General features: G+C 70.1%; 83 protein-coding genes and 1 pseudogene (1 of these 84 running past the window's edge). 53 read left to right on the plus strand and 31 right to left on the minus strand.

Annotation, left to right across the window (positions count from 1 at the left end):
* Together AB0B98_RS11695 and AB0B98_RS11700 are read right to left on the minus strand one after the other, a co-directional pair.
* Nucleotides 1–1000: the beginning of a helicase-related protein gene (locus AB0B98_RS11695; RefSeq protein ID WP_357362296.1), read on the minus strand. 2372 nt of this gene lie to the left of the window's left edge; only the first 1000 of its 3372 coding nucleotides appear in the window; it begins with the start codon at nucleotides 998–1000; the stop codon falls past the left edge of the window.
* 739 nt (nucleotides 1001–1739) lie between these two features.
* A complete protein-coding gene (locus tag AB0B98_RS11700) occupies nucleotides 1740–2342 on the minus strand; it encodes a DinB family protein (RefSeq protein WP_357362298.1) in 603 nt (200 codons plus the stop codon).
* 153 nt (nucleotides 2343–2495) lie between these two features.
* Between AB0B98_RS11700 and AB0B98_RS11705 the strand changes: the two genes are divergently transcribed.
* Nucleotides 2496–3188 carry a hypothetical protein gene (locus tag AB0B98_RS11705; RefSeq protein WP_357362299.1) on the plus strand — a complete coding sequence of 231 codons (693 nt, stop codon included), beginning with the start codon at nucleotides 2496–2498 and terminating at the stop codon, nucleotides 3186–3188.
* 114 nt (nucleotides 3189–3302) lie between these two features.
* On the opposite strand, the gene AB0B98_RS11710 is transcribed toward AB0B98_RS11705, so the two are convergent.
* Entirely contained in the window at nucleotides 3303–4547 is a 1245-nt protein-coding gene (locus tag AB0B98_RS11710) for a PQQ-dependent sugar dehydrogenase (RefSeq protein WP_357362300.1), read from the minus strand.
* Nucleotides 4548–4856: 309 nt separating this feature from the next.
* On the opposite strand from AB0B98_RS11710, the gene AB0B98_RS11715 reads away from it, so the two are divergent.
* The 4 genes from AB0B98_RS11715 (at nucleotide 4857) to AB0B98_RS11730 (ending at nucleotide 8709) form a co-directional block, all read left to right on the plus strand.
* Nucleotides 4857–6092, plus strand: coding sequence for a low temperature requirement protein A (locus AB0B98_RS11715; protein ID WP_357362302.1), 1236 nt, complete (start codon nucleotides 4857–4859; stop codon nucleotides 6090–6092).
* Between the two features lie 237 nt (nucleotides 6093–6329).
* Nucleotides 6330–6629, plus strand: coding sequence for a hypothetical protein (locus AB0B98_RS11720; protein ID WP_357362304.1), 300 nt, complete (start codon nucleotides 6330–6332; stop codon nucleotides 6627–6629).
* A gap of 81 nt (nucleotides 6630–6710) precedes the next feature.
* Entirely contained in the window at nucleotides 6711–7268 is a 558-nt protein-coding gene (locus tag AB0B98_RS11725) for a hypothetical protein (protein WP_238668569.1), read from the plus strand.
* A gap of 1 nt (nucleotide 7269) precedes the next feature.
* Entirely contained in the window at nucleotides 7270–8709 is a 1440-nt protein-coding gene (locus AB0B98_RS11730; RefSeq protein ID WP_357362306.1) for an NAD(P)/FAD-dependent oxidoreductase, read from the plus strand.
* 154 nt (nucleotides 8710–8863) lie between these two features.
* Here the strand turns inward: AB0B98_RS11730 and AB0B98_RS11735 are convergent, their stop codons facing one another.
* The gene (locus AB0B98_RS11735; RefSeq protein WP_357362308.1) at nucleotides 8864–9472 is read right to left on the minus strand and encodes a TetR/AcrR family transcriptional regulator; all 609 of its coding nucleotides are present in this window, start codon (nucleotides 9470–9472) and stop codon (nucleotides 8864–8866) included.
* Nucleotides 9473–9622: 150 nt separating this feature from the next.
* On the opposite strand from AB0B98_RS11735, the gene AB0B98_RS11740 reads away from it, so the two are divergent.
* The gene (locus AB0B98_RS11740) at nucleotides 9623–10396 is read left to right on the plus strand and encodes an alpha/beta hydrolase (RefSeq protein WP_357362309.1); all 774 of its coding nucleotides are present in this window, start codon (nucleotides 9623–9625) and stop codon (nucleotides 10394–10396) included.
* Between the two features lie 337 nt (nucleotides 10397–10733).
* Here AB0B98_RS11740 and AB0B98_RS11745 read toward each other — a convergent pair whose 3' ends face one another.
* Nucleotides 10734–10931 (minus strand): hypothetical protein, encoded by a 198-nt coding sequence (locus tag AB0B98_RS11745; RefSeq protein WP_357362311.1) that lies wholly within the window; start codon nucleotides 10929–10931, stop codon nucleotides 10734–10736.
* A 13-nt stretch (nucleotides 10932–10944) separates the two neighbouring features.
* Here AB0B98_RS11745 and AB0B98_RS11750 point away from each other — a divergent pair.
* The 4 genes and pseudogenes from AB0B98_RS11750 to AB0B98_RS11765 form a co-directional block, all read left to right on the plus strand.
* Nucleotides 10945–11013: pseudogene (locus AB0B98_RS11750) on the plus strand (DUF4291 domain-containing protein); the annotation flags it as partial.
* 306 nt (nucleotides 11014–11319) lie between these two features.
* Nucleotides 11320–12282 carry a hypothetical protein gene (locus tag AB0B98_RS11755; RefSeq protein WP_357362313.1) on the plus strand — a complete coding sequence of 321 codons (963 nt, stop codon included), beginning with the start codon at nucleotides 11320–11322 and terminating at the stop codon, nucleotides 12280–12282.
* Nucleotides 12283–12515: 233 nt separating this feature from the next.
* The gene (locus AB0B98_RS11760) at nucleotides 12516–13202 is read left to right on the plus strand and encodes a hypothetical protein (RefSeq protein WP_357362314.1); all 687 of its coding nucleotides are present in this window, start codon (nucleotides 12516–12518) and stop codon (nucleotides 13200–13202) included.
* Between the two features lie 395 nt (nucleotides 13203–13597).
* Complete coding sequence (locus AB0B98_RS11765) at nucleotides 13598–13993, plus strand: DUF3224 domain-containing protein (protein WP_357362316.1); 396 nt, start codon at nucleotides 13598–13600, stop codon at nucleotides 13991–13993.
* A 773-nt stretch (nucleotides 13994–14766) separates the two neighbouring features.
* On the opposite strand, the gene AB0B98_RS11770 is transcribed toward AB0B98_RS11765, so the two are convergent.
* From AB0B98_RS11770 to AB0B98_RS11785, 4 genes are all read right to left on the minus strand, one after another.
* Entirely contained in the window at nucleotides 14767–16956 is a 2190-nt protein-coding gene (locus tag AB0B98_RS11770) for a UvrD-helicase domain-containing protein (protein ID WP_357362318.1), read from the minus strand.
* A 532-nt stretch (nucleotides 16957–17488) separates the two neighbouring features.
* Complete coding sequence (locus AB0B98_RS11775; protein ID WP_357362320.1) at nucleotides 17489–18043, minus strand: hypothetical protein; 555 nt, start codon at nucleotides 18041–18043, stop codon at nucleotides 17489–17491.
* A 126-nt stretch (nucleotides 18044–18169) separates the two neighbouring features.
* Nucleotides 18170–20017, minus strand: coding sequence for a glycoside hydrolase family 15 protein (locus tag AB0B98_RS11780; protein WP_238668557.1), 1848 nt, complete (start codon nucleotides 20015–20017; stop codon nucleotides 18170–18172).
* A gap of 146 nt (nucleotides 20018–20163) precedes the next feature.
* Nucleotides 20164–21168, minus strand: a complete 1005-nt coding sequence (locus AB0B98_RS11785) for a LacI family DNA-binding transcriptional regulator (RefSeq protein ID WP_238668556.1) — start codon at nucleotides 21166–21168, stop codon at nucleotides 20164–20166.
* 262 nt (nucleotides 21169–21430) lie between these two features.
* Here AB0B98_RS11785 and AB0B98_RS11790 point away from each other — a divergent pair, with 262 nt between their 5' ends.
* The 5 genes from AB0B98_RS11790 to AB0B98_RS11810 all read left to right on the plus strand — a co-directional run bounded on the left by AB0B98_RS11790 (nucleotide 21431) and on the right by AB0B98_RS11810 (nucleotide 27651).
* Nucleotides 21431–22615: an extracellular solute-binding protein gene (locus AB0B98_RS11790; protein ID WP_357362322.1), complete on the plus strand. Its 1185-nt coding sequence runs from the start codon at nucleotides 21431–21433 to the stop codon at nucleotides 22613–22615.
* Entirely contained in the window at nucleotides 22612–23610 is a 999-nt protein-coding gene (locus AB0B98_RS11795; RefSeq protein WP_357362324.1) for a sugar ABC transporter permease, read from the plus strand. The genes AB0B98_RS11790 and AB0B98_RS11795 overlap by 4 nt, the downstream gene beginning before the upstream one ends.
* A gap of 2 nt (nucleotides 23611–23612) precedes the next feature.
* Nucleotides 23613–24473 carry a carbohydrate ABC transporter permease gene (locus tag AB0B98_RS11800; protein ID WP_181518555.1) on the plus strand — a complete coding sequence of 287 codons (861 nt, stop codon included), beginning with the start codon at nucleotides 23613–23615 and terminating at the stop codon, nucleotides 24471–24473.
* A gap of 38 nt (nucleotides 24474–24511) precedes the next feature.
* Nucleotides 24512–26836, plus strand: a complete 2325-nt coding sequence (locus tag AB0B98_RS11805) for a glycoside hydrolase family 3 N-terminal domain-containing protein (protein WP_357362327.1) — start codon at nucleotides 24512–24514, stop codon at nucleotides 26834–26836.
* A 374-nt stretch (nucleotides 26837–27210) separates the two neighbouring features.
* Nucleotides 27211–27651: a DUF5980 family protein gene (locus AB0B98_RS11810; protein ID WP_357362329.1), complete on the plus strand. Its 441-nt coding sequence runs from the start codon at nucleotides 27211–27213 to the stop codon at nucleotides 27649–27651.
* Between the two features lie 45 nt (nucleotides 27652–27696).
* Here the strand turns inward: AB0B98_RS11810 and AB0B98_RS11815 are convergent, their stop codons facing one another.
* From AB0B98_RS11815 to AB0B98_RS11825, 3 genes are all read right to left on the minus strand, one after another.
* Nucleotides 27697–28557, minus strand: coding sequence for an oxygenase MpaB family protein (locus AB0B98_RS11815; RefSeq protein WP_357362330.1), 861 nt, complete (start codon nucleotides 28555–28557; stop codon nucleotides 27697–27699).
* Nucleotides 28554–29234, minus strand: coding sequence for a haloacid dehalogenase-like hydrolase (locus AB0B98_RS11820; RefSeq protein ID WP_357362332.1), 681 nt, complete (start codon nucleotides 29232–29234; stop codon nucleotides 28554–28556). Before AB0B98_RS11820 ends, AB0B98_RS11815 begins: the two co-directional genes overlap by 4 nt.
* A 65-nt stretch (nucleotides 29235–29299) precedes the next feature.
* Nucleotides 29300–33382: a tetratricopeptide repeat protein gene (locus tag AB0B98_RS11825; RefSeq protein WP_357362334.1), complete on the minus strand. Its 4083-nt coding sequence runs from the start codon at nucleotides 33380–33382 to the stop codon at nucleotides 29300–29302.
* Between the two features lie 73 nt (nucleotides 33383–33455).
* Here AB0B98_RS11825 and AB0B98_RS11830 point away from each other — a divergent pair, with 73 nt between their 5' ends.
* Together AB0B98_RS11830 and AB0B98_RS11835 are read left to right on the plus strand one after the other, a co-directional pair.
* Nucleotides 33456–33617, plus strand: a complete 162-nt coding sequence (locus AB0B98_RS11830; RefSeq protein WP_238668547.1) for an NAD(P)-dependent oxidoreductase — start codon at nucleotides 33456–33458, stop codon at nucleotides 33615–33617.
* Entirely contained in the window at nucleotides 33614–34252 is a 639-nt protein-coding gene (locus AB0B98_RS11835; RefSeq protein ID WP_357362336.1) for a hypothetical protein, read from the plus strand. The genes AB0B98_RS11830 and AB0B98_RS11835 overlap by 4 nt, the downstream gene beginning before the upstream one ends.
* A gap of 51 nt (nucleotides 34253–34303) precedes the next feature.
* Here the strand turns inward: AB0B98_RS11835 and AB0B98_RS11840 are convergent, their stop codons facing one another.
* Nucleotides 34304–35350 (minus strand): SMP-30/gluconolactonase/LRE family protein, encoded by a 1047-nt coding sequence (locus AB0B98_RS11840; RefSeq protein WP_357362338.1) that lies wholly within the window; start codon nucleotides 35348–35350, stop codon nucleotides 34304–34306.
* A 283-nt stretch (nucleotides 35351–35633) separates the two neighbouring features.
* On the opposite strand from AB0B98_RS11840, the gene AB0B98_RS11845 reads away from it, so the two are divergent.
* The 4 genes from AB0B98_RS11845 to AB0B98_RS11860 all read left to right on the plus strand — a co-directional run bounded on the left by AB0B98_RS11845 (nucleotide 35634) and on the right by AB0B98_RS11860 (nucleotide 39235).
* Nucleotides 35634–36812, plus strand: coding sequence for a MalY/PatB family protein (locus tag AB0B98_RS11845; protein WP_357362340.1), 1179 nt, complete (start codon nucleotides 35634–35636; stop codon nucleotides 36810–36812).
* Nucleotides 36813–37045: 233 nt separating this feature from the next.
* Nucleotides 37046–37561, plus strand: coding sequence for a SigE family RNA polymerase sigma factor (locus AB0B98_RS11850; RefSeq protein WP_357362342.1), 516 nt, complete (start codon nucleotides 37046–37048; stop codon nucleotides 37559–37561).
* On the plus strand, nucleotides 37558–38727 hold the full coding sequence (locus AB0B98_RS11855) for a hypothetical protein (RefSeq protein ID WP_357362344.1): 1170 nt from the start codon (nucleotides 37558–37560) through the stop codon (nucleotides 38725–38727). Before AB0B98_RS11850 ends, AB0B98_RS11855 begins: the two co-directional genes overlap by 4 nt.
* A gap of 124 nt (nucleotides 38728–38851) precedes the next feature.
* Nucleotides 38852–39235: a hypothetical protein gene (locus tag AB0B98_RS11860; RefSeq protein WP_328655335.1), complete on the plus strand. Its 384-nt coding sequence runs from the start codon at nucleotides 38852–38854 to the stop codon at nucleotides 39233–39235.
* A 15-nt stretch (nucleotides 39236–39250) separates the two neighbouring features.
* On the opposite strand, the gene AB0B98_RS11865 is transcribed toward AB0B98_RS11860, so the two are convergent.
* Nucleotides 39251–39646 carry a hypothetical protein gene (locus tag AB0B98_RS11865; protein WP_357362346.1) on the minus strand — a complete coding sequence of 132 codons (396 nt, stop codon included), beginning with the start codon at nucleotides 39644–39646 and terminating at the stop codon, nucleotides 39251–39253.
* A gap of 125 nt (nucleotides 39647–39771) precedes the next feature.
* On the opposite strand from AB0B98_RS11865, the gene AB0B98_RS11870 reads away from it, so the two are divergent.
* Complete coding sequence (locus AB0B98_RS11870; RefSeq protein WP_357362348.1) at nucleotides 39772–40002, plus strand: hypothetical protein; 231 nt, start codon at nucleotides 39772–39774, stop codon at nucleotides 40000–40002.
* 7 nt (nucleotides 40003–40009) lie between these two features.
* Here the strand turns inward: AB0B98_RS11870 and AB0B98_RS11875 are convergent, their stop codons facing one another.
* Complete coding sequence (locus tag AB0B98_RS11875; RefSeq protein ID WP_357362350.1) at nucleotides 40010–40885, minus strand: alpha/beta hydrolase; 876 nt, start codon at nucleotides 40883–40885, stop codon at nucleotides 40010–40012.
* Between the two features lie 110 nt (nucleotides 40886–40995).
* Nucleotides 40996–41340, minus strand: a complete 345-nt coding sequence (locus AB0B98_RS11880) for a DUF1330 domain-containing protein (RefSeq protein WP_238668538.1) — start codon at nucleotides 41338–41340, stop codon at nucleotides 40996–40998.
* Between the two features lie 172 nt (nucleotides 41341–41512).
* Between AB0B98_RS11880 and AB0B98_RS11885 the strand changes: the two genes are divergently transcribed.
* The gene (locus AB0B98_RS11885) at nucleotides 41513–42316 is read left to right on the plus strand and encodes a helix-turn-helix transcriptional regulator (RefSeq protein ID WP_357362352.1); all 804 of its coding nucleotides are present in this window, start codon (nucleotides 41513–41515) and stop codon (nucleotides 42314–42316) included.
* 15 nt (nucleotides 42317–42331) lie between these two features.
* Here AB0B98_RS11885 and AB0B98_RS11890 read toward each other — a convergent pair whose 3' ends face one another.
* A complete protein-coding gene (locus tag AB0B98_RS11890; RefSeq protein WP_357362354.1) occupies nucleotides 42332–43339 on the minus strand; it encodes a hypothetical protein in 1008 nt (335 codons plus the stop codon).
* Nucleotides 43340–43416: 77 nt separating this feature from the next.
* Nucleotides 43417–43884 (minus strand): hypothetical protein, encoded by a 468-nt coding sequence (locus tag AB0B98_RS11895; RefSeq protein ID WP_238668535.1) that lies wholly within the window; start codon nucleotides 43882–43884, stop codon nucleotides 43417–43419.
* Between the two features lie 455 nt (nucleotides 43885–44339).
* On the opposite strand from AB0B98_RS11895, the gene AB0B98_RS11900 reads away from it, so the two are divergent.
* Nucleotides 44340–47339: a glycoside hydrolase family 95 protein gene (locus AB0B98_RS11900; RefSeq protein WP_357362356.1), complete on the plus strand. Its 3000-nt coding sequence runs from the start codon at nucleotides 44340–44342 to the stop codon at nucleotides 47337–47339.
* A gap of 176 nt (nucleotides 47340–47515) precedes the next feature.
* Here the strand turns inward: AB0B98_RS11900 and AB0B98_RS11905 are convergent, their stop codons facing one another.
* On the minus strand, nucleotides 47516–50977 hold the full coding sequence (locus tag AB0B98_RS11905; RefSeq protein WP_357362358.1) for an alpha-glucuronidase family glycosyl hydrolase: 3462 nt from the start codon (nucleotides 50975–50977) through the stop codon (nucleotides 47516–47518).
* Nucleotides 50978–51125: 148 nt separating this feature from the next.
* Entirely contained in the window at nucleotides 51126–52208 is a 1083-nt protein-coding gene (locus AB0B98_RS11910; protein WP_357362360.1) for a LacI family DNA-binding transcriptional regulator, read from the minus strand.
* A 185-nt stretch (nucleotides 52209–52393) separates the two neighbouring features.
* On the opposite strand from AB0B98_RS11910, the gene AB0B98_RS11915 reads away from it, so the two are divergent.
* The 4 genes from AB0B98_RS11915 to AB0B98_RS11930 are packed head-to-tail and all read left to right on the plus strand — an operon-like array spanning nucleotide 52394 to nucleotide 56509.
* Nucleotides 52394–53614 (plus strand): extracellular solute-binding protein, encoded by a 1221-nt coding sequence (locus AB0B98_RS11915; RefSeq protein WP_357362362.1) that lies wholly within the window; start codon nucleotides 52394–52396, stop codon nucleotides 53612–53614.
* A complete protein-coding gene (locus AB0B98_RS11920) occupies nucleotides 53611–54723 on the plus strand; it encodes an ABC transporter ATP-binding protein (RefSeq protein WP_357362363.1) in 1113 nt (370 codons plus the stop codon). The genes AB0B98_RS11915 and AB0B98_RS11920 overlap by 4 nt, the downstream gene beginning before the upstream one ends.
* Before the next feature lie 23 nt (nucleotides 54724–54746).
* Nucleotides 54747–55619: an ABC transporter permease gene (locus tag AB0B98_RS11925; RefSeq protein WP_357362365.1), complete on the plus strand. Its 873-nt coding sequence runs from the start codon at nucleotides 54747–54749 to the stop codon at nucleotides 55617–55619.
* Nucleotides 55619–56509: an ABC transporter permease gene (locus tag AB0B98_RS11930; RefSeq protein WP_357362367.1), complete on the plus strand. Its 891-nt coding sequence runs from the start codon at nucleotides 55619–55621 to the stop codon at nucleotides 56507–56509. Before AB0B98_RS11925 ends, AB0B98_RS11930 begins: the two co-directional genes overlap by 1 nt.
* 26 nt (nucleotides 56510–56535) lie before the next feature.
* Here AB0B98_RS11930 and AB0B98_RS11935 read toward each other — a convergent pair whose 3' ends face one another.
* On the minus strand, nucleotides 56536–58119 hold the full coding sequence (locus AB0B98_RS11935) for a gluconokinase (protein WP_357362369.1): 1584 nt from the start codon (nucleotides 58117–58119) through the stop codon (nucleotides 56536–56538).
* 163 nt (nucleotides 58120–58282) lie between these two features.
* Nucleotides 58283–59413, minus strand: coding sequence for a LacI family DNA-binding transcriptional regulator (locus AB0B98_RS11940; RefSeq protein WP_357362371.1), 1131 nt, complete (start codon nucleotides 59411–59413; stop codon nucleotides 58283–58285).
* Nucleotides 59414–60010: 597 nt separating this feature from the next.
* On the opposite strand from AB0B98_RS11940, the gene AB0B98_RS11945 reads away from it, so the two are divergent.
* Nucleotides 60011–62686 (plus strand): RICIN domain-containing protein, encoded by a 2676-nt coding sequence (locus tag AB0B98_RS11945; RefSeq protein ID WP_357362373.1) that lies wholly within the window; start codon nucleotides 60011–60013, stop codon nucleotides 62684–62686.
* A 257-nt stretch (nucleotides 62687–62943) separates the two neighbouring features.
* Nucleotides 62944–63711 carry a class I SAM-dependent methyltransferase gene (locus AB0B98_RS11950; RefSeq protein WP_357362375.1) on the plus strand — a complete coding sequence of 256 codons (768 nt, stop codon included), beginning with the start codon at nucleotides 62944–62946 and terminating at the stop codon, nucleotides 63709–63711.
* A gap of 13 nt (nucleotides 63712–63724) precedes the next feature.
* Here AB0B98_RS11950 and AB0B98_RS11955 read toward each other — a convergent pair whose 3' ends face one another.
* The 3 genes from AB0B98_RS11955 to AB0B98_RS11965 form a co-directional block, all read right to left on the minus strand.
* Nucleotides 63725–64438, minus strand: coding sequence for a hypothetical protein (locus AB0B98_RS11955; RefSeq protein WP_357362377.1), 714 nt, complete (start codon nucleotides 64436–64438; stop codon nucleotides 63725–63727).
* Between the two features lie 106 nt (nucleotides 64439–64544).
* Nucleotides 64545–65207, minus strand: coding sequence for a response regulator transcription factor (locus AB0B98_RS11960; RefSeq protein WP_238668524.1), 663 nt, complete (start codon nucleotides 65205–65207; stop codon nucleotides 64545–64547).
* A gap of 25 nt (nucleotides 65208–65232) precedes the next feature.
* On the minus strand, nucleotides 65233–66363 hold the full coding sequence (locus tag AB0B98_RS11965) for a sensor histidine kinase (RefSeq protein ID WP_357362379.1): 1131 nt from the start codon (nucleotides 66361–66363) through the stop codon (nucleotides 65233–65235).
* Between the two features lie 144 nt (nucleotides 66364–66507).
* Here AB0B98_RS11965 and AB0B98_RS11970 point away from each other — a divergent pair, with 144 nt between their 5' ends.
* From AB0B98_RS11970 to AB0B98_RS12020, 11 genes are all read left to right on the plus strand, one after another.
* Complete coding sequence (locus AB0B98_RS11970) at nucleotides 66508–67503, plus strand: carboxymuconolactone decarboxylase family protein (protein WP_357362381.1); 996 nt, start codon at nucleotides 66508–66510, stop codon at nucleotides 67501–67503.
* A gap of 11 nt (nucleotides 67504–67514) precedes the next feature.
* Nucleotides 67515–67967, plus strand: coding sequence for a DUF6220 domain-containing protein (locus AB0B98_RS11975; protein WP_357362383.1), 453 nt, complete (start codon nucleotides 67515–67517; stop codon nucleotides 67965–67967).
* On the plus strand, nucleotides 67964–69703 hold the full coding sequence (locus tag AB0B98_RS11980; protein ID WP_357362385.1) for a multicopper oxidase family protein: 1740 nt from the start codon (nucleotides 67964–67966) through the stop codon (nucleotides 69701–69703). The genes AB0B98_RS11975 and AB0B98_RS11980 overlap by 4 nt, the downstream gene beginning before the upstream one ends.
* A gap of 25 nt (nucleotides 69704–69728) precedes the next feature.
* Entirely contained in the window at nucleotides 69729–70172 is a 444-nt protein-coding gene (locus AB0B98_RS11985; RefSeq protein WP_357362387.1) for an OsmC family protein, read from the plus strand.
* Between the two features lie 57 nt (nucleotides 70173–70229).
* Nucleotides 70230–71315, plus strand: a complete 1086-nt coding sequence (locus AB0B98_RS11990; protein WP_357362389.1) for a hypothetical protein — start codon at nucleotides 70230–70232, stop codon at nucleotides 71313–71315.
* A 186-nt stretch (nucleotides 71316–71501) separates the two neighbouring features.
* Nucleotides 71502–72908 (plus strand): non-reducing end alpha-L-arabinofuranosidase family hydrolase, encoded by a 1407-nt coding sequence (locus AB0B98_RS11995; protein WP_357362391.1) that lies wholly within the window; start codon nucleotides 71502–71504, stop codon nucleotides 72906–72908.
* Nucleotides 72909–73107: 199 nt separating this feature from the next.
* Entirely contained in the window at nucleotides 73108–73665 is a 558-nt protein-coding gene (locus AB0B98_RS12000; protein WP_357362392.1) for a GNAT family N-acetyltransferase, read from the plus strand.
* A 108-nt stretch (nucleotides 73666–73773) separates the two neighbouring features.
* Nucleotides 73774–74388: a dihydrofolate reductase family protein gene (locus tag AB0B98_RS12005; protein WP_357362394.1), complete on the plus strand. Its 615-nt coding sequence runs from the start codon at nucleotides 73774–73776 to the stop codon at nucleotides 74386–74388.
* A 76-nt stretch (nucleotides 74389–74464) separates the two neighbouring features.
* A complete protein-coding gene (locus AB0B98_RS12010) occupies nucleotides 74465–75139 on the plus strand; it encodes a hypothetical protein (protein ID WP_357362396.1) in 675 nt (224 codons plus the stop codon).
* A 122-nt stretch (nucleotides 75140–75261) separates the two neighbouring features.
* Nucleotides 75262–76155: an SGNH/GDSL hydrolase family protein gene (locus AB0B98_RS12015; RefSeq protein WP_357362398.1), complete on the plus strand. Its 894-nt coding sequence runs from the start codon at nucleotides 75262–75264 to the stop codon at nucleotides 76153–76155.
* A 59-nt stretch (nucleotides 76156–76214) separates the two neighbouring features.
* Nucleotides 76215–77741, plus strand: a complete 1527-nt coding sequence (locus tag AB0B98_RS12020) for a protein kinase (protein WP_357362400.1) — start codon at nucleotides 76215–76217, stop codon at nucleotides 77739–77741.
* A 260-nt stretch (nucleotides 77742–78001) separates the two neighbouring features.
* Here the strand turns inward: AB0B98_RS12020 and AB0B98_RS12025 are convergent, their stop codons facing one another.
* The 3 genes from AB0B98_RS12025 to AB0B98_RS12035 form a co-directional block, all read right to left on the minus strand.
* Nucleotides 78002–79027 (minus strand): glycoside hydrolase family 11 protein, encoded by a 1026-nt coding sequence (locus AB0B98_RS12025; RefSeq protein ID WP_357362402.1) that lies wholly within the window; start codon nucleotides 79025–79027, stop codon nucleotides 78002–78004.
* Between the two features lie 430 nt (nucleotides 79028–79457).
* Entirely contained in the window at nucleotides 79458–80603 is a 1146-nt protein-coding gene (locus AB0B98_RS12030; RefSeq protein WP_357362433.1) for a DUF6596 domain-containing protein, read from the minus strand.
* Nucleotides 80604–80611: 8 nt separating this feature from the next.
* On the minus strand, nucleotides 80612–81019 hold the full coding sequence (locus tag AB0B98_RS12035; RefSeq protein ID WP_238668512.1) for a YciI family protein: 408 nt from the start codon (nucleotides 81017–81019) through the stop codon (nucleotides 80612–80614).
* A gap of 198 nt (nucleotides 81020–81217) precedes the next feature.
* On the opposite strand from AB0B98_RS12035, the gene AB0B98_RS12040 reads away from it, so the two are divergent.
* From AB0B98_RS12040 to AB0B98_RS12070, 7 genes are all read left to right on the plus strand, one after another.
* Complete coding sequence (locus tag AB0B98_RS12040) at nucleotides 81218–81673, plus strand: Fur family transcriptional regulator (protein WP_308193459.1); 456 nt, start codon at nucleotides 81218–81220, stop codon at nucleotides 81671–81673.
* The gene (gene katG / locus AB0B98_RS12045; protein ID WP_357362404.1) at nucleotides 81670–83946 is read left to right on the plus strand and encodes a catalase/peroxidase HPI; all 2277 of its coding nucleotides are present in this window, start codon (nucleotides 81670–81672) and stop codon (nucleotides 83944–83946) included. Before AB0B98_RS12040 ends, katG begins: the two co-directional genes overlap by 4 nt.
* Before the next feature lie 244 nt (nucleotides 83947–84190).
* Nucleotides 84191–85483 carry a glycosyltransferase family 4 protein gene (locus AB0B98_RS12050; RefSeq protein WP_357362406.1) on the plus strand — a complete coding sequence of 431 codons (1293 nt, stop codon included), beginning with the start codon at nucleotides 84191–84193 and terminating at the stop codon, nucleotides 85481–85483.
* A gap of 214 nt (nucleotides 85484–85697) precedes the next feature.
* Nucleotides 85698–87122, plus strand: a complete 1425-nt coding sequence (locus tag AB0B98_RS12055) for an O-antigen ligase family protein (RefSeq protein ID WP_357362408.1) — start codon at nucleotides 85698–85700, stop codon at nucleotides 87120–87122.
* Nucleotides 87123–87147: 25 nt separating this feature from the next.
* Nucleotides 87148–88161: a Wzz/FepE/Etk N-terminal domain-containing protein gene (locus tag AB0B98_RS12060; protein ID WP_357362410.1), complete on the plus strand. Its 1014-nt coding sequence runs from the start codon at nucleotides 87148–87150 to the stop codon at nucleotides 88159–88161.
* A gap of 31 nt (nucleotides 88162–88192) precedes the next feature.
* Nucleotides 88193–89773 carry a flippase gene (locus AB0B98_RS12065; RefSeq protein WP_357362412.1) on the plus strand — a complete coding sequence of 527 codons (1581 nt, stop codon included), beginning with the start codon at nucleotides 88193–88195 and terminating at the stop codon, nucleotides 89771–89773.
* The gene (locus AB0B98_RS12070) at nucleotides 89770–90624 is read left to right on the plus strand and encodes a sulfotransferase (protein WP_357362414.1); all 855 of its coding nucleotides are present in this window, start codon (nucleotides 89770–89772) and stop codon (nucleotides 90622–90624) included. Before AB0B98_RS12065 ends, AB0B98_RS12070 begins: the two co-directional genes overlap by 4 nt.
* Here the strand turns inward: AB0B98_RS12070 and AB0B98_RS12075 are convergent.
* From AB0B98_RS12075 to AB0B98_RS12085, 3 genes are read right to left on the minus strand one after another with little or no spacing between them, the layout of a single operon-like run.
* Nucleotides 90621–92102, minus strand: coding sequence for a hypothetical protein (locus tag AB0B98_RS12075; protein ID WP_357362416.1), 1482 nt, complete (start codon nucleotides 92100–92102; stop codon nucleotides 90621–90623). The two genes, AB0B98_RS12070 and AB0B98_RS12075, sit on opposite strands and share 4 nt — an antisense overlap.
* On the minus strand, nucleotides 92099–92878 hold the full coding sequence (locus AB0B98_RS12080; protein ID WP_357362418.1) for a sulfotransferase: 780 nt from the start codon (nucleotides 92876–92878) through the stop codon (nucleotides 92099–92101). The genes AB0B98_RS12075 and AB0B98_RS12080 overlap by 4 nt, the downstream gene beginning before the upstream one ends.
* Nucleotides 92871–93833 carry a sulfotransferase gene (locus AB0B98_RS12085; RefSeq protein ID WP_238668500.1) on the minus strand — a complete coding sequence of 321 codons (963 nt, stop codon included), beginning with the start codon at nucleotides 93831–93833 and terminating at the stop codon, nucleotides 92871–92873. Before AB0B98_RS12085 ends, AB0B98_RS12080 begins: the two co-directional genes overlap by 8 nt.
* Nucleotides 93834–94091: 258 nt before the next feature.
* On the opposite strand from AB0B98_RS12085, the gene AB0B98_RS12090 reads away from it, so the two are divergent.
* From AB0B98_RS12090 to AB0B98_RS12110, 5 genes are all read left to right on the plus strand, one after another.
* On the plus strand, nucleotides 94092–95375 hold the full coding sequence (locus tag AB0B98_RS12090) for a glycosyltransferase family 4 protein (RefSeq protein ID WP_357362420.1): 1284 nt from the start codon (nucleotides 94092–94094) through the stop codon (nucleotides 95373–95375).
* Nucleotides 95372–96391: a sulfotransferase gene (locus AB0B98_RS12095; protein ID WP_357362422.1), complete on the plus strand. Its 1020-nt coding sequence runs from the start codon at nucleotides 95372–95374 to the stop codon at nucleotides 96389–96391. The genes AB0B98_RS12090 and AB0B98_RS12095 overlap by 4 nt, the downstream gene beginning before the upstream one ends.
* 3 nt (nucleotides 96392–96394) lie before the next feature.
* On the plus strand, nucleotides 96395–97306 hold the full coding sequence (locus AB0B98_RS12100; RefSeq protein WP_357362424.1) for a sulfotransferase: 912 nt from the start codon (nucleotides 96395–96397) through the stop codon (nucleotides 97304–97306).
* Between the two features lie 86 nt (nucleotides 97307–97392).
* Nucleotides 97393–98070 (plus strand): hypothetical protein, encoded by a 678-nt coding sequence (locus AB0B98_RS12105; protein ID WP_357362426.1) that lies wholly within the window; start codon nucleotides 97393–97395, stop codon nucleotides 98068–98070.
* 176 nt (nucleotides 98071–98246) lie between these two features.
* Nucleotides 98247–99065, plus strand: coding sequence for a basic amino acid ABC transporter substrate-binding protein (locus AB0B98_RS12110; RefSeq protein WP_238668495.1), 819 nt, complete (start codon nucleotides 98247–98249; stop codon nucleotides 99063–99065).
* The last annotated feature ends 136 nt before the right edge of the window (nucleotides 99066–99201 follow it).

Raw genomic sequence — 99201 nt, forward strand, 5'->3', positions numbered from 1 at the left:
GTAGCCGCTCCACCGAGCAGATCCAGGCCATCCTCCTGGGCAGGCGATCCGACTCGAGATGGTCCTTGAGGTCGGCCAGCCCCGCGCCGGTGAGCTCGGTCAACTCGAAGCCGAACCTCTCGCGCATCTCATGCTGCCATTTGCTAAGCAGCACGGAGGGACACACGACGAGCACGCGGTTCGCGTGCCTGCGGGCATCGAGTTCAGTCCACAGCAGCCCGGCTTCGATGGTCTTGCCGAGACCGACCTCGTCCGCGATGAGCAACCGCAGTGAGCCGGTGCTCAGCAACTTCATCACCGGCTTGAACTGGTACGGCCGGAAAATGGTCCGCGTCGCCCGGAACGAGAAGACCGTATCGGTGAACTGCTTTTCCAGCTTCGCCCTCGTCAGGGTGGCGGCGAGACGCTCGGCGGGGGCGGGCTCGGTGCGCACCCATGCGTCGGGGGAGTCGACCGTCGGCCTCGGCAGCAGCGCACCCTCTTCGACACGCTGGACACGGCTGCCGGCGAAGACCTGGTAGATCCAGCGACCGTGCGCGAACAGACGGGACTTGATCATGCCGTCCTGGCCAGCTCGGGTGATCACCTCATCGGTGACGTCGAACTGGGGCAGCGGCACCTCGTCGGCGCTGTCCCAGAGGTGATCGAACCAGCCCAGCGCGGACGCCACGGGCGAGTCCTCGGCCACCTCGGTAGCCGGCTCGTGGATCCCCGCACCGGGCATCGCACCCGAGGTGACCACGAGCAACGGAGTCGGATCCAGGCCCCCGAACCAGTAGACACCCTCAGGCAGGCTGACCGTCGGAGCGGCGATCTGCCTGACCCGCTCGACTGCTCCCGCAGGATCGGGCAGATCGGCGCCAAGAGTAAGTACGTCAGTGAAGAGCCCGGTGGCGAGCATGGCGGTCGCATCCGTAACCAGCGGGTGGTACCCATGCGTGACCGCGAGGACACCTGGATCCGGAAACATCCGCCGGCCTGCTCCAACGAGCGCGCGCACTGTCATCCTCCGTGGTCGACGCGGACTGGTCCGTAGCCCTGTCCGTCCTGCGGCAACGCCATCACGCCTTCTGCTCCGAACGTTCGGACCGGCGGAGGGCTGCCACCGTGCGGGGCCCCCGACCAGTGGCGACCGCCGTCGCGAGGGCCGGACCGAGGGCACCGGCGAACGTGGCGAAGGGCCGAGGGGCGGACCTGGTGTGCAGGATCGCGGTCCGGCCGGGGCCACAGCCCCGACTGTCCTGAGGGCCCGGATGCTGCCGAGGCCCGGCCGGATCCGTGGCGTCGTCGCGCGGTTCAGCCGTACGACGGCGTATGTGTGCCTGTGGCCGGGAGATTGAGAAATTGGCAGGCACCGCACCAATCTAGGTGCGTTCCGGACTGCCGGAAAGGGCTTGATCGACGGGGGTTGGACGACGTTCAGGTGTGTCTGACTGACCGATCTGGTGGGGCCGAAAGAATCATCATGTGGATGGTTTTGGCGGTCAGATGACCTGACTGAGCGGCACCGATCAGCTGTGCTTGCGCGGACGCCAGCGCTTCGATTTCAGAGCAGGCCAAGCCGGGAGATCCTCCTCGGTGACAACCCACCGGACCATCACGCCGTCCAGCAGTGAGCGGTGGTGCTCGTACTGCTGGTCGCTACACCATTGCTTCGCTCACGGTCCCCTGCGGAAGGCTGGCTCACGGACGTCGCTGCGCCCAGAAGAGGGCGACCATGTCACGCTCGTCGCTCCTGCTCATTCCGGGAACGCTACGAGGCTCGGAGCCGCTTGCCGATCCACTGCTCGCGGTACGGCTTCGCCCCGCCAGCGGTAGAGGTCGCGCAGCAGGGAGATCTCGGCACCGTGATGGATCAGCTCCCTGTTGACGTGCAGGACGATGCCCTCCATGGGAAACCGCTCCGGACCCACGGTGGGCGGATTCTCCAGGTCGGCGTCGGAGAGCTCGCGGACCCCCGCGTTCCATCTCCCATACATCTCGTCGAGCTGTCTCAGCGCCTCGTCAGCGGTCCCCGCGTAGGCGAACGTCTGGGAGTCGACGTCCTGGCCGCCGAAGTGCCACCCGACCCGGTAGCCCAGGCAGGAAACGATGATGTGCGCCAGTCGCCAGGCGATCGTGGTCACCGACGCCGGCGCCGGGGCAGGGGAGGCGAAGTCCATCGTCCACTCTCCTGAACCTGCCGACATCGGTGCGGTCGACGTGCCACGTGGGCGGATGCTCCAGCAGCCACGCACCGGCTCCCAGAAGTACTCCTCATCGCCAAGACCGTGCAGCCGCGGCCGCAGGTTCTTGTGCCAGTGGCGGTCCAGCTGGTCGGCGATTCGTTCGCTCCTTGTCATTCCCGCACGTTACCTACAGCGCAGACGTGGCTGCGCCCCTGGCGGACGCCGTCGCCGACCGTGGGCCGCGAGTGGGCCGCGTCGGTCGGCCTCGGCCTGCTGGCGGCCTGCGGCGGGCATCGGCCGGGCCGGCCGGCGAACGATACTGGGCGGATGCGCGAAGACGAGGTATTTCAGCGCATCGCCGCTCGCGTGGCAGCTCGCGACTACAGCGATGACGTGTGCATCCGCCCCGGCTCCCTTGACGCGAACGGCAGGTGGATGGTGAATCCCATGCCCGAGGACACCCGGTGGCTGGTGGCACGTGGATCGCGGGAACACCTTGCCGCGTTGGCAGCCGACGCCGTCGACCCGCTGCCTCCCCTTCAACCTGCCTCCGTTCAAGCTGTGAACGACGTTGAAGGGGTGCTTGGGCATCCGCTGCCGCCGCTGCTGCGACGCATCTATGTGGAGGTCGCCAATGGCGGCTTCGGTCCCGTGCTGGGAGTTGCGGGCGGTTGCACGGACGATCTCGGACGTACGGCGATCGATCGGCTCCATCCACGAGAACCCGCCGGCTTGCTGCCGATCGCCTACTGGGGATGTGCGATCTACTCGTACGTCGATTGCGCGGGCCAGCGAGCGGTGATGTGGGGCTTCGACCCGAACTCGGGCCTTGGCGAGCACTCGTTCTACCCGGAGGGAATCTCTCTTGTGGACTGGCTCGACGGGTGGCTCAACGGAAGCCTTGAGCCGCCACACCTTGATCCCGATCGTACGAGCTGGTGGGGCGCGACCGACTCCGAGCGGGGGCGCTGCCAGCCTGATCAAGAGGCCGGCGATCCGTCACAGCAGACCCTTTTCTAGGCCGAGGCCGGGCCGAACGCGTGGTGGTAGCCCGCCGTCGGAGTGGGCCGGGGACGGCCGCCGAACGCGGCCGTCCCCGGAGGTAGCGCGGGTATCAAGGGCATGTCCCGCGGTTCAGCGGATCGTCGCCCCGCCGGTGGGCGTCGGCTGGACCCGCTCGAACCGCACCTTGCTCAGCCATCCCGGGAGGTCACTGAGCACGTACAGCTCGCCGTTCACGTCGGCGCCGAACGCCGTCGGCTGGGTGGGGAAGGTGCCGATCTCAGCGGACTCGTAGCCACCCGTGGACTTGGGACGCACGGCGAAAGCACGGGTCGAGCAGTAGTCGCTGGCGATGTAGGTGCCCCGCGCCTCCGGGGTGACGGACCCCCGGTACACCAAGCCGCCGATGATGGAGCAGTTCTCCGTCATGTAGTGGTCGTACTCGACGATCGGGTCGGTGAGCCGCACGCCCGGACGGCACTGCGTCTCGTCGAAGACCGGCGTGCCCTCTCGACAGGACCAGCCGAGGTTCGCGCCACGCTGCGACGGGCGGACGTGGTTGATCTCCTCGATCAGACCCTGGCCGACGTCACCGATCCACAGCGAGTTGTCGGCCGGGTCGATGGAGAACTTCCACGGATTGCGCAGCCCGTAGACCCAGATTTCCGGCCGCGCGCCCGAGGTGCGGACGAACGGGTTGTCGTAGGGCACGCAGTAGGGCTTTCCCCCGCAGCTGCGGTTGACGTCGATCCGCAGAATCTTGCCGAGCAGGGTGCCGAGGTTCTGGCCGCTCTTGTAGGGGTCGTTCGCGTAGCCACCGTCGCCGAGGGACCAGTAGAGGTAGCCGTCGCGGCCGAAGGCCACCTGTCCGCCGTTGTGGTTGCCGTAGTCGGCGTGCTCCTGGGTGAGCAGCACCTGCACCCGGTCGGGAGCGTTGATGGGCACCCGCGCCAGGGTCAGCGCGCCGGCCGGCAGGCTCGTGTAGGCCACGTAGAGCATCCCGGTCCGCGCGAAGTTCGGCGCCGGAGTGATGCCGAGCAGGCCGCGCTCGTTGTCCGACGTGTCGATCCGGGCGGTCAGGTCGAGCACCGGCTCGGCCGCCAATCCGGTGTCGGGGTGGTAGGCGCGGACGGTGCCGTTCTTCTCCGCGATCAGCATCCGGCCGTCCGGCAGCCCGGTGATCGCGATCGGACGCTGCAGACCGAAAGCCACCTGTTCGGATACCACGGTCAGCTCGGTGAGTGGCACAGCACGGGTCTTGGATGGGCCGGCTGCGGCGGTGCCGGCGATCGGTGTCGGTGGCGACAGGGACGCAGCCAGGGCCAGAGCGAGCAACCCGGCCAGCATGGCGGCCGGGCGACGACGTCGTCGTGACATGTTCAGCTCCTCGAGCAGGTGGGTGGTGGACGCGGTCTGGGAGCGTTCCCACGATACATTGGTTGAGATCGATATCCAACCGATGGCTGCGCGTCCCGTTCGAGATGGCGGCTGGTTCCCGCACTGCGGCCTGGGGAGCGGCGAGCGGAGGACGGCACGGATTCCCTTCGCCGACGCACGCCGCAGGAGTCGTGGCAGCACCGGTCACTCCTGTCCGTAGTGCGGTGCCACGCCAGACTCCAGACGGTCGTTGACGCAACTCCGCTGGTGGCCGGCTCGTTGGTAGCGAGGGGCGGACGGAGGCGGACGATGGCGGCGGGGCGGGGTGCCGAGCTGCTGCGTCCCCCGGTGAGTTCGGGTCGGGCGACGTTCCTGGAGCTGTTCTTCGATCTGGCCTTCGTTGTGGCCCTCACCCGGGTCTCGCAACGATTCGCCGGGTTGGCCGATGACACCGGTTGGGCGCTCGTCACGGGGTTCGGGCGTACCCTGCTGCTCTTTCTGGCGCTCTGGTTGATCTGGTCGCACACCGCCTGGATCACCAGCCGCTACGAGCCGGAGCGGCCGGTCATTCAGGCCGTCGTGGTCGGCACCATGTTCGCCGGCCTGATCATGGCGGTGACGCTGCCCCGCGCCATGGAGGAGCGAGCGCTGCCGTTCGTGGTCGCGTACCTGATGGTGATGGTGGTGCGGCCGCTCGTGGTCGCCGTCGCGCTGCGTGGCCATCCGCGACGGCTGGTGCCGTTCCGGCTTGTCGTGTGGGCTCTGGCGAGCGCCCCGCTGTGGCTGGCCGGCGCGTTGGGCCCGGATCACCTCCGCCTGCCGCTGTGGGTCGTCGCCCTTGCTGTCGACTACCTCGCCTGGACATTGGGCTGGCCGCTGCCGTGGCTCGGCGTCTCGAAGGTGGGGCGGTGGCGGATTGCGGGGACTCACCTCGCGGACCGCTACCAGCAGATGTTCCTCATCGCGCTCGGTGAGTCGATTCTGGTTGTCGGCGTGGTCTTCAGCGGCGCGGACTACTCCGCGGAGCGGGCAGCCGCCTTCACTGTCGCGTTCGCCACCAGCGCGCTGCTCTGGCGGATCTACTTCTACCGTGCCGGTCTGCTGCTGACGGAGGCGTTCGGCCGGGCGGGTATGCCTGGCCGGCTGGGCGCGGTGTCGGAGCGGACGCATCTGTTGATCGTGCTCAGCGTGCTCGTCACGGCGGTCGGATACGAGCTGGTGATCGATCATCCGTTCGGGCAGCCTCGACCCAGTTGGCTGCTGTTCGTGGTGGGCGGTCCGATGCTCTTCCTGGTCGCCCGTACGCGGCTGGAGTACGAGATCTTCGACCATGCGTCCCGACCCCAGATCATCGGCCTGGCTGCCCTGCTGCTGTTCACGCCGTTGCTGGCCCGTTGGGCGCCGATGGCGGGGCTGAGCGTGGTGGCCGGAGTGCTGGCCCTGGTCGCGCTCCTGGACGCGCTGCGCAGGCGGGGTCGGCCGCAGGAGGTTTCCGCCTCGCCGATCGGACGAGAGACGTCCGAAGATCGCGACTCCGAGGCGTGACGCGGAGCTCGCTCGCCGCGGTAGCCCGTTTCGTCGCGTAACCGCCCGACCAGGCACGCACCGCGCGTTCACGTCGAACCGTGCTGGTGGTGGAGAGCGAGACAACGCCACCGCAGCCCCCTAGATAGAACGGTCGGTATTGACGGCGGGGGGTCGGGTGGGTACTGTTCTCACAGACAGAACGTTCGTTCTACCTGGCGCTGGCCGGGTGTACGGCTGCACCTGAAGGAGACCGCCATGCCCACCAAGATCACCGTCATCATCGGCAACCCCACCGACCCGGACGAGTTCGAAAAGGTCTACGCCGACGTACGCCGGGCCGCGGAGACGTTCCCGAAGCTTCAGCGGGTCGAGTCGGCCAAGGTGTGGCCGAAGGAGGACGGCACACCCACTCCCGCGTACCGGACGCTCGACTTGTACTTCGCCAGCTACGAGGACGCCGCTGCCGCAGTCGCGACGCCTGTTGCCGGTGCCGTCTTCGGTGGGCTCCAGGGCGCTCAGGTGGAGATCACGGGGCTGTTCTCAGACATCGAGTAGCGCCCCGCCCTACCCCTCCCGGTGGCGGCCCGCACCCCCGCTGGGCGTCCCCTTCGCTCCGGAATCACCGAAAGGATGACCATGACCACCGTTGCCGTTCCCGGCATCTCGACGACAGCCGCCGCCCTGCGGCGGCTGTACTTCGGTCGCTTCGCCTTCGCCATCGTCTGGGCTGCCGTGACGTTCCCACTCGCCAAGCACCTCAACCCCCTCACCGCCGCGCTGCTCGTGCTCTACCCGCTGTTCGACGTGGCCGCCGCCATCGTCGACGTCCGCGCGTCGCGGGCCACCGGATCGCCCACCCTGCTGTACGTGAACGTCGCGATCAGCCTGCTCGCCGCGGTGGGCCTGGGCGTCGCTGGCGCGTCCGGCATCCCCGCGGTCCTGCGCGTCTGGGGTGCCTGGGCGGTCGTGGCCGGGCTGGTTCAGTTGATCGTGGGCGTCACCCGCCGCAAGATGGGTGGCCAGTGGCCGATGATCATCAGCGGTGGCATCTCCGTCATCGCCGGTGGATCGTTCGTCGCGGCAGCCTCGGCGGACAACCCGGCGCTGACCAACGCGGTCGGCTACGCCATCCCCGGCGCCATCTTCTTCCTCATCGCGGCCATCCGCCTCGGCCGCGCCGCGAAGGGACACTGACGTGCGGAAGGCCACCTACGACGTCGTTGTCATCGGCGCGGGGCCGGTGGGGGAGAACGTCGCCGACCGCGTCGTGCAGGGCGGCCTGACCGCCGCGATCGTCGAGCGGGAACTGGTGGGTGGCGAGTGCTCGTACTGGGCCTGCATGCCGACCAAGGCATTGCTGCGCAGCCAGGCCGCGCTCCGGGCGGCTCGCCAGCTGCCCGGGGCGCGCGAGGCGGTGACCGGCGAGCTGGACGCGAAGGCCGTGCTGCGCCGCCGGGACGCCGTCGCCTCGCACTGGAAGGACGACGGGCAGGTGTCCTGGCTGGACTCCGCGGGGATCGCCCTGTATCGGGGCCAGGGGCGGATCGGCTCCGACCGGATCGTCGAGGTGATCGACGCGGACGGCGCCACCACCTCGCTCACCGCCCGACACGCGGTCGTCATCGCGACCGGAACCGGCGCACTGGTGCCGGACATCGCCGGTCTGCGCGCGGCGGCACCGTGGACCAGCCGTGAGGCAGCCGCCGCGAGCGAGGTTCCCGGCCGGCTCGCCATCATCGGTGGTGGCGTGGTGGCCACGGAGATGGCGACCGCGTACGCCGGCCTCGGGTCGGCGGTGACGATGCTCGTCCGCGACGGAGTGCTCACTGCGGCGGAGCCGTTCGTCGGCGAGCGGGTCACGCAGTCGCTGCGGGAGGCTGGCGTGTCGGTCCAACGCGGTGCCGAGGCCACGTCGGTGAACCGCGACGGCGACGGCACTGTGCACATCACGCTCACCGACGGCACACAGGTCGAGGCCGACGAGATCCTCGTCGCGATCGGCCGTACGCCGAACACGCACGACATCGGCCTCGACCGGATCGGCCTGCAGCCGGGCGCCTGGCTCACTGTCGACGACACCCTGCGGGTGGTCGACGGCACCGGCGCGTTGGTCGGCGACGGATGGCTGTACGCGGCCGGGGACGTCAACCGGCGTGTGCTCCTGACCCACCAGGGCAAGTACCAGGCTCGCGCGGTGGGCGACGTGATCGTGGCGCGGGCCACCGGCGAAGCGGCAGACGACCGCCCGTGGGGTCGGCACGTCGCCACCGCTGACGAGCGCGCCGTGCCGCAGGTCGTCTTCACCGACCCGGAGATCGCGTCGGTGGGGCTGACCGCAGCCGCCGCCGAGGCCGCCGGAGTGCGGATCCGGGTCGTCGACTACGACCTGGCCGCCGTCGCCGGGGCCGCGCTGCATGCCGACGGCTACCAGGGGCATGCCCGGATGGTCGTGGACGAGGACCGACGGGTGATCGTCGGCGTCACCCTCGTCGGCCCGGACGTCGCGGAACTGATCCATGCCGCGACCATCGCCATCGTCGGTGAGGTCCCACTGGAGCGGCTGTGGCACGCCGTGCCCGCGTACCCGACGGTCAGCGAGGTCTGGCTACGCCTGCTGGAGGCGTACGGCCGCTGACCTGAGCCGTCCGTGCCGTCGCCGGCCGGGCACCCGCTGCGGCGAGAGGGAGACGAAGCCCACCGAGCGGGGGCGGGTTCAACCTGTGGCGGCATCACCGAGGAGCTGGGTCATCCCCCTACCCGGGGTGGCCCAGCCCGAGGCCGTGCGGGGACTAGCGGACCGACTCGTTCGACTGCCGCTCCGAGTTGATCCTGAGGAGTCCTTCGACACCGCGCAGGAAGGTCTCGGACACCAACGTGGGGTCGGAGAGGCATCCGGCAGCCATGGCGCCGTCGCGAAGCATGACGAAGTGGCGCGCTGCGGGATCCGCCGTTTCTTCGTGGACCTGTGCCATGAGCGTGGTGATGGTGTCCAGGAACCATTGCCGGTGGGCAGTGAGTTCCTGGTGCACGGGATGGTTCGTGTCGGGATACTCCGCTGCGGCGTTCAGGAACGCGCACCCACGGAACCCGGGGGACTGGATGTTCTGCGCGATGGAATTGGCGATGGCCAGGAGCGGCTCGACCGGCGACCGGTTGGCGGCGAGAGCATCGTCGACCATGCCGCGCTCCAGCTGATGCACCTCGCGCAGGTAGGCGAGGATGAGGTCGTCCTTGCTGGGGAAGTGCCGATAGAAGGTAGCCCGGGTCACCTTCGCCTCGGCAATGATCCGGTCGACGCCGACGGAGTGAATGCCCTCCGCGTAGAAGATCCTGGTCGCCGTGCGGAGAAGCTTGAGACGTGCCTCGGAGGGTCGCGCAGTGGGTTCGTCGCTCGCCATCCACCCATCTTAGCGACAGAACGTTCGGTCTTATCTGTACCTGAGGGTGTTTGACGAGGCACTCCATGGAAATGCTCCGCCGACCGTCCTCGTCGGGTCCGGTCTGCGTACCGCAGGCAGCGGAAGGCGAGCCCCTCGGAAGGAACTCAGATGAGCGCTGCTTCTGACATGTCTGCCCAGGAAATGCCGACAGTTGTGCTGGTCCACGGGGCGTTCGCCGGCTGTTCGAGTTGGAATGGGGTGATCGCCAACCTCAAACGTCGGGGGTACCCGGTCATCGCCGTCGCCAACCCGCTGCGCGGTGTGCAGAAGGACGCCGCTTACGTGCGGGCGCTACTGGACAGCTTGCCCGGACCGGTAGTGATGGCCGCCCATTCCTACGGCGGGCTGGTCATGACCGAGGCCGCGGATGGCGCATCCAACGTCAAAGCCCTGGTGTACGTCGCCAGCGTGAGCCCGGACGTGGGCGAAAGTGTGATCGGGTTGCTCACCAAGTACCCCGGAAGTCAGCTCGCCACCAGCATCAACATGGTGCCGGTCCCCTCCGACGACGGCGGCATGACAATGGACCAGTACATCTTGCAGGACAAGTTCCCCGAGGTCTTCGCCGGCGACGTCGACCCCGGCACCGCCGAAATCATGGCCGCAGCGCAACGGCCCGCCTCGGCGAGCGCCCAGGAGGAGGGCGTGACGAAGGCCGCCTGGAAGACGATCCCGTCCTGGACCCTGATCACCACCCAGGACCTGGGCATTCCGCCAGACTTGCAGCGATTCCTGGCCGACAGGGCGGGATCCACGGCGGTGGAGATCGCCGCCTCCCACGCGGTGGCGGTCTCGCAACCCGGCCCGGTCGCAGACCTCATCGACACCGCCGCCCGCGCCACCGCACGCTCGATGCAAATGTCCATGAGTCGCCGGGGCTGACCAGGCTTGCCGACAGCGGCGGTCCGATTCATTCCACCGCTGTCGGTGCCGAGCAGAACGGTACCCAAGCCGAGCGTCCGAAGCTGCGATGATGCTTCGGTGAGTCAGACAGCGGAATGGGACCGCGTGGTCGAGGGCGCTCGTGTTCAGTTCATGGCCGGCCAGGACGACGAGCCCGAGACTGCCGACAACATCGATGCGCACCTGTACCTTGCTGACGGTACCCATCGTTACGCCACGTTCATGACGACGGGTGAGATCGGTCGTCTCCTGCAACGGTGGGCTGGGACCGGGGAGGTTGGGGGCGGCCGATACTTTTGGTGCTCTGACCTGGTCATCATTCCAAGACCCGGTGTCGAGGCGATGGTGGGTCGAGGTAGAGGCATCGGGCCGCGAGTTTGTCGAGACCGACGGCGAAGTAGATCGCCATCAGCGGGTTGACGAACAGGTCGCCGCCGCCGGTGCGTCGGGTGAATCGGACGTCCCCGAACTCGCCGCTGGTGGCGACGGCGATGCGAAACGCTCTGTCAGTCACTACCGCCCCCGCGCACGGCGACAAGGCGACCTGGTCGCGGGGGTTGAAGCCCAGCCCCGTCCGGGTGCAGTGGGACCCTGAGGTCCCTGCGTCTGAATGCGTTGTTGGACTGTCAACACCATCGAGTAGCGAACTGTCAGTATTCTGCCATCCGGGCGAATCGACGCCAAAGGATAGAATGCCTGAGCGAAATGAGTGACCACAGTGGATCACTGGAGGCGCACTGGTGCTGTGGCAATCGGCGGCGATGTGCGACCCGCGCCAACCGCTCCGGCTGTCCGAGCGGGTCGGCGCGCTGGCGGGTCGGCGCCATCCCCCGCGCGCGGCACCGTCGGCTTGCCGGGCGCCGGCGAGAGCCTGGCCAACGCGGGCCATGGTCGCCGGACTGGTGAGTCTGCTGCTTGCCGGTTGCACCACCGAACCGGGGCCGACTCGACTGGACGGCACCGATCAGATCGTCGAGCCGTCGGTCAGCAGCGCGGCGCCGCCCGGTCCTGAGTTCGACCTGGCCCGTCGGAGTCTCGCCGGCGCCCAGCTCACCCGGGACGGTAAGTATCAGGCACGGCTGGCCGGCGACTGGGTGGTTGTCTCCACCGCCGACGGTGCCGAGTTCGACCGGTTCGGCACCGGCGCCGAAGACGCCCGGATCAGCATGGACTTCTCTCCCGACGGGCGATACCTCGCGGTCGGACTACCGGACTCGGTGGTCCTCTACGACTTCACCACGAAGGACCCCACGGCGCTGCCCCTGCCCGAGGAGGTAAAGCGGCCGGACGGCGAACCCCAGCCGCGCGCCGGCAAGTTACGCTTTTCGGCCGACAGCGGCCATCTGGTGGTCGAACTGTTCGATGAGCGGGACAACAGTCGCTACTGGCTCCACGATCTGCACAGTCGCCGTGAGATCGTCTCGCCCCTTCCGTCGAGCATCGAGGTCCCGAGTGATCCGGGTGTCATCTTGGACGTAGCAGGGCTGGCCGTGGTCAACGGCGGAAAGCGGGTGGTTATCGCCGGTCAAGAAGGCTTCCTGGTTTGGGTGCCGGACGAGCAGACATTCCAGTGGCGGCCCTGCGCCTGCGGTAGCACCCTGACCAGCACAGTGGACCGGCAGGCTCGGCACGTGGCATTCCTGACCCTGAACGACGAAGTGGTGCTTTGGGATCCGGGCCCTCCCCAGGAGGTTGGACACTGGAAGGTGCCGGCCGTGGCCTCAGGAGCCAATCCGGCCGTGAACCCCACCGAGTTGGAGTTCACGGAGAACGGCGGCTGGCTGCTGGCCGGCCCGGAGTACGGCCACGTGTGGTCGGTCCCGGACGGCAAGCTGGCGGGTTCGTGGCAGGGGTCCGGGGCGTGAGCGGCGGCAAAGCGAAACGGCGGCGCGGCACCAGCGGTCCGGACCGCAAGAAGGTAGTCCGGGGCGGGCGTCCGGTAGCGGAACAGGACAAACCGGGCGGCGATCAGCCTGCACCGCGGCTGCGTCGGGTGCTGGGATCGTTACATCGGGCGTGGTGGTTCGTGCTGGGCACTGCGGTAGCCGCCCTCGTTGGCGCCGTCGCGAGCATCTATGTTCCCAGATGGGTTGATCATGTGGACCCGCAGGTCGTCGCGGTACACGTCGTGGTGAATCCGGCCACCGTGGACACCTGGGGCACCGCGGAGTTCGCCATGGTGCTGCCGAAGGACGCCCGGCCCTCCGATGATCCACCGGTGGGCTGCGCGACGCTGATCGACTGGGCGCGCGCCCTCGGCGCGGTCGATCACAAGGTGAGCCGGGTGCGCGTCGTCGTGCAGGGCGCCGGCGACCAGGGGGTGCTGATCGACAACCTGCGCGCCCGCGTGATCCGGCGCAGCCAAACTCCGGAACCGGCCGGTGTGCAACTGCGCTGCGGCGGCCAGCAGGGAGCCGCCGAACCACGGGACGTCGAGATGGACCTGGACGCTCCCCAGCCGGCCGCCCGCTACCGCACCCTGATCGAGGGGCGCAGGCCACTGTTCGGGTTCACCCTCGCCAAGGGCGAGACCGAGGTTTTCGACCTGACCGCGTTCACCACCGGCACGGTGGAGTGGACTCTCGAACTCGACCTCGTGGTCGCTGGGAAACGAAAGCGGGTCGAGGTGACCAACCGGGGTCGGAGCTTTGTCACGACCGCAGCACCGGGACCCCGGACCTACCAGGTACCCCCAGGCGGCGACCACTGGATCGAGTGCGTGCACACGCCCCGCCCGGCCTGCCCGGAGGGTGGTCCGCCGGCACACTTCCGATACGACGCCTGACGGCTCCTCAGCCTTCAGGAGGACGGTTTCCCTCCGCTTTTGACGACAACCCAGTTGGTCACCGCTTTGCCTTCAGCCAAAGCGGTTTGGGCGTCAGCGCGTTCGACCGATCGCACCCACTGTGCGGCACGCCCGACCAACAGTGGCGGACCGGCCAGGGAGAACGCACCGGAGCCGGCCGAGGGCGCCGCAGAGCTCAGCACCGCTCAATGATCACTGACGAGGCGCGGACACCGACGACGCGGCTAGGTCACGGGAACGGGGGGAGGGGCGAGCAGGGGGCGGTCCTCCGCCGGAAGCACCGAGCGGGACCTGCGAGGGTCATGGTCCGGGAGATGTCAGTGCCGTGTGCAAGGCTGCGACGTGATAATGCGATCAAGGTGGGAGGGTGCGGAATGAGTACGAAGGCTGGCGGGACCTTTGACGTCACATCATTCGAGCCGGAGGTGCTCGACCAAGGCTCGGGGGCCGCGCTTGGCCGGGCCCGGCTCACCAAGACCTTCCAGGGCGGCCTGGCCGGCATCAGTACGGTGAACATGCTGTCGGTGGCCGATGTCGAGGGCACCCCCGCTGCTTATGTCGCCGTGGAGCGATTCACGGGCGAACTCGACGGCCTCAAGGGCTCGTTCGTCCTCCAACACAGCGCACCCGGCAGCCACGGTGAGCAACTCGCGATCCGCGTCGTCCCGGGAACGGGCTCCGGTGAACTTACAGGGATCGTGGGGGCTTTCGAGATCGTCCAGTCCGACGACGGCAGCCACTCCTATGTCTTGGAGTACACACTGGCCTGACGCATCCCCCGTCACCGTCCAGACCCTCGGGGTGTGTCATGTGGGAAAGCGCCCTCCGTAGCGGAAAGATCCGACCCGCGAAAGGCCGATCATCCCGGCACGGAGAGCGCTTCGACGCAGTGACCACCCCAAAGCCTTCTCGAGGTGCGACGCTAGTCGATTCGGTGTGCGCTATAGATGTACACCACGACCGGATCCGCTGCCCTTCGGTACCACAAGAGACCGGCTGGGCTGGTGCAGCGCCCGTCCATGATGTAGGTGTATTCGGGGTACGCGTATCCGGCCACGTTGGACGAACTGCTGTAGCCGTAGCGCCACGGCGCCTCTGCGAACCGCATTTCTATGCGCGCGGTATTCGTGCAACCCGCGGCGAGCGCCGGGGTTGGCACAGCCAGTGTGCTCAGCGGAAGGACGATCGCCGTTGCCAGCGCCAGCAGTGATCTCCTCAAGATCTTGCCTCACTTTCTGCACGACTGCCGTGTGAACGACGCCGGCAGCGATGACGAATTGCCGAACGTGTCCGAGGTCGGTCCGCAACCCGTGTGGGGCGAAACTCGTTCTCCAGCTTCGATTCGGCAGCGTCACTGATGATTGGAGTTCAGCTTATGGACGCTGGATAGGCGGTCGCTACCGCCGGTGACGGTTCCGAACACAAGCGCGCCTGTCCGGGCTGCTCACCAGCTTGTTCGGACTTGTTCGAACGCTGGTCAGAGCGTGGGGACCGTTCCTGGTTCAGCAGAACAGCGCGCATCTCGAACAGCGTCCAACAGACGTCATGCGGATGCCGATTGTTGCGTGAGGGTCAGCTGTCCGAGTTCCTGGGTGCATCGGGTGAGCGCCACGTAGAGGCCGTTCCAGCCGCGCGGTTCAGCGGCGACGCCCAGCGGGTCGATGAGGAGCGTCGCGTCCCATTCCAGTCCCTTGGACTGGGTTGCGGTGAGCACCGGCACGTCGCTCAGCACGGCTTGCAGTGTGGCGATGCGCTCCGCCGGGGCGATGACGCCGACAGTGCCGCCGTGCCACCGTTGCCGCAACTGCCGCACTGCTTCGACGGCGACGCCGGCAAGCTCAGCGGGCGTGACTGTGCGCTCCCAGGGGGCGATGCCGGAGGTGCGTACCGCTCGTGGCGGCGTGTTGTGGCTGCCAGCCTTCTTCAGGACCGGTTCGGTGAGGTCCATGACCTCGCGCGGGGTCCGGTAGCAGATGGTGAGTTCCGCGGCGGTCCAGCGGTCTCCGAAGGCAGCCCGTACCGCTTGCGCCCAACTGGTGTGCCGGTGGGCTGCCTCGGCCTGGTCGATGTCGCCGACGGCGGTGATGGAGCGACTGGGACAGCGCCGCAGGACCATCTGCCACTGCATCTCGGACAGCTCCTGCGCCTCGTCGATGACGACGTGACCGTACACCCAGCCGCGCATGCGGCGAGCGCGTTCGGCGAGGAACTCGCCCTGTGGTTGCGGGGCACCGACCTCGCCGAGCAGGTCGGCGAGGGTGTCGAGCAGCGGGATGTCGCTTGATGCCCATGGGGCGGGCTCGGCCGCGACGGCGGTGATCTCCTCGGGGGACAGTTGCGGGGCGAACCGGGTCAGCAGGGTGCGGTCGGTCAGGAGGTCACCCAGCAGGGTCTCGGGGTCGAGGGTGGGCCACCACGCCTCGATGAACCGGGCGATGGTGGCGTTCTCGGCGATACGACAACGAAGCTGCTCGACTTCCTCATCGGAGAGCAACCCGTCGATGTCGCTGCCGGTGGACGTCGGGGTGGAGGAGTGGTCATGCGCCATGCCCTTGTCCACGCGGGCGAGGATGTCCTCGAAGCCTTCCTCCATCTCCTCCATCAGCGCCTCGCGCTGCTCGGCGACGACATCGGCCAGGAGGTGGTGCAACTGCTCGGCGAACGCTGCGCGGGCGCTGTGGTACGGGCGTCCCTGCACCGCCGAGGCGAGCGCCTGCGTCACAGTTGCGGTGGGAATGACGTAGAAGTCGCCCTCCCAGCGCAGCTTCAGCTCGCGAGGCCGGGGGAGCAGCGACGCGACATAGCCTTCGAGCGCGGGCTGCCAGAGGGCGCGGCCCTTGATCTCGGCGAGAAGTCGGCTCTCGTCACGGCCCACCTGGATGTCGGCCAGCAGGGTGTCGCAGGTCGCCGAGACGACGGCGGTCTCACCGAGCGCGGGCAGTACCTGGGCGATGTACTGGAGGAACAGCGGCGACGGGCCCAGGACCAGGACGGCCTGGTCGGCCATCTTTCGGTGGGTGAACAGCAGGTACGCGACGCGGTGCAGGGCAACCACCGTCTTGCCCGTGCCGGGACCGCCCTGGACGATCAGCGGGCCGGCCGCCTCCGCCCGGATGATGTCGTCCTGTTCGCGTTGCAGGGTGGAGATCGCCGTCGACATGCGACCGGTGCGGCGCTGGTCGAGGGCGGCCAGTAGCGCACCCTCGCCGACGAGTTCCGCAGTTGCGCTGCCGTCCAGGGGTTCGTCGTCCACGCCGACGACGGCCGATCCCGTCGTACGGATGTGCCGGCGCCGCGCCTGACCCTGTGGGTCGACGGCCGTCGCCGTGTAGAACGGGCGAGCTGCGGGAGCGCGCCAGTCCACCAGCAGTGGCTCAGTGCCCTCGCCGTCGTTACGGAGACCGACACGGCCCACGTGGCGCACTGTGCCGTCAAGGCCGTCGAGGCGGCCGAAGACCAGCCCCTCCTCTGCTCGCCGTAGCTCGTCGTACTGCTGGCGGAGCATGCGCTGCCGGGCCTGTTCCAATGCGTCCAGCGGCTCTGACGAAAGCTCGACCTGTAGGTGATCGGCCAGCCTGTCGCGCTGGGCGGTGGCCAGGTCCAGAAACGCCTGTTCCTCGGCGACGGCGGATCGGCGCGCGCCGCCCTCTGCGGCCGAGGCCGGCAGGCGGCCGTCAGGTCCTACTTCGCTGACGCCGGCGGTGCCGTTGCCCAGAACAGACTTCCGGTGCATTCGCAAATCCTTGTATCGGGGTGACCCTCGGCCCGGATGAGCCGCAGCCTATTCGGCGGCAAGCATAGAGTTGGTTTCCCTCACCGGCCAGGAAATCCGCCGGCAGAGATCGGAATCTCAATGCCTTGCAGTTCCGGGGTTGCTTGTGGCCTCACCAATCGCGATTCGCTATTGACAGTCCAGTCGTCATCTGTTCTGCGGCCGCGTTGCGAGCAGGAGAGCGTTGATGCCCTACTGAACGCCCCTGGGCCGTTACTCGGTCGACGGCTCAAGGCCCGACTGCGTCGCCTTCCACGCATTCTTGACGGCCGGCGACTTCGACGACCGTCATGTGTGGCGGGGCCCCTGTCGGCCGTTTCCGAACTGCTCGAAGAACGTGGAGGGTGTTACCCGTTCTCACCGACCATGGACCGGTCCTGGTTCGTCTGGACGGACCACGACCTACTCGGCACGAAGGTCGGTGGGTCCAGGCAACTGGTCGACGCGGTCAGGAGCCACCCCGCCCTGGAGACGGTGGAGTGGCCCGCCCAGGTCAGCTCAACGTGAAGGACACGTCGTCGACGTCGAAGGTCGTGGCGCCGTTGCCGGCTGTCTCGCTGGCGAGGAAGCTGGCCGTCGCGGTGCGTTCGGTGGTGGCGGTTCCGCTCGACATGACGTACTGCCGCCACTGCGCACCGCCGTCGAAGGCCAGCGAGAACCTCGTCTTCGGGGGTATCCCGGTGACCGCCAGTCCGACGTTCAGGTAGTCGCCGCGGCTGGTCTCAGTGGTGGTGGTCCGCACCCAGAAGCGGACCGTCAGGTCGCAGTTGGCCGGCACCGTGACGGTGCTGCGCAGCAGGTCGGCACGTGTCACGTCCAGTCCGGCGAAGGTGGCGTACGCGCGGCCGGTGTGTGCGGGCCGGGTCGCGTCGCCGAGCACGACGATGCGGGGGCCGGCCGTCCAGTCGGCGGTGCCGCGCTCGAACCCCGGGTTCGGGTGGATCTGCCCGGTGCAGGGCGGGTCGGCCGCTGGCTGGCCGTGGGACGCGCTGCCCGTGGCCAGGAGCAGTAGGGCCGCAACCGAGACGGTGGTGACGAGTGCCTTCATCGGTTCCCCCAGGTCAAATATTCGAGATGGTCGATGTCTTTCGACCATGCGCGATGGACGTGGGCGCGTCAAGCCCTTCCCGCCGTCGGCTCCGCGTGGGCGGCGGCCGGCCGGAGCATGCTGGCGCTACCGCCTGCGGCGGGAGTCGGCCTCGCTGTCGAGCAGGTCGTTGAGGGTCAACGCAGAATTGATCAATGAGAGGTGGCTGAACGCCTGGGGATAGTTGCCGATCTGCTCCCCGGTCGCGGCGATCTCCTCGGCGTAGAGGCCGAGGTGGTTGCTGAAGGTGAACATCTTCTCGAACGTGAGTCGGGCGTCGTCGAGGCGGCCGGCACGGGCCAGTGCCTCGACGTACCAGAAGGTGCACATGTTGAAGGTGCCCTCGTGGCCCGGGAGGCCGTCGGGGGAGTGGACCGGGTCGTACCGGTGGACCAGGCTGTCGGAGACCAGTTCGCGCTCGATCGCCTGCAGGGTGGACTGCCACAGCGGGTCGCTCGGCGTGACAAAACCGACCGCCGGCATGGCGAGCAGTGCCGCGTCCAGCACGTTCTCGTCGTACGCCTGCACGAAGGTGCCGCGGGCCCGGTCGTATCCGCGCTCCATGACCTGGTTGTAGATGCGGTTGCGCTGCTCGGTCCAGCAGGTCATGTCCCCGGGGCGGCCGGTGCGGGTGGCCAGCCGGATGGCCCGGTCCAGCGCGACCCAGGACATCACCCGACCGAAGGTGTAGTTGCGGGGGTGGTGACGGCTCTCCCAGATGCCGGCGTCGGGTTGGTCCCAGTTGTGGCAGAGCCAGTCGACCAACCGGACGGTGCTCTTCCACACCTGGTGTGAGACGCGGATGCCCTGCTCGTCGGCGAGGTGCATGGCGTAGAGGGCCTCGCCGTGGATGTCGAGCTGGAGCTGGTCGGCGGCGCCGTTGCCGATCCGTACCGGCCGGGAGCCGCGGTAGCCCTCCAGATGGTCCAGCACCTCCTCGTGCAGGTCGGAGGAGCCGTCCACCCGGTACATGATCTTCAGCGGGTCCTGGTGGTCGCCGGCCTCACGGATCCGCTCGTCCAGCCAGTTCATGTACTGGCTGACCTCCTCGGTGAAGCCGAGGCCGAGCAGCGCGTGCACCGAGAACGACGTGTCGCGTACCCAGGTGTAGCGGTAGTCCCAGTTGCGGGTTCCGCCGACCAGTTCGGGCAGCGCGGTGGTGGGTGCGGCGATCATCGCGCCGGTCGGCGCGTACGTCATGAGTTTGAGCGTGATGGCCGAGCGCTCGACCATCTCCCGCCAGCGGCCGGTGTAGCTGGAACGTTCGAGCCAGCGTCGCCAGTAGTCCCGGGTCCACTCGAACATGCCCTGGATCTCTTCCGGCGCGAAGATGCGCGGTTCGGCGCCGCCCGTCTCCAGGACCACCCCGCCGGTGTCGCCCTCGTTCAGCGTGCCGTACGCGACCAGGTCGCCGCCCTCAAGGTGGACGTCACCCTGTTCGGAGATCAACCGCCGCACCGGGTCGACCGGATTGAACGTCAGCGTCGCCGACCGGCTGCGGAAGACGTAACCGTTGTGGTGGCGCTCAAGCTGATGCTCTTCGCGGGCGTAGTCGAAGCGCGGCCGGCACTCCACCCGGAAGCGCATGCTGCCGCGGACCATGGTGACGGTGCGGACCAGCCGATGCGTGTCGGTGACCCGCTCGCCGGTGACCGGCATGAAGTCCATTACCTCGGCCACCCCGTCGGCGCTGATGAACCGGGTGATCAGGATGGGTGTGCCGGGGAGGTAGAGCTGCTTGGTCACGTACCGCACGTCGTGTGGCGCGATCTGGAAGTAGCCGCCCTTCTCCTTGTCGAGCAGGGCGGCGAAGATGCTCGGCGAGTCGAACCGCGGCGCGCAGAACCAGTCGACGGTCCCGTCGCACGTCACCAGCGCGGCGGTCTGCAGGTCGCCGATGAGACCGTGATCCTCGATCGCCGGATAGGTGTCCACGTCTCTCCCCGGTTCGGCTGCGTCCTGCGCACCGAACCTAGGGGAGGAATTGTCGCCTTAGGCGAGATTCACGTTCCGCCACCCTGTCGCGTGCCCCCAGGTGCGACGGCGACGGCCGGGGTCCCTGCGCCGCCTGGCCCCGGGCGTCAGGGCAGCGGGCGGCAGGAGGAACGGATGACCAGCTCGGTGGGGAGCCGGATGTGGGTGTCGCGTTCGACGCCGGCGATCAGGTCGACGAGCAGGCGCAACGCCTCGGCGCCCATCCGTTGCAGCGGCTGCATGATGGTCGTCAGCGGTGGGTTGACCAGCGCCGACTCCGGTACGTTGTCGAAGCCGATCACTGACAGGTCGTCGGGCACCGACAGGCCCATGTCGCGGGCCACTGTCATCGTGGAGATCGCGGAGAGGTCGTTACCCGCGAAGATCGCGCTCGGCCGGTCGGTGAGGGCGAGGAGTTCCGCGGCCGTGCCGGCGGCGCTCTCGATCCGGAACCCGCCGACGCGGACGAGCCGCTCGTCCACCGGCACGCCGGCGTCGGCCATCGCACTGCGGAAGCCGGCCTCGCGCAGCTGAGCAGACTTCAGGTCGGTGCGTCCACTGATGTGCCCGATCCGGGTGTGGCCGAGGGACAGCAGGTAGTTGGTCGCCAGCACGGCGCCGGCGAAGTTGTCCGAGTCGACGGTGGGCAGGTCGGACGGCCCGGTGTGTGGGTCGACGGCCACGACGTGGAAGCTGTGTTCGGTCTCGACCACGGTCGGCGTGACGATCACGGCGCCGTCGATGAGGGTGCCGGAGAGCCGGGCGAGCGAGCGCCGCTCCCACCCCACTGCGGCGCCCTCGCCGTCCCCGCTGGAGTAGGCCAGCAGCTGGTACCCACTCCCGGCGACCTCCTGCGACGCCCCCTTGAGCAGCTCGGTCGAGAACGGCTCGAACTCGGCGACCAGGATGCCGAGCACGTTGGTGCGGTGGCTGCGCAGGCTCTGCGCCCCCAGGCTCGCCTCGTAGCCGAGCTCGTGGATGACCTGCTGGACGCGCTCCACGGTTGCCTGGGCCACGCCGTAGCGGCCGTTGACGACCTTCGACACTGTCGCGACCGAGACGCCGGCAGTACGTGCCACATCCGACATCTTGACGCGCTGCTGAAACACCACGTCGATGATGATAGGGCCCCGCCGCGGGTGCGTCGCCACCGACTCGAAAACGTTATCGATACCGATTGACATCAAGTTACATGACTGTAAAACTTCGCCGCAGGCCGAGTACCGCGACTGACTAGTCGAGGAGACATCGATGGCAACGAAGCGGCGTGCGAGTGCCGTCCTGGCACTGTTAATGACGAGTGTTCTTGTTACCGCCGGCTGTAGCGGCGGCGGCGAAGAGGCGGCCCCTCAGAGCGAGCTGTACAAGGATCCGGTGACCCTTAGCTGGTGGCACAACGCCTCACAGGACGGGCCCGGCAAGACCTACTGGGAGAAGGTCGCCAAGGACTTCTCCGCACTTCACCCCACCGTCAAGATCGAGATCGAGGCGATCGAGACGAACCAGCTCCAGCGCACGCGGCTCCCTGCCGCGCTGCTGAGCAGCGACCCGCCGGACATCTTCCAGGCCTGGGGCGGCGGCGAGATGACCGAGCAGGTGGAGGCCGACTACCTCAAGGACATCACCGACCAGGTCAAGACCGAGGTCGGCAACATCGGCAGCGCCGCGGAGATCTGGCAGGTCAAGGGCAAGCAGTACGGCCTGCCGTTCCGGATGGGCATCGAGGGCATCTGGTACAACAAGGACATGTTCGCCGCGGCGGGCATCTCGGCTCCGCCGACCACCTTCGAAGAGCTCAACACCGCGGTCACCAAGCTCAAGGCGACCAACGTCATTCCGATCGCCGTGGGCGCCGGTGACAAGTGGCCGGCCGCGCACTGGTGGTACAACATGGCGCTGCGCGCCTGCTCGGTCGACGCCCTCAAGAAGGCATCGGCGGAGAAGAACTTCGACGACCCGTGCTTCGTGAAGGCCGGCCAGGACCTGAAGGCGTTCATCGACACCAAGCCGTTCCAGCCCAACTTCATCGCCACGCCGGGCCAGAACGACCCGACCAGCGCCAACGGCATGCTCGCCAACGGCAAGGCCGCGATGGAGCTCATGGGTGACTGGAACCGCGGCACGCTGGACACCGTCACCACTGACAAGGCGAAGCTCGCGTCGTTCCTCGGCTGGTTCCCGGTGCCGGCGATCGCCGGTTCCCCGGGCGACCCGAAGGCGGCTCTCGGCGGTGGCGACGGGTTCTCCTGCGCCAAGAACGCCCCGGCCGAGTGCGTCGAGTTCCTCAAGTACATCGTGAGTCCCGAGGTGCAGAAGGGCTACGCCGAGACCGGCACCGGCCTTCCCGTCGCCAAGGGCGCGGCGGACGCCGTGAAGGACCCCGCGCTGAAGTCCATCCTGGATGCCACCTCCGGGGCGAGCTACGTGCAGCTCTGGCTGGACACGGCGTACGGCAGCACCGTCGGCAACGCGATGAACGACGCGATCGTCGCCATCTTCGCCGGCAACGGGACGCCTGAGAAGGTCGTCTCGGCAATGAAGGCGGCCGCAAGCAAGTGACCTCCGCCAACCAGATCCGTATGCCCGCCGGTGGCGCTTCCGCGCCGCCGGCGGGCCCCCACAAGGCCGGGCGCGAGTCCGCCCGCCGAGCCGACAACCGCCGCAAGTGGTACGAGATCATCGGGCTCACCACGCCGGCCGTTCTGATCTACGTGATGTTCGTTCTGGTGCCGATGGGCTTCGCTGTCTACTACAGCCTGTTCCGGTGGCGCGGGGTCGGCCCTCCCACCGAGTTCGTCGGTCTGCGGAACTACACCCTCGCCTTCCAGGATCCGATCTTCCTCGACGCGTTGCGCAACAACGCGATCATCGTTTTCGGGTCGCTGCTGATCCAGGGCCCGATCGCCCTGGGCGTCGCCCTGCTGCTCAACCGTCGCTTCCGTGGGCGGGCCGTGTTCCGCCTGCTGGTGTTCGTGCCGTACGTGCTGGCCGAGGTCACCGTCGGCATCATGTGGAAGCTGCTGCTGACCGGCGACGGCACCGTCGACGCGCTGCTGCGGTCCCTGGGAATGGGCGGCCTGGTGCAGGCCTGGCTGGCGGACCTGGATGTGGTCATCTGGACCCTGCTGGCCATCCTCACCTGGAAGTACGTCGGCTTCGCCATCATCCTGCTCCTCGCCGGACTGTCCAACGTGCCCGATGAGCTGACCGAGGCGGCGGCCATCGACGGCGCGAGCTGGTGGCAGATCCAACGGCACGTCACGATCCCGCTGCTCGGCCCGACGATCCGGATCTGGATGTTCCTGTCCATGATCGGCTCGCTGCAGATCTTCGACATGATCTGGGTGACCTCGGTGCCCGCGGTGCGTTCCCTCGGCGCGTCGGCAACCATGGCGACATACATGGTGGACAACGGGTTCTTCGCCCGGCTGTGGGGCTACGGCAACGCCGTGGCGGTAATCCTGTTCGTCATCTCCTTCGTGGCGGCGCTGCTGTTCCAGCGGTTCCTGCTCCGCCGCGACATCGAGGGCGCCATCACCGGAAGGGCGAAGTGACGATGGCCGTGAACTCGGTTCTCCCCCCGTCCACCGGACGCCGTCAGGTCTCCTGGGGCACCCCGCTCACCTACGCGCTCGCCCTCGCGATCGCGGCGGTGTCGATCGCCCCGGTCATCTACGTGGTCATCGGCGGGTTCCGCACCACCCCGCAGATCGTCGCGGACCCGGCCGGCCTGCCCGACCCGTTCGTCTGGGACAACTACGCCAGGGTGCTGACCCAGAGCAATTTCTGGCAACAGGCGTTCAACAGCGCGGTCATCGCCCTGGGAACCACGCTGGCAGTGGTCGTGCTCGGACTGGCCGCCGCGTTCGTGCTCGCCCGCTACCGCTTCCGCGGGCGGGAAGGGCTCTACACCTTCTTCACCCTCGGTCTGCTGTTTCCGGCCGGGGCGGCGATCCTGCCGCTCTACCTCATGCTGCGTGACCTGAATCTGATCAACTCCTACTACGCGGTGATCCTGCCGCAGGTCGCCTTCTCACTGCCACTGACGATCGTGATCCTGCGTCCCTTCCTCTCGGCCATCCCGAGAGAGTTGGAAGACGCCGCCGCCATCGACGGTGCGAGTCGGCTCGGCTTCCTCTGGCGCGTCGCGATGCCGCTGTCGCGGCCCGCGCTCGTCACCGTTGGCGTCCTGGCGTTCGTGGCGAGCTGGAACTCGTTCCTGCTGCCGCTGCTCGTCCTCAGCGACGTCAACCTGCACACCCTGCCGCTGGGCGTGCAGAACTTCTCCAGCCAGTACACCACCGACACGGCAGGCGTACTCGCCTTCACCTCGCTGGCGATGCTGCCGGCGCTGCTCTTCTTCACACTCGCGGAGAAGCAGATCGTCGGTGGTCTGCAGGGTGCGGTCAAGGGCTGAGCGGCAGCGGTACGAGCACAACCACAGGAAGGCACAGCATGACTGAGGTCCACGCGGTAGTGGGCGGACCGGTGCCGGCTCAGGCAGGTCCGGAGCACGGCCGACCGGATGGGCGCGACGGCGAGGCCCGCCTTCGCGATCTCCTCGGCCGGATGACGATCGAGGAGAAGATCGCTCAGCTCGTCGGCTTCTGGGAGAAGGAGGACGGCGAGGCGGTCGCACCGTTGCAGGGGGAGTTCGGCGACGCCTTCAAGCTCGAAGACTTCTCCCGGCACGGGCTCGGTCACCTCACCCGCACCTACGGCACCCGCCCCGTGGACGCGGTCGAACACGCGGCCTGGTTGTGGAAGTTCCAGCGCGACCTGGTCACCGGCACCAGGCTCGGCATCCCGGCGATCGTCCACGAGGAGTGCCTCACCGGGCTGTCCGCGTGGAGGGCGGCCACCTTCCCCACCCCACTGGCCTGGGGTGCCGCGTTCGACCCCGACCTGGTCACCGAGATGGCCGCGGCGATCGGTTCCTCGATGCGGGCCCTGGGCGTACACCAGGGGCTCTCACCGGTGCTCGACGTGATCCGTGACCCCCGCTGGGGCCGGGTGGACGAGTGCATCGCCGAAGACCCGTACCTGGTCGGCACCATCGGCACGTCGTACGTGCGTGGCCTCCAGTCGCAAGGGGTGCACGCCACCCTCAAGCACTTCGCCGGCTACTCCGCCTCGCGCGCCGGGCGCAATTTCGGCCCGGTGCACATCGGCCGCCGGGAACTGGCCGACGTGCTGCTCCCCCCGTTCGAGATGGCCATCATCGACGGCGACGCCCGCAGTGTCATGCACTCGTACACCGAGATCGACGGGGTGCCCGTCGCCGCCGACCCGACGATGCTGACCGGCATCCTGCGCGACCAGTGGGGCTTCGACGGCACAGTGGTGGCCGACTACTACGGTGTCGCGTTCCTGAACCTGCTGCACCACGTGGCGAGCGATCACGCGGACGCGGCCGGGCAGGCGTTGACCGCCGGCCTCGACGTCGAACTGCCGACCGGCGACGCCTACCTGACCCTGGGGGAGTCGGTGCGGGCGGGCAAGCTCGACGAGGCGCTCATCGACCGCGCGGTGCTGCGGGTGCTGCGCCAGAAGCAGGACCTGGGTCTGCTCGACGCGACCTTCAGCGACGAGCCGCCCCAGGCGATCGACCTCGACTCGCCCGAGCACCGGTCGATCGCCCGCCGGCTCGCCGAGGAATCAATCGTGCTGGTCGCCAACCGGGACGCGCTGCCGCTGCCCACCGGGCAACGGGTGGCAGTCATCGGCCCGAACGCCGACCGGCAGAGCGCGCTCTTCGGGTGCTACTCATTCCTCAACCACGTCCTCGTCCAGCACCCCGGCGCGGAGGCCGGCATCGACGTGCCGACAGTGCTCGACGCCGTGCGGGCCGAGTTCGGCGGCGACCTCGTCACCTGGGCGCGCGGCTGCGACGTGGACACCGACGATCGGTCCGGCTTCGACGAGGCCGTCGCCACGGCCTCCGGCGCGGACGTGGCCGTCCTGGTCGTCGGCGACCACGCCGGCCTCTTCGGACGCGGCACTGTGGGCGAAGGCTGCGACCGGGACGACCTGGAGCTGCCCGGCGTCCAGCGCGAACTGGTCGAGTCGGTGCTGGCGACCGGCACACCTGTCGTCCTCGTGCTGGTCACCGGCCGGCCGTACGCCATCGGCTGGGCGCTCGCACGCTGCGCGGCGGTGGTGCAGGCGTTCTTCCCGGGTGAGGAGGGCGCCGGGGCGATCGCGGGGGTGCTCTCCGGGCGGGTCAATCCGTCGGGCCGGCTGCCCGTGACCCTGCCCGGGTCGGCCGGCGCGCAGCCGTACTCCTACCTGCACCCCACTCTCGGTGCGGGCAACGCGGGGACCAACCTGCTGGCGACGCCCGTGGCGCCGTTCGGCCACGGCCTCTCCTACACGACATTCGCCTACGACGAGCTCACAGTGCCCAGCACGGCGCCGACCAGCGGGGCGGTAGGGGTGACGGTGCGGGTGACGAACGCCGGCGCGGTCGCCGGCGACGATGTGGTCCAGCTCTACGGTCGCGACGTGGTCGCCTCGGTGACCCGGCCGGTGGCGCAGCTGCTCGGCTACCGGCGGGTCCACCTGGAACCGGGCCAGTCCGTCACTGTCGAGCTGACGGTGCCCACCACCCGGCTGGCCTTCTCCGACCGCACGTTCACCCGCGTCGTGGAGCCCGGAGACATCGAGCTCTGGGTCGGCACCAGCGCGCGGCGGGACATCCAGGCGCTGACCACGCTGGTCGGTGACACCGTCGCGGTCACCAACGCCTCTCCACGCTGGACCAGCACCGACGTCCGCTGAGAACCGGTCCGTCGCCGTCCCAACGGACGTTCGGCGGGCCGGCTCCACTCGCGTCCCGGTTCCCGGTGCCCATTCCGTCCCCGCCAGGAGTGCCAATACGGCCAGGCGGGTCGGATCGAGCAGGGCCCGAATCGTCAGGCGTCTATGACCATGAATGCGATGGCAAAGACGTTTGTCCATGTTTCAGAAACCTCTGAAATGCGCCTGTCGCACTGGTCAACGACCACCTACCGGGCTAGCCTCCCGTCGAGGCGGGATGTCGGATCGGCGATCGGCTCCGCTGTTCCGCGGGTCAGCAGGTCGGGGTTCGGCGTGTCCCGCCGACGTCGTGCGGCGCTCGCCAGTTCCTGCCGCTCAGAGCTGAGGAGTCGATGGTGAAGTTCACTCACACGGCATCACGGATCGCTGTCGCCGCGGTGGCGACAACACTGCTCGCCCTCTCCGGCGGCACGCCCGGCTCGGCGGCGCCCGGCACGACAACCACGCACACCCCGTCGACCTGGACCCTCGTCGACCTGCCGCAGCGGCTCTGCGCAACCCCCGACGACCCGCGCGCTCTGTACTACTTCGTCGTGCTCGACGGTGCGTGGTCGGCACCGGTCACCGCCGACTACACGGGCATGCCGGTCGGCGTCGAGGTGTACAGCCCGTTGACCGCCCTACCCGGTTCCGGGGACGGGCACGTCGTTCAGATCCTGGCCGCGTTCCGGCTGAGCGGCGTCGCGCCCGGGCGGTACGTCCCCCAGCTCCGGGTCACCGACGGCGCTGTCACGCAGAGCGCCCCGGTCGTCCTTGACGTTCGTTCATCCTGCTAGCGGGCGGCGCGCGTCCGAGCCGACGACGCGAGCAGCACCGACGAGCTACTCGCGCACACCGTCCTGGTGGGGGCCGAGCTGGCTGATCTCGTACCCGTCGGGGTAGCTCCTGGCCGTGATCCCGTCGGCGAACAACGCGGTCGTCAGTGGTGCCCCGAACCACCGCTGCAACCGCGAGCGCGTCCGTAGGGCCAGGTGCAACCCCGCCCGGACCGGCCAGGCTGGCGTGTCGACCCGCGTCGCGCGCCGCAGCGGCGCGTCGTACAGGGCGCTGACCAGCGCGTTTCCCAGCGGGGCGAGCAGCCGGGGGATCCGGGTGAGCATCAGCATGCGGGTGGCGCGTTCGATGGCCGCCGCGTCGTCGTTGGGCTGCAGGTGAGCCGCGTCGTGCGCGTCGAACCAGGTCTCGAACTCGTCGTACGACCCGGGGATGTCGGTGATGCCCATCCGTCGACCCAGCTCCCGGTAGAACAGGTATGTGGCGTGCCGTTCGTGGCAGCAGGGCGGGCGCCAGCCGTACTCCTGCAACCACCGGGTAGGGATCACCACCAGGCAGCCGAGGACGTAACGGAAGTCGTCGTTGCTGATGTCGTACCGACTGTGGATCTGGTTGACGCGCCGCAACGCGTCGCGGCCCCGAGGCTGGTCGAAGCCGTTGAGCACCATCTCGTACATCAGCAGGCCGGTGTCGTCGATCCGCTTCTGGGTGCGTTCGGTCAGCTCGCCCGTGGCGGTGTGCACGGCGGCGATGGCGGGGATGGAGAACGACCGATTGAAGGCGAGGTTGAGCCCGAGCTTCATGTCCCACGGAAACTCGTAGCGCAGCATGGTCTGGTAGATGACCAGGTAGTCGCGCTCCGGGTCGAGAGCACGGGTGCGGGTCAGGTTGTCGTAGCGGCCTCTCATCGGCGGACCTCCGGGCCCTGGCCACCCGACCAGGTGACGGTGGTCAGCCGGGCGCCGAGCAACCGGCGCGCCCGGGCGACCTGACGCGCGTTCGCGTTGACCAGCACCGGCTGTTCGGCGGCGCCGAGGATGGGCAGATCCGACAGCGAGTCGCTGTAGGCCACCCGCCATGGTGGCGTCACCCCCTGGCCGGCGAGCTGCGCCATCTTGGTCGCACCGTGGTTGTGCACTAGCAGCCTCGGCCCGCGAATGTGCGAGGCCACCAGCTCGACCCCGGCGAGGCCGATCGCGTCGAGCACCGCGCGCGCCAGGGTCTGCTCGCACGCGGTCACCACGATGACCCGGTCGCCGGCGGCGAGGTGGGTACGGATCATCCGCAGACCGGTCGGGATCATCCGCCCTGGCTCCGCACCGAGGTCCGCGCCGAAGCGTTCCAGCTCTGCCCGCAACTCGTCCGCGTTCCGGCCCCACAAGCCGATCCGGCTCACCCACCGTGCCGCCCGCGGGCGGAGGGCGGGAACAATGGCGACCGGCGCGAGGAGAACGAGCACTGCGACGGCGAGCGGCAGCCGGGCACCCGCGAAAGCAGTGCGCCGTAGGAACAGCCCGAATGCGTCCCCGCGCAGCAGTACGCCGTCGAAATCGAAGATCACGGTGTCCGCGGTCGACGCCCTCATCGGTCTATCGACCCCGGTGCCGCGGGCGGTTCGCCATCAGCCGAGTGTACGGGTGCCCGGGTGGGTCAGGTCGGCTCGGCCGCGGTCGGCAGCACCGCGATCAGATCGAGCACCTCGACGGCGCGGGCCGGGCCGAAGGCGTCGGTGAGGATGGCAGTGAACTCCTCGTCGCCGAGCCGGACCCGCAGTTCGCGCAGCGCGTTGAGGTCGAGCGCGGCGTTCGTCGACCCGATCTGCCGGTCGATGTTCAGTGCCTCGACGATCAGCGGGATGCCCTCCGCGGGGTGGCCCTGCTCGACGCGCAGCTGCCCGATCGCCACCTGATCCAGCGCCACCTCCTCCCAGTTGCCCTGCTCGCTGTCGATCCGCAGGCAGGCCCGGTAGCACCGCTCGGCCAGGGCCCGGTCGCCGCGCAGACCGGCCACCCGGCCGAGGTGGAAGGTGCTGTTGGAGACGCCCGACAGGTTCCCGAGCCGCTTCTTGATCGCTATGGAGCGGCGGTAGAACCCATCCGCGCCGGCGAGATCCTCCTGCTCCTCGCAGACCCGGCCGAGCTGGTGCAGGACGATGGCCTGGTTGGGCTCGTGGCGCAGTAGTCGGTAGACCTCCAGTGCCTGCTCGTAGCGGGACCGGGCCTCGGCCAGCCGGCGGGTCTCCAGCGCCACCATGCCGAGGTCCTCGTGGCACTTGGCGACCCCCGCCTGGTAACCGGCGGCGGCACAGATCGGCAACGCCCGCAGCAGGCACATCCGGGCGGTGCCGAACTCACCCGCCTGGGCGGCGGCGATGGCGAGCAGGACGTACCCGCTGCCGAGCGGCGTCGGGTGGGAGTCGTCGAACCGGAACCGCAGGTACGCCTCAACCCACTCGACCCGCTGCGCCGCCTGTCGCGGGTCGAGGTGCCGGGCCAGTACCGCGGAGAAGGCTTGCGGGCCCAGCTCCAGGCGCTGCACGGCCAGCCATTCCAGGGCCGCCTGGAGCGGCGGCTCGTCGTCCCCGCCGATCGCGTTCACTGTGTGCGGCACCGCCTCGGCAGCCCGGCCGAGGACAGTTCGGACGCCGCCGAGCAGTTCGTCGCAGCGGCGCAGCAGCCGGTCCTCGCCGAGGGCCGCGACGATCGTCCGGGCGCTGGCGAAGCAGCTCTCGGCGAATTCGAGGTCGTCGAGGTCGCGGGAGAGGTGACCGAGCAGCAGCGAACACTCCGCTATGTGACCGTTGCTGCCGACCTCCTCGAAGATCTTCAGGGCGGCACGGACCCGCTCCTCGGCGGTCTCGTACGCGAACTGGGCGAGCGCGATCCGCCCGAGCATCACCAGCCCGCTGCCCTGCCGGACCCGGGCGCCCAACCGTCCGTAGGTGGCGATCGCCACCTGGATGCACTGCTCCGCCTTCACGAAGTCCCGGGCCTCGAAGGCGAGTACGCCGATCTGGTGGTGGCTCGCCGCGATCCCGTCCAGGTCGTCGAGTTCCCGGGCGATCGCCAGCTCCTGCAGGTAACGCGACATGGCCAGTTCACGGTCGCCGTTGCCGCGGGCGATCCCGGCGAGCTGGTGCAGGGTCCGGGAGACCGCCGAGCGGTCGTCGAGCCGGCTCAGGATCGTCAACGCCTCCTGGAACAGCCGGTCCGCTGTCGCCCGGTCGCCCCGGTTGTCGGCGACCAGGCCCAACTGGTGCAGGAGTTTGCCGACCCCGCTGTCGTCGCCGAGGTCCCGGTAGACGGTGAGCGCCGCCTCGTAGCGCTCCGTCGCCTGCGGGTACTCGCCCCGGCTGAGGTGCACGTCGCCGAGTCCCTTCAGGAAGCTCGCCCGGCGCGCCGAGCCCGGGGGCGCCATCGGCAGTAGCTCCCGCCAGATCTTCTCCTCCCAGGCCCAGTGCCCGGCCGTGTGCAACTCCTGGCAGGCCAGCTCGGAGTAGGTGACTACCTCGTCGGTGTCGCCCGCGGCCAGGTGGTGGTACCGCGCCTCGACGGCCCGGCGGATGAAGTCGTGCTGGTCGGTGCTGGAGCGGGCCCGCCAGCCCCAGTAACGGCCCGCCCGGCGGTGCGCGTCGACCACCGCGTCGCGGCCGGCGATCCGCAGCAGGCTCGCCGCCGTCCACCGGTGCACCAGGTGGCCCCCGGTCACCGGGGCGAGCAGCCCCAGCTGTGACAGCGTCTCGACCGACTCGTCCAGCCCCGCCGGTGCCGGCGGTGGGTCGTCGACGTCCGCCGGGTCGGCGAGCTGCCAGGCGAGGCCGGTCCGGTCCGCCGGGGTGCGGTACACGGCCGCGCCGAGCAGCAACCGACGTGCCGCCGGGACGGCCTCCAGGCGGGCGAGCAGCCGGGGCAGCAACACATCCTCGGCGGCCAGCGCGCCGGCCTCGGCCAGCGGCGTGCCGACCTCGGCCGGCCCGTCGTCCCGGCCACCGCCGGCTGCGGCCAGTTGGCCGTCCACCTCGTCGGATCGGTCGGTGCCGCCGCGCAGCAGGCCGTCGAGGTATTCCAGCGCGCGCGGGTGACCACCCAGCCGGTGCCACATCCGTTGCTGTTCCGCCGGCGTCAGCTGGCCCACGCCTGGCAGCCGCCAGAGCAGCTTGCGGGTCTCCTGCCAGGAGAGCGGACCGAGGTGACAGGTTTCCAGACCGGCGACCGGGAACGGGTGCCGGCTGGTCACCACCAGCTCGTGGCGGGACGCCCAGGCGGCGAGGAACGCGCTCAGATCCGCGTCGGCCAACAGGTGCTCGGCGTCCAGCGCGTCCTCGGCGTTGTCGAAGACGAGCAGAAGAGGCGGACCGTCGGTGCCGACCGCCTCCAACCGTCGCCGCCAGTCCTGGCCCGGCTCGGCGAGGGCGACGAGCCAGCGCCGCAGCGGGTCGTCCGGGGCCGCTGCGACGCACCGGCTCTGCACCTGGCGGCGCAGCTCGTCGAGGATCCCGTCGACGGTGCCGTCGCCGCGGGTCGCCACGACGATGCCACCCGCGTCGCGGAACCGCCGCGCGAGTTCCGCGGCGAGACTCGTCTTGCCGATCCCGCCGATGCCGTGGACGAGAACCCGCAGCTTTCCCCGGGACAGCCGGCGCAGGATCTCCCGGCGGCCCACGAAGTCCGTCGGTGCGCGCACCACACCGTCTCCGACGAGCGACTGGCCGGGCGGCGCGGCGACGGCCGCGTCGTCCCGTCCGCCGGCCAACCGCAGCCCGGGGTCGGTCAGGAACAGCGTCGGCATCCACCACTCGGCGGCGGTCGGGGCCAGCTCGCGGCGTACGGCGGAGACCTCCGCCAACAGCTCCGGTTCGCTGCGGGCGGCCAATCGCTCGTAGAGCCGAGCGCAGAACTCGATGGTGTACCAGTCGCTGACCGTCCCGTTCATCGCCAGCACCGCCGGCGCGCCGTGGGTCAGCAGCGCGCCGGCCAGCCCGGGCAGCTCCCGCTGATCCGGCCGCGCGGTGGAGCAGCCGGCCAGCACGATCAACGGCACGGTCCGGCCCGGCGGTAGCACCTCGGCCAGGAACCGCGCGGCGTCCACGCGGTCCTCCGTGCCGGTGGGGGTCTCCAGCAGCAGCGCGCCGGGGCGCGCGTGACTGGAGATGTGCAGGACGTGAAACGGCTCCTCGGCGAGGGCGGCCCGGATCGCTGCGGCGCTGCCCCACTCCAGGACGCGCACCCGCACCCCGTGCCGATGCCCGGGTTCCACAGCGCCGAGGATCCGACCGAGCTCCCGCTCGTGGTCCAGCAGCGGGTGGGTCGAGTCGTCAGGGCTCGCGATCGCCGCGAGCATCCGCAGTGGGCCGTCCACCCGGACCGTGGGTGCCGGTGTGTCGGGGCCGGTCCGGCACACGTCGACGTCGGGGTGCAGGGCCAGCGGCGTTTCCTCGCCGGGCAGCACCAGGGTCTCCCAGGGCAGGTCGGCCAGGCTCGCGTCGACGACCTCGATGCCGAGCCGGTGTCGGCCGGGGCGGTCGAGTTCAGCGTGCAGGACCGGGCCGGCGGCGTCGAGGAAGCGGCGGCCGAGCGCGACGCCGACCTCGTACGACAGCTCCACCGAGGGGCCGCCGCGCAGCCGCCAGAGCAGGTCGGCGGTGCGTTGATCGGCTGGGCCCACCGGGTGTCGGCGCCGGTCGCCCCGAACGGCCAGGACCACGTCGGTCGCGCTGATGGTCAACCGGATCACGAAGGCCCCCTGCGGTCACCCGGCGGACGACCCGACGCCGAGGTGGATTGCCGGGCTGACCGATACTGTATCCATGGCTGACGATCCTGAGGAGCTCGCGCAGGTCAACGCCGTGCGAATCAACGACAGCGGCGAGCTGGAGTTCTTCGACGGCCAGCGCTGGGTGCCGTACACCGATCTGCCCGACGACGAGACCGGCCCGTTAGGTGTCGTCTTCCGCGACGACAGCCGATGACCGGGGAGCCGCCGACGAGCGGCGCGGGGTTGGACGCGCTGCCGTCCCCGTTGGACTCGGTATCGGACAGTCGGGCGGCGGCACGGTGGATCATCTCCTCGGCCGGCGCGGTGGGCGCGCTGCTGCTCGGCGGCGGCCCGCTGATCGCCGCCGGCACTGTCACCGACTGGGCCCATGCGGCGTGGGCGGGCGGCGGCCTGCTGGTGACGCTGCTCGGCGTGGCCTGGGCGATCTGGCGGACCAGCGAGGTGCTCGTCCCGCCGATGACCACGCCGGCGACCCTCACCGGGCCGGAGCTGCGCGGCCTGCGCGAGCGGCTGGAGGCCGAGCCCTGGTACCACTTCGGCGGGTACGCCGGCGACGTCGACTCGCTGCTGCGTCATCGCCGGATCGCCGCGGAGATCACCTGCCGCCTGTCGACGGCCCCGCCGCAGGAGCGGGCCGCCCTGCGGGCAGGGCTCGCCACCGCGCGCCGCAACATCGCCCGGACCGACCCGTACCTGCGCTGGCTGCTCGCCACGGCGCACGCCTGGCAGGTCCGGGAGGCGTTGCGCCGGGCCCGCCGACAGACCTTCCTGGCCGCCGCGCTGGTGGTGGTCGGGGCGGTGGTGTTCATCGCCGCGACTGCCGGATAGCGCGCCGCCTCGTCGGGCTACGACGGAGGCGGCACGCCATCCAGCCGTCGGTCAGTACGGATATCCGGGGACGTTGAGCCGCACGCTGTAGAGCCCGGAGTCGCCCCACCGGCCCGACGTGACGAAGAGGGTCTGCCGGTCGGGGCCGCCGAACGCCACGTTCGTCGTGCCGGAGCCGCCGGACCGGATCGTGCCGAGCTGGGTGCCGGCGGGGGAGTAGACGTGGACCAGGGAGTCCCCGCCCGAGGTCCAGTACACGTTGCCGGCGCAGTCGATGGTGCCGCCGTCCGGGCCGCCGATGTAGTTCACGAAGACGCTGCGGGCGCCGATGCTGCCGTCGGGCTGGACCGCGTACTTGTAGATCTTGTTCTCGGAGTAGGCGCCGACGTACAGCGCGGTCCCGTCCGGCGAGAGCGAGATGCCGTTGGGTTGGCGCAGCCGATCGTCGACAAGCGACACCTGCCCGTTGGAGACGCGGAAGACACTGGTACGACCGCTCATCTGGTCGGGGCGGTTGCCGCGCTGGAAGTTGGGGTCGGTGAAGTAGACGACGCCGTCGGAACGGACCGCGACGTCGTTCGGCGAGTTGAACGCCCGGCCCTGGTAGTTCGCCGCCACGGTGCTGCGGGCCCGGTCGCTCAACCGGTACGCGGACACGCTCCGCTGGTCGTGGGTGGCCGCGACGAGTTGCTGGCCGTCGGCGCTGAGTGCCAGGCCGTTGCTGCCGGCGTCGGCGATGAACGTGTCGAAGCCCGCCTGCGGGGTGAACCGGCGGATCGTCGACGGCTGCACGTTGTACGGCCCGGTGCCGGCGGCCATGTCGGAGAACAGCAGGTAGCCGCCGTCGGCGACCCAGACCGGCCCTTCGAGGAACGTGAAGCCGCCCTGGATCCGCGGGGCCGTCACGGTGCTGGCCGGCAGCGGTGGGCCGTAGCTGGCCCCCGTCGGGCAGGCCCCGGGCGGTGCGCCGGGCGGACCGGCGAACGCGGCGTGAGCGCTGACATGGGCAGCGTCGGCGGCAGCACCGGCGGGCAATGGGGTGGCGCTGACCGTCAGGCACAGGCCGGCCAGTGCGGCAATGGTTGGACGCCAGGTCATCGAGTACTCCAATCGGCGTCGAGGGTGGCGATGGCCGGCGTGCGAGGTCGGTGGCTGGCACGGCGTGAGGGCGGGCCGTCGATGTGGATATTCGGGAGCCTAGGTTATGAACCGGCAACCCGCAGCAATCTTTCGCCGTTGATTCCGAGCGGGACGAGGGTGGCAAATACAAAGACGCTGGTCAATGGCATAACAGTCTCCGGAAATCCTTCCGGTACGACCACAGTGGACGAATCAGTGGTGACCTGAGGCGTCTGCCGGAGGCAGGGAATAGGGTTGGGTCATGAGTGGCCTGCTCGGTGGTGCCCGAACCGCGGTCAATCCCCTCCGCCAGCTCACGATCGACCAGCTCCGGCAGCGGACGAGCCTCAAGTGGCGGGAGTACCCCGACGACGTGCTGCCGCTCTGGGTGGCCGAGATGGACGTGCCCCTGGCCGAGCCGGTCGCACGGGCGATCACCGATGCCGTCGCGCGCGGAGACACCGGCTACACCGCAGGAACGGCGTACCCGCAGGCGGTGGCCGAGTTCGCCGCGCAGCGGTGGGGTTGGGACGGGCTGGCCGTGGAGCGCACCGCGCTGGTGCCCGACGTCATGCACGGCGTCGTCGAGGCGGTGCGACTGGTCACCGAGCCGGGGGACGCGGTGGTCGTCAACTGCCCGGTCTATCCGCCGTTCTACGAGTCGGTGGCGCACGCCGAGCGCCGGATCGTGGAGGCACCGCTCGGCGCGGACCTGCGGATCGACCTCGGCACGCTGGAGGATGCGTTCCGGCGGGCTCGCGCCGGTGGACGGCCGGCCGCGTATCTGCTCTGCAGCCCGCACAACCCGACCGGCGTCGTGCACAACGCGGCCGAGTTGACCGCCGTCGCCGGACTGGCCCAGCGGCACGGGGTGCGGGTGGTCGCCGACGAGATCCACGCTCCGGTGGTGGCTGGGGGCGCGCGGTTCGTGCCGTACCTCTCGGTGCCCGGCGCGGAGAACGGCCTGTCGCTGATGTCTGCCTCCAAGGGGTGGAATCTGGCCGGCCTACGCGGCGGGCTTCTGGTCGCCGGCCCGGCCGCGGCCGGGGACCTCGCCCGTGTCCCGTTCGGGGTCAGCGTCAGCACCAGCCACCTCGGCGTGATCGCCCACACCGCTGCCTTCCGCGACGGCGGCGAGTGGCTCGACGCCCTGCTGGCCGGCCTGGACGACAACCGTCGGCTCCTGAGCGCGCTGCTCGCCGAGCACCTGCCGGCCGTCCGCTACCAGCCCGGCCAGGCCACCTATCTGGCCTGGCTGGACTGCCGCGCCCTGGGCCTCGACGACGACCCGGCCACCGTGTTCCTCGACAGTGGCCGGGTGGCGTTGAACTCCGGACTGGCGTTCGGCACCGGCGGTGTGGGGCATGTCCGATTGAACCTGGCCACCGCGCCGGAGCTCATCATCGAGGCGGTACGCCGGATGACCAGCGCCGTTGGCTGAGACCGGGCGACCGGCAGCAGCGGTGTTTCGACTCCTTCCCCGGCTGTTGCGCCGGGACGCCCTACTGGCGCTGGCGGCACCGACACGCCTCGCGGCACGCCTGACCCGCTGATCCGTCCGCCGCCGGTCCGGGCGGGACCCCGACCGATCGGTAGGGCTTCCGACAGTTCTTCGACGGGGACGCAACCTGATGATCGTCCGGTCCCGTCGAGCTTGCGGAGGAGGGAGCCTCGATGGTGGATGCCGAGGGTGAGTTCGTGGAGTACGTCTCCGCGCGACTGCCGAGCCTGCACAGGACCGCGTTCCTGATGTGCGGCGACGCCCATCTGGCCGACGATGTGGTGCAGCAGACGGTCACGGCGCTCTACGTGAACTGGCGCCGGGTCAGCCGGGCCGACAACGTCGACGCGTACGTACATCGGATGCTGGTGCACAAGCTCGTCGATGAGAAGCGGTTGAGCTGGGCGAAGGTTCGCCTGTTGGGGTCGGTGCCGGAGCCGGAGCGTTCGCCGGTGACACCGCACGACGACCTGGCCGAGCGGGGCAGCCTGCTCGCCGCGCTCGCCCGCCTCCCGCGCGGCCAGCGCACGGTGCTGGTCCTGCGGTTCCTGTGCGACCTGTCGATGGCCGACACGGCCGCAGCGATGGGCTGCTCCGAAGGCAACGTGAAGTCGCAGACGGCTCGGGCGTTGGCGGCCGTCCGCCAGGTGCTCGACGTCACCGAGATGTCAGTGAGGAGTCCGAGATGACCACGGTGGACGAGCAGCGGATCGCCGAGCTGCTGCGGTCGGTGCCGGCGCCGGAGCCGCGGGTCGACCTGAGCCGGGCGGTGCGCGACGGTCGGCGGCGCCGTCAGCGTCGCCGGATCGGTGGGATAGCCGCGCTGACGGTGCTGGCCGGGGTCGGTGTCGTGGGTGCCGTCCAGGTCGGCGGGACCACCAGCCCGCCGGTTCCCACCACGTCGGCGCTCGCTGTGTCACCGGCGGGAACCGCGTCGGCCACCTTCCACCCGCCGGTCACCTGCCAGGCGTCGTGGTTGCCGCAGCCGGTCGGCGGTCCGGTCGCGGTGGCCAACAGAGTCGACAGCACCGGACGGCACATCGTCGGCGACATCGGCACCGGGCAGGAGGACGGACGGGTCGTGCTGTGGACCGACGACCGGCCGGTGGTCCTGCCGGCCACCGCGCGACACGCGGCCGCTGTCAACACCCGCGGCGATGTGGTCGGCACCAACGGCGACGGCATCGGCTGGCTGTACCGGGACGGGAAGCTGCGTTTCCTGGCCACACCGCCCGGCTACGACGCGGTGCTCGTGCACGCCGTCAACGGTCGGGGCGACATCGTCGGCACCGCCCGTAGGTCCGACGACTCGCACCAGGCTGTGTCGTGGTCGACCGACACCCCCCAGAAGTACCGGCTGGTCGGCCAGCGAGGGTCGTCAGCGACCGGGATCACCGAGGACGGCACGATCGTCGGCACCGTGGGCGATCTGCCCTACCGGTGGACGCCGCAGGGTGTCGGGTCGGCGCTGGCACTGCCCGACGGCTATTCGCGTGCGTCGGTCGAATCGGCGCGGGGCGAATGGGCGATCGGCATGGTTCCGGGCGGCCGACGGAGCGGCGCCGTGCAGATGCTGCCGGTGCTGTGGAATCTCGCCAGCGGAGTGGTGAGCCTGTTGCCCTTCCCGGGGGCGAGCGGCATCGCCGGCAGTGGTGACGTGCTGGTCGCCGACGGTGCGCCGCTGGTAGTGGCCCCGGACGGCACCTCCCGCCGGTTGCCGGGCCGACCGGAGGTCCAGGCGACCGAGGCGGGCACGTACACGGCGGAGGGGATCAGCGACGACGGTCTGACTGTGGTCGGGGCCGTCTACGAGAACCAGGCGTACCGGCCGCTGGTGTGGCGGTGCACGCGGTGAGGGGTTGAGCGGCCCAGCTCGAACTCCGTCGTGGGGGCGTGCCGTCCGGACCGTTTCAACCGACCGGGTCCGTGGGTACGCTCCCACCGGCTGATCACCCGATCGACGGAGACTCCCAGTGATTATGGCTCTGCTGCTCGACCTCGCCAACATCGTCGGTGGCTTCCTACTCGCCGTGGCGGTGCTGCGGCTGCTGCCACGAGTCGGCGATGACCTGGGCCGCCTCGCCGGTCGGGCCGCCCCGATCGCGTGGGTGGTCGGCCTCGTGGCTTTGGTGACCGGCGGTTACTACCTCATCGTCCACCTGGTGTCCGGGCCCCGGGTGTTCCACTTCGAGGTGGTGGGGATCGGTGTGGGGCTCGCCCTGCTGTGGGGCCGGTTGACCGGGCGGTCGACGCCGCGCGACGAGCAGTCGGACGGCGCCACCGGCGTCCGACTGTTGCTGGCGATCTTTGGCCTCATCGCGATCGTCGTCGGCGTTCAAGGGCTGTTCACCCCGGACGGCTGACCGCTGGTCACCGGGTCACGTGGTGGACGGTCGCGGCGCCCAGGTGCCCGCAGCGCTGGCGATCAGGAGTATCACCGCTGGTAGGAACGCGACACCGATGCCCAGCCCGAGCAGCAGACCCCAGCCGGTGAGGACGAGCGCGGCCACCACATCGGCGACCACTGTCAGCCGACCGACCCGCTGCGCGACAACGGGCAGCAGTGCCGCGACAACGGGAACGCCGAGCAGATAGCTGGCCGCGGCCCCCGAGTCGTCCACTGTGAAGGGAACCAGCACGGCGGCCACCAACGCGGTGATCGCCAGGGCCGACCATCTGAGCACCGACCGGGTGTTGGTCGGCTTACGGACCAGGACCACGAGACCGGCGAGCAGGACACCCACTATTGCGCCGACGGTCGCCAGACCAGTCATAAATGCCCTCCTCGACCGCAGCGGGTGGCGTTTAATCGAAGACGGCGGATCGTCGCCCCCGTGTCTCACGATACGGCTGGTCGGCCAGCTGCACGAGATCCGACGTCGAGCAAGGAGGTCCCGGCATGCCTCTCCTACGAATCCACCTCGACACCGACCGGGGCACCGCCCGCCGGGTGCTGCAACTGCATCAGGAGGGCAGGGCCCATCACGAGTCGCGGGAGGCGGCCCGGGAACAGGTGTGGCGTCAGGGCCACACCCCGTCCGGCGACCCGGTCTTCGTCGGCGTCACCAACGGCCGCCGCGATGTGCAGCTGCTCTACGACGTCGATGTCTACTCCGACGCCACCGGTTGAGCAGAGGTCAGCCGGCGTCCAGCACCTCGCGCAGTCGTGCGGCGAACTCCGCGGGCTTGCCCGCGTAGCCGAACTCGCCACCGAGGAACCCACCGTGGTGGCTCGGGAAGACCACGGCCTCCTGTCCGAGCAGCGCCGCGAGGCCCAGCGCGGTGCGGGCGGTGTACGTGCCGGCGGACTCCTCACCGACAGCGACCACGATCCGGGTGGGCGCGGCGGTGAGCACGTTCGCGTCGGGACGGTAGTCGGTGACCGCCCACGAGCTCTGTGACAGCAGCGGATCGTCGCGGCTGCCGTCGTCGTCGACGGCCATGCCGAACGTCGCCGGGTCGGGGGTGGGCTGGGCGAAGTAGGCATCGGTGAACTCGCCCTGCCAGGACGTCATGGCGATGAACGCCGCCATCCCCGCCCCCGAGCCCTTCGCCTGGTACGCCTCGTAGAAGCCGGCTCGGGCGCGCTCGGCGGCAGTGGCGTCGGGAAGCACGGCGTTGATCGGCGGTTCGTGCGCCACCAGGGTGGCGACGTCGTCCGGGTGGGTGGCGACCAGTTCGAGTGCTGTCACCGCGCCGCCGCTGCTGGCCAACACGTCGACCGGACCGACGTCGAGCGCCTGCACGAGCGCGTGCAGGTCGGCGGCCTGCTGCTGCGGCGTGTGGTCGGACCGACCGTCCTTGCGGACGCTGCGGCCCAGGCCACGCGGGTCGTAGGTGAGGACCGTGCGGTCCGCGAAGTGCGGGGCGAGCGCGGTGAAGCCCTCCGCCGTCATCGGCTGGCCGATCATGAGCAGCGCCCGATGGCCGCCAGTGGGAGGTAGCGGGCCGCGGACGTCGTAGACCAGGTCGACGCCGGGAATGGCCAGGGTGTGCGTCTGGATGTCCTGCATCCGATGAGACTACGGTCGGCTGACCTGGGTCGGGTGCCTTGCGGCCGGCGAGCCATCGGGTTCTTCGGGGCGACGCGCGTGCGTCGACCCGGACGGTCGAGGGTCAGGTGCTACCGCTCGGTGGCGCGGCGGATGGTCGCGGCCAACTGCGACGAGTCGTGGTCGGGCTCGACTCCGTCGACGAGAATCACCTCACCGGTGAGGTGCCTCGTCCGCAAGGGCTTGATCTCCTGGTAGTCGCTGGACTGGTACCAGGAGCGGGCCTGGTTCAGGTCGGGAAACTCAATGACGATCACATCGCCGGTCCAGTCGCCCTCCAGAACGTCGATCGCACCGCCGTGGACGAGGAACCGGCCCGCGAAGGGCGCGAGGGTGGCGTCGATTCGTTCCAGGTACGTCAGCACCTCGGCGTGGAAGGGTGCCTTGCGGAGGTGCGCGAGCGCGTACGCGGCCATGAGTGCCTGTCCTTTGCGTCTGGTCTTCTGGCTGTGGTGGCGGTCGGCGTGGGCTGCCGCGCTCCCGTGACCGGATCGGTCGTGCCGGGAGAACTATCTCCGCTCTCCGGTTGGGCTGTCGATTACCTTGCAGGTAATGGCCCGTCTGTCGGTGTGGAACTAGGGTCGGTGGGTGACGATCTCGACCCGGCACGGGCGACCGGTGGGGGAGCTGCTGCGCGACTGGCGCCGGACTCGCGGGATGAGCCAGCTCGACCTGTCGATCGAGGCGGGAGTGTCGGCCCGGCATCTGAGCTTCGTCGAGACCGGCCGATCCCGGCCGAGCCCCGACCTCATCCTGCGGCTGGCCGAACACCTGGAGATGCCGCTGGCCGAGCGCAACAGGATGCTGCTGGCCGGCGGCTTCGCGCCCGCCTACCCCCGCCACCAGCTGAGCGACCCCGAGCTGGCACCGGTACGGGCCGCGGTGCGGCAGATCCTCGACGGTCACAGCCCGTACCCCGCGCTGCTCGTCGACGAGCACTGGCACCTCGTCGACGCCAACCCTGCCGTCGCCCTGTTCACCATGGACGCGCAGCCACACCTGCTCGCCCCACCCGTCAACGTGCTGCGCCTCAGCCTGCACCCCGACGGTCTGGCACCGCGCATCGTCAACCTGCCCGAGTGGCGCGCCCACCTGCTGAAACGGCTGCACCAGCAGGCGGCGACGACAAACGACCCGATCCTGTACGACCTGCACGAGGAGCTTCGCGGCTATCCCGGTGACGACGTCGACACGACGCCGACAAGCGATGCCGTGTCACGTGTCCTCGTTCCACTGCGCTACCGGCACGGTGATCAGGAGCTGTCCTTCGTCAGCACCACCACCCTCTTCGGTACGCCGCGCGAGGTCACCGTCGCCGGGCTGGCCGTCGAGGCGTTCTTTCCCGCTGACCCGGCGACCGCGCAGACCCTCCGAGCCCGTGCCGCGTCGTGACTCGGCCGCTGCCCGTCACACCGGGGGAGCGGGCGGCGGCTGACGGAGCGTGTCGTCGATGATGCCGGGCATCCGCCGGGCCACTCCCGCGAGGAGATCCGCCACCTGCACGCGCGGATCGTCGCGGGAGTCGACCATCACCAGCCCCGCCAGGGGCGACACCCCGTTCGGCAACGCCGAAGCCTGGTGCACACCGGCCGACTGTGGCTGGCCCTCGTCGGCCAACACCCGCTGAAGGCGGGTCAGCCGGTCGGCCGTCAGGGCGCTCTGCTCGTCGTGGGTCACCAACACCTGCCGCCGGCCGTCGCTCCAGGACAGGACCGTCTCCGCAAGCGCGGGCAGCAGCGGTTCCAGTGGTGGAGGGACAGCGCGGTCGTCGACGTCGAGCCTGGCCACCACGGCCCGCACGTGCCTCGGACTGAGCCCGTCGAGGACGGTGTCGGCCACAGTGCCGAGGCCGTGGCGCCGCAGCGTGTCCCGGGCCTGGAAGAACCGCCGTACGGTCTGGTCGACCGGAAGTCGCCGCTTCATCCGGACCAGGTCGACGAACGCCGACAGGAAGGCGCCCCAGTCGCCTCCGGCCGAGCGTCCGGCCTCGTGCAGGGCGAGAGCGGCCGGATGGTGCTCGCGAGCGAGCCGGGTGCCCGCCGCGTACGACGGCTCGGTCAGCAGGAAGTCCACGATTCGGGTGACGAGGAAGAACTCCTTGTCGATGAGGTGGACGTGCGCGCGGCCGGCCAGCGCCGTCAGGAACCACTCCAGTGCCTCGTGCGCACCCGAGCCGCGCAGGAACCGGCCGGACTTGAGCTCGTGCGGCGCGAACCGGAACCCGGACCGCAGGGCGGTGATGAGCGCGACCGCCTCGTCGACGGCCAGGTCGACGCTCGCGTGCGTGATCACCGGGGCTGTCGAGTGCAGCAGGTTCGTGCCCGAGAATCCCGACTCGTCGCAGGCGATCTCCACGACGGCCCCGACCACCACCGCGCCGCCGGGCGGTAGTCCACCTTGAAGAGGCGATCTCACCCCCGAGCTCCCGCCATGCCGTCATGGTCACCCGTGCAGCCGGCGAGAACAACCCGATTGTGGACGGGGGCCGCTGCTCAATGGTCGCGACAGCCGACCTGGTCGCCGATCTCCGGCGGAATGCCGAACGGGGTGCATTCGAGTGCGCTGCCTTCGCCCAGCTTCTGCCACCCGCCGTCCGAGTGTTTGAACAGCAGCACACCGTCACCCTGCATTCCCGGGTCGACGGCGAGCACTCCGGCCGTGGCCCACTGCCTCGCGCACCTGATCTGATCCGGATCGATCCGGTGGGTGCTGCTCAGTCCCGATGCGGCCTGCAGGGTGGCTGCGGTCACCGGACAGGCGGCCGGGGTGGTGCCTGACGACGTGCTGCGGGTCGGCGAGGCGCTGACGGCGGTGGGCGGCGTAGCAGGCGAGGCGGGTGCGGAGCTGGCCGGTGGTGTGGTGCTCGTCCCTGCGGCGGGAGTGGGCGCGGCGGTGGTGCAGGCCGCCAGGCCGGTCAGCGCGGCGACAGGCAGGAAGGCGCGGAGCGCGGTCAGGGTCATCGTTCCTCCGGGGGAAGCATCGATCGGGGTTTCCCAGTACACGTCCGTGGCCCCACCGGGGTTGCGCTGTCGCGTCGGGGTGCACGTCGGAGGGGATGTACGACCAGCTCGGCTGTCTGCCTGCGTACATCTGATGTATGGCCGTCGGGTTGGGTGGTCGTCGGCGTGATTCTGGCCGATCGCCGTGCGGTGCCGTCTCAGCGCGGCACTGCTCATCCACCCGCGCATCTTGCTGACCGGCCAGTGCGGTGCTGTGGGCTCCCATCGATCGACCGTTGCCTATTCTGTGGTCCCGGAGTAACCTTCCCGAAACACATCAGATGTCTGGCTCGCCAAGGCCCGGCGTCGGCCTGCTCAGGCAGGGTCCCGGTTGGCGCACCCAAGCGGATCCCCATGTCGAGTCCCATAGTTGTCACGCTTCGGGGTGGCCGGACTGGTCACCGTTTGGAGGATCGATGTCAGACCTGACCCGACGGCAGGCCCTCAAGATCGGCGCAGCCGGCGCGGGCGGTGCTCTCCTGCCGGTTCCCTGGACCGCCGTGGCCAAGGCCGACTCGGCGGCCCCGCCGCAGGTGTTGGCCGCCGGGGACCTCGCCCTCTGGTACGACGAAGGGGCCGGCACCGACTGGCTACGGGCGCTGCCGATCGGCAACGGCCGGCTCGGCGCGATGGTCTTCGGCAACGTCGACACCGAGCGGCTTCAGCTCAACGAGGACACCGTCTGGGCCGGTGGGCCGCACGATCCCAGCAACACCCGAGGCGCGGCGGCGCTGCCGGAGATCCGGCGGCTGGTGAACGCGAACCAGTGGACCCAGGCCCAGGATCTGATCAACCAGACCATGATGGGCAACCCCGGCGGCCAGTTGGCCTACCAGACCGTCGGCAACCTGCGGCTCGCCTTCGGTTCCGCCAGCGGAGCGTCACAGTACGACCGGACGCTCGACCTCACCACCGCCACCGTCACGACGTCGTACGTGCTCAACGGCGTTCGCCACCAGCGGGAGGTGTTCGCGAGCGCGCCGGATCAGGTCATCGCCATGCGACTGACCGCCGACCGGACCGGCTCGATCAGCTTCACCGCCACCTTCGACAGCCCGCAGCGGACGTCGGTGTCCAGCCCCGACGGCACCACCATCGGCCTCGACGGCATCTCCGGAAACATGGAGGGCGTCAACGGTCAGGTCCGCTTCCTCGCGCTCGCCAACGCGACAGTCAGCGGCGGCAGCGTGTCCAGCTCCGGCGGCACCCTGCGGGTGACGAACGCCAACAGCGTGGTCCTGCTGATCTCCATCGGCTCCAGCTACGTCAACTACCGCAACGTCGGCGGCGACTACCAGGGCATCGCCCGGCAGCGCCTCACCGCCGCGCGGGCCAGCAGCTACGACCAGCTGCGCAGCCGGCACGTGGCCGACTACCAGGCGCTGTTCGGCCGGGTCACCCTGGACCTGGGCCGCACGTCCGCGGCCGATCAGACCACTGATGTCCGGATCGCCCAGCACAACAGCGTCAACGACCCGCAGTTCTCCACGCTGCTGTTCCAGTACGGTCGCTACCTGCTGATCTCGTCCTCGCGGCCCGGCACCCAGCCGGCCAACCTCCAGGGCATCTGGAACGACTCGCTGGCCCCGGCATGGGACTCGAAGTACACGATCAACGCCAACCTGCCGATGAACTACTGGCCGGCCAACACCACGAACCTGGCCGAGTGCCACAACCCGGTCTTCGACATGGTCAGAGACCTCGCCGTCGCCGGAGCACGGACCGCCCAGGTGCAGTACGGCTCCGCCAGTGGCTGGGTCACCCACCACAACACGGACGCGTGGCGGGCCACAGCGGTGGTGGACGGCGCGTTCTGGGGCATGTGGCAGACCGGCGGCGCCTGGCTGTCCACGTTGATCTGGGACCACTACCTGTTCAACGGCGACATCGAGTTCCTGCGGACGAACTACCCGGCCATGAAGGGCGCGGCGCAGTTCTTCCTCAACACCCTGGTGACCGAGCCGACCCTCGGCTACCTGGTGACCAACCCGTCGAACTCGCCGGAGCTGAGCCACCACTCGAACGCCAGCGTGTGCGCCGGCCCCACTATGGACAACCAGATCCTGCGGGACCTGTTCGACGCGTGCGCCCGGGCCAGCGAGATCCTCAACGTGGACACCACCTTCCGGGCGCAGGTTCGCGCCACCCGGGACCGGCTGCCACCCATGAAGGTCGGCTCGCGCGGCAACATCATGGAGTGGCTCTACGACTGGGTGGAGACCGAACCCAACCACCGGCACATCTCGCACCTCTACGGGCTGGCACCCAGCAACCAGATCACCAAGCGCGGTACCCCGCAGCTGTTCGAGGCGGCCCGGCGGACCCTGGCGCTGCGCGGCGACGACGGCACGGGCTGGTCGCTGGCCTGGAAAATCAACTTCTGGGCTCGGATGGAGGAAGGCAAGCGGGCCCACGACCTGATCCGCTACCTCGCCACCACCGCGCGGCTCGCGCCCAACATGTTCGACCTGCACCCGCCGTTCCAGATCGACGGCAACTTCGGCGCCACCGCCGGCATCGCCGAGATGCTGTTGCAGAGCCACACCGGCGAGCTGCACGTCCTGCCCGCGCTGCCGCCGGCCTGGCCGAGCGGGCGGGTGACCGGCCTGCGCGGTCGGGGCGGGCACACGGTCGGCATCACCTGGGCTAGCGGTCTGGCCACCGAGATCCTCATCCGACCGGACCGGGCCGGCACCGTCCGCCTGCGCTCCCGGATCCTGACCGGCACCGTCACCGTGGTCGACACCGCCGACGGTACGGCGGCCCGGACCACCCGGATCGAGTCCGACCTGATCGAGGTCACCGTGCAGGCCGGGCGCACCTACCGGGTCACCAGTTCCGGGGTCGCCACGCCGACGCTGGAGCAGAGCTTCAGCAATGTCGGCATCACCAGCGACAGCAACACCAACGTCGGCAACTTCGACGGCGGTGGGGCCTCCCTCTCCGCGCAGGCCCTGGCTCAGGCCGGGGCCAGCCCGGGCGGCACGATCAGCCGCAACGGGGTCAACTTCCGCTGGCCCAACGTCAGCTCCGGGGCCGCCGACAACGCCATCGCGTCGGGCCAGACCATCGGCGTGACCGGCACCGGCAGCACGCTCGGCTTCCTGCTGACCGGCACCTACGGCGCGGTGTCGGGGACCGGCACCGTGGTCTACGCCGACGGCACCCGGCAGACGTTCACGTTGAGCACGCCCGACTGGTACGGCGGGCCGAACTCTGCCGGAACGGCGGCGATCGTGTCGGCGTACCAGAACCGGCCCAACAACCAGCGGCAGAACACCGCCGCCTGCGTCTACTACGTGGGCGTCGGGTTGCAGAACAAGGCAGTGGCCTCGGTGGTGTTGCCGAACATCAGCGCCCGGCCCGCCACGAACGTGCCGACCATGCACATCTTCGCCATCGCGATCGGGGGCTGACGGCAACGATTCCTGCTCGGGGGAGCACGACCGGGCCCGTCCCCACTCTGGGGGCGGGCCCGGTCGCGTCTTTCGGCGTCACCCTAACCAGGATCGCCGACTTCCACGACGTCCAGACTTGTCGAGCCACACGTTGGCCGGGTCCGGCTTGGCACCGGACCCGGCCAACGGGCGGGCTAGCGGATACGCTCGCCGCGGCTCTCGATGCGGAAGTAGTCGAAGGCGACGTCGAGGTCGGTGGAGGTGCCGGCCCGGTTGAAGGCCAGCAGCCCGGCCTTCGTCGGCTCGACGTTCAGCGTGGTGGAGCCGATGTAGCGGTAGACGCTTCCGTCGGTGGAGTAGTAGGCGCGGTAGCTGTTTGCGATCTTGGTCAGTCGCAGCCAGATCGCGCCGTCGGCCCCGACGATGCGCTGAGCGTCGGCTCCGGTGATCTCCAGTGTGGACGCCGTGCCGTTCTGCTCGCGCAGGAAGACGATCCGGTTCTTGTTGACGGCGGCTGTCGCGTTGCCCATCTCCCAGGCGAGCTTCACGTAGTTGTTGTCGTCCGCGTACCCGAGCACACCGCCCTGTTCGTTGTTGGTGGCGAGTGGGCGTGAGAAGACGATTCTGGACTCGGCCGTCCAGTCGCCGTCGACGTCCTGCAGGGCCAGGTTCCTCGCGGTGTTGGTGTTGCCCTGGAGGTCGCCCTGCTGGGCGGTGATGACCATTGACCCGTCGGCCAGACGCCGGTTGCCCTCGTCCGGGCGGACCCACTGCCACTGCGGGCCGAGCTGGGCCGAGTCGAACTCGTCGCTGCCGGTGATCGTGGTGTTCAGGTCGACCGTGTAGACCGACGAGGCTCCGCCGTTGGTGACGGTGACCCGAGCCTGCCCGGTGGGGCTGGTCGCCTGCTCGACGGCGACAGTGGCGGCGGGGTCGGCGGCGCTGGCGGTGACAGCCGGCACTGTGGTGGTGCCGGCCGCCGTGAGGGCGTTGTAGTGCAGCACCGTCGGCGCGAAGGACGCCAGACGCCTGCCGTCGACGCGCAGGGCCGTCAGCGTCGTGTCGGGCACCAGGTTGAAGACGTAGTTCTTCACCAGAGGGCCGAAGAAGCTCTCCGTCGTGACCTTGACGACCGCCTGACCGGGCACGCCGGACGCCTGGGAGACGATCTCGTAGCGGGCCTTCCGGTCGGCCGTCCGCACCTTGGTGATCATCGGCGACGCCCCGGCCGGCACCGGAATGGTGTACGAGGTGTCCGACAGGTTGAAGCCACCGAACCTCTTGCCGTTGACGACGATCGTCGCCGACAGTGGCGCGTCGTCGACCGGGATGTCCCGCCCGCTGAACTCCTTCCAGTAGTTCACCGAGGTGTCCCGCCAGTCCGCGGCGTCCGCCTCGTGCACGGCCAGCTTGTCGCGTACCTCAGCGAACCGGCGTGCGTCGATGTCGGGTTGGAGCGTGGCCCAGGTCTCCCGCATCCAGGTCACGTACTGCACGCCCATCTGGTAGCGGTAGACCAACTCGTCCCAGAACGTCCGGCCGCTGTCCAGGCGATGGCCCCACGGCACGTGGTGGAACCACATCAGCAGGTTCTCCGGGACCGAGTTGATGTTCCCGTAGCGCTGCTGCAACCGAGGGAAGTACTGGGCGGCCAGGTTGCTGCCGGTGGGGGAGCGGTCGAAGCCCAGACCGACGCTGTCGGCCTTGTTGTAGTAGATCGGGCTCCAGTCGTCGCGGCCAGCCCAGTCGGCGGGGTCGGGACGGTAGTGGGCGCCCTCGGCGAACTGGTGGCCGATGCCCAGCGGCGTCTGGTAGCTGACCAGCGACTCCCACGAGCCCATCATCATCCGGTGGATGGTGTCGACGACGCGCCGGTCGTTGCTCCACGTCATCCGCGTCCAGTCGGTCGCGATGTCCGCCGAGTCGAGGGTCCAGTCCCACGCCTGACGTCCGAAGGCGAACAGGTTCGCCTGGGCGAAGTGGTGCCCGGTCAGGTTGTCCGCGTTGCCGAGGTTGGCCACACCCACGATGGCGGTGTCCGGGTGGTGCTGGGCGGTCCCGTCGACGATGTTGCCGACCAGGCGCTTCTCGAGCAGCTTTCCGTTCGCGTCGGTGGCGTACGTGTCGGTCTTGAGGATCTCCTCGTACATCGGGCCGAGGTAGGCCAGCATCCAGTTCTGGCCGGTGTACTCCTGCGTGATCTGCAGTTCCAGGGCCTGGTTGGTGTTCTCCATCCGGCCGAACATCGGGTGGATGGGCTCGCGGGCCTGGAAGTCCAGTGGCCCGTTCTTCGTCTGGAGGAACACGTTGTCGGCGAAGCGTCCCCGGCTGCCGTCCGGCTGGACCTCGTCGTCGATCGGCCCGAACTCCAGGTAGGCCCGCTTGAGCCGGTCGTTGTCGACCTCGGCGTTGTAGACGAACGTCCGCCAGTGCACAGTCATCCCGAGCGGCGCCACGGCGGCGGCGATGGCGTTGGCGCCGTCACCGTGGTCGTACCCGAAGTCCTGTGGCCCCGGCTGGCCCTCGGAGTTGGCCTTGACGGTGAGGCCCATGAAATCCGGGATCGCAGCCTGGATCTGCTGGGCCCGGCGGTGCCACCAGCCCCGGAAATCCGCGCCGTACGGATCGAGCTGGCTGTTGGTCAGGGTGTCCGGCGCGAACCGGCTGTCGGTGGGCGCTGTGTAGCGGATCGACAGGCCCAGTTTGATGCCGTACGGACGTAACGCGTCGGCGAGGGCCGCCTCCTGCGCGATGCGGGTGCTCGTCAGGTACGCGTTGTCGGCGTTGACGTTGTTGATGGTGATGCCGTTGATGCCCAGCGACGCCAACGCGCGGGCCATGACGAGGTAGCGGTCGAGGATGACGGGCAGGTTCCGGCCGGCGCTGGCGCCGGTAGCGGCGAAGTTGAAGATCGCCCCGCTCTCCCCGTTCAGCCCACCCAGCCCGGAGGCGTTGTTGCCCGCGTAGAGACGCTCGGTCTCCCAGTTGTTCAGCAACCGATGTTTGATCTTCGGTGACTCCGCGACGCGGAGATGGTCGACGGGTTTCCGGGTCTGGAGCAGCCGGAGGAAGGCGAAGGTGCCGTACAGCGCGCCGAGGTCGGTGTTGCCGGCGATGACGGTGAACCGTGCCCTGCCCTTCGCCACCGACCGGACGAGGTAGCCCTCGTCGCCCACAGTGGCCAGGTCGCGGGTCGTGATGGTGCGGCCCACCAGCGGCGAACTCGTCGGCGTGCCCACCACCACCGCGCCGTCCGGGACCGTTCCGTCGTCGACCGACGCCACGGGTGTCGGTCGACCGAGCAGCCCGCCCAGGCCGCGGACCAGTTCGTCCCGGGCTGCGCCCAGCGTGGTCTCGACGAGTTTCTCGCTCGAACCGGGGGCCATGGCGAGGTCCGTCGTGTGCCGGTGGACCTTCGTGGCGTCGGCGTTCTCGACCACGATGGCGGTGGCCGCGCGGCGGTAGTCACGCAGCAGCTTCGCGTCGTCGACCGGTACGTACCGTAGCCACAGGTCGGAGCCGTTGTAGTCGTCCGGCGACGGGGCCGCGGCGGCCGGCGTGGCGGTGGCGACGGTGAGGGTGGCTGCGACGGTGGCCAGTGCCGTGCCCAGCACGATGAGGGTTCGCCGTAGCCGGGGCACCGAAGCTCGGTTCATCGCCATCTCCTCGTTCGTTCGCTGGGGACGCCGTTCGGCCCGTCCCGCGAGCGCAACGACGTTGCTGGATGGATGCGCGTCGATCCTTCCCGGCCTGGCTCCGGGTCGGCAACGAGTTGTCGTTTCTTGTCGCGGGGCCGCCCGGCCCTCACGGCCTCTGGGCCGCCGGGCCGGGAACGGGTCGCTGCCGTACCCACGCAGGCCGGGCCCGACCGGGGGCCGGGTTGCGCGCTGCCGTCGAGTCGCGGACCACGAGGCGTACCGGCAGGACCATGGGTCGGCCGGTGTGCCCGGGCGACCCGTCGATCATCGTGAGCAGGTGCCGGGTCGCGGCCGAGCCCTCCGCGTAGAGCGGAGCCGCGACGGTGGTGAGCCCGGGTGTGACGATGTCGGCGGCGAGGATGTTGTCGAAACCGACGACGCTGACGTCGCCCGGAACGTTGACGCCCATCCGGCTGAGACCGCGGATGATCCCGATGGCCATCTGGTCGTTGAACGCGAGGACCGCCGTCGCGGGACGCGCTAACAGCTCCTGCGCGGCCCGCTCACCGCCCGCCAGGGTGGGACTGAACGGCCCGATCTGGCGAACCTTGATCTCCAGCTCCATGCCCGCTTCGAGCAGCGACCGCCAGCGGATGCCATTGGGCCAGGACGCCTGCGGCCCGGCGACGTAGGTGATGTGGTCGTGCCCCAGCTCACCGAGGTGCTCGGCGGCCCGCCGCACCCCACGACTGTCGTCCGTGACGACGCAGGGCACGTCGGCCAGAGCGCGGTTGAGGACCACCACCGGTCGCTGCTTGGCGACCATCCGGATGGCGGAGTCGGACATCCGGCTGCTCGCCAGCACGATTCCGTCGACTGTCGACAAGGTGCGCTCGACCGCCGCTCGTTCCAGCCGGTCGGACTCCTGGGCGTCGATCAGCACTGTCGTGTACTCGCCGTCGGTCGCCGCGTCCTGCGCGCCGCGCACGATCTCGGCGTACACCGGGTTGGTGATGTCGGCGATGACCAGCGCGATCATCTGCGTACGCGACGTGGTGAGGGCGCGAGCGAGGGGGTTGGTCCGGTAGCCCAACCGCTCGGCGACCTGCCGGATCCGTTCGGCGGTCTCGGAGTTGACGCGACTGGGTCGGGAGAAGGCGCGGGACACCGTGGACGGTGAGACGTCCGCCTCGAGGGCGACGTCGTAGATCGTGACTCGCTGTCCCGGCGGGCTGATGTGGTCGGGCATCTGCATGCTCCTCCCGGCTACGCGCCGTGATCATGGTATGGCGGCGGTGAATACTCGGCAATGCCCCCGCAACAATCCAGCAGCCCGGTCACATTCGCGCGAGGCAATACATGGCAACCCGTTGCCGCCGCGGCGCGGCGACTGCCTGAATCAGCACTGATGACACCTGGCGGAGGGAACGGCTCATGGGTATCTCGCGGCGCGGCGCTCTCCTGGTCACGGCATCGTCGCTCCTGGTGGGCACGGTCGGGTGTGGGGCACCCGAGGCCCCCGGCGACAACACTGGCGACAGCGCCGGTGAGGTGCCACAGCGGCCCGGTAAGGCCGTCACGCTCAATGTCCTCGACGTGGCGGGCAACCTCCAGCTGACCCAGGGGATGATCGACGAGTTCGTCTCGAAGAACCCCGACGTGATCTCCCGGGTGACCTATTCAAAGGCCCCGGCACCCGAGCTGGCCGGGAAGATCAAGGCCCAGCAGGGGGCGGACCGGGTGGACATCGGTCTCGTGCTGACCGGCGTCGACGGCCTGGCCGCCGGGATCGAGCAGGGGCTCTGGATCGACGTGTTGCCGACCTTCCAGGACCGTCTCGGCGGCATGAGCAACTACCTGGAGCCGGCCGCCGCGATGCAGAAGCTCGCCGGCAACGCGGGCGTCACAGTCACCTACTACCCGTCCGGTCCGCTGCTCGAATATCTGCCGTCCCGCCTGGCGACGCCACCCACCAGCGCGGACGCGCTGCTGGCCTGGGCCAGAGCCAACCCCAGGAAGTTCCAGTACGCCCGACCGGCCAACTCCGGCCCGGGGCGGACGTTCCTGATGGGTCTGCCGTACATCCTCGGCGACTCGAACCCCAAGGACCCCACGGCGGGCTGGGACAAGACGTGGGCCTTCCTCAAGGAGTTGGGCCAGTACGTCGACTACTACCCGTCCGGCACCACCGAGACGATGAAGAACCTCGCCAACGGCACCGCGCACCTGATCGTCAGCACGACCGGTTGGGACATCAACCCGCGGGTGCTCGGCACGGTGCCGAAGGAAGCCAGGATCACCCCGATCGACGGCTTCCACTGGGTCACCGACGCGCACTACGCCGTCCTGCCCAAGGGCGTGTCGACCGACACCCAGGCCGCCGTGCTGGCCCTGCTGGCGTTCATGCTCACCCCCGAACAGCAGGCGAAGGCGTACGACGAGGGCTACTTCTACCCGGGCCCGGCGATCAAGGAGGTCCAGCTCTCGTCGGCGCCGCAGAAGAGCCAGGACGCGATCCGGGAGTTCGGTCGCCCCGAGTACGACGCGCTGATCGCCGGGAACCCGACCGAGGTCCCGCTCGACGCGAAGAGCCTGGTGGCGGCGTTCAGCCGCTGGGACCGCGAGATCGGCGGCGGCAAGGTCAAGCAGGGATGAGCGCCTTCACCAAGCTGCGGCTGGACGGGGTGTCCCGCCGGTTCGGTGGCCAGGCCGCGCTCAGCGAGCTGGACCTGACGATCGAGGCGGGGGAGTTCATCGCCCTGCTCGGCCCCTCCGGCTGCGGCAAGTCGACGGCGTTGAACTGCCTGGCCGGGCTGCTGCCGTTGACGGAGGGGAGCATCTGGCAGGACGAGCGCCGCATCGACACGCTCCCGCCGGAGCGGCGCGGCTTCGGCATGGTGTTCCAGAGCTACGCCCTCTTTCCGCATATGACGGTCCGGGCGAACATCGCCTTCGGGCTGCGGATGCGGCGGCTGCCCAAGGAGGAGACGCGCCGGCGTACGGCGGAGGCGGTGCGGTTGGTGCGACTTGAGGACCACGTCGACAAGCTGCCCGGTCAGCTCTCGGGTGGCCAACAGCAACGCGTCGCGATCGCCCGCGCCGTCGTGTTCGAGCCGTCGCTGGTGTTGATGGACGAGCCGTTGAGCAACCTCGACGCCAAACTGCGCCTGGAGATGCGGACCGAGATCCGCCGGCTGCACCAGTCGTTGGGGCTCACCACCGTCTACGTGACCCACGACCAGGAGGAGGCGCTCTCCCTGGCCGACCGGCTGGTGGTGCTGCGGGAGGGGCGGGTGCAGCAGATCGGCTCGCCGCGTGAGCTGCACACCCGACCGGCGAACTGGCACGTCGCCGACTTCATGGGCTACCGCAACCTGTGGCGGGGGCGGGTGGAGCAGTCCGAGGACGCCCGGGCCACCGTCGAGGCGTCCGGCCTTCGCCTGCTCGGCGAGGTGGTGGGGGGTCTCCAGACCGGGGCGGACGTGATGGTCGCGGTACGCCCCGAGGACATCCGTGTCGACGGGCCCGGCGAGACCCGCAACGCCATGTCGGCGACGGTCGAGGTGGTGGAGTACCAGGGCCGCGAGTTGGCGGCCGAGGCCCGCACCGACACCGGCCTGCTGCTGCACCTGCGGACCGAGCAGCGGATCGCGCCGGGCGACCAGGTCAAGCTCGCCGTCGACCCGCAGCGGCTGCTCGTCTATCAGGCCGACGCGCAGACGCAGCCCAAGCGCCTCGCGGACGCTCCGGGGGCGACTCGGTGAGCGGCGCCGGGCCCGGGAGGCCGATGGCGCACTGGCAGCACCGTCTCGCCGAGCGGGGCGTCGATCGTCAGCTCTGGTTGCTGGTCCCGGCCCTGATCTTCGTCATCGCCCTGTTCCTCTACCCGTTCTTCTACGGGCTGACGCTCTCGTTCCAGCCGACCACCGGCAGCCCGTTCAGCGACTACGCCCGGTTCTTCTCCGACTCCTACGAGCGGGGCACGATCTGGATCACGCTGCGGATCGCGTTGCCCGCCGCGCTCCTGAACGTCCTCGCCGCGGTGCCGATCGCCTACCGGATGCGTGGCCGGTTCCGGGGCAAGCGGCTGGTCACCACGCTGCTGGTCGTCCCGATCACGCTCGGCACTGTCCTCACCGCACAGGGGTTGCTGAACTTCCTCGGCCCGACCGGCTGGTTCAACCGGATCCTGTTGGCCAGCAACCTTGTCGACGAGCCGGTGCGGCTGACCCACAACTACTGGGGCGTGTTCTTCTCGCTGGTGATCACCGGCTTTCCGTTCGCGTTCCTGCTGGTGCTGTCGTACCTGTCCGGCATCGACCCGACCCTGGAACGGGCGGCCGCGACGCTGGGCGCGGACTGGCGTCGCCGGTTCACCCGGATCACCCTGCCGCTGCTGATGCCCGGCCTCGCCACCACCTTCTGCCTGACGTTCGTCCTGGCGTTCAGCGTGTTCCCGTCGGCCGTTCTGGTCGGCAACCCGGCCGGGGAGACCCGGGTCATCTCCCTCGCCGCCTACCAGGCGGCCTACGAGCAGTACGACTACCCGTACGCCTCGGCGATCGCCATGATCATGGGCTTCGTCGAGCTGGTCATCATCGCTGTGGTGCTGGCCGCTCGTAGCCGCTTCTACACCGGCTCCACCGGAGGCAAGGGCTGATGGCAACGACCACCCAGGCCCCACCAGCGCGGCCCCCCGCCACCAGCACCGACCGACGGCGGCGCATCGCCGCGCGACCGGCCGCCTGGATCGTGTGGGGCGTCGTCATCTTCTTCTTCCTCAACCTGCTGGGCGTCGTGGCGTCCGTGCTGGTCAGCTCGTTCGGCCAGCGCTGGTTCGACACCTGGCTCCCGGACGGCTACACCACCAGTTGGTACGCCCGAGCCTGGGACGAGTTCGCGCTCCTGTCGGTCATCGTCGTGACGCTGGAGGTCTCCGTACTCGTCGTGGGCCTCTCGCTGGTGATCGGCGTGCCGGCCGCCTACGCCCTCGCGCGGCGCTCGTTCCCGGGCAAACGGCTGATCTTCCTGGTGTTCCTGCTGCCCATTCTGATGCCCCCGATCACGTACGGCATCCCGCTGGCGACAGTCCTCTACAAGTTCGGTCTGGCCGGGCACATGTCCGGGGTGGTGCTCGCCAACCTCGTGCCGTCGGTGCCCTTCGTCATCCTGACCATGACCCCGTTCATCGAGCAGATCGACCCGAGGATCGAGAGCGCCGCGCGCATGTGCGGCGCGGGCCTGCGGACGGTGTTCCTCCGGGTCCTCACGCCGTTGCTCGTGCCGGGCATCCTCGCCTCCGCGATCCTCGTCCTCGTCCGGACCGTCGGCATGTTCGAGCTGACCTTCCTGACCGCGGGCCCCGACTCGCAGACCCTCGTCGTGGCGCTCTACTACTCGATGTCCGCCTCCGGGATCAGGGCGCAGCAGTCGGTCGACGCCATGGCGGTCATCTACACGTCGATGATGCTGATCCTCCTCGTCGTCGCGCTGCGCTACGTCAACCCGACCCAGCTCGTGGCGCGGGTCAAGGACGAACCGGAGCACTGAGGCCGGCGCCGCCTCGACCGTCCCGGTCACCCGCGCATGACGCCGCGGGGCATCGCGCCGGCCCGCCTGTCTATGCGCGGGCCGGCTGCCACCTCGTCGAGGATCTCGCCCAGCCGGCCCGCGACTGTGATGAGTGCGGGCAGCTTCGTCCGGAGACCGCGGTACGCCGCGGCGAGGGCAGGGTCGACCGTGATCGGCTTGGTGCGGGCACTCTCGGGGTCGAGCTGGGCGACGGCCCCGGGGAGATCGGGGGCCAGGCCGATCGCGAAGAGCCCGAGCGCGGCCGCGCCGAGGGCGACGTCATCGGCCGCACCTGACGCCTGCACTGGGCAATCCAGGACCGCGGCCATCACCGCACGCCACAGCGGAGATCGGAACGCGCCGCCGGCCAGGCGAACGCTGCTGACCGGTGTCAGCTCGGCCAGGCGGTCACGGATGCCGCCGAGCTGGAGGCAGACGCCCTCCACGGCGGCCCGTACCAGGTGACCGCGAGAGTGTTCGCTGCGCAACCCCAGGTACGCGCCCGGAGGGCCGGATTCCCCCTCGGGGTCCCGGTCGGCCAGCAGATAGGGCAGCATCACCAGTCCGTCGCTTCCCGGGGCGATCCGTTCGGCGAGAGCCAGGAGCTCGGTGGCGGCGAGCTGGTCATCGGACGCCGGGCGAAGGTCGGGTTCGAGCGCTCTACCGGCCCACCGCACGACGTTGCCGCCGTTGTCGACCGTCTCGCCGATCACCCAGGCGTCCTCGGTCAGCGCCGCGCAGGAGAAGGTCTCCGCCGGGTCGACGAGCGGAGCCGCGACGACCGTCCGCAGGGCCCCGGTGGCCGCGAGCGTCAGACCAGCGACGGTGCTGTCGATCGCCGCCATGCCCAGGCTGCTCGACGGACCGTCACCCGCGCCCACGACGACAGGTGTGCCGGACGGCAGGCCGACCGCCTGCCCGGCCGCCGAGGAGAGCCGCAGCACGCCCGTCGTGGGAAGGACCGGAGGCAGTTGCCTGCCGGACACCCCGACGAGGTCGAGTATGCCCGCGCTCCATACCCGACGGTGGACGTCGAACATGCCGGTGCCGGACGCCGACGACAGCTCGGTCACCAATGTCCCGGTCAGCCGATGGACCAGGTAGTCCTTCAGGCCGATCCACCACCGCGTCGCGGTGCAGAGGTACGGCTCGTGGCGGGCGAACCACATGAGTTTGCAGAGCGGGCTTCCCGGGTGCACGGGCGTGCCGGTAACGCGGTGCAGCTCCCGGCTCTGGCCGGAGACCCGCAGGTCGCGGGCCACTTCCGCGGACCGAGTGTCACGCCCGGTCAGCAGCGGCGTCACCGGGCTGAGTGTCGCGTCCAGCCCGATCACGCCGTACCTGGGGGAGCTGACCGCGAGGGCGACGACCTCGGCCCCGGCGGTGTCGGCGACACACGCGGACACCGCGGCCAGGGTGGCCGCTACCAGCACGTCGGGGTTCTGTACCTGCCAGCCGGGCAGCGGTTGGAGCAGCGGGTACGCCTGCGTGCGGACGTGTCGGGCGGAGCCGTCCAGCGCGAATGCGCCCGCCCGCACGGCGGTGGTGCCCACGTCGACCCCGAGGATGAAACGACGCTCCGGCCCCATGAGCACATGGTCGAGCGGTGTTTGGCGGGTGGGCAAGCGGTTGCGCGCAGTTGTCGTGTCGGAGTGAGAGGTGCGCGTCGCGCGGGTGCTGCCGCCGCTCGTCAGCGACGGCTGGTGCGGGTCTCGGGTGACGTGCCGCGGTAGGTGGACATGTCGACGCTGATCAGGGCTGGGTGGATGGGACTTCGCTGTCGGCGGGCTGACCATGCGGGCCGCCGTGGGCATGAGGGCTCCCTCGGCGGCCACCTCCCGGGATCGGCCGGGGCGGTGGTGGCGCCGTCGAGGCGCGGACGACGAGCTCGACCGGTTGGTCGGCCGCCGGTGGAAGCTCGACGTCCGGCTTCTCGATGACCTGTACCAGCCGCGCGAGGCCCTGCCGCGCGACCTCGTCGATCGGCTGCCGCACGGTGGTGAGCGGGGGAGTGACGTAGGCCGCGAGCGGGATGTCGTCGAACCCGACGACGCTGATGTCCTCGGGCACGCGGCGCCCGGCCTCGAGCTGCGCGCGGATGAGACCGATCGCCATGTCGTCGTTCGCGGCGAACACCGCGGTCACGGTGCCATCGCCGACCAGTTCCCGGCCCGCCGCGTAGCCGGACGTGGCCGACCAGTCGCCCTCTACGACCGGCGGCTCGTCCGCGCCGTGGGCTCGCAGCGCCTCGCGCCAGCCGGCGAGACGGTCCCGTGCCGTATACCACCGCTGCGGGCCGGCCAGGTGATGGACGGTAACGTGCCCCAGCTCCAGCAGGTGCTCGGTCGCGGCCCGCGCGAGCCGGCCCGCGCCGACCCTGGCGGTCACCACCTGCGGCGCGGCGAAGGCGGGCGGCGCGCCGAGGACCAGGACCGGCACGTCGACGCTGATGAGGCCGACGCCCTCGTCGATCGGCTCGGAGATGACGACGCCGTCCACGCCCTGGTCCAGCAGCGACGCCAGGGCGCCCGCGATGCCGCCCGGGTCGCCCTCGATCGTGGCGGCCACCCGCAGCGTGTAGCCCACGTCCCGGACCGCCCGCTCGATGCCCATGAGCCACGACGCCGGCCCGTACAAGGCGCTGCCGAGCGTCACCACGCCGATCGACCGGGTCCGCCCGGAGGCCAGCGCCCGGGCCGCCTGGTTGCGCCGGTAGCCGAGCTCCTCGGCGGCGTCCAGGACCCGCCGGCGCACCTCGGCCGAGACATACGGCTCGTCGTTGAGGACCCTGGACACCGTTTTCTGGGAGACGCCGGCCAGCCGCGCGACGTCCACGCTGCGCGGCGTCGGAGGGCTTCCACCCGGCCTAGCCAGTCGCGTCACGGCATCTCCCATCGCCGGCCACAGTCCTGTATGATTGCGCAGTCATGTCTACGCAATCAGACGCTCACCATCAAGAGCCCGTGACCCGCCCGTGACGCTGGCGAAGCACGTTCCTAACTAGAACCCTAACGCCCTCTTCGAACCGAACAAGTCGGGCCGGGCTGCCCGCCGACTTCACCGACGACCACAGTGCTGTCCGCGCCTTCAGCGTGTCAGGCGGCCGGACGCCGCAGAGGCGAATCGGTTCGCTATTCGATCGGCGCCGCGTCGCTGGGCCGGCGAGACGGAATGCCTGAGCGCGATGCCTTGGCACTCCGGAAGAGTCGTATTTGTTGACGGCCAATCGAAGCTTGCGAGGCGTCAGGAGCAGGAAGTAACCGTCTTGAAACCTTGACTTCACGCTCGATACACCCTTTGATACATGTCAATGCATCTGGGCCGCAACCACCCTTTCCGGGTGGTCGGCGACGCCGGAAAATTTGTCGAATCGATTCGAGTATCGGCCTTGAGGCTGTGCCCTGAACCGGTGTTGCGGAGCTGGCGGATGAGTCACAGGAGGTAACCGTGCATCATACGAACGTCCACTGGGGTGGCCGATTGTCTGCGTTGGCCAGAGGGCTGGCCGCGACCGTGGCGCTCAGCCTGCCTCTGACGCTGGGTGGCCTGACCCTGGCGCCCCCCGGGTCGACCCTGGCCGCGCCGGTCGCGACGCAGAGTGTCGCGGCCGCCGGTGTTGACGGTGTGGCGGCCGGTAACGCCGCGGTCGCCTCGGTCGATCTGAGCGGGACGTGGGCCTTCACGCCCGCGGGCCGGTCGGCGACGACGATCGCGGTGCCCGGTGGCGGCTGGTACAAGCAGGGCTTCACCACCGTGAACGAGGCCGTGTACTCGCGCAGCATCACCGTGCCGGACTCGGGGCAGCCGCAGTCGACCTGGATCGAGTTCGGCGCCGTCAACCACCAGGCGACACTGTCGGTCGACGGCCGCGTGGTCGCCACCCAGACGACGGCGTTCACCCCGTCGAACTTCGACATCAGTGCCTACGCGGCGCCCGGCACCACCCACACGATCACGGTGAACGTGAAGGGCCGCGGCGCGTTGAAGGCATCCAACGGCCGGTACCTGGTGCCCGACGCCGCCACGTGGTCCGAGGCTGTACCGCAGGGGATCTTCGGTTCCGCGTTCCTGCGGGTGTACCCGGCGGTGTACGTCAGCGACACATTCGTGCGTACGTCGGTGGCGAACAAGACGCTGACCTACGACGTGACGGTGCGGAACACGTCGGGCAGTTCCCGGTCGGTGACGTTGACCGGGTCGCTGTCGTCCCACAACGGAACGGCCTTCAGCTACCCGGCACTGCCCAGCCGTACGGTCACCGTGGCGGCCCGCTCGACCGTGACCGTGACTGTGGGGCCGGTCGCGTGGAACCTTGACAGCACCTCGTACTGGTGGCCCAATGTGCCGTACCGGTCGGGGTACCGGGCGCAGCTGCACGGGCTGGCGGTGCATGCCGTCACCGACGACGGCCGGACGAGCGACGCCGAGTACCGGTTCGGGTTCCGGGAGGCCACCCAGAACGGTGACTACTACTACCTCAACGGTGTGCGCGTGAACTTCCGCGGCGACAACCTCCAGGGTGCCGACTATGACCGGATCAACAACGGCGGCAAGGGCGACGCGTACCACACGCTGCCCGGCTTCCTGCCCCCGTCGTCCGGCAACGGCGGCTGGCCGCAGGCGGTGGACAACTACCAGCGGCTGAACTACAACGTGGTGCGCATCCACCAGGAGCCCGGCAGCCCGTACATGTTGGATGTCGCCGACGAGATGGGCCTGATGATCATCGACGAGGTCGCGATCCGCGGCTCCCAGTCCTCGCAGGAGTGGCAGAACTCCGTCGGGCGCGAAAACATGATCAATCACGCCCGTGCGCTGGTCCTGCGCGACCGCAACCACCCCGCGATCATCCGCTGGAGTCAGAACAACGAGCCGAACCAGAGCGGCCAGGATTCCGAACAGTTCGAGAAGGACCTCTACGCGGCGATGAACGGCGCCGACGGCACCCGGCCGATCATTGTCGAGGTGGGCGTCGGCAACAATGTCAGCCTGTATCCCGGGATGACGTACGCCAACTTCGCGGTGATCCCGCACTACGTCGACGGCTTCGGCAGGTACGGGGAGGGCCTGGTCACCGTGAACGGGCGGCCCGACGGCGAGGGCGAGTTCATCTGGCCGGCATGCAACAACAAGCAGGGCTTCGAGTGGTTCGCCACCGCGACTGCTGCCAAGCGCGGCAAGGGCGCCACCGACCTGCGTCCATACACGCTGCTGTCCGCCTGGGCCAGCGTCGTGCCCGGCGTGCGGTCCACCGACTTCACCCCGGAGGAGGGCGGTCACCCGATCTACGGAGTGGACAACTTGCCCGATCCGTGGAGCAACGCGCAGATCCAGCGCGTGCAGGCGGCGTTCAACCCGGTGGCCGCGGTCGACCTCCCGTACTGGTCCGCCTCCGGCAATTCGGACTCGAACGGCAACTTCCCGCTGGCGCAGGCGGTACCCAGCTACGCCCGCAACGCCACGGTGACCCGCAACATCACCGTGTTCAACGACGACTTCACCAACACCTCGGTGGGCTTCGCCTGGACCGCCCGGCTCGACAGTCCCACCGGCGCGGTCATCGCGTCCGGCAGCACCAACCTGACCGTCCCGCTCGGCTCACGGGTCACCCAACCGGTGTCCTTCACCGCCCCCGCCACCGGCAGCCGCGTGTACCTGCAGCTGTCGACCGCCAAGTCCGGCAGCACCGTCTTCACCGACTCGGTCGAGTACTTCAACCTCGGTGGAAGCGGCGGAACCGGACCCGCACCCGGCACCTACCGCATCGTCAACCGCAACAGCGGCAAACCCCTCGCCATCGCCGGCAACTCCACCGCCGACGGCGCCAAAGCGGTCCAGCAGAGCGGCACCCCCACCTGGACGATCAGCACCACCCAGGACACCTACACCCTGCGCTACACCGCCTCGGGAAAGATGCTCGACGTCAACGGCGGCAGCACCACCCAGGGCCTGCAACTGCAGCAGTGGTCGGCAAACGGCGGCACCAACCAGTCGTGGTACCTGCGGCCCACCGGCGACGGCTACTACACCATCGTCAGCCGTAGCAGCGGACTCGCAGCCGACGTCTACGCCGCCTCGACCAGCGACGGGGCGCAGGTCGTGCAGTGGACCGCCAACAACGGAACCAACCAACAGTGGCAGTTCGTACCCGCCTGACCATTGGCGGAGGTGAGTGTCAAGCTCGGCCGCCGGTAACGGGCTGCCGATTGTCGCGCCGACTCGGGGGCACGGTTTGTGCGCCCGAGTCGGCCGCTATCCAATCACGGTGGGACACGAGCTACCGATCCGAACTGACCCGGGCCCGGTCCGCTCGCTACCCGTTCGTTCGGCGGCTGTCGCCTGGGTCACGCGCAGCCGATCGGTTTGGCGCAGAAGATCGGGCATGCGACACGACTGGTGACAGGATTGTCGGCATGTCTGCTCGCGCACTGAGCTTCGGGATGGTGGCGCAACAGTACGAACGGTACCGACCGGGGTACCCCGCCGACCTTGTCGATGTGGTGCTGACGTACGCGGGTCGGCCCGTTCGGACGGCGCTGGAGATCGGCGCCGGAACCGGCAAGGCGACCCGGTTGTTCGCCGGAGTGGGCGTCACTGTCACCGCGACCGAGCCGGACGGGGCCATGCTCGCCGAGCTGCGCAAGCACGTGCCAGCAGGTGTCCAGACCGTGCGGGCCGCGTTCGAGGACCTGCGGCCGGGCGAGACGTACCACCTGGTCTACGCGGCGGCGGCACTGCACTGGACCGCACCGGAGGGTCGGTGGTCACGGGTGGCCGCGCTGCTGGAACCAGGCGGTGTGTTCGCCTCGTTCGGCGGACCTACCCAGCTGGCCGACCCGGCGGTGGCGGACGCTGTCCGCGCGGCCCGGGCACCGTTCCTGGAGAGCGACGAGATCGCCTCTCCCGACGGCACGCCCCCTGGGCAGGCCATGCAGTGGCCCGGCACGGAGCTCCAACGCTGCGTCTGGTTCACCGATGTGCGGCAGACCGTCGTCGAGCGTCGGCTGACGATGAGTGCGCGCGACTACGTCGGCCACCTGTCGACGATCTCGGCGTATCTCACGCTGCCGACCTCGCAGCAGGAGCAGGTCTTCAGCCAGATCGAGCGGATCCTGCCCGAGCGGGTCGAGCTTTCCGCAGACATCGTCGTGCATCTCGCCCGTCGGCGCTCCGATCGGTAGCGCCCGAGGGCGCTCAGACCAGGAACTCCTCCCGCATCCGCGCGCCCAGGTTGATCCCGCCGACCGCCCGAGGGCCGGACGGGTCGTGCACGGCGACTGTGTTGTTGCGGCGCATCAGCTCCCGGACCGCGGGCGGCAGTCGCGGTGGGTCGTCCATTGCCGCGAGGACCTGCCCGGCACTGACGATCAGTCGATCGGCCAGGGTGGCGGCGTCGGTGTCCACCCGCACCCGGCCGTACTCCCAGCCGGAGGTGGTCAGGTCGAGCACCTCGAACACGCGGGTCACCACCGGGTTCGGGTCGGCCACCCGGTCGAGCCGGGGCGCCCGATTGCCGAGCACCGTGACGGCGGCGGCCACCTGCGCGTACGGGTGGAAGCCACACGGCAACGCGAACAGCGGCCAGCGCAGGGCCGGGCCCGCCTCCTTCCACAGCGGCCGGTAGTTACGGCGGTGCACCAGCAGCCGTCGGCCCGTCCGGCGGTGGATCTCCTGGGCCTGGGCCTGAAGGTCGACGTGGGCCTCGTCGGCGACCTGACTCACGATCCGGGTCGCCACCACCAGGCCGTCGTCACTGTCGAGCGAACCGGTGAGCGCGTCGACCTGTTCGTTGAACCGGATCCGCGCGTGGGGGCCGTACCGGGACTGGACGTCGTGCAGCAGCGCCTGCTGGCGTCCCGGGTCGAGCTGGACTCGCCTACCGCCCAGCAATCGACGGAGCCAACGCATGTCGCCTCGATTCAGCAGAGCCGTCGCGGACGGCGGCAATGTTAGTGCGTCGACCCTTCCTCATGTTCCCAAGGGGGTTGATCGACTCCGCTCTCGGAGACGGCGATCACCGCCGCCGCGGCGTGATCAGCCCCGACTCGTACGCCCACACGACCAACTGGGCCCGGTCGCGGCAGTGCAGCTTCGTCATCGCCCGGTTGACGTGTGTCTTGGCGGTCAGCGGGCTGATCACCATGCGCGCGGCGATCTCGTCGTTGGTCAGCCCACGGGCGACCAGCTCGACGATCTCCTGCTCCCGGGCGGTCAGCACGTCGCGTCCGGCCGTCGGCACGGCCGGCGGTGGGCCGGCCACGAACTCACTGATCAGTGTGCGGGTGACGGTCGGCGCGAGCAGCGCGTCACCGCGCGCGACGACGGCGACGGCGTGCAGCAGGTCGGCGGGGTCGGCGTCCTTGAGGAGAAAGCCGCTGGCGCCCGCGCGGAGGGCGGCGAACACATAGGAGTCGAGCCCGTAGTTGGTGAGGATGAGAACACGGATCGCGGTGAGGTCGGGATCGGCGGCGATGCGCCGGGTGGCCTCGATGCCGTCGAGGCCCGGCATCTGCACGTCCATCAGGACGACGTCCGGGCGCAGACACCGCGACAGGTGGACGGCTGAGCTGCCGTCGGTCGCCTCGCCGACGACCTCCAGGTGGTCCTCGGCGTCGAGCAGTGCCCGGAATCCGGCTCGCATCAGCGCCTGGTCGTCGGCGAGCAGCACCCTGATCATCGCGGCTCCTGCGGGCGGCGGGCGGTCATCGTGGACAGTCCAGCGGGAAGGTGGCCCGTACGGTGAACCCGTGGTCGTCGTGCGCGGCGGTCCGCAGCGTGCCGCCCAGGGCGCTGACCCGCTCCCGCATGCCGCGCAGGCCCACGCCCGGGGTCACGGGCTCAGCCGGCGACGCGTGACCGTCGTCGGTGACAGCGACCGTCAGCCGCGCCGGGGCGTACTCCACCTGGATGTGCGCGGTCGCCGGGCCGGCGTGGCGGGCGACGTTGGTGAGCGCCTCCTGGATGACCCGGTACCCGGCCTGGTCGACCTCGTCGGGCAGGTCCCCGCGCTGGCCGGTGACTGTCACCTGCACCGGTACGCCGACCGCCCTGGTCCGCTCGGCCAGCTCGTCCACCCGGGCCAGTCCGATCCGATCGCCGTCGGTCGGGGCCCGTAGGACGTCGAGGGTGGTGCGGAGTTCCCGCATAGCGGCGCCGCTGGCCTCCTGGATCGCCAGCAGCGTGGCCGACGGCTCTTCGCCGTGTTTGCGGGCCAGGTGCACGGCGATCCCCGCCTGCACCTTGATCACCGAGATGCTGTGGGTCAGGGAGTCGTGCAGGTCGCGGGCGATGCGCAGGCGCTCCTCCCCGGCGCGCCGCAACGCCATCTCCTCGCGGGTGCGTTCGGCCTCGATGGCCCGCTGCTCGACCTGCTCCAGGTACGCCCGGCGTTGCCGCGCGACGAGCCCGGCGACGTTGGCCGCCACGAACCAGCCGAGCAGCAGGGCCGTCCGCTCGGCGACCAGTTGGCCCGGTCGGCCGGCCGGCGCCATCGAGATGTCGCGGGCCAGGAAGCTACCGAGGAAGGCGAGGCTGGCCACGGCGGCGGCCGACCGGTGTCCCTGCCAGGCGCTGACGTAGACCGCGCAGAGGACGGGGAAGGCGGCGGACACCCCGGGGTGCACCCGGACGTGGACGGCCAGCATGGCGACGGTGACCACGCCCAACGCCACCACCGGGTAGCGCCGGCACGCCGCCAGGGCCACCACCGTGGCGAGGACCAGGGCGACGTCGAGCACCTCGACCGTCGCGGCGTCCGGGGTGAGCACGGCGTTGCCGAGCAGGAGGACGCCGAGGGCGAGACCGCCGAGGGCGTACGGGAGGTCGCGGCGCATTGTCGCACTGTAGAACGGCGGTCGTCGCTGGAGCATCCCGCGCGCGTGGTAGCCGCGGCGTACCACGGATGCGGTACGAGCGGCGGGGCAAGTGTCTGCGGCGGCACGACGTTTTCCCGGCCCGCTGGAACAAGCATCGAGCCCATGACATACCGCTTCTTCACCCCCACGCCGACGAGGGCGGCCACCGGTCGCACCGCGGCCGTCTACCAACAGTTGCGTGACGACTTTCTCGGGCCGTTGCCGACCTTCCAGGCGCTCTCGGCGGTGCCGGAGGTGCTGGCGGCGACCTGGGCGCTGATGCGGGAGGCGCTGCTCGCCGGGGACGCGCCCCGGGTCGACCGCGAACTCGTCGCGGCCGTGGTGTCCCGGGCCAACCGCTGTCAGTTCTGCGTCGACGCCCACGTGCTGCTGCTGCACGCGCTGGGCGCGCCGAAGCTGGCCGAGGCCGTCGCCCGGGGCGAGACGCCCCCCGAGCCGAGGCACGCCCAGCTTGCCGGCTGGGCGCAGGCGAGCCGCAGCCCGAGAGCCGCCGACTGGACCAGCACCCACGGCCCGGAGATCACCGGCACCCTGCTCGCCTTCCACTTCATCAACCGGGTCGTCTCCGCGTTGCTCGATCCCGATCTGCTCCCCGGCGGCCTGCAACGCTCCCCACTGGTGCGCTCGATCGGGGGGCGGCTCTACGCCAAGGCGGCCCGGGAGTCGAAGGAGCCCGGCCGAAGCCTCCCGCTCGTCGACGCCGACCCGGCGGCATCACCTCCGGCCTGGGCGGGGGACAGCCCGGTGGGCGTCGCCTACGCGTCGCTGCGGGACGCCGCGACCCGGGGTGGGGACCTGCTGCTGGGCGACGTGGCGCGCCAGACCGTCACGGCCACTGTGCGCTGGGAGGACGGGCGGTTCCCGGCGCGGCCCGCGGACTGGGCCGTCGACCTGGTGCGGGACGTGCCGGGCGCGGACCGCGTCGGGACGCGGATCGCGTTGCTGGCGGCGTTCGCCCCCGGCGCGATCAGCCCGGGGGACGTCGCTCTCTGGCGGCTCTCCCACCCCGCCGACGCCGACCTCGTGCGGTTGGTCGCGTACGGGGCGATCACGGCCACCGATCACGTCGCCCGGGCCGTCGCCTCGGCGCGCCTCTAGGAGGTAATTTCGTGCGTAAGGCTCTCGTCATCGTCAGCGCCCTGCTGCTCGTCGCGTTCGCCGTGCAGTTCGTCCTCGCCGCCGTGGGCGGGTTCACCAGACCCGCCAGCGACGACGCGTACGCGCTGCACAGCGTCAACGGCATGGCGGTCATCCCGATTCTCACTGTGCTCACCGCAGTGCTCGCCGCGCTGGCGAAGGCACCGGGAAAAGTCATCGGACTGGCGATCCTGCCGATCGGTCTGGTCCTCCTCCAGCCGCTCATCGCCATGTTGGCCGAGGCGTCCACCGACGCGTCGGGTGTCAGCACCCCGCTCGGCCTGACCATCGGTGGGTTGCACGCGCTCAACGGAATCATCGCGGTGCACGTCGTGGTCGGCGTCCATCGGGCGGCGCGACAGTTGACCGTCCCGGCTCCCGCCGGCGCGGCTCGGTTGGTCACTCGGGAAGGAGAGCCGGCGTGAGCACCGGGTCGGTGCTCGTGGCCGACCTCGTGATCGCGGTCCTCGCGGCCGGCGCCTGGCTGGGGGCTGGCGCCGCGTCCGCCGTCCGCCGCCGCCCGCTCGCACTGGGCCTGGCGGCCGTCGCGCTGCTCGCCACGCTCGCCCGCGCGATCACCATCACCGCCCTCGCCCGCGCCGGCTGGTGGTTCGCCGCGGAGAAGGTCCTCATCGCGGCCCCACTGTCGGTGGCGGCGGTGGGCGTCGCCGGTCCGCGGCTGCTGCGGGCCCCGGGTGACATCCGGTCCGTCGCGGTTCCGCTGCTCTTCGCCGGGTACGCCACGAGCGGCGCCCTGCTCGTGACGGTCCTGCACGGCTATCCGGCGTCGGCCGGGGCGGGGCTGCTGGCGGTCGCCGGGGTCGTGGCGGCCACGGTGATATCGGCGCGTGCGCTCGGCGCGCGCCCGCCCCGGGCGGTGTCCCGGTCAGCCCTCGTGGTGGCGGTCGCGGCGTTGCTGACCGGAACCGGGCTGACCGTCGCCCCGGGCGCCGCGCCGGCCGAACCACACGATCATGGTCCTCCGGCGGCTCGCATCGCCGACGAACCCAGCCGGCGGTTCACCCTGACCGCCGCGACCGCCACTGTGGACGCGGGCGGCCGGAACGTCGCGGCGTGGGCGTTCAACGGGCAGGTCCCCGGACCGGAGTTGAGCGCCACCGTCGGCGACGTCCTGGAGGTGACGCTGCGCAACCGGGACATCGGGCGCGGCGTCACGCTGCACTGGCACGGGTACGACGTGCCGAACGACCAGGACGGGGTACCAGGGGTGACACAGGCGGCGGTGCGGCCCGGGCAGGAGTTTGTCTACCGGTTCCGCGCCGACCAGCCCGGAACGTACTGGTACCACACGCACTCGGCCTCCGATGTCGGCGTGCGGATGGGTCTCTACGGCGTGCTGGTGGTGCGACCGGGCCCGGTGAGCGGCCTCGACGTCACAGTGCCGGTGCACACCCTGGCGGGCCGTCCGTTGCCCGCGCCGAAGGTGGAGCAGGTCGAGGCCGGCCTGCCGGTGCGGTTGCGGCTGATCAACACCGACAGCACGACGCACCGGTACGCCCTGGCCGGCACCGCGTACCGGGTGGCGGCGATCGACGGCGTCGACCTGCGCGGCCCGACGCCGCTGGTCGACACCGCGGTGCTGATCCCGGCCGGGGGCCGCTACGACCTGGTCTTCGACGCGCCGGCGACCCCGGTGGCGCTGTTCGTCGACGGGCGGGCCGTCTACTCGACCGGCCCGGTGTCGACGGCGACCGGCGCCTGGCCGGTGCTCGATCCGCTCGGCTACGGCACGACCGCCCCGGTGCCCTGGTCCCGGTTCGACAAGACGTTCACCCTCGTTCTCGACCGGGGCCTCGACCTGCGCAGACTGGTGCCGCGCTGGGCCCACACGGTCAACGGCGCGGCCGATCCTGACATTCCACCGCAGGTCGTACGCCTGGGTGACGTCGTACGGTTCACGATCGTCAACCGGTCGCAGATCGTGCATCCGTGGCACCTGCACGGCCACCACGTCCTGGTGCTGGCCCGCGACGGCGAGCCGGCGGCCGAAAGCCCGCTGTGGCTGGACTCGTTCGACGTCCGTCCGGGCGAGGTGTGGAAGGTGGCGTTCCGGGCCGACAACCCGGGGATGTGGGCCAATCACTGCCACAACCTGGCGCACGCCGATGCCGGGATGACGCTGCATCTCATGTACTCGTGATCGCTGAGGCGGGTAGTTTTCTGTCATGACTGAGGACACCTTCCGCTCGGTGGCGATCGAGCGCGCCAGCCTGGGCAACTACGTCGTGCGGAACTCCCGCGGCGGGTCGCTGTCGTTGGGCACTGGCGAGGACGGCAGTTTCACACCGGTGGAGTTGCTGCTGGCCGCCATCGGCGGTTGCACCGCTGTGGACGTGGACCACATCACCAGTCGTCGAGCCGAGCCGACCGGGTTCGCCGTCGCCGTCACCGGTGACAAGATCCGGGACGAGGCCGGCGGAAACCGGATGCGGAACCTGAGGGTCGAGTTCACAGTGACGTTCCCGGAGGGCGCGGAGGGCGACGCGGCCCGTGCGGCGCTGCCCCGGTCGTTGCAGCAGTCACACGATCGGTTGTGCACGGTCTCCCGTACCGTCGAGCTCGGTACTCCCGTAGCGATCGCCGAAGGCCCCGGGCCGACCGGAGACTGATCGGCGCTGAGCACCGCTACTCAGGCCCGTGTGGTTCGTCTGTGTGAGGGTGACGGCATGCGTCGACTACTGGTGCCACTGCTGATCGTCCTCACCGTGGTGGCGGCGTGCGCCGACCCGAACGCCCGTCCGGGTCACTCGGACCCGACGGTCGCGGAGCCGGCGCCCACCGAGCTGCTCGCCGACGGCAGTGTGCCCTGGGCCGACCTGAAGATCACCGACGAGGACCTCAACGGCCGCCCTGCCGCGCCGAGAACGCCGGGTGCCGGCAGCAGACCGTGCCGGGCGGAGCAGCTGACCGGCCGGCTCACCACCTGGACGCGGCCCGGCACCGGCGGTGAGACGCCGCGGGGCTTCGACGCCGCCATCGGCAAGCTCATCGGCGAAGTGGACGTGCGGAACTCGTCGACCGTCGAGTGCACCCTGCAGGGCGAGGTGCCCACGACCATGCTCGCTGGCGGCCGTGAGGTTGCGATGCTCTACACCCACGACATCAACGAGGAGGGCCGCACCCGGGTGGTCGCCGTGCCGGCCGGCGGCAACGCCAGCCTGCGCCTGGACTGGTCCGGGCCGTTCTGTCAGCCGGTGAAGGGGTCGCTGGAGCTCGCGATCGAGCTGCCGCACAACGGCGGCAGGTTGCGCGCACCGGTCACCGCCGACGAGCGTCCGGGTTGTCCGCAGGGGGAGGGGGTCCACCCCCGCGCGCGGGGGACGCTGTCCGCGAGCGGGTTCACCGACCCGGTGACGGTGTCGAAGCCCCCGTCCTCGCCGCTCGAAAAGCTCAGCGTCGCGGTCAAGGGGCCGACGACAGCCGTCGCCGGGTCGCGGCTCAGCTTCCGGGTGACGCTGGGGAACCCAACCGACGGCCCCCTCGCGCTGGACCCGTGCCCGGCCTACCTGATGGAACGGTTCTCGCTCGGCGACGCGACAAACGACGCGGTGAACTCGGCCCAGCTGTACCGACTGAACTGCCTCGCGCTTCCGCAGATCCCCGCCGGCGGCACTGCCGTGTTCGAAATGGTCGCCGAGGTGCCGGCCTCGATGCGGGCCGGGCGGGAGCTGACTGTGACGTGGAAGTTCTATCTGCCGCACTACGTGCAGCGGAGCAACCAGTTTGGTGTCCTCACCCTCACCGTCGTCTGAGGAAGGGCGCTGCCGGGCCAGACACACCGGCAAAGTCGGCGTCGGCGAGAACGAGGGATAGATGCTGTTGAGGGTATGGGAGCGCTCCCGTAACATACCTGACGCGGCCTGTTAACGCTCACAATCGGTCACCACACAGCGACCACCATCAATGTATAGGCCGCCGTCCCGCGAGGAGGGTGCTATATGACCAGATCCAGAGCCACCAATGTCGGTCTGGTTGCGGCCGGCGTCGGCTTACTGGTGTCGTCGACAGTTGTCGCGGCGCTGCCGGCCGGCGCCGCGGCTGAGGGTTGTTCGGTGAACTACGCCGTGTCGTCACAGTGGCAGGGCGGCTTCGGCGCCAACGTGGCGATCACGAACCTGGGTGACCCGTTGAGCAGTTGGACGTTGACCTGGTCGTACGGCGCCGGGCAGACGGTGACGCAGGCCTGGAACACGTCGCTGACGCAGAGCGGGTCGGCGGTGACCGCGAAGAACGTGAGCTACAACGGTGCGGTCCCGGCCAACGGCACTGTGTCCTTCGGGTTCAACGGGTCCTGGACGGGCAGCAACCCGGCACCGACGAGCTTCGCCCTGAACGGTGTCACCTGCACCGGTGGCACGACGCCGACCGACCCGCCGCCCACTGACCCGCCGCCGACCGATCCGCCGCCGACGACCCCGCCGCCGAGCGAGACGTGCAACCTTCCCTCGACGTACCGGTGGTCCTCCACCGGGGTGTTGGCCACCCCGAAGTCGGGCTGGGTGTCACTCAAGGACTTCACCGTCGCCCCCTACAACGGCCAGCAACTCGTCTACGCCACCACCCACGACACCGGCACCCGGTGGGGCTCGATGAACTTCGGCCTCTTCACGAACTACTCGCAGATGGGCTCAGCCAGCCAGAACGCGATGAACAACGCGACAGTCGCACCGTCGCTGTTCTACTTCGCGCCGAAGAACATCTGGGTGCTCACCTACCAGTGGGGTGGTCCAGCGTTCTCCTACCGGACCTCGACCAACCCGACAAACCCGAACGGCTGGTCGGCGGCGCAGACGCTGTTCAGCGGAAGCATCACCGGCTCGGGCACCGGCCCGATCGACCAGGCGGTCATCGGCGACGACCAGAACATGTACCTGTTCTTCGCCGGTGACAACGGCAAGATCTACCGGGCCAGCATGCCGATCGGCAACTTCCCGGGCAGCTTCGGCTCCAACTACACGACCATCATGAGCGACACCACCAACAACCTCTTCGAGGCCGTTCAGGTCTACAAGCTCCAGGGCCAGACCCGTTATCTCATGATCGTCGAGGCGATCGGTTCGCAGGGTCGCTACTTCCGCTCGTTCACGGCCACCAGCCTGGGCGGCTCATGGACGCCGCAGGCCACCAGCGAGAGCAACCCGTTCGCCGGCAAGGCCAACAGCGGCGCCACCTGGACCAACGACATCAGCCACGGTGAGCTGCTGCGCACCAACGCCGACCAGACCATGACCGTCAACGCCTGCAACCTGCAACTGCTCTACCAGGGTCGTTCCCCCAGCTCCGGCGGCGACTACGGCCTGTTGCCGTACCGGCCGGGTCTGCTGACCCTGCAGCGCCCGGTTTGATCATGCTCGACTGACCCGCAAGGGGCGGGCTCGGCGTCACGCCGAGCCCGCCCCGCACCACGCCGGGCGCGCTTGATCCACTCGGGTTCATGGAAGTCGCGGTATCCCGATCGTCCTGACGCCGCGACTTTCTTGAACGCGAGTCGATCACGCAACGGCGGCGCTGAGGCCGGCGACGACGTCCGTGTAAGGATGTTGTGTGAGCTGCGAATCAACAATTTCGTCGGCGGTCGATCCAATCGCCTCCCCTCTTGTGCTGAACGGAGAGGGGATTGTGCTGCGGGACTGGCTCGACGCCGACCTGCCGCACATGCCCGGCCTCTTCGACGCGCCGGACATCGCCGCGAACACCGACATTCCTTCTCCATTCGACGCGGACGCCTTTCTGGGCAGAATTCGGCGGCGCCGTACCCAGGGCATTCTCGACCTGGCCGTCACGCGGGACGGCGGGGAGCCGCTTGGCCTCGTCGCACTACACGTGGCGAGCGGGGTGCTGGGGTACGCCATCGGCCCGGCGCACCGCGGCCGAGGTGTGGCGTCGCGTTCTCTGCGGTTGATGACGAGGTTCTGCCACGAAGAACTCGGCTTCCCCCGACTGCGGCTGAGCATCGTGCGGGGCAATGTGCCCTCGCAGCGGGTCGCTGAGTCCGCCGGATACGTCCGGAGCGACGATGACGCCATCGAGAGGACGAATGGTTTGGGGCAGGCGAAGCTGCTCGAAACATGGCATTGGATCGCTCCCGTGACGTCTGACTGACAAAGACGGGATACGACACGCGCCATCGGGGCGGCCCGTGGTTGACGAGTTTGGGACGATGCGCCGGTCGACCTACCGACATCACCCGACTCGAAGGGATCCCCCGCGATGGCAAAGGTCATCTCCACGCTGTTCATCTCGGCCGACGGCGTGGCCGAGATCGACCCTGACTGGCACTTCCCGTACTTCGACGAGAACATGGGCCGCGCCGTCACCGAGGACTATGACGCCGCCGACGTGCTGCTCATCGGCCGCGAGACGTACGACAGCTTCGCAGGGGCCTGGCCCGGTCGGGAGGCCGCGGGTGGCGACGACGCGCCGTTCGCCAAGCAACTCGGCGACATGCGCAAGGTCGTCGTCTCGCGCCAGCCGCTGGAATTCTCCTGGCGCAACTCCGAGCTGATCGACGGGGACCTCCTCGACGCCGTCACCGCGCTCAAGGCCGATGCCGGCGTCCGGGGAGTCCTCATTCCCGGGTCGATCTCCGTCGTGCAGCAACTGCTCGCCGCCGGCCTGGTCGACGAGCTGCGTCTGTTGGTGCATCCGGTGGCCGCGCGCAAGGGCCGCAAGCTGTTCGACGAGGGAGACGCGGCGTACCACCTGCGATTGGTGGCAACGGAGGCGTTCCCGACCGGCGTCCTTCGCGTGATCTACGCGCCGGGCACGGCACCGACTCCGGTCGGCTACGAGGAGATCAAGGACCAGGTTTCGGCTGGAAACTAGGGCGTGTTTCGGGGACGGCCGCCGCGCCGGCCGTTCTCCGACCAAGGCCGTCACAGGCCCATGTGAAGATCGCGTCGTGACTGAGTGGACGTACAACGATCGCCCTGTAGGCGTCAGGTTCCTCACCGATCGGATCCCGGAGCCGGGCCGCACCGCCGTCGAGGACGAGCTGTGGGCCTGGGTCGTGCGGGGTGAGACCGACGCGGACGAGTTCGTCGACTTCTTCGACGACGCGGACGAGCGCTGCGGCGCCACGGACGACGAGCTCAGAGCGGCGCACGAGACGGCGTTGGCGGTTCGGCGGGAGCAGCAGCGCGAGTGGGGTGAGGTGCGCGGCAACCTCACCCGTGCTTTCGTCGAGCTCAACGAGCTGGGGGTGCTGGCGCGGGAGAACTTCAGCTGCTGTGGCACCTGCGCGAGTGCCGAGATCCATGACGAGCGGGACGACTCTCGGCACTGGCGCGGGTTTCTCTGGTACCACCAGCAGGACACCGAGTCGCTGCTCGCCAGCGAGGACGGCGAGGTCTATCTCGGCTATGGCGTCTACCCTTCGGCCGACTTCGACGAGGTCGCCTACGCGGGGCTGTCGGAAGCCGAGCAGCAGGCCAACTATCAGGCCGACCTGGAACGGCTGCTGGACGAGGTCGCGTTTCCGGTGCTCCGCAAGTACGGCATGCGGGTGGAGTGGAACCGCAAGCAGTCTCGACGGATCCGGGTCACCGGTGCCCGGTGGTACGCGCCGATTGATTGACCACCACCGATTTATTCCACACTTCGGACCGACATTTAGTGAGGTCCATCGATATTGACGGTGGGCGTCGACGGCGACAGGATCTCGGGCACCACCACCCCTGATCCCTCCTGGGAGGCGCCATGACCCGTCCCCGCCTGCCCCGCCTGCGGGCAGCCACCCGGTTGGCAGCACTCGCCCTCGCCACCGCCGGCGTGCTGCTCACCGTCGCCACCCCCGCCAGCGCCGCCGTGCCCACCGGCCGTTACGTCGCGCTGGGCGACTCGTACACAGCCGGCCCGCTGATTCCCACCCAGGTCGACCTCAACTGCCTGCGGTCCAACCGCAACTACCCGTCGCTGGTGGCGGCGTCCGCCGGCTCGTCGTCGTTCGCCGACGTGAGCTGCTCCGGCGCCACCACTGACGACATCCTCTACGGCGGTAGCGGCCAACTGGGCATCACGTTGCCGCCGCAGCTCAACGCGGTCACGTCGAACACGTCGCTGGTGACGGTGCAGATCGGCGGCAACGACATCGGCTTCTCCGGCATCATCGGCGACTGCGCGCAGGCGAGCGTCAGCAGCCCGCTCGGCTCTCCGTGCAAGAACCGGTACACCGCCGGAGGTGTCGACCAGTTGCAGGCGCGGATCGTCGCCGCCACGCCGAAGATCACCGCCGTGCTCCAGGCGGTCCGGCAGGCCGCACCGGGCGCGCGGGTCGTGGTGCTCGGCTATCCGGCGATCCTGCCGGACAGCGGTTACGGCTGCTGGCCGGTCGTTCCGATCGCCTACCAGGACGTGCCGTACCTGCGTGGTGTCGAGAAGTCGCTCAACGCGATGCTCGCCAGCGTCGCGAGCGCCAACGGCGCCACCTACGCCGATGTCTACACCCCGTCGATCGGCCGCGACTCGTGCAAGGGCAGCGGCACCCGGTGGGTCGAGGGTCTGGTGCCGCAGAACTCGGCAGCGCCGTTCCACCCCAACGCCCGAGGTGAGCAGGGCATGGCCACCGCCCTGATTGCCAGGCTGAACGGCTGACCATGCCGTAGACGGCCGAGCCCGCCCCGCCGGCAGCGGCGGGGCGGGCTCGGCCTGCGGTGCACCGACGCGACGCGGTGCCCAGCCTCGACGTGCTTGAGATCGAGGAGTACGGGGTACCGAAAGCTATGCCGAATGTGGGGCAAGTCGTCGGAGACCGTTACCGCCTGGTCGAAAGCATCGCCAGCGGCGGAATGGGTGACGTGTGGCGGGCGGTCGACGAAACACTCGACCGCTGCGTGGCGGTCAAGATGCTGCACCCACGGTTGGTTACCGACGGCGGCTTCGGTGAGCGGTTCCGGCGCGAGGCGCGGGCAATGGCGGCCCTGCGTCACCCAGGTGTCGCCCAGGTCTACGACTACGGTGAGGTGTCCCAATCCGGAGCGCTGGTCCTCGCCTACATCGTGATGGAGTGCGTGCAGGGGCAGCCCCTGTCGGAGCGGATCGCCGAACTCGGCCGGCTGGACGTGGCCGAGACGATGTCGATCGCCGTGCAGTCCGCCAGAGCGTTGCAGGCCGCGCATGACGCCGGTGTCGTCCATCGTGACGTCAAACCCAGCAATCTGATCATCGAGCCGGACGGACACGTCGTACTCGTCGATTTCGGTGTTGCGGTGACGCAGGAAGCGACGAGCCTGACCGGAACGAACCAGATCGTCGGCACTGCCCTGTACATGGCACCCGAGCAGGTCGCGAAGAACGAGACAACACCAGCGATCGACATCTACGCGCTGGGGGCTGTCATCTACCACTGCCTCGCCGGCCGGCCACCGCACCAGGGCGAGACTGCCGTCGCGGTGGCGCTGCGGCACCTCGAGGAGGAACCGTCGCCGCTGCCCGAGGACGTTCCGGCGGAGGTCCGGCGGGTGGTCGCCACAGCGATGGCCAAGGAGCCCGCCAACCGCTTCCCGACGGCAGCGGACCTGGCCACGGCAGCGGACACGGCCACGGCAGCGCAGACACTCGCGGACCCGTCCGACCACCTGCCGTCCACCGCCACCGGGGCGACCGAGATCGGGGTGCGGACCGAGGTCACCTCTGCCCGGCAGTCGGCCCTCGGCGACACGGTGGGCCGGGCCGTCACTCCTGGGCCCAGAGCGCTCGCGGTGCTTCTCGGATCACTGGCCGCCGCGGCTGCCGTCCTGGTGCTCGCCGATCCCATCGGGATCATGCCCGGCCCGACCGGGCGACCGTCGACGCCTCCCACGGTGTCGCCAACGGTGCCGACCGAGCGGGAACCGGGCCCCGGCGTGGGTGGCGGTGAACCAGCCACCCGCAGTTCTGCGGGGCTGCCGGTCCGGGCGCCCGGCTCCCCGACCCCGACGCCCACCCGGGACGAGGAGACGGTGGATCCGTCGACGCCGTCCGGTGGAGGCACTACCGATGCGCCCGGTCCCACCGCGTCCGAGAGTGCCCCTGCGGAGCCGACGGAAGCCCCGACGGAAGCCCCGACGAGCGGAACAACAACGCCGCCGACCTCGGGGCCGACGAAGAACCCGGCGGAGAACCCCGCGGCGGACCAAACCTCGCAACCGTCGGCGGAGGAATCGGCTGCCGGAGGAGAGACCGAGGTGCCGCAGGCGTAACGGGCGGCGGCAACGCCCCTTGGTCTCGCAACTGGAACCGTGCAGGAAGATCCGCCCCCTTTGCTCTGCACCCGCGGAAGCGCCATTCAGTTGTAGGTCGGCGGTGCCTCGGTGGGTGCAGAGCAAAGGGCACGTCGAGCGGGGTCAGTCCGAGGCCGTCATGGATGCCGAGGCGGACGGGGCGTTGCCTGCGCAACACAGCACTGGCGTGGCGACCGAGGCCGCCACGCCAGTGCTTCGATGTCAGGTACTGATCAGGGTCAACTGGTGCGGCAGCTGATCGTCGGCCAGTTCCAGTTGCCGTTGGCCATGATCGTTATGCCGAAGTTGTTCCCGTTGCCGTTCGGCGTCGCGGTGACGGTGCCGCTGTTGCCGTTGACGGCGGCGTTCCAGCTGTTCTGAATGCTCTGACCGCCACCGAGGCCGAGGCTGACGACCCAGTTGTTGGTGCCGCTGACCGCGACATTGAGGTTGAACCGGTCACCCCACTGCTGGCCGGCGGAGATCGTCGCGTTGCAGTTTCCGGTCCCCGGATTGCCGGTGGTGGGCGGGTTGGTCGGGTTGCTGCCGCCGCTGCCCTCCCGGACGGTGATGTCGGAGCTTCCGCTGCTCTGGTAACCCTCGGTGGCCATCACCTGATAGCTGTGGTTGGTGCCGAGGTTCAGGCCCGCCCGGGCCCAGGCGTCGAAGTGATTGGCGGTGGTGATGGTGCCACTCGACCGCTTCTGCTGGCGGACGCTCCAGAACTGGTAGAACGTCTGGTTGCCGTCGATCGACGGGGCGTTGACCCGCTGGCTGCGGAGGATGTCGTAGGTGCCACCGTCAGTGGTGACAGTACCCATCCGCTGGGCACCGCTGCTCGGGTTGTAGCTGCCGAAGTTCTCCACCACGTAGTACTCGATGAGCGGGTTGCGCGTCCATCCGTACAGGGCGAGGTAGGTGTTGTTGTTACCCGGGTTGTAGCTGCCCGAGTAGGTGACCGTCCGGCGGTTACCGGTGGCCCAACCCTTGCCGCCGACCCAGTTGTTGGTGCTCCTGTCCCAACTGCTGGTGTATCGGCCGTCGGCGCGCAACGTCATGCTGGCGTTGCCGCTGTCCTTCCAGAACGAGAAGTAGTACCCGTTGTGCGTGCCGGTGAGGTTCGACGTGAGGGTCCGGTCGGCCTCGGCATACGCGTTGGTGGCCGTCATCGTGCCGGCGACGGCCACGACGGCGGCGCAGGCGGCGCCCAGGAGCAGCCGCATACGGCCGCGGCCTCTCGGTTTGGTGTGGCTGGTGTCGGTCATGGAACTGTTGCCTCCTCTGACGGCTGGCGGGGGCCAGCGGCGCGGTACGCCTCGGCAGGCTGCCGGTGGTCGGGGGACGGCCACGGCGTCGTACCGCTCGGTGGTGGTGGGCCGGTCGTCCTGCACGACGATCGGAGAAGTGGGTCGCGGTGGCTGGTGCTGACGACAATCGAGCGCCGTCGATGGCGACCGTATTAACCCAGCCGTCGACTTGTCAACAATTTTCGGAAACAGGCTGGCAACACCGCTGCCGTCACCGGAGCGGCATCCATCCAGGTCAGTAGTCGATCAGAGTCCGGGACGGTCACCGCGGCGTCGCAACAGCCGAACAACGGTCGGGGTGGGGCCGCCGAAAGTTCCGGAGACTTTCCGGACCAGGTGTCCCGGTCGTGGCCGGTGGCAGGGGCAGCCGCTCCAGTTGCCCGAGCGGTCAGCGACGACGCAGGGCGTTGAGCCGGGCGGCCTGTCGGGTCAGATGGTCGCGTTCAGCGAGGTTGAGGGCCTGCTGGGCGGCCTCGGCGTACAACCGCGCCGCCGTTGCCAGATCACCGTCGCGCTCGTGCAGGTACGCCGCCACCGCCGTGTACCGGGGCAGTGCGTCGTCCACCGCCGCGAGCGCCGTCAGGCCGGCCCTGGGGCCGTCGGCCTCACCGACCGCCACCGCGCGGTTGAGTCGGACGACAGGGTTCGCGGTCAGGCGCGCCAGTTCGTCGTACCACTCCACGATCTGCACCCAGTCGGTCTCCGCGGCGGTCGGCGCGTCCGCGTGCAGCGCCGCGATAGCCGCCTGGGCCTGGAACTCACCCAGCTGGTCGCGGGCCAGGGCCGCCTGCAGGATCTCGACGCCCTCGGCGATCGACCGGGTGTCCCAGCGGCCGCGGTCCTGCTCGGCGAGCGGCACCAGGCTGCCGCCGGGGGCGGTCCGGGCGGCGCGCCGGGCGTGGTGCAGCAGCATGAGGGCGAGCAGCCCCGCCACCTCGGGGTGGTCGATCGCGGCCGCGAGCTGCCGGGTGAGCCGGATGGCCTCGGCGGCGAGGTCCACGTCGCCGGAGTAGCCCTCGTTGAAGACCAGGTAAAGGACGCGCAGCACTGTGGCGACGTCACCGGGTCGGTCGAACCGCAGCCCGGAGACGGTGCGCTTGGCCCTGCTGATGCGCTGCGCCATGGTCGCCTCGGGCACCAGGTAGGCGTGGGCGATCTGCCGGGTGGTCAGCCCGCCGACGGCGCGCAGCGTGAGCGCGACCGCCGACGACGGCGTCAGCGACGGGTGGGCGCACAGGAAGTAGAGCTGGAGCGTGTCGTCCACAGCGGGAGCAGGCCCTGGCGCCGGCTCCTCGTCGACGAGATCCTCGCGCCGACGGCGAGCGGTGTCGGCCCGGGCCGCGTCGAGGAAGCGTCGCCACGCCACAGCGGTCAGCCAGCCCAACGGGTCGCGCGGCGGGTCGGCCGGCCAGACCCGGACCGCCTCGACCAGGGCGTCCTGCACGGCGTCCTCGGCCGCCGCGAAGTCGATTCCGCGGCGGACGAGGATCCCGAGGACGCTCGGCGTGAGACTGCGCAGCAGCGTCTCGTCCATCGGAGCCGTCACTCCGTGATGGTGGGGGGCTCGCTCAGGAACGGGCGCAGCTCCAGCCACTCATGGATCGGCTTCCCGCCCGCCCCGGGAGCGGCCGACAGCTCCCCGGCCAACTCGACGGCCCGGTCGTAGCTGTCGACGTCGATCACCATCCAGCCGGCGATGAGGTCCTTGGTCTCCGCGAAGGGGCCGTCGGTGACCGGGGGGCGGCCCTCGCCGTCGTACCGGACCCACGCTCCCTCCGGGGCGAGCGCCTGAGCGTCGACGAACTCGCCGGTGCCCTCGAGGCGGGCCGCGAAGTCGCGCATGTACTGCATGTGAGCTGAGATCTCCGCCGGCGTCCACTGGTCCATGGGTACGTCGTTCACCCCGGCCGGGCCGCCCCGGTAGTGCTTGAGCAGCAGGTACTTGGCCATCGTGATGCTCCTCGGTGTTGGCTGCGACCCATCGTGGTCACGTTCACTCCGGGGACGAAGCCGGTCGGCATTTCTCGACATGGCTGTCCGATCTTTTTCCTCCCGCAGGTTAACCTCGGGTGAATCGTCCGCCGTTGGGGTACCTCGGTCGGCGCAAAACTTGATTCGTTCCAAAATAGTGAGCTAGTGTTCGTACCCGTGATGTCCGACTTCGAGGCGCAGCTGCGGGCCGTCTCGTTGCGCGTGACCCGGCCCCGGTTGGCGGTGCTCGCGGCGCTGCGCGACCACCCGCACGTCGGCACCGACGCGGTGATCGCGCTGGTCCGCGCGGAGCAGCCCACGGTCTCCCACCAGGCGGTGTACGACGTGCTGCGCGTGCTCACCGACGCCGGCCTGGTGCGGCGCATCCAGCCGGCCGGGGCGACCGCCCGCTACGAGTCCCGAATCGCTGACAACCACCACCATGTCGTGTGCCGCTCCTGCGGCGCCATCGCCGACGTCGACTGCGTCGTCGGTCACGCTCCCTGTCTCACCGCCTCGGGCGACCACGGGTTCACGGTCGACGAGGCGGAGGTCGTCTACTGGGGCACCTGCCCCGACTGCGCGACCGAACGCACGCCCCAGAGATCCGCAAGCTCGGAAGGAAGTACATGAGCGACACCCAGGACAACGGCCCCGTCAGTGCGCAGGGCGTGGACCAGAAGGCGGCGGCCGGCTGCCCGGTCGCGCACGACTCGGTGACCGCGCACGGCAGTGAGAGTGAGAACCCGGCGATCGACTCGCCGACCCCGAAGACCGGTGGTCGTCCGCGCACCAACCGGGACTGGTGGCCCAACCAGCTCGACCTGTCGGTGCTGCACGCCCACTCGTCAAAGGGCAACCCGCTGGGCGAGAACTTCAGCTACGCCAAGGAGTTCGCGAAGCTCGACGTCGAGGCCCTCAAGCGCGACATCGTCGAGGTGCTCACCACCTCGCAGGACTGGTGGCCGGCCGACTTCGGCCACTACGGCGGCCTGATGATCCGGATGAGCTGGCACGCCGCCGGCACGTACCGGATCGAGGACGGCCGTGGCGGCGCCGGCGACGGTGGGCAGCGGTTCGCCCCGCTCAACAGCTGGCCGGACAACGCCAACCTGGACAAGGCCCGCCGGCTGCTCTGGCCGGTCAAGCAGAAGTACGGCCAGCAGATCTCCTGGGCCGACCTGCTGGTGCTCGCCGGCAACGTTGCCCTGGAGTCGATGGGCTTCAAGACCTTCGGCTTCGGCTTCGGTCGCGAGGACGTCTGGGAGCCCGAGGAGATCTTCTGGGGTCCGGAGGACACCTGGCTGGGCGACGAGCGCTACGCCTCCGAGAAGGAGATGGCGGCCGGCGTCGGCTCGACCGAGATGGGGCTCATCTACGTCAACCCGGAGGGCCCGCGCGGTAACGCGGACCCGGCCGCGGCGGCGCACTTCATCCGCGAGACCTTCGGCCGGATGGCGATGAACGACGAGGAGACCGTCGCCCTCATCGCCGGTGGTCACACCTTCGGTAAGACCCACGGTGCCGGCGTCGCCGACAACCACGTGGGCCCGGAGCCCGAGGGTGCCCCGCTGGAGGCGCAGGGCCTGGGCTGGCTGAGCACCCACGGCAGCGGCAAGGGCGGCGACACGATCACCAGTGGTCTCGAGGTGACGTGGACCGACGTGCCGACGCAGTGGAGCAACCGCTTCTTCGAGATCCTCTTCGGCTACGAGTGGGAGCTCACCACCAGCCCCGGCGGCGCGAAGCAGTGGGTCGCCAAGGACGCCGAGGCGATCATCCCGGATCCCTTCGACCCGGCGAAGAAGCACCGGCCGACGATGCTCACGACCGATCTGTCGCTGCGCGTCGACCCGGCGTACGAGAAGATCTCCCGCCGCTTCCTGGAGAACCCCGACCAGTTCGCGCTGGCCTTCGCCAAGGCGTGGTACAAGCTGCTGCACCGCGACATGGGCCCGATCGAGCGCTTCCTCGGGCCGTGGGTGGCCGAGCCGCAGCTCTGGCAGGACCCGGTGCCGGCCGTCGACCACGAGCTGGTGGGCGACGCCGACATCGCCGCCCTCAAGGCGAAGGTCCTCCAGGCCGGTCTCACGATCGACCAGCTGGTCTCCACCGCCTGGGCCTCTGCCGCGAGCTTCCGGCACACCGACAAGCGCGGCGGCGCAAACGGGGCGCGCATTCGCCTTGAGCCGCAGCGCAGCTGGGAGGTCAACCAGCCCGAGCAGCTGGCCACCGTCCTCACCACCCTTGAGGGCATCCAGCAGGAGTTCAACGCCGCTGGCGGGGCGAAGATCTCGCTCGCCGACCTGATCGTGCTGGCCGGTTCGGCAGCCGTCGAGAAGGCGGCGCGGGACGCCGGCGTCGAGGTGACGGTGCCGTTCCGGCCGGGCCGCACCGACGCGACCCAGGAGCAGACCGACACCGACTCCTTCCGGGTCCTCGAGCCGCGCGCCGACGGTTTCCGCAACTACCTGCGTGCCGGCGAGAAGACCCAGCCGGAGGTGCTGCTCGTCGACCGTGCCTACATGCTCAACCTGACAGCGCCCGAGATGACCGTCCTCATCGGCGGCCTGCGCTCCCTCGGCGCCAACGTCGGCGGCAGCCGGCACGGTGTGCTCACCGACCGGCCGGGCGTGCTCACCAACGACTTCTTCGCCAACCTGCTCTCCCCGGGCACCCGGTGGAGCGCGTCGAAGTCCGACGAGCACGTGTACGAGATCCGCGACCTGGCCACCGATGAGGTGAAGTGGACCGCCACGGCGGTCGACCTCATCTTCGGGTCCAACTCGCAGCTGCGCGCCCTCGCCGAGGTCTACGCCAGCCAGGACGCCCGCGACAAGTTCGTGGCCGACTTCGTGACGGCCTGGACCAAGGTCATGGAGCTCGACCGGTTCGACATCGCCTGACAGGTACCACCGACGAGCCCCGGCCGATCCGTCAGGATCGACCGGGGCTCGTCGCCCTTGCGTGCCGTTCGACGCGGCACCTGCGCCGTCCACCTTGATGCCACCTCCGGTGCCATTCCCTTCGCGACGAATCCCATGGATGATTTTCCTGTCTCAATGATCAGCCGGCGGACGGGCCCATCCATGGCAAGGTGTTGACCCTGCCCGGTCGGCGGGCGCGGACCTAGTCACGCAGGGAGTCAACGTGGCCCATCCCGACCTGCAGGCCGAGGACCTTGACCAGCACGCCGGAAGCCCCGATATACCCCGGCAACGGGTGGTCCCCGCCCGGCGGTCCCGAGCGGACGTCGTCGACACCGCCGTCGCCTGGCGTCCGCTGCGGATCGCGATGATCGGCCAGAAGGGGATGCCGGCGACCTACGGCGGGATCGAACGGCACGTGGAGGAGATGGCCAGCCGGCTCGCCAGCTACGGCCACGAGGTCACCGTCTACTGCCGGCGGAGCTACGGCGAGACACCCGCCGACGGCTACCGGGGCGTACGGCTGCGCCAGACCCACACGATCGCCAGCAAGCACCTCGACGCCATCGTGCACGCGGCGACCTCGACCATGGCAGCGATGGCCGCGCGGCCCGACATCGTGCACTACCACGGGCTCGGGCCGGCCCTTGTCGCCCCACTTCCGCGTGCCCTGTCCCGGGCGCGCGTGGTGTTGACAGTGCACGGGCTGGACAACCAGCGGGGCAAGTGGGGGCTCGCCGCGCGGGCGGTGCTGGGCAGCGCCCACTGGTTCAGCGGGTACGTCCCGCACCAGCGGGTGACGGTCTCCCAGGGGCTCGCCGCCCACTACGACGCCCGGTTCGGCCGCCCGACGACCTACATCCCGAACGGCGTGAACCCGGCCCGACCGGTGCGGACCCGTCAGATCGAGGACCAGTTCGGGCTGACCCCCGGCGGCTACCTGCTGCTGGTCGGTCGGCTGGTGCCGGAGAAGGCGGCCGACCTGCTGATCCGGGCCTTCCGCCGGACCGAGACCCCGATGCGCCTGGCGATCGTCGGCGGGTCGTCGTTCACCGACGACTTCGTGGACCGGCTGCGCCGGGAGGCCGGGACGGACGACCGGATCGTCTTCACCGGATTCGCCTACGGCGACCTTCTCGCCGAGCTGTACGCCGGTGCCGCCGGCTTCGTTCAACCGTCCCGATTGGAGGGGCTGCCGTTGACGTTGCTGGAGGCGGCCGCGTACGGGCTGCCAGTGGTCGCCAGCGACATCGCGCCGCACGTCGAGGTGCTCAGGTCCGACAACGCCGGCGGGCGGTTGTTCCGCGACGGCGACGAGGACGACCTGGTCCGGGTGTTGACGTCGCTGCTCGCCGACCTGTCGGGTGAACGGGCCGGTGCGCTGGCGCTGGGTGAGCGGATCACCAGCAGGTACAGCTGGGACACCGCGGCCCGGGAGTTGGAGCAGCTCTACCTCCGGCTGGCTCCGGAGCCGGGCCGCCGGGCGAGGGCACGACCCACGGGGGCCGCCGACTGACCGGACGGCCGTTGGTCGGGGGAGTGTCGGATCAGCCCACCGGAGGACGAAGCAGTCGGTGCAACGGCCCCTTCTGCCGTCGGGGTGACAGGACTAGATTGAACCGATCTTGTGCCGGGAGGACATCGGTTGGCCGCGCCCGGCAGCGGCCGGGCAGCGCCGATTCAGTTCAGTGGGATCAGTGGAACAACACACGCAGCAGGACACTCCGCTCATGACCAGGCGGCTCGACCCGACCCGCCTGCTCACCGGCGGAGCGGCGCTGGCCGCCGCGGTCGTGGCGGTGGTCGCTGGTGTCTCCATGGCGGCCGGTGACCGCAGGGGCATGGTGCTGCCGCTCGCGGCGGTCGCGGGGATCGCGGTGGCAGTCCTCGCGTTGACCCGGTTCGCCGGGTACGTGCTGCTGATGCTTGCGGTGCGCTCCTGCGTCGACCTGTTCAAGCTGACCGGCCCGAGCGCCGGCCAGGCGGACTCCGCCGGAACGGCCCGGGCGGCGGACCCCTCCACACTGCTCGCGGTGCTGTTCCTCCTCGCCGCCGGGCTCTGGCTGGCCGCACAGCTCACCCGGCACGGGCGGCTACGCGGCTCCCCGCTGAGCTGGGCCATGCTGCTCGTCGGCGCCAGCAGCGTGGTCAGCGCCCTCGGCGCCAGCCGGCCGGCGAACAGCCTGTTGGAGGCGCTGCGGATCCTCACCGTGGTGGTGATGTTCGTGGTGCTGGAACAGCTCATGCCGGACACCGCGGCGATCCGTCGGGTCCTGCTCGCCTGCTACGCCTCGCTGGCGCTGGCGCTCGGCTACACCGTCGTGCTGTCGTTGCTCGGCAACCCGCCCGCCGAGGTGAAGGGCGACTTCACCCGGATCAGCGGCACGTTCAGCCAGTCGACCACGTTCGGTCGCTACCTGATGTTCATGGTCATCTTCGGGTTCGCTGTGTACCGATTCCTGGATCGTCGCCTGCGGGCGTCCCTCGGGGTGCTGCTCGCGCTCTCGCTGCTGTTCCTGCTGCTGACCAACACCCGCAGCGCCCTGCTCGGTGCGGCGATCGGCCTGGTGGTGGTCGCGGCGCTGCATCGCAGCAAGCGGATGCTGGTCACCCTCTGCGTGGTGGCGGTCGCCGGGGTGGCACTGGTGCCCGCCGTCGGCGAACGCTTCGCCCAACTCGGCACGTCCCGCTCGGTCGGCGGAGACCCGACCGGAAACACCCTGGCCTGGCGGATCGGTTACTGGACCGAGATCGTCACGCTCGCCGACCGGAACCCGGTGACCGGCATCGGGCCGAACATGACCCAGCGCGAGACCGACGAGGCGAAGAAGCCGCACAACGACTTCCTGCGGGCGTACGTGGAGACCGGGTTGCTCGGTCTCGGGGCGTACCTGCTGATGCTGTTCGCCTTTGTGCACACCGCCCGGACCGCGCTGCGGCGCGCGCCTCCGGGCAGCTTCGAGCGTGGCGTCGCGGTCGGGTTCACCGGCTGCGCCGCCGCGTTCGTGGCGGTCAGCGCCGCCTCCAACGTCATTTCCAACGTGGTCACCCTCTGGTACTTCGTCGCGTTCGCCGCGGCGGCCAGCGTGATCGCCCGCCAACCGGCTCCGAACCTGACCGGCGAGCAGCCACGAGGCACGTCCGTCCCGGTTTGACTGAACGAGAGCATTGGGGAAAAAGGTGGAGATCGTCGACTACCTGCGGGTCGCCCGGCGGCGCCTCTGGGTACTCGTGGGGGTGCCGGTTCTCGCCGCTGGCGCCGCGGCAGCCATCGTCCTGTTGGCGCCACAGCAGTTCAGCGGGACCGCCTACGTGGCGGCACCGGCCCTGGTGGGCGGCGCGGCCGGGACGCAGTACACCGGTACGCAGGCGGCGAACCAGTTCGTCGCGGCGTTCGGCGCGGCGGTCACCTCGCCCCGCGTCCTCGCCGACGTGGGCGCTGACACCGGGGTGCCGCCCGAGCGGTTGCGCGACGGGCTCGCCATCACCCAGGTCGGCGCGAGCAGCCAGTTGGAGGTGACGTACACCGCAGGCGACCGGGCGACTGTCGCGCCGGTGCTGACCGCGACCACCACCCGGGCGCTGGCCTTCCTCTTCTCCTCCCAGGTCGGCATCGCCACCGGCGAGGTCGAGGCGGCCAACGCCGACGTCACAGCGGCGACCAAGGCGATCGGTGAGTGGGAGAAGGCCAACAAGGTCTCCCAGCCGGACCGGATCTACCAGGCCACGCTGGGTGAACTGACCAGCCTGCGACAGCAGCAGCTCTCCATGCAGGCGGTTGGCAACGGCCGGGGTGTCGACGCGGCGACCGCCGCGATCACCACCGCCCAGAAGAAGCTCGACGAGCTGGGGCCGAAGCTCCCCGATTACCAGGCCCTGCTCGCCCAGCGGGACGCGGCCACCAATGCCCTGTCCCAGGCGCGGGAGGGGTTGCAGGCGGCGCGGGCGCAGGCCCAGGCCGCCGATCCGAAGCAGGTGACGAGCATCGGCGAGACGCACGAGGTGAGCCGGATGACGGAGCTGGTGCGCACCGTCCTGCCGGTGGGCGGCGCGGGTCTGCTGCTCGGGGTGCTGCTGGTGGGCGTACTCGAACTGCTCTCGCGGGATCGCGCCGCCGCCCGGCCGGTGGCCCCGGCGGCGAGCACCTCGGCCCCGTCGGCGTCGGCGGAGACCGTGACCGCGGCACGGCCGTGACCATCGGAGGACAGGCCGCCGGGTGCGTGCGGTGACCGGCCGGTCGCCGGCCGCGCCGGAGGCCGGCGACCAGCAGGTACGCGGCATGGCCCGCGGCGGTGTGCTGAACCTGGGCAGCGCCGTGCTCAGCCAGGTGGCGCTCTTCCTGGTGATGCTGTTGCTGGCCCGGGTCCTGGGTGTACGCGAACTCGGCCGGTACGCCCAGGTCTACGCCGTGCTGTCGCTGCTGGGGCTGCTCTCGCTCTCCGGTTTCCGGGCCGGGTTGACCCGGTTCGTTGCGGTGCACCTCGCCGACGACGAGCCGGCCGCCCTGCGGGGCGCGATCCGGCTCGGGATCGGCATCTCGGCAGTGGCGTCCACAGTGATCGCCCTCGGTCTGGCGATCGGCGCGCCGTGGCTCGCCGACGCCCTGCACGACCCGCAACTCACCACCGGGCTGCGGTTGGCGGCGCTCTGTCTGCCCGCCGCCACTATCTGCGAGGCCGCGCTCGCGGCCACCCGGGGTTGGCGCACGCAACGGGCCTACGCCCTCATCGGCCAGGTCTACGAGCCGGCCGCCCGGCTGGTGCTCACCGCGCTGGCGCTCGCCGTCGGTGCGGGCCTGACCGGCGCGTTCTGGGCGCTGGTGGCGGCGAGCTGGAGCGCGGCCGGGCTCGCCCTCGTGGCGCTCGCCCGGATGGTGGGCCGGGTGCCCGCCGCCCGGCCCGCGTACCGGCCGGGCGAGCTGTTCCGGTTCTCCACAGTCAGTTGGGTCTCCTCGCTGTCGTCCACCGGGCTGATCTGGGTGGACGCGTTGCTGCTCGGCTTCTTCGACTACGGTCCCGACGCGATCGGCGTCTACCACGTGGCGACCCGGCTGGTCACCATCGCGGTGTTCGTGCTCGCACCGGTCAACGCCTCGTTCGGCCCGCACCTGGCGCACCTCTACCACCAGGGTCGACTGGACGAGGTCCGCCGGATCTACCGGGTCGCCACCGGTTGGGTGCTCCGGCTGTCGCTGCCGGCCTTCGTGGCGTTGCTGGTCTTTCCGGAGCAGTTGCTGCGTCTGGTCGGCGGGCCGGGTCTGGCCGGCGGTGCGGCGGTGACAGTGGTGCTGGCGCTCGGCCAGCTCGTGAACGCCGCCACCGGGCCGTGCGGGACGCTGCTGAACATGTCCGGCCGGGTCTCGGTCAACATGGTGGACAACCTCGCGGCCCTGCTGCTCAACGTCCTGCTCAACCTCTGGCTCATCCCGGCGTACGGCATTCTCGGCGCGGCGGTGGCCTGGGCGGTGTCGCTGGCTTCGGTGAACGTCGCCCGGGTCTGGCAGGTGCGCGCGCAGGTGCACACGGTGCCGGTGACGGCGGGCATGGTCAAGGGCCTGGTCGCCGCGCTGGTCGCGATGGGTGTCGGGTTCGGTGTGCGGTGGTTGGTCGGGGGCGGGACCGCGCAGCTCGTTGTCGGTCTGGTCGCGGTAGTGGCGGTGTACCTCGCCGTGGTGCTCGCCCTCGGGCTCAGTCGGGAGGACGTCATGGTGTTGCGCTCGGCGACCCGCCGAGGTGGTCGACGCGTGTCGGCCGAGCCCGCCGACGGCGCCGGTGTGGGCACCGGCAGCCCCGTGGTCCGCTCGTGAGCGGCGTCGTGCGGCGTCAGGTCACCGACCGGCTGCGTCGGGGGGTACGCGCGGCGCGGGCCTGGGGGCGCGCGGCGAAGCCGGGGGAGCCCGGCCCGTTGCCCGACTTCCTGGTGATCGGTGGGCAGCGCTGCGGCACCACGTCGTTGTATCACCACCTCGCCGCCCATCCGCAGGTCCGGGTGGCCAGCGGCAAGGAGTTGCAGTACTTCAGCGTCCACCACGCCCGGGGCACGCGGTGGTACCGGGGGCACTTCCCTCGTCTCGCCCCGGGTGAGCGCACGTTCGAGGCGAGCCCCTACTACCTGTTCCATCCGAGCGTGCCGGCCCGGGTCGCGGCGACACTGCCGCAGGCCCGCTTCGTCGTCCTGCTGCGCGACCCGGTGCAGCGGGCCTACTCGCACTACCTGCACACCCGCTCGTACGGCGTCGAGCCGCTGTCCTTCGCCGCCGCGCTCGACGCGGAGGAGGAGCGGCTGGCCCGGGCGACGCGTGGTGGTCCGGACAGCGCCGCCGCGCACCGGGCGTTGCGTCATTACTCGTACGCGGCCCGGGGCCGCTACGCCGAGCAGTTGGACAGGTGGTTCGCGCAGGTCCCGCGGGAGCGGATCCACGTCGCCCGGACTGAGGACCTGCACACCGACCCGGCCGGCACGTACGGCGACGTGCTGCGCTTCCTCGGCCTGCCGGCCTTCACCCCTGAGGCGTTCACCAGGCACACCCGACGCGTCGACCACGGCCCCTCCCAGCTCACACCGGAGCTGCGGGAGCGCCTGAGCGGCCACTTCGCACCGCACAACGCCCGCCTGGCCACCCTGCTCGACTGGCCCGACCCCTGGCCCGCCCGTTAGCGGACGGTGGCGAGGATCCGGTCCACCGGCTGGTCGGCGCGGAGCAGGACGGGGACGTCGGTCACTGTGGTGCCGCCACCGGCCGCGCCCAGCGGGGAGCCCACCGCCCCGGTCCGTCCGCCCGGTGTCGCCGGCACCGTCACCGGCGTCTTCGACGCCGACCAGAGCACCAGCGTGCTCTGTCCACCACGGACGAACGCGACCCCGTGCAGTCTGCCGGCCACCGGGGCGGGCAGCGGGGTGACCGTGGCGTCCCGGGCCGCGTCGACAAGGGCGGCCAGCATCCGGCCGGCCTCGCGTTCGGTGCCGTCCGGGTCGAGCAGGCCGTAGCGGACCTCGCTGCCGGCGGCGTTGTTCGGGTTGTACGCCAACGGCAGCCAACTGATCTCGCCGATCCCGCCGGCGACCAGCAGGGTGACCGTCTTGACCATCTCCGCCGCGCGGCTGGCCGGGTCGCCGTCGCCGTCGCGCCAGAACTGCCCGACCTCCCACGCCTGGATCGCCGTACCCGGCGGTGTGGTGGCGCGCAGGTAGTCCAGCAGCGGGGCCACCCCGCTGAAGTGCTCGTAGAAGTGCACCTGACGGACGTCGACGGTGCGGTCGGTCAGCAGCGACTCGGTCACCGCCAGGAAGCGCAGGCTGCGGCTGTTGGTCTCGGTCCCGAGCGCCCGGCGCAGCTGCGCCTCCCCGGTCACCGCCGGGATCTGCTGCCCCCGGGTGCCGACCCGACGTTGGAAGTACGCCTGGTAGGCGGCGATGGCCTCCGGCACCCGACCGGCGCGCACCAGCCGGTCGGCGACACCCATGCCGTACGCGACGCTGCTGATGCCGGAGTCGACCACCAGCGCCTTCGGGTCGGTCGCGCGGATGGTCTCGGCGGCGGCCCGGACCAGCCGCGCGTACTCCTCGGGGCTGCCGGCCCAGTAGCTCGGCGCGTTGACCTCGTTCTCGATGGCGTACTCCCGCACCCCGTACGGGCCGTAGCGCTGCACCACCGAGCGGACGAACCGCTGGTACGCGCCGAGGTCGGTGGGCATCGCCGACTCGGTCTTCTTCGCCGCGCCCCGGGTGTAGCGGGCGGTGCCACCGGTCGCCCAGCACACGCCGGTACGGATCTTCAGGTGCAGTGTGATGCCCAGCTCTCTGCTGCGTGCGGCGATGTCGTCCAGCCCGGACCAGTCGACCTGCCCCGAGGTCCGTTCGATCTCGCACCAGGAGATCTCCTCGTACGTCGCCGAACCGGCGAGCCGGCGCAGGTACGGCTCGAACTGCTGGTACCGCGACCAGTCCCAGTGCGCGCCGAACGGGTTGCTCACCTGGTCGGCGGTGCGCCCCGGCGTGCCGACTGCGGGTGTCGCCGTCGCGGAGGGGGTGGGGGTCGGCGGTGGATCGTCGCCGTCGGCGGTGCAGCCGGCGGTGAGCAGGAGCGTGGCGGCGACGGCGGTGGCGACCGCGCGCAGCCGGCCGGGGCGGGTCACCGGTAGCCCAGCGCGCGCAGGGTCGGACCGGAGAAGATCCAGACCAGCAGGCGGAGGAACGGGTCGAGTTCGTGGCGGTAGCTGCCCACCCGGGAGCCGTAGATCGGCGCGGTGTCGCCCACCGCCGCGCGTCGTCGCTCCGCCTCGGTGGTGTACTTCTGGGCCACGTCGTGCTGCTTGCTGTCGTAGTCGAGGATGCCGTCCTCCCACGGCTCGCCGAGGAACTCGAACAGCGCGCGCATCGTCTTCTCCGGCTCGCTGACCGCCTGCTCGTAGCGCAGCTCGTAGTAGCGGTCCGCCGGCAGTGTGGCGCCGACGGCCCGCGCGGCGCGGATGTAGCGCGGCCACTTCACCACGCACTTCACGGCGGACCAGTAGCCGAACCGTTTGCGGTGCGAGACCACCACGTCGCGTCCGTCCCGGATGAGGTGCACGATCTGGGCGTCCGGGAAGACCTCGGTGACGAAGTCGAGGGACATGGCGTACAGCGGGGTCTTGTCGGCCCACCGGGTCTTGCCCCGCGCGGCGGCGTAGTCGGCGTGCACACCGCCGAAGAAGTCCCGGATGCGGCGCAGCCAGTCCTCGCGCGGAAAACCGAAGCGGGCCAGTCGTTCCCAGTCCCGGCCGACGATCCGTCGCAGGTCCGGCAGGAACCGGGTCTCCGGGCCGCAGCTGATCCGCGAGTGCGAGTCCAGGACGAGGCGCACCATCGTGGTGCCCGACCGCTGGCAGCCGACCAGGAAGATCGGCGCGGTACGGGTTCCGGTCTCAGCCACTGTCGACCGCCTTCGTCGTCTCGGAGCGGACGTCGGCCGCGGCGCGGTCGAGCCGGTCGGTCAGCTCGTCGCAGCGGGCCCGGACGCCCCTGTCGATCGGTAGCCGTCGGTGGCCCGCCGCGTCGTGCGACGCGCGTGGGGCGATGTGCGCGTGCAGCCGGGGATGGTAGGGAAAGTCGAGGAAGGCGCAGAGCCGTCGGAGCTGCGCGGCGGGCTCCGCGACCAGGCTGTCGTAGCGGCAGAGCAGCACGTCGGCCCGCCGGTCCAGGCCAAGTTGGAAGAACAGCGAGTTGCGGACGTACCAGAACAGCGCCGCGCCGCTGTGCGGATCCAACCGCTGCGGGTCGTGGGCCCGGATCAGCTCGATGGTGTCGGCGTCGAGGCGCTGCCCCTGCCACCGGCGGCCGATGCTTCCGTCGGCGATCGCGCGCAGGGCCCGCAGGTTGGCGTCACCGAACTTGGCGACCTCGGAGCGGGCCCGGTCGTCGACGTCGCGGTAGACCCAGAGCGCGCGCCCGGGCGTCAACCCCGGCAGGGCCAGCAGCTCGTCCACGCGGTGGCTCTCGCAGAGCGGCTTGACCAGGACGTACGCGTGCCGGCTGCGCTGGATTGCGGCGGTCAGCACCGGGTCGGGGCGCAGTTGGAAGCGATGGAAGACGGTGGCGTCGTTCTCGTTGCGGACCTCGACCTCTCCGGCGGCGTCCAGGCCCCGGACCAGCATGTTCGTGCCGGAGCGTTGCAGACCGACAAGGTAGACAGGCATCGCCGAGCCGGGCGTCCGGCCGGCCCGCCGTCGCCAGCGTCGCTTCGCCACTGCGGTGCTGATCCGGTCGATCGGGTTGAGGCGGTCCTCCTCGATCAGCCGTCCGATCCCCTCGGTACGCGCCCAGCGAAGATGCCGCCGGACCCGCCGCGCGGTGTACGCGAGCGCGGAGACCTCGTCGTCGGCTGTCACGGTCCTCCTCGTCGGACACCGTTGCGGCCCTGCACCAGAGCGGGTGTGACCGGCGGCAGCCAGGCTATCGGGAGATCATGGCGGGAGGCCAGGCCGCGGACCGCACGGGCAGACGAAGATCACCCGTTCAGCCACATGCCAAACGTGAGCTGGACTCGCCGACCTGCCCTGCATACCGTGGGCCCTGGCCGGGGCGGGCAGACCCCGGTCATCACCTCCGGGCCCGGTTCGCCCGATCGACGTGAGCAGGGCGAGTCGATGCGCGTGCTGCATGTGAACAAGTTCCTCTACCGCCGTGGCGGCGCGGAGGGGTATCTGCTCGATCTCGCCGACCTGCAACGGGTTGCCGGCGACACTGTCGCCTACTTCGGCATGAGCCACCCGGAGAACGAGTCGCCGCTGCCGTACGCCGCGCGGTTTCCGTCCGAAGTGGTGTTGGAGCCGGCGCCGAGCGGTGTGTGGCCCCGTGCGGTGGCCGTCGGCCGGATGCTGTGGTCACCGACGAGCCGCCGCGGGCTGGCCCGGGTGATCGACGATTTTCGGCCGGACGTGCTGCACCTGCACAACATCTACCACCAGCTCTCCCCGTCGGTGCTCGCCTCGGCCCGCGCCGCCGGTGTGCCGTGCGTGCTGACCCTGCACGACTACAAGCTCGCCTGCCCGAGCTACCAACTGTTGGACCGGGGCCGCCCCTGCCAGGCGTGCGTCACGGGTGGCCCGTTGCAGGCGGCCCGTCGCCGTTGCAAGGACGGGTCGCTGTCGCGCAGTGGCCTGCTCGCCGTCGAGTCCTGGTTGCACAGGCAGTTCGACGCGTACGACCCGGTGCAGCTCTTCGTGAGCCCGAGCGAGTTCCTGGCCGACGTGATGCGCCGCGCGGGCGTCTACCCGGACCGGTTGCGGGTGGTCAACCACTTCGTCGACCTGACCGGTGTCGCGGCCAAGCAGACGCCCGGCGGCGGTGTCGTCTTCGCCGGGCGGCTGGCTCCGGAGAAGGGTGTCGACGTGCTGATCGAGGCGGCCGCCGCGCTGCCGGACGGGGTAATGGTGGACATCGCCGGAGACGGTCCGGCCCGACCGGAGTTGGAGGCGCTCGCCGCGCGGCGGGTGCCCGGCCGGGTCCGGTTCCACGGCCGTCTCGACAAGCCGCGCCTGCACGAGCTGATCCGGTCGGCGGCTGTGGTCGCCGTGCCGTCCCGGTGGCACGAAAACCAACCGATGACGGTGCTGGAGGCGTTCGCCTGCGGTGTGCCGGTGGTCGCCACCGACCTGGGCGGGCTTCCCGAGCTGGTCCAGCCCGAGGTGGATGGTCGCATTGTCGCCGCCGATGCGCCGACGGCCCTCGGCGACGCGCTGAACGACCTCCTGGCCGACCCGGAGCGGGCGTACCGGATGGGCCGGGCCGGCCGGGCGAAGATCGCCGCCCAGTTCGGCCCGGACCGGCACCTGGACCGGATCCGTGGGCTGTACGCGGAGGCCGCGGAGGCGTTGCCGTCGCGGCGGCGGGCCGGCCGGGCCGCCGCCGGTGGGGGAGCGGCCCGGTGAGCCCGGTACGGGTGCTCTACCTCGCCGGCAGCGGTCGCAGTGGCAGCACGCTGGTCACCACCGTCCTGGGACAGTTGCCGGGCTTCTTCGCGGCGGGCGAGCTGCGGTACCTGTGGCGGCGCGGCATCCTGGAGAACCGACAGTGCGGCTGCGGTGCCCCGGTCGCCGACTGCCCGCTCTGGGCGCGGGTGCGCGCCGACCTGACCGACGCTGACCCGGCCGGGATCGCCGCCCGGTTGGCCCAGCGGCTGCGGCTGCGCGGACTGCCCGCACTGCTGCGCCGCCAGCGTCGGGGGCAGCCGCCGGTCGCGGGCCACCCCGACGACACGCAACTGGCCCGGCTCTACGCCTCGATCGCCGAGCACGCCCTGGCCGGTCGGTCGGACGGTGTCATCGTCGACTCGTCCAAGCTGCCGCCGTACGGTGCTCTGCTCGGCAGCCTGCCCGGCATCGACCTGTACGTCCTGCACGTGGTGCGCGACCCGCGCGCCACCGCGTACTCCTGGCGTCGCCGACGCCCGCTGGACGGGCGCGCCGACGATGAGCTGATGAGCCGGCCACCCGTCGGCAAGGCCGCGCTGCTCTGGCTGGTCTGGAACACCGCGACAGTACGACTGTGGGGCGACCGCCGTCGCGCGCCGGGCCGCTACCTGCGGGTGCGGTACGAGGACTTCGTCACCGACCCGGCCGGCGCCACCGCCCGGATCGCCAGCTTCGTCGGCGCGACCCCCGACGAGCTTCCGTTTCCGACACCGGCCACGGTACGGCTCACCCCCACCCACTCGGTGGCCGGCAATCCGTCGCGGCACCGCACCGGGCTGGTCGACGTGGTCGCCGACACCGAGTGGCTGACCGGGCTGCCCACCCGCGCCTACGTCGTGGTGACCGGGCTGACCGCTGTGGCCCTGTCCCGGTTCGGCTACCCGCTGCGCCGCCCGGCGGCCACCTCTCCCGCCGCCCGCCTCGCCGCGGACGCGGCCGTCTCCTCGTCACCCGCCACCCGGCAGGAAGGCTGAACGATGCTCTCACTGGTGGTGGGCACCGGTCGCTGCGGTTCGACACTGGTCCAGGAGTTGCTCTCCCGGCATCCCGCTGTCGGCTTCGTCTCCGGTCTGGACGACAAACTGGCCCGACTCAACCCCAAGGGCAGGTTCAACGGCGCGCTCTACCGGCGTTCGACGCCGCGCCCGGCGGGGATGACCTCGCTGCGGCACAGTCGACGGTTGCTGGAACGGGGCCGGCTCCGGGTGGCGCCGTCGGAGGCGTACCACCTGCTCGACCGGCAGGTGCTGGCCGGCTTCTCCCGACCGTGTCGGGACCTGGTCGCCGAGGACCTGACCCCGTTCGTGGCCCGGCGGCTGCGGGCCTTCTTCGACGAGCGGATCACACGGCAGCGCTGTCAGCAGTTGGTGCAGCACGTCACCGGGTGGCCGCGAACCGGCCTGCTGCACGCCGCGTACCCGGAGCTGCGGGTGGTCAACGTGGTGCGCGACGGCCGGGCGGTGGCCAATTCGTGGCTCCAGATGGGCTGGTGGGACGGCTGGCGCGGGCCGGACAACTGGATCTATGGCCCGCTCCCGTCCGACCTGCGGGAGGAGTGGGTCGAGTCCGGTCGCTCCTTCCAGGTGCTCGCCGCGCTGGGCTGGAAGATGCTGATGGACGCCTTCGCGCAGGCCCGGCTGCGGCACCCGGCCGACCAGTGGCTGGACGTGCGCTACGAGGACCTGGTCGAGCAGCCGCGCGAGCAGGTCGGCCGGATGCTCGACTTCCTCGGCCTGAGCTGGTCGAGCGCCTTCGAGAAGGGCTTCTCCCGGTACGACTTCACGCTGGGCCGGGCGGAGGCGTACCGGGACGAACTCAGCCCGGCGCAGCTCGCCGCGATCGAACGGGTGCTGGAGAAGTCGTTGGCCGAGTGGGGCTACCCCGTCTAGCGGGCGTGTGTCAAAGCCCTCGCTATCGACGGACGACACGGGGGCGGCTAATCTTTGGCCCCACACCATCGATGTGAGGAGATGCGATGGCGCGCCGCACCGGCCGACCCTCCTACCAGTTGGACAAGGCCGACGTGCGCCGCCAGCGCACAGTGCGCTTCGCGGCCGTCGCGGGCGTGATCGCACTGGTCACCGCGCTCCTCGGTGGGTTGATCGGCTACCAGGTGGGCCGTCCGGACGCCACCGAGGCGACCATCGCGAGCATCAAACAGGACGAGGCGAAGCGGGACGCCCAGCAGATCGTGGAGCTGATCGATACGGCTCGACGGGTCCGCGACCAGGTCGCCCCGGTCCTGGCGGGCATCAAGACGGAGACGACCGGCGGACGTGCGCCGGATCCGGCGAAGGCACGCCAGTGGCAGGAGGTCATGCGCCAGGCGGCCGAGCCGTTCGCCGACCCGCCGTCGGGGGCCACCGCCACCAACGTGGCGCGCGGAGGGTTGCGCGGAGCGGTCCAGCAGGCGTCGCTGGCCGTCGACGCCTACGCGCTGGCGGCCGGTGTTCCGGCGGCGCAACGTGCGGCAGTGCTGGACGTCAGCGCGCGGCAGGCGGCCGAGGCCGCGACGATCTGGTCGGTCGCGGCTACCCAGCTCGACCAGATCAGCGTCGACTCCGGCAAGGGCCACCAGCATGTGTTCCTGGACACAGACCCCCACGAGGGGGCCCTCACCCCGGACGGGGCGGCCGACGGAACCGGTGGCTGAGGCACGTTGCGGGGCAAGTGTCGGGTTTGCCGGCGGAGGCGGCCGGGACGGGGCGGCCGAGCGGTCACGATGTGATCTGGGGGCGATGCGACGGATCGGGTACGGTCGCTTATCGCAAAGTCTATGAACCAGATTGGCTTTCTGTGCAATGGAAGCCGAATCGGAGGGACACAGCCGTGAGGTTCCCAAGCGCCGTCCGTCAGGCCGGCCTCGTCGTGGCCGTCACCGCCCTCGCGTTGACCGCGGGTTGTGCGAAGAAGGACGACAGTGAGGTCCAGGCGAGCGGCGTCAAGCTGGTGGCGGCGGGCAAGCTGACGGTCTGCACCCATCTGCCGTACCCGCCGTTCCAGTCCAAGGACGCCAGCGGCACGGTGACCGGCTTCGACGTCGAGATCATGGACCTGGTCGCCAAGGAGCTCGGCGTCGAGCAGACGATCATCGACACCCCGTTCGAGGGGATCAAGTCGGGCCAGGACCTCAACACCGGCAAGTGCGACGCGGCCGCCGCCGGCATGACCATCACCGAGGAGCGGCGGAAGGTGGTCGACTTCTCGGATCCCTACTTCGACGCCACCCAGGCGATGTTGGTGAAGACCGGCAAGACGTACAAGTCGCTCGACGACCTCAAGGGCAGGAAGCTCGGCGTCCAGGCGGCCACCACGGGTCGTGACTACGCCAAGAAGTTCGAGGCGGAGAAGGGCCTGAAGCTCGTCGAGTTCGAGGACCTCGCCGCCCTCCAGCAGGCCGTCTCCAACGGCCAGGTCGAGGCCGCCATCAACGACCTGCCGGTCTGGACCGAGTACCTGAAGAAGAACCCGGGCGGGTTCGAGGTCGCCGCCGAGTTCGACACCGGTGAGCAGTACGGCTTCCCCGTGAAGAAGGACACCAACCCGGAGTTGCTCAAGAAGATCAACGAGGTGTTGGCCAAGGCCAAGCAGGACGGCACGTACAACACGATCTACGAGAAGTGGATCGGTAAGCGGCCGAGCGTCTGAGCGCCGCGCAGTACCGGAGGGGGGGGGGGGCCCCCCCCCCCCCCCCGCCGGGAACACCCCGGGAGCACACAAGCGCCGGGGGCGCACCGCCCCCCCCCCCGGCGGCGGCGGGCCCCCGGCGCCCCGAACAGCGGAT

The organism is Micromonospora sp. NPDC048947 (assembly GCF_040649495.1).
Taxonomy (GTDB): domain Bacteria; phylum Actinomycetota; class Actinomycetes; order Mycobacteriales; family Micromonosporaceae; genus Micromonospora; species Micromonospora alfalfae.

Excerpts from the sequence above, each read along its gene's own strand:
- AB0B98_RS11765 (WP_357362316.1), top strand. The coding sequence starts at position 13,598 with ATGAGTACGAAGGCTGGCGGGACCTTTGACGTCACATCATTCGAGCCG.
- AB0B98_RS11985 (WP_357362387.1), top strand. The coding sequence starts at position 69,729 with ATGACTGAGGACACCTTCCGCTCGGTGGCGATCGAGCGCGCCAGCCTG.
- katG (WP_357362404.1), top strand. The coding sequence starts at position 81,670 with ATGAGCGACACCCAGGACAACGGCCCCGTCAGTGCGCAGGGCGTGGAC.
- AB0B98_RS11770 (WP_357362318.1), bottom strand. The coding sequence starts at position 16,956 with ATGCACCGGAAGTCTGTTCTGGGCAACGGCACCGCCGGCGTCAGCGAA.
- AB0B98_RS12030 (WP_357362433.1), bottom strand. The coding sequence starts at position 80,603 with ATGGACGAGACGCTGCTGCGCAGTCTCACGCCGAGCGTCCTCGGGATC.
- AB0B98_RS11930 (WP_357362367.1), top strand. The coding sequence starts at position 55,619 with ATGGCAACGACCACCCAGGCCCCACCAGCGCGGCCCCCCGCCACCAGC.
- AB0B98_RS11805 (WP_357362327.1), top strand. The coding sequence starts at position 24,512 with ATGACTGAGGTCCACGCGGTAGTGGGCGGACCGGTGCCGGCTCAGGCA.
- AB0B98_RS11995 (WP_357362391.1), top strand. The coding sequence starts at position 71,502 with ATGACCAGATCCAGAGCCACCAATGTCGGTCTGGTTGCGGCCGGCGTC.
- AB0B98_RS11720 (WP_357362304.1), top strand. The coding sequence starts at position 6,330 with ATGCCCACCAAGATCACCGTCATCATCGGCAACCCCACCGACCCGGAC.
- AB0B98_RS12090 (WP_357362420.1), top strand. The coding sequence starts at position 94,092 with ATGCGCGTGCTGCATGTGAACAAGTTCCTCTACCGCCGTGGCGGCGCG.
- AB0B98_RS11835 (WP_357362336.1), top strand. The coding sequence starts at position 33,614 with ATGACCGGGGAGCCGCCGACGAGCGGCGCGGGGTTGGACGCGCTGCCG.
- AB0B98_RS12005 (WP_357362394.1), top strand. The coding sequence starts at position 73,774 with ATGGCAAAGGTCATCTCCACGCTGTTCATCTCGGCCGACGGCGTGGCC.
- AB0B98_RS11715 (WP_357362302.1), top strand. The coding sequence starts at position 4,857 with ATGGCGGCGGGGCGGGGTGCCGAGCTGCTGCGTCCCCCGGTGAGTTCG.
- AB0B98_RS11840 (WP_357362338.1), bottom strand. The coding sequence starts at position 35,350 with ATGACCTGGCGTCCAACCATTGCCGCACTGGCCGGCCTGTGCCTGACG.
- AB0B98_RS11895 (WP_238668535.1), bottom strand. The coding sequence starts at position 43,884 with ATGACCCTGACCGCGCTCCGCGCCTTCCTGCCTGTCGCCGCGCTGACC.
- AB0B98_RS11815 (WP_357362330.1), bottom strand. The coding sequence starts at position 28,557 with ATGAGAGGCCGCTACGACAACCTGACCCGCACCCGTGCTCTCGACCCG.
- AB0B98_RS11705 (WP_357362299.1), top strand. The coding sequence starts at position 2,496 with ATGCGCGAAGACGAGGTATTTCAGCGCATCGCCGCTCGCGTGGCAGCT.
- AB0B98_RS11850 (WP_357362342.1), top strand. The coding sequence starts at position 37,046 with ATGGTGGATGCCGAGGGTGAGTTCGTGGAGTACGTCTCCGCGCGACTG.
- AB0B98_RS12015 (WP_357362398.1), top strand. The coding sequence starts at position 75,262 with ATGACCCGTCCCCGCCTGCCCCGCCTGCGGGCAGCCACCCGGTTGGCA.
- AB0B98_RS12025 (WP_357362402.1), bottom strand. The coding sequence starts at position 79,027 with ATGACCGACACCAGCCACACCAAACCGAGAGGCCGCGGCCGTATGCGG.
- AB0B98_RS11935 (WP_357362369.1), bottom strand. The coding sequence starts at position 58,119 with ATGGGGCCGGAGCGTCGTTTCATCCTCGGGGTCGACGTGGGCACCACC.
- AB0B98_RS11955 (WP_357362377.1), bottom strand. The coding sequence starts at position 64,438 with ATGCGTTGGCTCCGTCGATTGCTGGGCGGTAGGCGAGTCCAGCTCGAC.
- AB0B98_RS11910 (WP_357362360.1), bottom strand. The coding sequence starts at position 52,208 with ATGCCCGACCACATCAGCCCGCCGGGACAGCGAGTCACGATCTACGAC.
- AB0B98_RS11800 (WP_181518555.1), top strand. The coding sequence starts at position 23,613 with ATGGCCGTGAACTCGGTTCTCCCCCCGTCCACCGGACGCCGTCAGGTC.
- AB0B98_RS11875 (WP_357362350.1), bottom strand. The coding sequence starts at position 40,885 with ATGCAGGACATCCAGACGCACACCCTGGCCATTCCCGGCGTCGACCTG.
- AB0B98_RS11820 (WP_357362332.1), bottom strand. The coding sequence starts at position 29,234 with ATGAGGGCGTCGACCGCGGACACCGTGATCTTCGATTTCGACGGCGTA.
- AB0B98_RS11915 (WP_357362362.1), top strand. The coding sequence starts at position 52,394 with ATGGGTATCTCGCGGCGCGGCGCTCTCCTGGTCACGGCATCGTCGCTC.
- AB0B98_RS11990 (WP_357362389.1), top strand. The coding sequence starts at position 70,230 with ATGCGTCGACTACTGGTGCCACTGCTGATCGTCCTCACCGTGGTGGCG.
- AB0B98_RS12105 (WP_357362426.1), top strand. The coding sequence starts at position 97,393 with ATGGCGCGCCGCACCGGCCGACCCTCCTACCAGTTGGACAAGGCCGAC.
- AB0B98_RS12035 (WP_238668512.1), bottom strand. The coding sequence starts at position 81,019 with ATGGCCAAGTACCTGCTGCTCAAGCACTACCGGGGCGGCCCGGCCGGG.
- AB0B98_RS11775 (WP_357362320.1), bottom strand. The coding sequence starts at position 18,043 with ATGAAGGCACTCGTCACCACCGTCTCGGTTGCGGCCCTACTGCTCCTG.
- AB0B98_RS11960 (WP_238668524.1), bottom strand. The coding sequence starts at position 65,207 with ATGATCAGGGTGCTGCTCGCCGACGACCAGGCGCTGATGCGAGCCGGA.
- AB0B98_RS11965 (WP_357362379.1), bottom strand. The coding sequence starts at position 66,363 with ATGCGCCGCGACCTCCCGTACGCCCTCGGCGGTCTCGCCCTCGGCGTC.
- AB0B98_RS11865 (WP_357362346.1), bottom strand. The coding sequence starts at position 39,646 with ATGACTGGTCTGGCGACCGTCGGCGCAATAGTGGGTGTCCTGCTCGCC.
- AB0B98_RS11860 (WP_328655335.1), top strand. The coding sequence starts at position 38,852 with ATGGCTCTGCTGCTCGACCTCGCCAACATCGTCGGTGGCTTCCTACTC.
- AB0B98_RS11950 (WP_357362375.1), top strand. The coding sequence starts at position 62,944 with ATGTCTGCTCGCGCACTGAGCTTCGGGATGGTGGCGCAACAGTACGAA.
- AB0B98_RS11855 (WP_357362344.1), top strand. The coding sequence starts at position 37,558 with ATGACCACGGTGGACGAGCAGCGGATCGCCGAGCTGCTGCGGTCGGTG.
- AB0B98_RS11725 (WP_238668569.1), top strand. The coding sequence starts at position 6,711 with ATGACCACCGTTGCCGTTCCCGGCATCTCGACGACAGCCGCCGCCCTG.
- AB0B98_RS11740 (WP_357362309.1), top strand. The coding sequence starts at position 9,623 with ATGAGCGCTGCTTCTGACATGTCTGCCCAGGAAATGCCGACAGTTGTG.
- AB0B98_RS11845 (WP_357362340.1), top strand. The coding sequence starts at position 35,634 with ATGAGTGGCCTGCTCGGTGGTGCCCGAACCGCGGTCAATCCCCTCCGC.
- AB0B98_RS11880 (WP_238668538.1), bottom strand. The coding sequence starts at position 41,340 with ATGGCCGCGTACGCGCTCGCGCACCTCCGCAAGGCACCCTTCCACGCC.
- AB0B98_RS11870 (WP_357362348.1), top strand. The coding sequence starts at position 39,772 with ATGCCTCTCCTACGAATCCACCTCGACACCGACCGGGGCACCGCCCGC.
- AB0B98_RS11700 (WP_357362298.1), bottom strand. The coding sequence starts at position 2,342 with ATGACAAGGAGCGAACGAATCGCCGACCAGCTGGACCGCCACTGGCAC.
- AB0B98_RS12100 (WP_357362424.1), top strand. The coding sequence starts at position 96,395 with ATGCTCTCACTGGTGGTGGGCACCGGTCGCTGCGGTTCGACACTGGTC.
- AB0B98_RS11710 (WP_357362300.1), bottom strand. The coding sequence starts at position 4,547 with ATGTCACGACGACGTCGTCGCCCGGCCGCCATGCTGGCCGGGTTGCTC.
- AB0B98_RS12055 (WP_357362408.1), top strand. The coding sequence starts at position 85,698 with ATGACCAGGCGGCTCGACCCGACCCGCCTGCTCACCGGCGGAGCGGCG.
- AB0B98_RS11925 (WP_357362365.1), top strand. The coding sequence starts at position 54,747 with ATGGCGCACTGGCAGCACCGTCTCGCCGAGCGGGGCGTCGATCGTCAG.
- AB0B98_RS11920 (WP_357362363.1), top strand. The coding sequence starts at position 53,611 with ATGAGCGCCTTCACCAAGCTGCGGCTGGACGGGGTGTCCCGCCGGTTC.
- AB0B98_RS11905 (WP_357362358.1), bottom strand. The coding sequence starts at position 50,977 with ATGAACCGAGCTTCGGTGCCCCGGCTACGGCGAACCCTCATCGTGCTG.
- AB0B98_RS11735 (WP_357362308.1), bottom strand. The coding sequence starts at position 9,472 with ATGGCGAGCGACGAACCCACTGCGCGACCCTCCGAGGCACGTCTCAAG.
- AB0B98_RS11970 (WP_357362381.1), top strand. The coding sequence starts at position 66,508 with ATGACATACCGCTTCTTCACCCCCACGCCGACGAGGGCGGCCACCGGT.
- AB0B98_RS11900 (WP_357362356.1), top strand. The coding sequence starts at position 44,340 with ATGTCAGACCTGACCCGACGGCAGGCCCTCAAGATCGGCGCAGCCGGC.
- AB0B98_RS11830 (WP_238668547.1), top strand. The coding sequence starts at position 33,456 with ATGGCTGACGATCCTGAGGAGCTCGCGCAGGTCAACGCCGTGCGAATC.